This is a genomic window from Cloacibacillus sp. An23, assembly GCF_002159945.1.
Taxonomy (GTDB): Bacteria; Synergistota; Synergistia; order Synergistales; family Synergistaceae; genus Caccocola.
Window position 1 is genome coordinate 57672 of sequence record NZ_NFJQ01000003.1, and the last position, 115343, is coordinate 173014.

Sequence of the window (115343 nt, forward strand, 5' to 3'; positions counted from 1 at the left end):
CGGGAATAGGCGCTTTCGGCGCGCCGGCTACGATTATCGGCCTCGTTTTCTGCCTGATAGTCGGTTTCGCGTTCAAGAATAGAATGGCCTAGGAGGCGCATGAAAATGGAAAAAATAACTGTGGACGCGCGCGGCCTCTCCTGCCCGCAGCCCGTCATAGAGACCAAGAGGGTGCTCGACAAGCACAGCTCCGGCACGGTTGAGATACTCGTGGACACCGTGACCTCGCGCGAGAACGTCCTGCGCTACGTCACGAACGCCGGCTGGAAAGGCGGATGGCGCGAACAGGACGGCGGCTACGCCGTGACTGCGACGAAGTAACACCGCGCATTTTAATCTACAAAACGCCGGAAGTGCGCTAAATGCGCATCCGGCGTTTTTGTAAGAGTAAACCGTATGCTGACATACAAAATAGTGTCGTTGTATTTACGTATGATATGTTGAGATATGCACCCTGTTATGCCATAATGATTAAATGATTTTTAATGTAGCGGGGTTCTCTTCTATGATTTATAACTATAATAAACTATGGCAACTATTGATAAATAATGGAATGACGAAAACTCAAATGCGCCAGTCGGTAGGTATCAGCGCAAATCTACTTGCGAAGATGGGAAGAAATGAACCTGTTTCGCTGAATAGTTTGGCAAAGATATGTACCACGTTGAACTGTGGACTTAATGATATTATAGAAATTATTGAAGATAATCAGACCATAATTCCAGAAACCATACGGGATAGCGTATCAGATGCCACTGTAAGAAATTGGGAAAAACTTAAAACAACATTGATTGGGCGGCTGACCACACGTGCAAATAAAAGAAAATCGCAAAAACGTTTCATTCCATTAGAATATAACTGCAATAAGGACAATATCCCTTTTGTCCAAGGTATTTTGGAGTATATAGACGCTAATAACCTTGATATTATGTCATCCATGTATTCTTTAGGGATTAGCCTGTTAAATAACGCAAAGATTTATAATAAACAACATGTAAAAAGTACTTTAAAAGAATATGAATATGTTGATGTTGTGGATGAATTGACGAGACTTAAAATACCGGATGATGAATTCGATATTCTAGGATTGATTTATCAATCATATTTGCAAGAAGGCCAAAAAAATATTATCGGTTCATATTATACGCCACAAAGAATAACACACAATCTGACATCGAGATTTGATTTTTCTAATGGCGAGCTTTTTCTTGACCCATGTTGTGGGAGTGGAGCCTTTCTGTTAAGCGTTAAAGTGAAAAATCCTAACCAGATATATGGAATAGACAACGATAAGATAGCTGTCTTGATTTCTAAAATTAATATATTGTTGAAATATAAAGATATTGAATTTATCCCACATATTTACTGTCTTGATTTTTTAATGGGTAATTCGATCACTCAGCGGCATCCAGTATTTGAAAAGAGATTTGATTATATTGCTACAAATCCACCATGGGGCGCGATGCGCGATAACTACAAATATATAGAGACCATAACGTCCAAAGAAACATTTTCATACTTTTTTGTAAGAGCATATGCACAATTAAAGAAAGGGGGCATAATAAGGTTTCTTTTTCCGCAAGCAATTTTAAATGTAAAAATCCACAAGGATATAAGGAAGTTTATTCTTAATACAGCAAAACTCGCAAGCATAACGATATACGATGATATGTTTTCAAGTGTGACAACAAAGTATGTCGATATTGAGTGTGGTAGCAATGCTAATAATGAAATATTTTATATGTATACAAACACCGAGAAAAGAGCTATTGCAATTAAAACTGTTTATGAAACAGAGAATTTAATATTTAACCTTCTGTCTTACGAAGACATTTCTATTATTCAGTGTGTCAAAAATAAAGGCAAATTTTCTCTCACTAATAGTACTTGGGCATTAGGTATTGTTACAGGAGATAATAAGGGCAAGCTTTCCTCAAAATGTTTTTGTGGCATGGAGAAAATATACACTGGGAAAGAAATACAACCATATTTTTTAAGTCCAGCAAAAAACTATATTTTGTATGATAGAGCCAACTTACAACAAGTTGCTAAAGAAGAAATATATCGTGCGCCAGAAAAATTAGTATACAAGTTTATATCAAACAAGCTTGTTTTTGCGTATGATGATAGCGCAAGTCTTTTTTTGAACAGCGCTAACATCTTGATTCCTGCCATCCCTTCTATGGGCATAAAGACTGTAATGGCCTTTTTAAACTCGACATTATATCAATTTTTATATATTAAGCTTTTTGGTGAAGTAAAAATACTAAAAGGAAATTTAAATGAATTGCCATTTCCTGAGATAACCCAAGAGGAAAATGACAACTTAACATTATTGGTAGATGAAGTTTTAAGTGGTAATAGATTTAAACGAGAAGTTATTGATAATTATATTTTTTCAATATATGGTTTATCTGGCAAACAAATAACTTATATACGGAGTGTAATAAATGGAAAATTTAATTAAGGAATTAAGGACTCAAATTGCTGCAATGAACAAAACACATGTGGGCAAATATAACCTAAGCGATAGTGTGTTGGATAATTTATATTCTGTCTATCCTTTTAACAAATTTGAATACATCATAAGCCATTTGATTGGTACTGACACAATTTCACTTCAACAATACCTTAATCTCCGTAATGAATACTTAGAACGAAATAAGTACTTATATGTTTTTGAAATTACCGCACCGCGCACTTTTGGGGAGACATGGGCACAACGACACCTTAATGAAATTGTGCCCGAACTGCGACGCCCATCAACGTCTTATGACCCTAATTACTCAGGACAATATGATTTTTTGTATGATGGGATTAGAATTGAGGTAAAAGCATCAAGAGCCGTTCGGCGAAAGAGTGGGGATTCCTTAATAATTAAAGCGTTATCAAGTGATTCAAAATATGGTTTTGATATGAATTTCCAACAGATAAAACCATCTTGCTGTGATGTGTTTGTCTGGATAGCAGTATGGCGTGATGTAATACGTTATTGGGTACTTTCCAGTAATGAAGTTGCAACTAATAAATACTATTCAACCGGCCAACACAGAGGAAATCATGATGAAGGACAGCTGTGGTTGAAAGAAACGAATATTAATGATTTCAATACTTATGAAGTTGGCGTTCGTGATATCTTATCTAAGATTGTCGAGAAGGGCAGGCATAATTAGCATCTCTTTGTGCCACATATCACTGTATTAAGTCATACAAAACTCCCGAAGCACCACGTTCTCTGCGCTTCGGGAGTTTTGCCCCGGTATCTCGCGCGCGCTTAACGCGCCGCGGTTTCGCCCCGCAGCCTTTTTATGTCCGCGCCGTATTTTACGGCGATTATCTCGGACATTATGGAGACGGCTATTTCGTTGGGCGTTTCGGCTTTTATGGGGAGGCCGATCGGCTGGTAGATGCGGTCGAGGTGCGCGGCTGAGACGCCTTCCGCCAGCAGCTTGGCGCGCACGGCGGCTATTTTGCTGCGCGAGCCTATCATGCCGTAGTATGCGCCGGGCTTGCCCTCGGTGACGCGGACGGCTTCGGCGTCGAGCGCGTGTCCGCGCGTCATTATCACGACGTAGCTGCGGCTGTGGAGCGCGAGGCCGTTTCCAAAAATTTTGTCTATCGGGCAGACGATGTTCCGCGCCCACGGTATGCGTTCGTCGTTGGCAAATTCCGGGCGTTCGTCCCATACCGTGACGCGGAAGCCCGCGAAGGCCCCGAGCTCGGCGGTCGCGCGCCCGACGTGGCCCGCACCGAATATCACGAGCTCGTCGCCGAGGCCTATGACCTCGATGAACACGTCGGCCTCGCCGCCGCAGACCATGCCGTCCTTCGCGGTGAGGCTTTTGTGCCAGAGCGTGGATGTCTCGCCGCTTTTCATAAGCGCGAGCGCCTTCTGTATCGCCTCGTATTCGATGAGGCCGCCGCCTATCGTGCCCTCTATCGAGCCGTCGGGGCGCACCCACATCGACGCGCCGCGGCTGCGCGGCGTGGAGCCGGTTTCGCGCACGACGGTGCAGAGCGCGCCGACCGCGCCCTTTTGTATCTCTGCATTGATTTTGTTGAGAAATTCCGCGTCCATTTTACTCGCCTCCGTTTCCGTTTAACTTCCCGCCGCGAAGGAGCAGGCCGGATAGTGGCATACCTCGCAGTGCTCGCAGAGGCCGCCGACTCCCCAACGGCGCACAAGGTCGCCCGGCTCTATTCCGGCGAATATGAAGGGCAGCAGCTTGTCGAGCGCGGTGCGGTCGTCGAAGGCGACGCATGCCGGCGCGCCTATGACGGCTACGTCGCGGCCGTCTTTGGGCGACTTCGCCCAGCCGAGCATGAGCATCGCGCCGGGAAGCGCGGGCGTGCCCTGGAATGAGATTTTGCGGCACTGCGAGCGTATCGCGCCGGGGGTCTTGTCGTCGGCGTCCACGCTCATTCCGCCGGTGCAGATCACCGCGTCCGCGTCTTCTTCGAGGAAGGCCCCTATCGCCTCGCTTATCTGCTCGAGCGAGTCGGTGCAGAATCTCTGTCCCATGAGCGAGCCGCCGAGCCTTCCGAGCTTTTCGAGAAGCTTGGGGCGGAAAGCGTCTTCGACGCGCTTGTCCACGATTTCCTTGCCTGTCGTGACGAGGCCGACGCGGAGCGGGCGGAAGGGAAGTATTTTGAACGGCTGGCTGCCGCGCACCGCCGCGACGGCGCGCTCTACGCGGTAGTCCTCGAGCACGAGCGGGCGGATGCGGAAGCCCGCTACGACCTGCCCTTCGAGCACGGGGCGGTGCGGCGCGAGCGCGGAGAGCACCCAGTCCGGGTCCTGGTTGACGCGGTTGACCGTCTCGGCGAGATACCAGAGAAGCCCCGATTTTTCGGCGACGAGGTTGCATCTGCCTTCGGCGGGCGGCGTGACGCGGAGGTTCTCCCCGCAGAGCGCCTCGCCCAGCTGCATCGCCGCGTCGTCCTCGTGTACGTCGCCGGGCGACAGCTCCATAACGGAGAGGTTTTCGCGTCCCATGTCGCGCAGCGTCTCGAGGTCGGCCTCCGTTATGACCTGGCCTTTTTTGAAGCGCGCCGATTTTTTGTGATTTTTCGCGTCGATCTGCGTCAGGTCGTGCGCGAGCGGCAGCCCGACGGCCCGCTCGAGCGGAATCTGCGTTATCTTCATTCGTTGTTTTCCTCCTCCTTGACTCCGTTCTGCACGGCGCACTCCGCGCACCTGCCGTAGACTACGAACTGCTTGCCCTCGACCTCGACGCCGTCCGGCACGCCGACGCGCGGCATTCTCTGATCCGCGAGGCAGAACATCCTGCCGCATTCGAGGCAGAGGAAGTGCGGGTGGTCTCCCGGGCAGCCGTCCGATTCGTCGCCGTGCGCGCAGAAGCGCCACACGCCGTCGATGCCCTGCACCTGGTGGACGATGCCGGCCTTGCGCAGAGTTTCGAGCGTGCGGTATAGCGTCACGCGGTCAAGATGCTCTTCGATCTTCGAGAGGATTTCCGAGTGCGAAAGCGGCGAGCCGCAGGCGAGAAGGAGCTCCAGTATGATCCTTCTCTGGCGCGTCGTTCTGAGTCCGGCGTTTTTCAGCGTCTTTTCTATATTCAAGGCCTTTTCCTCCGATGTTGAAAATAAGCGAGCCTTCCTAATTATATATTTATAGGCGAGATAAACGCAATTACATTGCGCAAAATATATTCTTCGCGCGCCCGGGGCATTTTGTAAGATTTTAATGTAAACTACGCCGTTTTCGTTAAGCGCGGCGGCGCGCGGCCTTTCATAAATCGGGCGAACGCGACAAACGGCGCTTCTGCGCTAAGTAAAACCGCGGTGCCTTTGCACGGCGCTTGTTGACATTTGTAAAAACTGCTTTTATTATGTAGCTTGCTATGCCACGGGGATTCATGTTCCCGATTCCGGCACGAGGGGAAGGGCGCTGTGATGCGTGTAAATAACATATCCAACGTTATCAACGTAGTCGTCGTTATTATTAGCAGCGGGTCCCCCGAAGTGACCGGCGCTTAGCGGCTGTGTTAATTTCGGACCGGGACCCGCGAGGGGTTCCGGTCTTTTTTATTTTTGAAGTTTTGGAAGAAAGGGCGTTTTCAGAGTGAAGAGTACTTTCAGCATCATATCCGAAGATAATCCGGGTGTGCTTATGCGTATCGCGAACCTCATATGCAGGCGTGGCTACAACATAGAGAGCCTGAGCGTGGGACGCACGGACGTGCCGGGCCTCTCGCGCTTCACCGTCATCATCGAGGGCGAGGAGGGCGCTTACGAGCAGATACGCAAGCAGCTCATGAAGCTCATCGAGGTCGTCGAGGTGCGCAATCTCACAAAGGAAGGGCCCTTCGTCGAGCGCTGGCTTTCTCTGGTGAAGGTCATGGCCCCGGTGGACCGCAGGCCGCATATTTTGCAGACGGCGGAAATTTTCCGCTGCCGCGTCGTGGACCTCGGCTCCGACGCCATTACGCTCGAGGTGACTGGCGACCGCGGCAAGGTCGAGGCCTGCCTCGAGGCTCTCAAGCCCTACGGCATTCTCGAGACGGCGGGCTCCGGTCAGGTCGCGCTCTCGCGCACCGGCTTCGGCAATTAGGTTATCACGGGCTTTAACGGCTTAGCGATATAAATAAAAACATATTTTTAAGGAGTTGTTTCACAATGGCAAAGGTTTATTACGACCGCGACGCAGATCTCAGCTTCCTCAACGGCAAGACGATAGCCATCCTCGGCTACGGCAGCCAGGGGCACGCCCACGCGCAGAACCTCCGCGACAGCGGAGCCTCCGTCATCATCGGGCTGCACGAGGGCAGCAAGTCGAAGGCGAAGGCCGAGGCCGACGGATTTGAGGTCTACTCGGTGGAAGAGGCGTCAAAGAAGGCCGACTTCATCATGTTCCTGATCCCGGACCACCTCCAGGCCGAGACCTACAAGACGAAGGTCGCCCCCAACATGAAGCCCGACGCGAAGCTCCTCTTCGCCCACGGCTTCGCCATCCACTTCGGTCAGATAGTCCCGCCCGCGTCGCACGACGTCTTCATGGTCGCGCCGAAGGGCCCGGGCCACACAGTCCGCTCGATGTATAAAGAGGGCAAGGGCGTTCCCTGCCTCATCGCCATCCAGCAGGACGCCAGCGGCAAGGCGAAGGAATACGCCCTCGCCTACGCTTCCGCGATAGGCGGAGGCCGCGCGGGCATCATCGAGACCACCTTCCGCGAGGAGACCGAGACCGACCTCTTCGGCGAGCAGGCCGTCCTCTGCGGCGGACTCACCGAGCTCATGCAGCAGGGCTACAGGACGCTCGTCGAGGCCGGCTACCAGCCCGAGATGGCCTACTTCGAGTGCATCAACGAGATGAAGCTCATCGTAGACATGATCTTCGAGGGCGGCATAAGCTGGATGCGCTACTCCATCAGCGACACCGCGAAGTTCGGCGATATGACCGCCGGCCCGAAGGTCATCGGCGAAGAGTCGCGCAAGGCGATGAAGCAGATACTCAAGGACATACAGGACGGCACCTTCGCGCGCGAGTGGATACTCGAGAACCAGACCGGACGCCCGCGCATGAGGGTTTGGGCGAAAGCCGCGCAGGAAGCCCCGAACGAGGCCGTCGGCAAGGAGCTCCGCAAGATGATGCCGTGGATGGAGCAGAAGGAAATACCGAGATTCTAATATCATACACAGTCCGCGCGGGCGGTTCACGCCGCCCTGCGCGGCTTCGCGGCATATCCGCCGCGTAACGAAAAAACGGAACGACCAGCAAAAAGGAGCGCTCTCAATGGCGAAAATGAACGGGGCTCAGATGATGGTCAAGGCGCTCGAGGACGAGGGCGTGAGCACGCTCTTCGGCATCCCCGGCGGCACTGTCATCCATCTATACGACGCTCTTTACGATTCGAAATTAAACCACATACTGATGCGCCACGAGCAGGCGGCGGCGCACGCCGCGGACGGCTACGCGCGCGCGGGCGGGAAGCCGGGCGTCTGCATCGCGACGTCCGGCCCCGGCGCCACGAATCTTCTGACAGGAATAGCGACGGCGAACCTCGACTCGGTGCCGCTCGTCGCGATAACGGGCCAGGTCGCGCAGTCCGTCATAGGGACGGACGCCTTCCAGGAGGCCGACATGATAGGCGCGAGCCTGCCCTTCGTGAAGCACAGCTTCCAGATACACACGCCGGACACAATACAGTCCATCGTCCACAAGGCTTTCTACATCGCCTCGTCGGGGCGTCCCGGGCCGGTGCTCGTAGACTTTCCCGCCGACGTGCAGAAGGGCTTCGGAGACTACAAATATTCCACCCAGCTCGACTTTATGGGCTATCATCCGGAAAACGACTACAACATCGCGCGGCTCGACGAAGCCGTATCGCTGATAGAACACGCCGAGCGCCCAGTGATATTCGCGGGCGGCGGCGTCGTATGCTCCGGCGCCTCCGAGCTGCTTACGGAGTTCGCGCTTAAATACGAAATCCCCGTGACGACGACGCTTCTCGGCAAGGGCGCTTTCCCCGAGTCGCACCCGAGCGGCCTCTCGCTCGGAATGGCCGGCATGCACGGGCACCCGGTCGCGAACCGCGCGCTCATGGCGGCGGACGTCATAATCGCGATAGGCTCGCGCTTCAGCGACCGCACGACCGGAAACCGCCAGAGATTCGCCGCCGACGCGAAAATCATACACATAGACCTCGACCCCGCCGAGATAGACAAGACTGTTGAAAGCGACGTCTGGCTCATCGGCGACGCGGGGCGCGTGCTCGGCGAGCTTATGGGCGCGATGCGCAAAAAAATAGCCGACCACGGCGAATGGAACAAGACCCTCGCCGAAATACGGCGCAAAGAACCGATGCCGCACACGTCCATAGACGGAGGCATCGCCCCCTGGCAGGCGCTCGAGGCCCTATGCGAGATAACCGACCACAAAGCGATAATAACCACCGAAGTAGGGCAGAACCAGATGTGGGCGGCGCAGTTCTGCAAAGTCGAGGCTCCGCGCCGCTTCCTCAGCTCAGGCGGCCTCGGCACAATGGGCTTCGGCTTCCCGGCGGCGATAGGCGCGGCATACGCCTGCCCCGGGCAGACCGTCTGCTGCGTCGCGGGAGACGGCAGCCTCATGATGAACATACAGGAGCTGGACACCTGCGCGAGATACGACATCCCGGTAAAAATAGTTCTTCTGAACAACGCCTGCCTCGGAAACGTGCGCCAGTGGCAGTACCTCTTCTACAACTGCCGTTACTCCAACACGATATACAGCCGCAACCCGGACTTCGTCGCGCTCTCTGAGAGCATGGGCGTGCCGGCCTTCTCGGTCTCCTCGCCCGACGAGCTGCGCCCGTCGCTCGAAAAGCTCTTCTCCGAACCGGGGCCGGCGCTCCTCGACGTGAGGATACCGCAGGGAGCGATGGTTTTGCCGATGGTATATCCCGGCAATTCGATAGATAATATGGTTACAGATCTATAAATTTTTCAGAGAAGGTGTGGAAATGAACAGCGACAAAGCGAAAAAAGGCTATATGCGCAGCCCGCACCGCTCGCTACTCAAAGCGGCGGGCTACACCGACTGGGAGATAGAGCGCCCGTGGATAGGCATAGCGAACGCCTATAACGCGGTCATACCCGGCCACGTCCACCTGCGCAACATAACCGAAGCGGTCAAGGCCGGCATCTACGCCGCCGGCGGGCTCCCGATAGAGTTCCCCGTCATCGGCGTATGCGACGGCATAGCGATGAACCACGAAGGGATGAAATTCTCGCTCCCGAGCCGCGAGCTCATCATGGACTCCGTCGAAGTAATGGCGCGCGCGCACGCCTTCGACGGCCTCGTCCTCGTGCCCAACTGCGACAAAATAGTCCCCGGCATGGCGATGGCGGCTGCGGAGCTGAACCTGCCCGCGGTCGTCGTATCCGGCGGCCCGATGATGGCGGGACAGAACAAAGGCAAAGTCCTCGACCTCAACAGCGTCTTTGAAGGCGTCGGAATGCGCGCCGCGAACAAGATAGACGACGCGGGCCTCCAGGAAATCGAAGACAACGCCTGCCCGGGCTGCGGCTCCTGCTCCGGCATGTTCACCGCCAACACGATGAACTGCATGATGGAAGTCCTCGGCCTCGCCCTTCCCGGCAACGGCACCATACCGGCCGTGCACGCGGGACGCATCCGCCTTGCTAAAGACGCGGGCCGCGCCGTCATGGACATGGTGGAAAAGAACATCCGTCCGCGCGACATACTCACGATGGACGCCTTCCGCAACGCCGTGGCCGTAGACCTCGCGCTCGGCGGCTCCACCAACACCTCGCTCCACCTGCCCGCGATAGCGTGGGCCGCGGGGCTCGAGCTGCCGCTCGACCTCTTCAACGAAATCGGCGCGAAGGTGCCGCACCTCTGCTCCATGAGCCCGGGCGGCGCCCACCACATCGAAGACCTCTGGCGCGCCGGCGGCGTGCAGGCCCTGATGAAAGAGCTGCTCGACGCGGGCCTCATCCACGGCGAAACGATAACGGTAACGGGACACACCACAGCCGAAAACGTCGCGAACGCGAAAGTCTCCGACGCTGAAGTCATCCGCCCGATAGACAAGCCGCACCACAAAGAAGGCGGCCTCGCCTTCATCAAAGGCACGCTCGCCCCGCTCGGCGCGATAGTCAAACAGGCTGCCGTAGCGCCAGAGATGCTCGTCCACCAGGGTCCCGCGCGCGTATTCGACTGCGAAGAGGACGCGAGCGCCGCGATAATGAACAACGAGATTAAAGACGGCGACGTCGTCGTCATCCGCTACGAAGGACCGAAAGGCGGCCCCGGAATGCGCGAAATGCTCGGCCCCACCTCCGCGATAATGGGACAGGGCAAGGGCGGCACCGTCGCGCTCATCACCGACGGACGCTTCTCCGGAGCGACGCGCGGAGCTTCTATAGGCCACGTATCGCCAGAAGCCGCGATAGGCGGCCCGATAGGCCTCGTCGAAGAGGGCGACATCATCTCCATCAACATACCGGAGAAACGGCTCGACCTCCTCGTTTCCGAAGAAGTCCTCGAGGAACGCCGCAAGAAATTCCAGCCGCACGTCCAGCCGACCGACAGCCCGTTCCTCAACCGCTACCGCGCCTTCGCCACCTCCGGCGTAGAGGGCGGCGTACTGAAAAAGCAGTAAGGCCGGCAACCCGTTTAATAAAACAAAAGAAGCAAGAAAGCCGCGGCCCGATACACAGCCGCGGCTTTTTCTTATCCTCGCTCTGCGAAAGCAAAGCCGCGCGTTTTCTTTCGCGCGCCGCGCACCGTACATCTCAAGCGCCTAGAAGCCTGCGCTGTTTTTATATAAGTTTATAAAAATATCATGATGAAATTTAAGATTATTGTGCTATCATTTACACATCGCGGAAACAGGAACGGAAGTTTCCGCGATATATATTTCCGCGGAGCGGAAGAGGAGGTTTGTTGATGACGGGAAACGAGATATTCTGGCATTCAGGGACATGGGGACTGTTTGCCGGACAAATTTTCGTGCTGCTGCTTATCTTTTTCCTGTATTTTTATATGGGAAAGAAAGAGAAGGAAGCCCGGCGCGGCAAGTAGCGGCGTCACGGCGTGCGTTTTTTACGAATTATTCGGACGAAGGTGAGTTTGCTGTGAATTTGGTGTTTGTTTCATTTTTTCTGTATCTTGCTGTGATTTTCGCCATAGGCGTGGTCACGATGCGTATGGGGCGGACTTATGAAGATTTCCTCATCGGAGGGCGCAGGATAGGCCCGTGGGTATCCTCATTCGCGCTTATCACGTCGTACATGAGCGGCTACACTTATACCGCGGCGCCGGGGCTGGGGTACACCGGCGGTTATTCCGTGCTGTGGTGGGCGACCGGAGACGCTCCCGGCAACGCGCTGAGCTTCGGAATCCTGGGCCGCCGCATCAGAAAGTACTCGGAACTTCTCGGCGCGATCACGCTGCCGGAGTATTACGAGAAGCGCTTTAACTCGCCCGCGCTCCGCGTTATCTCCGCCGCCATCATACTGCTTACGGTGAGCATGCATCTGGTGGCGCAGTGGACGGCCTCCGGGAAGCTTTTGAGCGTGGTCTTCGGTACGGAATATTTTACCGGTATGGTGATAGGCTGCGCCGTCGTGCTGATTTACACGATAATGGGCGGCTATCTCGCCGTCGTATATACGGACTTTGTGCAGGGGCTGCTGATGTTTTTCGGGACGCAGATGCTTTTCTGGGTCGCGCTCGGCAGGATAGGCGGCTTCGCGGCTCTGAACGACAAGCTCGGAGCCATCAACCCGGCGCTCGTTACGCCCTGGGGGCCGGACATGGCGTATTACGGGCTGCTCGCCGCGGCGACGCCGGTCATACTGATCGTAATGGGAAGCTTCGGTATGCCGCATATCACGATCAAACATTTTTCAATGAAAAATCCGGACACGGCGCGTCAGGCGATGCTGATAACTGGCGTGTTCGTCGTTCTCTTCAGCTTCGTCTATTATATGACCGGCGGCCTCGCGCGCGTCATCCTCGGAGAGAACCTGGCCGACGTCGAGCAGGCCGGAGTCATGCTGTGGTTCAAAGTCCTGCCTCCCTTCTGGGCCGGTTTCCTCAGTTCCGCCGCGGTAGCCTCTCTGATGTCTACGGCGGATTCCTTCCTGCTTCTGCTCGTTTCGACGATAGCGCACGATTTGCTCAACAGATTCTCAAAGAATGAGATTCCGGAGAAGAAGCGCATCGCGATCGCCCGCGCGCTCGTCCTGATCGTCGCCTGCGTATCGTTCGCCGTCGCGATGAATCCTCCGGCGCTCGTCTTCACGATAGTCATATTCGTTTTCGGCGGCATGGCGCTCGCCTTCGGCGTGCCGAACCTCTTTTCGATATTCTGGAAACGGACGACCGCGGCAGGGGTCGGCGCCTGCATGATTTCGTCGCTCGTCGTCTATACCGGCGCCACCGCGGCTAAATTTTCGCCGTGGGGCCTGCATCCTTTCATCAGCGGACTGATAGTCGCAGTGGCTGTGCTTGTGCTCGTCTCTCTCGCTACAGAGCCGCCTAAGGGGCGCGCGCTCGAAATGTTCGATTATGCGGCGGCTTATGGAGACGTGCCGCGTTCGGTGGCGGCCGGCGCTTCCGCAAGCGTGCGCGCCGAGGCCAGCCTGGCCGAGGCCGAGCTCGGGAACGGCGTTGATCATAAAGTGCTGGCCGGATCAGGCGCCGCGGCTGCCTGCTAGCGTCGCGGCGGAGGCCGAAAGCGTCAAGCCGGGCGGACGGTACTTCGTCCCGTTCTGGCTCGTCGCATTCGACGTATCCGTGAAATTTCCGCTGGCGAAACGACGGGAAACCTCCGCTTGGCTCGCCGTCAACGCGCTGAGCGGAGACATCGTATATCCCCCCGCCGTGAAGCCCGTCGAGACGGAGGCTTCGGGAAAAGAAGCGCCCAAGCCGCGCCTGTCGTGGCGCGACATGGATGAAAGCCGCTGCGCCCAGGCCATAAACGGCGGGATAAGGGGCCGCGCGCGCGCATGGGCCGACGTAAGCTACACGGCGCGCTCGGCCGAAGTCGTGTATAAAAAAATTCTGGTGTGGCGCGTAAAATTTAAAAACGGGCAGAACCGCCGCATAGCCCTGGATACTCTGAGCGGCGAATACGGCATATTGGACGACGGACAATAATTATAGAAAGGCGGCACTATGACGATGGATAAACTAAAACGTTGGACGGACATGACGTGGATCGACATAAACGAAACGCGCGGGGAAATGATAGCGCTGATACCGTGCGGGTCGGTGGAGCAGCACGGGCCGCATCTCCCGACCGGCACGGACCTCTACATCGCGCAGGGAATAGCGGACAAACTCGCCGGGGCGGGGCTCCCTTGTCCCGCGGAAAGGCTGGTCATGACGCCGCCGTTCTTCCACACCTACGCCAAGGAAAGCGACGCGTGGCCCGGCACGCTCAACTTAGACGGCGCGACGCTCGCTCTGGCCGTGCGCGACGTGGCCGAGGGCCTCTTCCGCCAGGGGATAAAGAACATCGTACTGCTCAACGGGCACATGGAAAGCTACGCCTTCATAATGGAAGGGCTTCAGCTGGCGACCGGCGACAAAAGCGGAGTGAAAGCGATCTCCGTCAACTGGTGGGATTTCATAAGCGACGGGCTGATCGACAAGCTGTTCGGAGACAAATGGCCCGGCTGGGTCGCGGAGCACGCCGCGCTTACCGAGACGTCGATAATGCTTTACCTTCGTCCGGAACTCGTCAGAATGGAGCTGTCGGAGGCGGGCGTCATCCCGGCTCCGCTCCCGTACAAAATATTCCCGCAGAAGAAAGAAACTCTGCCTCCGTCCGGCATGTTCGCGAGAGCGGATGGAGCGAGCGCCGATATAGGAAAAATCCTCGTCGATGAAGTCGTAAACAAGCTCGCTCCCATAATCGAGGAAAACTTCCGAAATTAAGCGCCGCCGGCTTCTGCGGCTGAAACAAAACGCAGCCGCCCGCAGGTCCGGAACAAAGTCCTGGCGGGCGGCCTGCGCTTTATTAGGCCTCGCGCGACCCGGCTTCCCGTGCCGGCCGGCGCGCCGCTATTTAATTGCCGCCGTTCCTTATCTTCTGCGAAATATACACGCCCCCCAATATCAGCGCGCCGCCGGCGACCGCGAACGGCGTGATGCGCTCGCCGAGCACGAGCGCGGAAAAAAGCATCGTCAGAGGCGGCGTCACGTAGATAAGGTTGTTAGCCTTCACCGCGCCGAGATTCCAAATAACGATGTTCCAGCCCCACGTGCAGAAAGCCGAGGCGAAAAGCGCGAGGAAAAGGATATTCGCGGCGACCGCCGGGCGCGCGAGCATCGCCGGGTGCAGGTCTATGACAGGCGTCGCGGCGAGAACGAGCAGCGAAAGCAGAGTGTAAAAAAGCATCTTGCGCGCCGTCTGCACCGGAGTGTACGACGTTCCCGCGCCCTTCACGACGATGCTGTAAGCCGCGAAGGCGCAGGCCGCGCAGAGCGCGAGAAAATCCCCAAGCGGATTCAGCTTAAGCACGAAATGCCCGTTGAAAATAATGAGAAAGATGCCCGCGATGCAGAGCACGCTGCCCGCCGCGAAAGCGCGCGAAAGTTTCTCGTTCTTCGTAAAAAAGTGCGCGGCAATGCCGGTCAGCAGCGGAGAAATCCCGCATAGCAGAACGACGTTTGAAGCCGTACTGTACGAAAGCGCCGTGTTCTCGCACAGAAAATAGAGCGTCACGCCGAGCAGCCCCGCCGAGGCGAGCCGCAGCTCGTCGCGCAGATCGGCCGGCTTCATAAAGCGCGGGCTCGCCGCGACGAAAACGGCGTAGGCGAGCGCGACGCGGTAAAGCAGTATCTCCCCCGGCTCGAGATACGTCAGCAGATACTTCGTCGATACGAAAGTGACGCTCCAAATAAAAGTAACCGCCGCCGCCAGCCCGTAACTGAACAGCCGCCCGCATCTCCGAAACTCCATACCGCCGCCACCTCCGTGAAGATTCAAAACGTCGCCATAAATTATACAGCGCGCCGCGCGGCGGCGTATTGGAGGAAATTGTTTCGACAAAGCCACCTGCCTTTATCTGAGCTTAACAATTTCTTACGATAACTTTTTCTTGCAGGCCTATTTCCTCATATCCATAAATATCTTTGATACTTGAGTAAAGAATTTAAAATGTTAATGAAAAAAATAAATGGATCATATTATTTTTATTTATTTGATTAATACAACAATACTTTTTTATAATATAACAAAGCTACAAAAAATATAAATAATTATTAAATCAATAGGGAGGAATTACCATGTAAGGTAACGCCGTATGTGTATTATTGTCGTTTTGGGATGATTTCTTTAAAGCCTGTTGGCTGGAATCTAAAATCATCGTTTTTTCATTGTGACGTACATTTCTAATTGACAAGGAGGGAATAGTTATGACATTTTGGAATGTCGTAATGGACTTTGGCATCATGAGCGGATTAATTTTGCTGAGCCAATTCTTAAGAGCAAGGCTGACGTTCATGCAGTCATGGTTTATTCCTGCATCTCTGCTTGCCGGGTTGATTGGGCTGCTTTTGGGGCCGAACGGTTTAGGAATCATCCCGTTTTCATCTGCGTTCGGCCAATACTCCGGCGTACTGATAGCTCTGGTGTTTGCCGCCTTGCCGCTTTCTCAGGAGAAAAGCTCTGCTGCCAATGAAAATGTCGGCAAGCCGGTAAGAGAGATGTGGAGTTTTCAGTTGATCGTATTTCTCGGCCAGCATTCGATGGCTATGATATTAGGTGTACTTCTCTTTGTTCCTATTTTCGCTACGCCGGACGGCTTTGGTTTCATGCTTCCTGTCGGTTTTGTCGGAGGACACGGAACAGCCGCCGCAGTAGGAGATTCCTTCGCAAAGCTTGGATGGGACGAAGCTATGGCGCTCGGCATGACTTCCGCGACGGTCGGAATATTGACAGGACTGTTCATAGGCATAGCCCTGATTAAATATGGCACAATCAAAGGATACGCAAGTTATATCTCAAATTTCGTTGACTTGCCCAAGAGTTTCCGTACAGGGCTGATTCCAAGCGGCGAGCGTGAGGAAATGGGAAAGGAAACATTTTCCAGTATTTCCGTTGACCCGCTAGCAATGCACGCGGCGTTGCTGTTCTTTATAGTCTTTTGTGCCAAGTCGATTGCCGATGGAGTACTGCTGATTAATAAAAACTTTAGTTTGCCGATATTCTCTCTATCCGTCTTAGTAGGTTTTCTGCTTATGAAAATATTGAGAATGGGCGGCGGAGAGAAATATATCGATAAAAAGGTCATTACCAGGTTGGGGTCTACGTTTACAGACTACCTTGTCGGCTTCGGCGTAGCATCCATAACACCAAGCGTAGTCGTAAGCTATGCTCTCCCTTTGACGATACTTTTTGCTTTTGGCGTCCTTTATAACTTCTGGCTGGCGCTGTGGTTTGCGCCAAGAGTTTTCACAAAGGATTGGTTTGAAAAAGGGATTTTCACATATGGTTGGGCATCCGGCGTCGCCGCGATAGGTATTACTCTTTTAAGAGTCTGTGATCCTAATTTCAAAAGCACGACGCTTGACGACTATTCAATATCATATCTGTTCAGCAATATGTGGGGTGAATTGATTATCATCACATTCGCTCCGATCATGATCGCCAACGGCCTGGTGCTGCCATACACAGGCGCCTTAGTCACGGCGCTGATTATAGTGGTATTGGTATCCTGGAAAGTGCTGAAAGTATTCCACGCACCTATCCATAAGAGTACTAATTAATAAACGAAGCACTTTAATTTCACTGTATGCCTTGGACACGGTCATCGCCGTCCACAGGCCGTCAGCGATAATAAATAATTATGTAAAGGGGATATGTCTTATGAGCGGCAAGGTTGATTTTCTGTATCTTTCAGAGCCTGATATGATAAAGGCAGGAGTTTTGGATTCAAAGAAATGTGTGGACACGGTGGAAGAAGTTTTCCGCTTACTGTCCAGGGGAGATTACCTGATGGGCGGACCAAAGGAAAACAGCCACGGCGTGATGCTGTGGTTCCCGGAACAGCCGCGCTTTAATATGCCCGTAGCAGGCCCGGACAGACGCTTTATGGCGATGATCGCATATCTGGGCGGAAGGTTTAACGTATGCGGAGAAAAGTGGTACGGCTCGAATGTCGAGAATCCTGCGGCACGGCACTTGCCTCGTTCGATTCTTATGATCGTTCTTAACGACCCGGTATCCTCGGCGCCGCTTGCATTCATGTCGGGAAATCTTGTAAGCGCTATGCGGACCGGCGCTGTGCCAGGCGTTGCAGCCCGCCACCTTGCCAAACAGGACGCGGAGACGGCCGGTATCTTCGGAGCGGGCGTCATCAGCAGGGCGTCTCTTTTAGCGATCAACGCCGGACGCCCGTCTATCAAAACTGCCTGGGTTTATGACATAATAAAGGAGAAAAGCGAAGCGTTTGCCGAAGAGATGAAGGCCAATGGCATACAGGTGCATGTTGCGGAGTCGCCTGAAGAATGCGTCAGAAATTCCGATGTCATTGCGGTTGCGACATCCGGCAAAAACGCGGTGCATATTGAAGAATCTTGGATGAAGGACGGTGCTTTGCTTGCGACCAGCGGAGTCGTGGATGTTTCCGACGAGTTCTGTCTGAATCACAAGATTGTTGTCGATAACTGGAAAATGCACCAGGAATGGCGCGAAGACGGGCTCAATAGCAAGGAAGGGTTAAAATCTTTGTCTACTTGGGCTCCGACGCATCAGGTCATCAGGCTGCAGGTCGAAGGAAAACTTGACGAAGATAAAGATATCATTAATCTTGGAGATGTTGTTGAGAAAAAGGTTCCAGGGCGCACCGATGAAAAAGAAAAAATATTCTTCGTCGCCGGAGGCATGCCTGTTAATGATGTAGCGTGGAGCTACGATGTGTATAAGAATGCTATCGCCAATAACATCGGTATTAAACTCAATCTTTGGGAGGAGCCGCACTGGTTCTAATTTTCTGACTGGTTTCTCTATGTGATTTTACAAGAGTAATTAGCTTAAGAAACAGTTCAAGTGACATTAGATAAGTAATGACCTCCCGGAGCTTATATTTTGCTTCGCATAAGCTTCGGGAAGTCAATTATGAATGGTATTTATTAAATAAACGGAGGAATGTTCGTGAGAATATGGAATTAAAAAATATATATACTTTTCTTCGAGTTGCTGAGCTCGGCAGCTTTACGAAAGCAGCAAATGAGTTGGGCTATTCGCAGTCGACGATAACGGTACAGATAAAACAACTGGAAAATGAATTAGGGTTCTTATTGTTTGACAGGATTGGTAAAAGCGTTTCTATTACATCTAAAGGAGAAGAATTTATAATATACGCAAATAGATTTGCACGTCTGGAAATGGAAGCGCTTAACTTAGGCAACGCCGACAGCTCTGTCGGCGGCGCTTTGCGTGTCGGTGTGCCGGAATCGCTTTTGATTTGGGATTTGCCGCGTCTTATCACCGAATATCATGAACTGTATCCTAAAGTAAATCTTGAAGTTACTGTCGCGAACGGATCTAATCTATACAAATTCCTTCGGGAAAATATGTTGGATGTTATTTATCTGATAGATAATATATCATATAGAAAAGACTATATAAAAGAAGCTATCTCTCCAGTCAATCTCAGTTTTGTTACACACCCGAATAATTTGCTATGCCGCCGTCAGCAACTACATTTATCAGAGATAGCAAAAGAGCCCTTGATTCTAACAGAGCGAAACGCCATTTATAGAAAATGTCTGGATATAGAAGCGGCGCGAAACGATATCGAGCTTGTTCCTATCCTTGAAATAGAGAGCCTTGAACTTATCTTGCGTTTAGTAAAAATGGGGATGGGGATATCTTTTATGCCCAATTTTACGGTACAGGAAAGTCTAGAAAACAAAGAACTTGCTCTCCTTGATGTATGCTGTAGTTCGTTTCACTTATGGAGTCAAGTTGTATACCACAAGAATAAATTTATATCACCACAGATAGAGGCGTTCATACAACTTATAAAAAAACGACAATTGTAGTGCTGTTTTTATTTTTAGAAATGTGTTAGTAGGTATTTATGAATCTATAGTATGTTATTGACCACGGCTCACAAATAAATCGTCTTTGCGCAGTGTAGAATCAATGAATGATTACATTGTGTCAATATTGTTCTGTTATCGTAAGATACGTTGTGCGTGACAATTCGCCCCGTCCTGTGCGTTTTCTCCCTCTCTCCGTCCAATATCTATCATTATGTCCCGCGCCTTGCGTATTACTTCGGCGGCTTTTTTGATGTTCGCGCTCTGCTCTTCCACTGGCACGTCTACGAAGGCGTCGAAGGGGTTGTGCAGCTGCGCGCAGCCGACGTACATGGATTCTCCCGCGAATGCCATGTATGTCGCGCCGGGGAAAAGTCCGGCGAATTCGGTTATGTCTTCTAGCACTTGGGGCGTGAGTATGTAGAAGGCTGTGTGTCCGTCTTCCGCGAAGACGGAAAATTTTCGGTTGAAGGCGGCGTTTTCTGTTTCGATTTTGTGCGGGAGAGTGCGGCCCTTCATTTTGCCGCTTTCTTTGCTTGAGAATATCTGCACGGGCGTTTCGCTGATTTTAAATTCGTGGAAGGCGGAGAATATTATGACCTGCCCTTCGAAGAGCGTCGCGGCTGAGGCCGTGTCGAAGGTCTCGACGCTGCCGGAGCAGAAGCGTATCCGGTCGTAAACTCCTTCGAAGTAGTCTTTCGACTTGAAATATGTCTCAGAGCTTACTGGAAGGAGCTTCGCCTTCGCGATGCCGCCGAATGGGAGGCCGCGCCCCGCCGTGTATTTCAGCTCTGAGAAGCCCGGCGTCTCTCTCATTTTCGTCAGCACGTACTTGTTTTTATAGTTCTGGTTGAATAGGTTGTACGAGCGCGACCAGAAGAGCATAGAGCAGACGGCGTAAAAAGCCGCCGCGACGCAGAATGAGAGCATGAGGCCGCCCGCGGCCATCGCGCCCGCGCCTATCGCCGCCTGCCAGTGTCCTTCCGCTATGTACCGAATGAAATGCCTTTGGCGGAACAACGTGACAACGACGCCCATGGCGAAAACGGCCTTCGCGCCTTTGATCGCGAGGAAGGTCAGGCGGCACACCCTTTTGCGCATTTTTTCCAGCTTTACGCCGCTTATGTTCTGTTCGACTACGGCCATCGTCCGGCTCCGTCCTTTACTGCTGCGCGTTTTTCGCGGCGTAATATTCACTGTATTCGGGCATGAAGCCGAATCTGTCGGTTATCACTTCTTTTGAGAGCGGCGTGTCGAACGCGACCGCCGCGTACGGGATTTTTTTGTAGGGCTTGTCTCCGTTCAGGAGCGCCTCGTATATTTTCCAGCGTTTCGCGGTCGAGGAGTCCGGGTCTCCGGCGTTTTCCCTCAGCCAGTACTGCCCGCCGAGCAGGTAGCTTTCCATCATTTCTTCCCAGCAGGTGAAGGCGGCCTGCGCCAGCTTCCCCGCGTCCACGCCGATGTCGAGGACTTCCTCCATCGAGACGTACCCGGCGTAGTAGCAGTTCTGCACGATGTAGGCGGCGCGGCCGGCGTCCCAGCCGAGCAGCGCGTTTTCGCCGTACCGGCGGTAGGCCATGAGCATTTTGGGAAGGAAACTGTCCTCGTCGGCTTTCTGGTCCGTCTTCTGCGCCGCGGCGATGAGCTCTTCTTCGGAACAACCGGAGTAGAGGGATTCGAGCCGGCGCATTTCCTCGCCGTACCACGCCCTCATGCCGCCTTTGACGAGTTTCCTCATCTCTCTTACCGCGCCCTCGTGCCCCTGTATGCCCCAGTATTCCAGGAGCATTTTCCTAATCGAGGCGAGCAGCTTTTCGTCGTGTTCCCAGCGCGGGTTGAAGATTCCGCCCATCAGGCGGAAGTCGCCGCCGTTCAGCGCGAGCAGGATGGAGCCCGCCGTGTTCATCCATTGCAGCGTAGGGGAGAGCGGGCTGAACATGCGCCGCTTCTCGGCTTTTTTCTTCTGCAGGCGCAGGACGAGGGCCCGCATTGCGAAGACAAAGGCGAGGGCCCCGCCTATCCAGCATGCTAATGCTGCGAACGGCTCTAACGCTGGGTGCATTTTTCACCGTTTCCTTTCTTTCGTAAATTTCAAGACAAGAGCAGGGCGTTTGAAAATTTTTATTTTCCTCTCCGCGCGCCCGTACGAGAATAACTGCCGCGGCGCTTCGGCGTTCGCCTTTCACGCTTGATACGCGCGCGGCCTAGTCCGTGATTATCTCGCGGAAGCGCCTGTGCTGCCAGAGCCACTGGCCGGGGTTGGCGCGGATCATTTTCTCGTAGACCTTGTTCATTTCGACGGTCTGATATTTGATGGCGTCGTCGCGGCTGAGCTCCTTCGGCGCGGGCGGGAGCGGCGGCCCCATCTTTACCGCGAATTTAAAGGGTTCGAGGCGGCGCAGCGCGAAAGGCATCAGCGGCGCGCCCGTGAGGACGGAGAAGGCCGCGGGGCCTGTCGCCGTGCCGGTCTCGTGTCCAAACAGCGGCGCTTTGAAGCCGTCGTCGCCGTGCTGGTCGGCGAGCGCGCCGAAGCAGCCGTTTTTCTTTATCAGCGATATGACGCGGATCATCGGCGCGTGCTTGTCTATCGTCTGAAGGCCCGACGCAGCGCGCAGCGTCGCTATGAGTTTGCGCTGGAACGGGCTGTCCGACTGGCGCACGACGCCGCAGAAGGGCCAGCGGCGCGAGTACCACGCGGGCGACAGCTCCCAGTTGCCTAGGTGCGCGGAGAATATTACGAGCCCTTTGCCCGCGGCGTACGCCTTTTCGATATGTTCCGCGCCCTCCACGCTGACGACCATGCGGTCGATGAGCGTCGGGTCGTGCTGCCACGCGAGCAGCTCGACGCCCGTCCATATCATGCTCTCGTAGGACTCAGCGAGAATCTTCTCGCGCTCGGCTTTGCTTTTTTCCGGGAAGCAGAGCATGATGTTGCGGCGCGCCACGTCCTTGCGTATGCCGAGGAATTTTATCAGAGCGATAAGCGGCAGCGCCAGCGCCTTCGCGCGCCAGCCGGGGCGTATACTCCGCGCGAACGCCATAAAGGCGCGCACCTGCATGTCGGTTATTTTGTTTCTTGTTTCTTCGTTCAAAAACGTCAATCCTTTTTATACACTACAAAATCAAACGCAACGTAATGTGTCACATAACGTTATATATTATATCAAGATATGTATAGGAAAAGGGAAGCTGCAAAATTACCAAATAGCGGGACAAGAAGAACACGTGTCTTAATAAAGGCACGTGTTCTTCTACTTTACTATAACTTTAAGTTAAGTAGTATTAGAAATGCTTAAGCGGCAGACGTTTCTTTCTTCAATGATTTCCACAGCGTCGATATGATGATAGCAAATGCAAGAATTATTATAACCAATGCTATCGGGCGCTCAAAAAATATTGATATACTTCCCCCGCCCAACTTCAAGGCCCTTCTGAATTCACCTTCAAACATGCTGCCTAACACTAGTCCAAGCACAATAGGCGCCGATGGGAATTTTGCCTTTGTAAGGATGTAGCCGACCACGCCGAAAAACAACGTCAGGATGACGTCAAAGAAATTCTGCCTGATTGCGTATGACCCGACCAGAGATAACACGACGAGAATGGCGTTAAGATAGTTGACCGGGACGTTTAGTGTTTTCACGAAAATCTTTATCCCGAATATCTGTAGCAGCACCATGTACATCGTTGCGATGAATACGGCGGTGAAGATGCCTCCGATAAACGCGGGAGAATCACTGAAAAGCATCGGCCCAGGCTGTATGCCGTGTATCATCAGGCCTCCGAGCAATACTGCAGTTACGCTGTCGCCGGGAATCCCAAGCGTAAGCATCGGAATCAAAGCTCCGCCGCATACTCCGTTGTTGGAAGCTTCGGAAGCTATAATCCCGTCTACGTTTCCTTTGCCGAACGTCTCTGGCTCCTTTGAAAAACGTTTTGCTTGGTCGTATGCCAGGAACGCCGCGATATTGCCGCCGGTTGCCGGTATGATTCCTATCAGTGTCCCGATTAGGCTTGATCGTATGATATTGACTTTGTGCGCGAATTGTTCTTTAAAGGGGGGGACGATATTTTTAATCGTGAGATCCTTGGCGCTTAATTTCTCGTTATCTTTATCCAGGCAGCTGTTTAGAATTTGCGGAATGGAATACAATCCTATAAGTGCGGAGACGACGCTGATTCCCCCCATAAGGTTGATACTGCCGAAAGTGAACCGCAAATCTCCCCAGATTGGGTCTACGCCGACGAAAGACAACGAAACGCCTATGAAACCTGCGATTATGCCTTTCATTATCGAATCGCCCGATACTGCCGCGATGATGGATAATCCAAAGAACGCCAGCGCCGCATATTCGGGAGCACCAAAGCCTGTGCATATTTTTGCGAGCATGGGGGCGATAGTGACCAATAGCATCCAGCTTATTATGCTTCCCCAGCCGGATGAAAAAGCCGCCCAGCCAAGCGCTCTCGCAGCCTTACCCTGTACTGCCATCGGATGCCCGTCGATAGTCGTGACGACGGAAGACGGCGTCCCCGGTATATTGATAAGAATCGCAGAAACAGCCCCTCCGGCAATGCCGCCTATATATGCGCCTATAAGCATACTGATTGCGACGACGGGTTCAAGATAAAACGTGAGTGGAATCAGCAATGCGACCGCCATAGTGGCGCTGAGCCCCGGCAATGCCCCAAAGACAAGTCCGAGAAACGTCCCTAAGAGTATCCACAATAACGCTTTGATATTTATAAGTATATCAAGCGCGCCGCCGAGTAGTGTCAGTAAATCCATTGTCATGCCTCCAAACTTATAAGACCGCTGAATTTAGTAAAGGAAATACTCAAGCAGAGGTTCCGGGAAATCGACTTTGAAAAACATACCAAATACTATGTTCATGAATACGGCGACGCCGAGCGCCGTAATAAATGTTTTGGGCATGGAACATGACGGACGAAGCATCTGGGAGACAAAAGCTACAAAAACCACGGTGCTGATGCTGAATCCGGCCAAGTTCCAGCAGAAGGCATAGATTATGATAGATAGGAGGGTTATGTATACTTTTATGTGTGTCTTACCGGCTTCGGTGCCGCCGGTACTTTTCTTGCCTGCTATATAATTTATAAACAGCTTTAGGGCGCAGAGCAGCATCGTTATGATGAATATCCAGCTCGGAAACGTCATCGATGCCGTGTCGCCGCCGCTGGAATAGGATGGACTTGTCTTCGCTATGTATAATAAGTAAGCGAATACGGCAAACAACATACTCAATACGACATTTTCAAAGAAGAATGCACTTTTTCTTGCGTTCATTACGAATCCTCCAAGTTACTAGCCGTAGCAATAAGTTGTGTACTACGGCTAGTATTTGTAAAAATTGACTTATTTTGTAAATATGTCTTTGCTCGCTTTTTCCAGGCCTTCGCTGACTTCTTTAAAGTATTCCACGAATTCTTCTCCGGAAATCGGATTTATGACTATTCCAACGGAGTCTGCAAATTTCTTATAATCGTCAGACTTTATTACTCCTGTAAACATTTCTACGATTTTAGCCTGAATTGCCGGATCGATCTTCTTCGGGCCCATCAGGTAGGCCATCTGCTGGATATTTCCAAGCCTAAATACGTCATATCCTAGGGACTCAAACGTCGGAACTTCCGGCAAAAGAGGAATGCCGTTTTTGTTGAAGACACCGACGATCTTGAGCTCTCCGGCTTTGATCTGGTTCATTACTTCGCTGGGCTTTAGGATTCCGCAGTCGACGTGTCCTCCGATAAGCTCGGCAACGACGCGTGACCCACCGTCGAAAGCTATAAAGTTGAATTGGGCTCCTATCTTTTCCTGCAGCAGAGTAGCGTATGCCTGGTTTACGTTATTGGAACCGGGGATGCCGACCGAGATTTGCCCCGACGCTGCTTTTGCCGCGTTGATAACGTCCTGTGCAGAAGCGTACTTTCCGTTGTTTTTGATGACCATGCACACGGGTTCTTCTGCGATCCCCATCATGTTTGCGGCGGAATCAAGCGGAGCCGCGACTCTTCCCTGAGCGACGAGCGCGATGTATGAACTGGTCGCTATGCCGAGCGTATATCCGTCAGGGCGTGCGTTCTGAGCCTCTAATATGCCGACCGCGGAGCCGCCGCCGGGGACGTTTTTGACTACGATATCCACATCGTACATTTTTTTGAAGACAGGCTGCATAGCGCGGGCCATTAAGTCGTTTGTCCCGCCGGGGTTCCAAGGCACCACGATAGTAATTTCTTTTTTCGGATAGTCCGAAACGGCGTCAGCATAAGCTTTTGCAATGCCGTTGGAGGAGATCATGAGCAACGCAAGCGCCAAGATTCCAAGTAACTTTTTCATAACATAACACCTCTCTGTTTTAATCTGTATTTTTCTCTACAGTTTTCTTAATGTTGTTGATGTGGACGTACATTGCAGCTTCCGCCGCCTTTACGTCTCTATCGACCAACGCCGCGATAATGTTCCCCATTTCAGACATAGTCCCGCGCTTTCTTTCGTTATGTCCCATCATGTTGGCGACTTGTATACGCCTTATGATGGGTGAATAAGAATGAATTATCTGTGGGACCATCTCGTTGCCGCACGCGTTGTAAATAGCGTTGTGCATTCTGTCGTCAAGGTCATAAATCGCGTTTACCGTCTCCGGTGAATCGTCGTCAAGTTTTTTCCATAACCGTTGATAATCCTCCATTAATTTTGCTGAGATTGATGGATCTATGTTTTCTACAGCTAATCTCACCGCATACGTTTCCAACAGGAGCCTGATGTCGCAGACGTCTTTGCCTTGTTTCACGGAGAGCTCGCATACGATAGTCCCGTATTGCGGGCGGCTTATCAAAAGCCCCTCCTGCGCAAGCCGGGTGATTCCCTTGCGTGTAGAGTCTCTGCTGACGCCGTACCGCTCCGCGATCTTAGCTTCTGATAACTTTTCCCCAGGTTTATAATATAGATTTACGATGTCCTCTTTCAAACGTTCATAGATAAAGTCCGACCGAGTCTTGCTTGTGATTTGTTCAGCGTTGTTCATTCTCATCTCCCCAATTCTTCAGCAATTTGTAACAAGCGGTTGTATTTTACGTTTCGCTCCGCTCTAACCGGAGAGCCGAGCTTAATTTGACGCGCGTTGACCGCAACTGCCAAGTCTGCAATAAAATCGTCCGTCGTCTCTCCTGAGCGCAGGGAGACTATCACGTCCATATCGTGTTTCTGGGCGAACTCGGCTGCAGTGATGGCTTCTGAAACGCTGCCGATTTGGTTGATTTTCAGCAACAGACCGTTCGCAACAGTGTGATATTCACGCAGCCTTGCAATGTTGGACGCGAATAAATCGTCTCCGACATTTTGGACGCCAGGCAGCCTGCTCCGCAGGGCGGCGAACCCGTCGATGTCGTCTTCGTGGAAGGCGTCTTCTATGTATGTCAGCGGATATTTCTTACAAAGATCTGCGTAGTAATCAGTAAGCTCGTCTCTGCCGAATACTTTATTAAACCGGTATGTCTGCGTCGCCTTATCGTATGATTCCGATGCGGCGACATCAAGTCCTAATGTAACTTTCCCTTCATAGCCGCATTCCCTGACGCTTTGAAGCATCCATTTGAATGCCTCCTCGGTAGACTTTAGCGGCGCGGCCAGAGCTCCGCCGTCTTCCGGTATCACACCGTATTGTTCCGTCAATTTTTTCTGTAAGTGAGCCCTAAGAGTAACTAACGCTTCTAATTCTTCGTCGAAAGAATCAAAATTTGAAAAAACGTACAGGTAATCTTCAAATTCCAGAGCGTGTGCGGAGACGGAAAACGCACCTCCAGCAATCACGGTAGCGATTATGTCTGGTATTTTATATGAGTCTTGGCGGTATAGGCTTTTATACAACGGAATGTGTTTAGACATCGCCGATGCTTTTGCGACTGCGACTGACGAAGCTAAAATAGCGTTTGCCCCCAGCCCGGATTTGTCCGCAGTCCCGTCTAATTTGATCATTAGCTGGTCTAAAGACGCTGGATCTGCCAGCTGTTTACCTGCAAGTATGGCGTTTATATCGTTGGATACATGCCCCGCCGCTATGCGCGTACCTTTTCCGTTGTAGCGCCTGCCTCCGTCGTACAGCGCCTTAGCTTCGTAGGAGCCCTGAGACGTCCCGCACGGTACAGATGCGGTTGCCATATAACCTTTGGTTGTTTGGATATTTGCTTCGACTGTAGGCATACCTTTAGCATTTAATATTTCCCGGCCTTCAATTTTCTTGATTGTATCGCCGTCGTGGCATGAAGATGGTTTTCCTATTACCACTACGCGCAGATTCATGACGTTAGTTCCTGTGTTCCCTGTGTAGATGGCGTCATTAAGCTTTGAGAGCGCGGCACTTGTCCCATGTTTTGAAAATATTTCGCTGAAAGAGATGCTGCTTTTCGCCATTTCTTCTTTTGTGTATCCGTCGACGATCCCGCCGGCTATATCCGTCGGGCCGTCTGTGCCGTCCGTATCTATGCTTATAAACGCGACGTCCTCTTCGCTTCTGAGTTTGTTTACAAATCCGAATACACATTCTTGGTTTGGACCGCCGCTCTCCGGCTTGCCGACTATGGTAATCGTCGTCTCCCCGCCGCTGATCAGTGCGCATGGCGCAGGGATAGGGTTATTTGAAGAAATGACTTCGTTTGTGATCCCGGCCAAAACCATTCCAACGTCTTTGGCTTCGCCGTCGATGCATGAGGACAGTATCAACGGGGTATAGCCGAGCTCTTTTGCTTTTTGAGCCGCTGCGGCACATGCCACGCGCTGATTTCCCACGCTGAACAGAGCTTGTTTCATGCCGTCCAATGTTTTTAAAGTTTCTTTTTCAGGATGTTCGACTCCGTCCTGTAGCCGTTCTCTGACTGAGGCGGGAACTTTATCCCATAGATCGTGGTTGTTCAAGACGGTGATTGCATCCTGGAATGTGGAAGGATCGGGCAGACAAAGGTCAGGCCACGGCATTCCCGGCGTGTTCGTATCAAGTGTAAATGTGATCACAAAGGCCGGCTGCCCGTATTGGACGACACGGCCGCCTTTCAGATTGCAGAGATGTTTGCGCACGGCGTTCATTTGGCGTATATCCGCGCCGCACCGTAGCAAGAGACGATTCGTCTCGCACATTTCGTCTATGGTTATATTTCCGGCAGGTATGTTGACCAACGCGGACGCTCCGCCCGTCACAGCTGCGAAGATAATATCGTTGGAGCCGGCTTTTTCGAGAATTTCCTTAATACGAAGTGCTCCTGTCACACTGCGTTGATCAGGGAACGGATGGCTTGATTCGAACACTTCAATGTGCGGGAGGGTGCGTTTTTCTCCTTCCTTTACAACAAGAAACCCCTCGGTTATGTGGTCTCCAAGTATATCGTCTATAGCCTGAGCGATCGGATATGAACCCTTTCCGACTCCGACGACATATATATGATCTACATTATCAAGGTCAAAAGATAGTGTGCCGACCGTCAGATTATTGCCTCTCAGGTTTATATATTTTTTCGTCGATTCGTAAGGAATTACGCTTTTGATCCCGGCTTCGGCGATTTGAAGCGCGTGCTTCCGCTGCAAGACGCTGCCGTGTGATGTTAATATGTCGCTGTTGTCGTAAATAGTATCCTGTCTCATGCTTAATCACCTGTCGTCCATGAACTTATGAGATTTCTGCCTTCATCGAACTGCCAATAGTATCCTTCGCCTAGCTGCGCCAAATTAGGATTATTCTGCGCTTCTAGGAGAAGAGCCTCTGATATTTCGAGAGCGTCTAAGGAAAGGGTGTTTTTGATATGCACAATGCGCACATTGTCGTAATCCACATTGGGAGCCGTTTTGATTCCGCTTCTTAATGCGTCATAATCGTCATCCATAATCAAAGGTATCTTCCCGCCGATTACGGTACGTGCGGTCAATAAATTGGGATATGTCTTCTGCATGCTCATTTTGTCAAAGGCCCTTCGTGTGGAGATGTCGGCAAGCCCGAAACCTGAGGCGTTGCCGTCGGATTCTTCGGTTAAATCCAATACTACTAAGCGCTTGGTGATAGGATGGGCGACCATGTGTTCCGACGTAAATCGCTGTATGATGTTACAGTCCATACCCGTTCCCGTTATATTTTTCCCGAATTCGTCTATGACCAACATGTCTATATTACTGAAAGGAATCTTTGGTAGCATGCTTTTAGCTTTTTCCAATAAATCCGGCTCTTTGCGCATAATCTCATCTTTTGAAACCGCCCTTATATAACATGTCTCGTCATATGCGTTTTCCATCAGAGCTAAAGAAAAAAGAAGATTTGATTTTTCTATAAAAACACGCCCGATTTTTTCAAGATTTTTGCCCATGTTTTCCATGCCTTGTACATGGCAGAAATCCGCCCCGTGCTGTTTCCCGAGGCCGATGACGCACATCTTCAGCATCCCGCTCTCGTATTTTCCGCGGAAACTGCAGTGCGGTTTTATCCTTGCAATTGTTACCGTATAGTCTGCGGCGCATGCATTTTTGTCCATGTTGACCGGTATGCCGTCGGGCGTGTGCCCGATGATCTCCGTAGCCATATCAGACCGTATTTCGGCGCCTACGCTTGACTCTGTAATGCCGAGATGTTCCAGTATCTTCGTCTGATTTATTGCAACAGCGCCACCATGGCTTCCCATCGCTGGGACGATATAGACATCGGCGCCGTGTCCCCGTAAAACTTCCACGACAGTCTTTACGATCATAGCGATGTGGCGTATCCCGCGGCTTCCTACAGCGATGGCTACGGTGCTGCCTCTCACGGCATCTATCCCTGGAAAAGATGTGATTTCTTTGACGACACTTGTGCGAATATCATCTATCTTGTCGTCTGCAAACTTCTGGCTGAACTTATACATTTTGGGGAAGATTACTGGCTTTAAAATCTCGTCATAGACGGCGCTCATATACATCACCCTTTCATGAATGCTAATACTCTAGCATGTCAGTAAAAAATATTCAACAGTCATATAAAATTTATGTTGCATTCTGGAATATATACTTTGCGAAGTTTTTACGTTAATGAGAATAAAAGAAACGCTTGGCTGCTGGTTAAGCTTAACGAAACCAAGCGTTTTCTTTGAAAAATATTATAGAAGCGGGTTATTTGAATTTGATGAGACGGAAATCTTTCTTGCCTACGTTGAGCTGGACGTAGCGGCCGGCCAGGAGGTCGGCTTCGGTGAGGCGTTTGTCCGCGCCGGCGATTTTTTCGCCGTTGAGGTATGCTCCGCCCTCTTTGATTTTTTTCTTCGCGTTGCCCTTTGAGTCGCAGGCTCCGCAGAGGACGAGCAGATCGGTGACGCCGTCGGTCTCGGCGAGGTCGGCTTCGGCGCAGGGGATTTCCGCGGAGAGCGTGTCGAGGACTTCCTGCGAAGCGTCTTTGATGCTCGATTCGCCGAAGAGCACGGCGCTCGCGTCGCGCACGCGCGCGGCGGCTTCTTCGCCGTGGACGCGGCAGGTCATTTCCCACGCAAGCTCTTTCTGCGCTTTGCGCAGGTGCGGCGCTTTCGCGTGCTCTTCGAGCAACGCGGCTATTTCGCCGAGTTCGCGGAATGTGAAGAGTTTGAAGAGTTTTTCAAGGTCTTTGTCGTCCACGTTGATCCAGAACTGGTAGAACTTGTAGACGCTGGTGCGCTCGGGCGAGAGGTAGACGGCGCCGCTTTCGGATTTTCCGAATTTCTGTCCCTGCGCGTTGAGCAGCAGCGGGAAGGTGATGCCGTAGCACTGCCCGCCGGATTTTTTGCGCGTTAGGTCCATGCCGGCGATGATGTTGACTTGCTGGTCGTTGCCGCCCATCTGGAGCGTGCAGCCGTATTCATTGTAGAGGTGGTTGAAGTCGAAGGCCTGGAGCAGTATGTAGGAGAGCTCGGTGTAGGTTATCGACTTGTCGGGGTCGAGGACGCGGCTGCGCACGTATTCGCGGTTGACGAGGAAGCTGACGGTGAAGTATTTTCCCGTGTCGCGCAGGAATTCTATATAGTTTTCTTTTTTGAGCCAGTCGTTGTTGTTGACGAGCAGCGCGCTGTTTTCGCCGCTGTCGAAGTTGAGGAAGTGGCGGAGCTGGTTCGCTATGCAGGATACGTTGTGGAGTATCTGCTCTTCGGAGAGCAGGTTGCGTTCGGCGCTTTTGCCCGACGGGTCGCCGATGCGTCCCGTGCCGCCGCCCGCTATCGCTATCGGGCGGTGTCCGAGGCGCTGGAGCCACGCGAGACCCATGATGGCGACGAGGTTGCCGACGTGGAGGCTGTCGGCGGACGGGTCGAAGCCTATGTAGCCCGTCACCATGTTGTTTTTGAAGTGCTCTTCAAGCTCCTCGTTGTGGCTCGTCCACTCGACGAAGCCGCGATCCCTCAAAACCTGCAGCGCGTTTGTGTGCATCGGTTAAAAAAACCTCCTGAGTTTATTTTTCATGATTATACCAGTTGATGCGCCCGGAGAGCGGCTTTTCCCAGACTATCATGACGCGCCCCAGCCTCTGGAGCACGCCGCCGAAGGAGTCCGCTATCTCCTGGTCGAATGGGCTTATGGATATTTCCGGCTGAAGCGGCTCCGGGTCGCTCTGGGTTCCGCCCCACGGATATCCGCCGCCGTAGTCTTCCGTGCCGCCGTAGAAGTCTTCGTCCTCTTCTTCTTCGAGGAATGTGCTCATCCTCGTCATTTCGGAGAGGGCTTTGCCTATCCTCGGGAGGTCGGCGAGCATCCAGCCGACGGCTTTTTCGTCTTTTGAGAGGAACTGAGAGAGCGTTTCGCCCGAGGCGAGCGACTGCGGCGAGGCGAGGCCGAGCACGGCGGTGCCGCCTCGCCCCGCGCCTATGACGGAGAAGGGCACGCTGGCCGCGCCGCCGAAGTCGAAGCCCGCGACGGGCTCAGGTTCCGCTCCGAGGAAGAGGTTGTCCCAGAAGGCGGAGACGAGCGCCCGCATCAGCTCAGGTCTGCCGGAAAATTCCGCGAGGAAACCGGGCAGCGAGAACCAGAGTATTTTGTTCTGCCCGCCGAGTGAGATTACCGTGCGCCCCGCGAGTATCTCGCGTATCTGCGCGTCGGCGAGGCCGAGGCTTTCGGCGAATATGCCGGCGCGCGAGAGCGGAAACGGCCATTCGGACGGTGAGCCTTTGAGCGCAGGGAGGTTGACGCCCGCCGAGAGCAGAAGGGGCTGCGGCAGCACGCAGCCGGAGACGTCCCAGCTCTTTGCCTCGAGCGAGGCGGTCATGTATGCCCGCGCCGCGGCTCCGAGGTTCACGAAGGCCCAGCGCGCCTCGCCGGGCTGCCCTTCGCTCTGAGGGCCGCGCCAAGCGGCCTCGAGCGTCAGCGCGAAGTTCTCCTTGGCTCGTTTCGTCAGTTCGCCGCCGTCGGATATTTCGATGTGCGCGGGCCACTGCGGTTCCTGCGTCCATTTTTTGTCCTTCAGGCCGCCGCCGTTTTCGAGCGAGGTCATTTTGTGCAGCGTTCGCTGGTCGGCCGCGATCAGCGTGTGAGTCCCCATGACCGTGTAGTAGAAGGGCTCTGATAGGCTCTCAGAGCGCACGGCGAACACGCCGCCGCGCCCTTCGGCGCTCTCGGTCCCGAAGGCGGCGTCGAGCGGCGCGGGGAGCGCGCCCTTTTGCAGAAGCTTCGTCTCTTCGGCGGTGAAGCGCGCCGCGCAGCAGACTGAGGCCGCGCCGTCCGCGCCGCGCTCGAGCAGCACTGCGGCGTCTTCGGCCATAGCGGCGGCGGCGAGTACCGCGCCGCTCGGCGTGTCGCTCTTAAGGTGCGCGTATATGCCGTCGGTCAGCAGCGACGAAAGCACTTTAGGATAGTTGCGTCCCTTTGTTTCAAGCAGAATGTACGGAGCAGTTTCGTCCGGCTCGGGTATGTAGGCCAGAGGCCCAGAGCCGGCGCGCGCCTGCCAAAGATATACGAACGCGGCGGCGGCGATAACTACGGCGGCCGCCGCCGCTGCCGCAGCGTATTTCAATTTCGCTCCCATCGAGAGATCCTTCCTTTTGCCCCGCGCGGCACAGTCTTAGCCCTTGCCTTCGCGCGCGCTTCCGGCGCCGAGCGCGGCGGCGGTCTCGAGCAGCGTGCGCGCGGATATGAGCAGCGGCATTATATTGCGGTACTGCTCGTCGTTGTTTATCAGCTTTTCGCGCATTTCGTCGGTGCGTTCCGATATCATGTTCAGCACGCTCTCGACGTCTTTCGTGTCGAAGTCTATCCTGTCGAGGATACGCTTCGATATGACCGGCATCTCGGCCCTCTCCGGGGCCGGCGCGAGGAGGTCTATCTCGTCGCCTATCGCCGGGATGCGCGTCGCGTAGCCGGCGTCCTTGAGGCCGAGCGCCAGCGACTCCGCCGACTTCGGCTCGCCGTGTACGATTATGAAGCGCGCCTTCTTCGGGAAGTGCGAGGCCCAGCTCAGAAGGTCGCCGCGGTCCGCGTGCGCTGAGAAGCCGTTGAGCGTATGGAACTTCGCTTTCACGGATATTTCCTCGCCCGCTATGCGCACCTTCTTCGCTCCGTCTACGAGGCGGCGGCCCAGCGTGCCGTAGGCCTGGTAGCCTACGAAGAATACGTGCGTGTCTTTTTTATAAAGGCTGTGCTTGAGGTGGTGCATTATGCGCCCGCCGGAACACATCCCGCTGCCTGCGAGGACTATGCCCTCGTCCATCGCGTTTATCGCGCGCGACTCTTCGGCGGTTCGCACGAAGCTGAAGCCGCGCGGCTCGAACGGGTCTTCGCCGTTCATCAGCATCTCTTTGAGATCGCGCGAGAGCAGCGCCGCGTGGGCCGAGTATATCTCCGTAGTCTTGACGCCCATCGGCGAATCGAGGTAGATGTTCGCCATTTTGAGGTCCGGCAGCTTCTTCTGGAGCAGCTTGAATTCGTACAGCATCCTCTGCGCGCGGTCGACTACGAATGTCGGCACGAGCACCTTTCCGCCGGAGCGGACGGCGGCCTCCATCGCGTCCTGGAACTCGGCGCGCGTGTCCGCGAGCGACTTGTGCAGACGGTCGCCGTAAGTCGATTCAATAAGTACGAAGTCCGCCTCTTCCACCACCGCGGGCGGCTTTTCTATAACGCCGTCGAGCGGCCCGAGGTCGCCGGAGAAGACGACTTTCACAGGTTTTTCGTCCTTTTCGGAGATCCACGCCTCTATTATCGCGCTGCCGAGTATGTGCCCTGCGTCGCGGAAGCGGACCTTCAGCCCCGGCATGATCTCGAAGACCTCGTCGTACGGGACGTAGCTGCGCAGCGCGAGCGCGTCCTCGACGTCGTTGTCTCCGTAAAGCGGCTTGACCGCGGGCAGCCCCTTGCGCGCGTTCTTGCGCGTGCGCCATTCCGCGTCTTCCTTCATTATCTTCGCTGAATCGCGGAGCAGGATCTCTATCAGCTCCGAGGTCGCGTGCGTGCAGTATATCTTTCCTTTGAAGCCTTGCCTGACGAGCAGCGGCAGCCGGCCGCTGTGGTCTATGTGCGCGTGGGTGAGCAGCACCGCGTCTATGCCGGCCGGGTCGTAGGGGAAGTTCTCGCCCTCATGGCGCTCCTCGTCCTCGCCCTGGTGCGTGCCGCAATCGACGAGCACCCTGTACCCCGCCGTCTCTATCATGTAGTTCGAACCGGTAACTTCTCCAGCCGCTCCAAATATTCTAAGCTTCATGACGAACCGCCCTAAGGCCCCCACCTTTCGCGTGAAGATTATAACAGCGCTTTGATATTATTCTACCCTCTGCGCGGGCACTTCACAACGTATGACGGTGCCTATTCCGGCCTTCGATTTTATTTCTATCGTGCCGCCGGCGAGGCGCATGCGCTCGCTCATGTTCGAAAGCCCGCGGTGCCCGCGCACGCGCAGCTCCTTGAAGTCGCCGGGCATGTCGAAGCCGCCGCCGTTGTCCCTGACCGTCATCGCCACCTTGTCAGCCTCGCGCGACAGCGAGACGTTCACGACGCTTGCGCCGCCGTGGTGTACGGAGTTGTTGATCGCCTCCTGCGCGACGCGGTAAAAAGCGAGGCAGAGCTGCGGCTGCACGTCCTCCTCTTCGTCCCACTCCCCGGATATGTCGAGCTCTATGTCCACGCCGAGCTGCGCCGACATCCTGTTGCAGAGCTCCGTCAGCGAGTGGCGCAGGCCGAGGTCGAGCCACGGCGGCGTCAGGTCGTTGCAGAGCTCGCGCAGCTCTTTCACCCCTATCATAGCTACGCGCTCCGCCCCAGAGAGGCTCGCGACGGCGGACGGGTTGTCCTGAAGGTCCGTCTTGAGCAGCCGCAGCCGCTGGACGAGCGCGGTCGCGTCCTGGAGCGGGCCGTCGTGTATCTCGCGGGATATGAGCTCGCGCTCGTCTTCCTGTATCTTTACGATGTCGGTGACGTAGTCCCGCTGGAGCTTTTCCTTTTCTATGGCGGACTGGGCGAGAAGCGCGAAGGTCGAGCGGAGCTGGCGAAGCTCGGGCACCGCGCCCGGAGCGTCCGGGGCCGGCATGTCCCGCCCGAAGGAGAGCGACAGTATCTCGCGGTCGAGTTTCCGCAGCGGCACTATGACCTTGTCGTAGAGCAGGTATATCGCCAGCAGCGTAAAAGCGGCGAGCGAGGCCATGACGAAAGGCCACAGCGACACGAGCAGAACCATCGTGCCGAATAGCATCTCCCACGACACCGCGCCTATGACGTATATGTTTTCGTCTGGTATGTCGTAGCGCACGCCCGTGTAGTACGAGCCGATCTTGTCGTGTATCTTGACCGGGACGCGCGAGTTGAAAGAGCCTTTCCACTTGTGGAGGAACGCGACCTCGCCGGGCGATTCGTAGACGACCGCGCCGTTCGTATGGAAGACGGCGAAAAGCCCCGGGATGTCCATCGCGCCGAGCAGCGCTTGTATCGTCTCGGTGTCGCCTTCGACGACGCCTTTGCCGCCCGCGCGTATGTTCCATTTCTTGGAGTCGAGGCGCGCGGCCACGCTGTCTACGAGGTTCTCGACGTAATTGCCGGCGACCGCGCGCATCGTGCTTTCAAACTGGTTGTAGACGACCCACGCGAGTATCAGCGCGAGAAACGCCGGAATGAAGATGGCGATGATGAGCTGATAGAGCAGGCCGCGCTTTTTCTTCACGTCAGTCGATCAGTTCCTCTATCGTGACGATGCCGTATTTTATCGCGAGCAGCATCGCCTCGGTCTTGTTCTTCGCGCCCAGCTTGTCGTATATCGAGGCGAGATGCGTCTGCACAGTGCGCTCGCTGATGAAGAGCTTCGCCGCGATCTCCTTGCCCGAGAGGCCGCGCGCCGCGAGCAGAAGCACCTCGCGTTCGCGCACTGAAACAGGCTCCGGCACGAAATTGTCGCCGCCCTCGACGGCGCTCGCCACCTCGCTGTCGAGGTAGAAGCCGCCGCGCGCCGCGATGCGTATCGCCTTCGAGAGAGTGTCCATCGTCGCCGTCTTCAGCAGATAGCCGCGCGCCCCCGCGCGGAGCGCCGCAAGGACGTACTGGTTCGCGTCGTAGGAGGTGAGCATCAGCGCCGCCGTCGGAATATCCGCGTCGCGCGCCATCCGCGCTATCGTAATGCCGTCCAGCCCGGGCATACGTATATCCAGCAGAGCGACCTGCGGGCGCAGGGCCTTGATCCCCGCCCACGTCGATTCTCCGTCCGCGTACTCGCCGACGACCTCGAAGTCCGGCTCCTTGGAAAGGTAGCCCTTCATCCCCTCTCTGGTGAGAGGATGGTCGTCCGCCAAAATTATTGTTATCGACATGGTTCTTTAACTCCCCTCCGAGCCGCGGGACGGAGCTCCGCGCGGCCCTATGAAATCGAAAAAATATCGCGCGGCAGCGTCGCGGGGTCCACCCATACGCTCTCCACGCCGGACTCCGCCATTATCGCGCGCGCCAGCTCGTCCGGGTACGGGTAAAGATAGAAGACTTTCTCGCAGCCGGCGTTGATGATGGCCTTCGTGCAGTAGACGCACGGCTCGTGCGTGCAGTAGAGCCACGAGCCCGCCGTCGCCGTGCCCGCCGAGGCCGCCTGCGCTATCGCGTTTATCTCCGCGTGCGAGCCGCGGCAGATTTCGTGCCGCTCGCCCGACGCTATGCCGAGCTGCTCGCGAAGGCAGCCCGCCGTCTCGCAGTGGCTCACGCCGCGCGGCGCGCCGTTGTATCCGGTGCTCAATATCTGCCTGTCGCGCACCAGCACCGCGCCGACCTTGCGCCGCAGGCATGTGCTGCGGCTCGCGGCCACCTGAGCCATGAGAAGGAAATAAATATCCCAGTCCGGTCTTCCATTCATCCCAGAACGCCTCCGCCGGTATTCGGGAAACGCGGACATTCGCGCCGCGCCCCTCCCGTCTTTGTATTATATATAATCTTATAGTGAAATGTCGTAAAATGCCGCCGGTAATTGAAGGAAAATTTTACGCGCGCGGACGGCGGAAGAGCGCGGTCGTTGCGTGCTCGAGCGCGCGCCGTGCAAGTTTGCTGGACATTGCGGAAGCGACGGCGCGCGGCGCGGCGTGAGGAACATTACGGAAGAGCGGGAACGCGGCGTATAGCGGCTTGAATTTCGCAAAGTATCGGAAATTGACGTCGCTGGATTCCGCGTCAAGCGCGGAATGACGGCGAACCCCACTGTATCTCTTTGTTGATTGAGCAACCATAAGCTTGTTCGGCATTGCGTGCGCGGGAGGAATCGCGTAAACGCAGCCGGCTCCGCGAGCGCGTGTGCGCAGCGCGGAGTCTTGATGTTTCGGCGAAGGTTTCGGGATAATTGCGAACGGAGCGGCGGCGTTCCGTCTTATCTGCCCGCCGACGCGGTTTTGACCATTCTCATGACGAGCTCGCGCAGCTCCGCCGCGTCGTGGCGTCCGGCGCGAGCGCAGGCTTTCGCGTCTTCGCCGCAGAGGAGGCAGCGGCGCGGCGGCAGCCCCATGCCGAGGCGCGAGAGCTGGCCCTGCGCCGTCAGCACGTCGATGTCGAGAATCCTCCCGGCATCCATGCAGTTCTCGGCTTCTACCGCCGCGCGCTTTAGCGCCCGCGCGTCGAATTTTCTGCCGTCGAAGGCCCCCTGCCAGCATAGCCCAGCTCCGTTGTCGAGATAATGCTCTTCGAAGGGGGCGGCGCAGAGGTGCGCTAGCAGGAAGCGTCGGCACTCCTTTATCACCGTCACGTCGCCGGGGATTCTTTTCGGAAAGCCGGGGACGTTGAGCCCTATCTGGCAGACGAAGGCTTTTTCGCGCGCCGCGAGCATTTGCCGCTGGCACGCGGCGCGTTCGTCGCGTCCGGCGAGCACTTCTTCGAGCGGGGTCATTTCCGCGTCTCCCGCAGCTTCGCGGCGGCCTCGCGTCCGCGCGGGCTTTTCAGGTAGTCGAGCGTGACTTGCGGCAGCAGGGTTTCGAGGCCGTCCGCGCCTTCGGCTATCATCGCGCGCACGCGCGAGGCGGAGACTGGCGCGCCGCCGCTCTCTTTGCGCGTTATCTCCGCGACTTCGCAGCCGTATTCGGGCAGCACTTTTTTCAGCGTTTCGTTATAGACCGCCGTGACGGGGCAGAGAGGCTCGGTGCCGACGAAGCGGCGTCCGACGCCGAGCGCGGGGACGAAGAGCCGCCCGAAGAGCCGCGCGTCTAGCTCCGCCTGTTCGGCGGCGACTGGGAGTTCGCCGCGGTCTTTCAGGAAGTATGTCGGGAAGGTGGCTTTCGAGACGGCGTAGCTGCCGCTCGCGAGGACGCGGACGTTCGGCAGGTGGGCCGTCCCCGCGCGCACGAGCGCGAGCCTGTCGGCGAACGGGAAGGCCGAGGCGTCCTCTTCGACCACTATGACGTAAAAGACGGGCGCGGCCTTCGCTCCTTGTTCTATCAGAAACTGATGGCCCAGCGTGAATGGGTTGCAGTTCATCACGGCGGCCGCCGAGCGCGGGCCGTTCTTCGCGCGTTCGGCCTCAAGCGAGGCGCGGAATTCGTTTACGCCCGGCGCGCCGCACTCCATGAGCACGGAGCGTTTCGACGCGGCGAGCTCGCGGAAGCCGAGCGAAGCAAATTTCGGCGCGGACTCGGGCTTCGTGTAGACGAAGAATTTATAGCGCCCGTCCGCGCGCGCGGCGCTCATCAGCGCCGAGATGACCTGCCCCGAAAGGCCGGCCTCGCGCCACTCCGGGTCCGCGGCTACCATTTTTATGACGTTTCCCTCAAGGCTCGCCGTCGCGATTATATTTTCGTCGCTGTCCTCGGCGAAGGCCGTGTAGTCGGGCGCGCCCTCGAAGACCAGCCCGGCTTCGCCGAGCAGGCGTTCGGCGGCGCGGCGCTCGAAGCGGTCCGGGTGTCTCGTAACGCGGCATGATACGCCGTACAAGGCCGTCACTCCTTCGAGAGCTTTCTCTTGACGATCTCCCCTATTGGAGAGCGCGGCAGCTTCGAGATGAATTCCACGATGCGCGGGACCTTGTAGTAGGAGAGCTTTTTCTTGCAGTAGTCTATGAGCTCCTTCGACGAGACTTTTTCGCCGTTACGAAGGACTACGAACGCCTTGACTATCTCGCCGCTCGTCGAGCGCGGCACGCCTATGACGGCGGCCTCCTTCACCGCGTGGTGCTCTTCGAGAGCGCGCTCGACCTCGCGCGAGTAGACCTTGAAGCCTCCGACGAAGATGACCTCCGAGGTGCGTCCTACTATGTAGAGGTAGCCGTCCTCGTCGAAGCGGCCTATGTCGCCGGTGCGGAACCATCCGCCGCAGAAGCGCCCCTCGGTCAGCTCCGGGCTTCGGTAATAGCCGCGCGCGACGCTCGCGCCGCGTATCCAGAGCTGGCCCTCGCGCCCCGGCGGCAGAGCCTCGCCCGCGTCTCCGCGTATCTCCGCCTCGACGCAGGAAACTATCGTGCCGACGCTGTCCGGCTTCGATTTGTCGAGCCCCGGCGTCAGGGCGACTACGGACGACGCCTCCGTCAGCCCGTAGCCCTGTATGACGTGCGTCTGGAGCGCCTCTTCTGCGCGGCGGCGCAGGCTGCAAGGCAGCTTGTCCGCGCCGGAGAGGACGCATTTTATCTTGGACGGTGCGGCGGCCCCGCGCAGGACGGCGGAAACCATCATCGCTATCATCGTCGGCACGGCCATCACTATCGTGACCTCCGCCCTGCGTATCGCGTCCATCGAAGTCTCGACCGGCATGAACGACGGGAGTATCACCTGGCGCGCCGCCTTGACCAGCGGCAGCAGGGCGCCGCAGACGAAGCCGAAGGCGTTCGAATTCGGCAGCGCGTTCAGTATCACGTCGTCCTCGTCGAGCATGTCTATGTGGCTCACGCAGCTCTCTATGCAGGCGAGAAGGTTGGCGTGCGTCAGAGGCACGGCGTTCGGCTCGCCCGTTATGCCGGAGGTGTAGAAGATGACCGCGGTCTCAGGGTCCTCCTCGTCGCAGGGGCGGCCCGGTATGTTGTCCTCGAGCGAGTCGAGGCTTATCGCAGAGCAGGGGATGCCCTCCTCGGATATCAGCGGCACCAGCTCGTCGCAGCCGCGCGACGTGAGCACGGCGAACACGTCCGCGTGGCGGAGCTGCCGTATCAGCGGCACGTAGCCGGAGCGTGGGTCGATAAGCACGACCGCGCCGCCCAGCCGCCACACCGCGACGGCGGTGGCGAGCAGTATCGGGCTGTTCGGCGTCAGCAGCGCGAGGCGCTGGCCGCGCTTGAAGTTGCTCGTCCGCAGCCTGTCCTCGCATTCCTCGACCAGCTCGAGGAACGCGCCGCGCGACCACCAGGTCTTCTGCCACCAGATGAACGGCTCCGCCGGCAGACGGTCCAGGTTGTCCTTTATTATCGTTTCAAGCCTGCATGAAGACAAAATCTATCACTCCGCAAGAGAAAAAATCTAATTTCCCGAAAGCGTGAGCGCCATATAGGCCTCCCACGCGGCGGAAAAGGGAAGCATGCTTTCGGGAACGTCGTAGCGCGGGTGGTGGAGCGGATATTCCAGTCCCGTGCCGAGAAGCATGAAGACCGACGGGACGGCGTGCGTGAAGAACGAGAAATCCTCGCCCGAAAGCAGCGGGCGCTCCAGCATGTTGATGCCGTCCTCCCCGAAAAAAGGAACCCCGATACGAAGGATCTCTTCCAGCATATCGAGGTTGTTTTCAATCTGCGCGTAATTGCGCGTATATTCAACGGAAGCGAGCCCGCGCAGCGCCTTCGCTATCGCCGGCGCGACGGTCTCTATGCGGCTCTGCACGAAGTCGCGCGTCTTGGGGTTGAAGGCGCGCAGCGTCCCCCAGAGGTTCGCCTGCTCGGGGATGACGTTGTACGCCGTGCCCGACTCGACCTGTCCGAACGACACGACGACCGCCTCGCGCGGATCCACCTCGCGCGAAAGCATAGCCTGTATCGTTATTATGATGTTCGCCGCTATCGTTACGGGGTCCACCGTCATGTGCGGCTCGGCGGCGTGTCCCGCCGTACCCCTCACGTCTATATGTATCCTGTCGGAGAGCGCCGTCATGACGCCCTTCTTTGTATAAAGCTCGCTGTACGGCAGCTCCGGCGTCCACGCCACGGCTGCGCACCGGCCTATCTCGAACCTCTCGACGAAATGATTCTCTGTCAGCGTCTTCGCGCCGCTGCGTCCCTCGCCGGCGGGCTGGAACAGAAATACGACGCGCTGCGGCATCTCTTCCCTGTGCTCCGCGAGTATCGCCGCCGCGCCGAGCAGCGCCGCCATCTCCGCGTCGTGGCCGCAGGCGTGCATCACGCCGGGCATACAGGACGAGAAGGGGAGGCCGGTCTGTTCCTCAGCCGCCACGGCGTCCATAGTCGCGCGCAGCATCAGAGCCGGGCCCGGGATGTCTCCGCCGAGCACGCCTATCACGGAAGTCGGCATGGCGTAGCCGGTGATTACCTCCATGCCTGGGATGGACTTCAGGACGCCCGCTATTTTCGAAGCCGTGATGTTCTCTTCCATGGCAAGCTCGGGGAACTGGTGGAAGTCTCTCCGCCAGTCCTGCATATCGCCGTAAATACGTTCAGCCCCTTCGAGAAGCGCCGCTCCCAGCGCCGAAAGCTCCATCTGCTCCTTCATGCACGCCCTTCCTTCCGTAAAACGAAGACTCTGACCCAATTTTTTGATAGTTTATCACAAAACGCGCCCGATGAAAAATCCGTGGCGCCGCGCGCGCCGCATCTGACGCGCCGCGCCTGGAAATAGTACAATACTCGCGTCGGGAGGCGATTCTCATGACGGAGCCGCAGAAGGGCGCCGGAGCGATTTTCTTGTCGTATATATGGTGGGGCTCGATGCCTCTCTACTGGAAGCTGCTCGACAATGTTCCGTCCGGCGAGATACTCGGGCACCGCGTCGTCTGGTCGGCGGCCTTCATGCTCGCGGTGCTCACGGCGGCGCGCAAATGGCGCGCGCTCGCGTCGTTTGTCCGCTCCGAGCCGCGCGAAACGCTCTGGCTCGCGGGCGGCGGCTTCCTCATCACCTTCAACTGGTGGCTCTATATATGGGCCGTCAACTCCGGGCGCGTCCTCGACACGAGCCTCGGCTACTACATGAACCCGCTGCTCTCGATACTCTTCGGACGGCTCTTCTTCGGCGAACGGATGCGCGGCGCGCAGAAGGCCGCGCTCGCTCTCGCGGCCGCGGGTGTGGCGGTGCAGGTCGCGGCCATGCGCGCGCTGCCCGCCGTCTCCGTGGGCCTCGGCCTCTCCTTCGCGCTCTACGGCGCGCTCAAGAAAAAAATCCCCGTCGATCCTGCGCTCTCGCTCTCAGTCGAGACGTTCGCCGTCGCGCCCGCGGCGCTCGCGTGGCTCTTGTGGCTCGAACGCGCGGGGGCGGCGGCCTATCCGTACGGCCTCGCGGCGGACCTCCTGCTGGCCGGAGCCGGCGTTATGACGTCCGCCCCGCTGATGCTCTTCGCCTACGGAGCGCGCCGCGTCAGCCTGACGACCGTCGGCTTCATACAGTATCTCTCGCCGACCATGACCTTCCTGCTCGGCACGTTCGTCTACCGCGAGCCCATGAGCGCGTACAGGCTCGCCGCCTTCGCGCTGATATGGTGCGCGATAGCGCTCTACACGGCGGACGCGGCGCTTCGTATGCACAGGGAAAAGGGCGGCGGCTCGGATTGTAACAGAGACGTTACGTTCAGGCGCACAAATCTTTACAAAAAATAATTGACAGTTCGCGCATTGCAATATATCATATCTGCCGAAAAATGTTTCGGACGGAAGAAGGGTGACGAAAATGCTGCACAAACAAATCACGTTGAAAGCTAAGGCCGCTATCTGCGCGGCGCTCACCCTGCCTCGACCGTCTACCTTCTAAATCTTTTCCTTAGGACGCGCAGGCGTCCCCTTTTCAAATACGCTTATCGTTACAGAATATCTCCTCTCTCTCCGCGCTGAGCGGAGAGAGGAGGTACGCTCTTCGCGGCGCGGACGCAGAGAGACCGCCGCCGCATGTCTTGGATTTAGAAGGGAACATGCTGAAATGAAAAATTTTGCCGAAGAAATTAAATGCGCGGGAAATCTTCTCGAAGGAAAGACGATAGGAATAGCGGGCTTCGGACACCTCGGCTCGTCGATAGCGGGCGCTCTGCTCGCGAACGGCTTTCCCAAGGAGCGGCTGCTCGTGTCGTGCGGCGGAAGCGCCGCGACGCTGGAGCGCGCCGCGCGCATGGGCCTCGCCGGGTCTATGACCGACACGCTCACGCTCGCCGCGCGCGCGGACTTCATGCTGCTCGCCGCACGCCCTCAGGACCTCGGCTCGTTCGCGGGGCTTCGCCTCAAGGACGGCGCCTTCGTCATGTCCTTCATGGCCGGCATCGCTCTTGAGACGCTTCATAAAATCTTCGACGCCGACCTGTGCCGCGTCATGTGCAGCGGCCCGGAGACGATAACCGACGGCATGGGCGTCGCCGTCACCTTCCCCTCAGAGGCGCGCCCCCACGCCGTTCTGCGCGCCGCCGGCCTCGAAGTCTTCGACCTCTCCTGCGAGCTGGAGCTCGACGCCTTCACCGTCGCGATATGCCTGCCCCCCATATTCCTCAACGTCGAGTTCGGCGCGGAGGAAAAGCGCGCGGCGCTCGCCGCGATGGGACGGCGTTATCCCGTCTGCGGGACTCTGCTCCCCTGGATAGAGCGCGTAGTCTCGGCGCACGCGGGCGAGAAGCGCGAAAGCTCGCTCGAAAACGTATCGACGAAGGGCGGCGTCACCGAAGCCATGACGACCGCGCTGCGCGGGGGCGCGCCCCTCTCCGGCGCGATAGCGGCGGGAATGACGCGATGCGCGGAAATCAGCGCGGAGCTGGCCAAACGCTTCGCCGCAAACGCGGCGTAGGGACGCGAGCGGCAATTCATAGAATGGACAAAAATTATGGACGCGGAGAAAAAATATCCCACATGGCTTGAAGGCCATATAAAAGACTGGGCAGAGAAACGGCTCACGACGATGACGCTCTGCTCGCAAAGCGGCGGGGAGCTGCTCGAAGTGTGGTACTACGGCGGGCTGATGCGCGTCGAAGGCGAAGCGCAGCCGTTTATAGCGGACACGGAAGAGGCCCCCGGCATGGTGTTCGCTAGGGACGCGCAAAGCGGCGAGGAATTTTTAATCTTCGACGGCGCGAAGCACGGCTACGACGCGATGTTCTGCGACGAGTACGACGCGGAGGCGCTCGCCTCGCGCAGGCTCAAAAGATACGGCATACCGCCGTCGAAGCTGATTTTAGAGCTAGGCTACAACATCGACTACGATGACGAAAAAGAGACCTTCGGCATAGACGGGGAAGGAAACGTCGAACTCATAGACGGGCGCGCCGTGCCGTGGGAGGACGTTAAGCGCAACGGCTTCGACTACATCGCGCTCTCGTTTATAGATAAAGAGTGGAAACAGCGGCAGTTTTTAGACGCGGAGCTTGCGTAAGGCTCCGCGCTTTATTTTCCAAACCCCGCGCGCGACAGCTTCACGGCGGCGGAGGCCGCGACGGCGGCCTTCACTACGTCGCCGCCCGCGGTGCTGAGAAAGCCTATCGAAAGGACTCTGAAGAAGGTCGCGCCGCCCTGCTCTATCCAGAAATTCAAAATCACGTAAAGATAGGCGACGCCGACGGCGTAGGTCGCTGCGACGCCGAGCAGCGCCGCGGCAAAATAGCGCGCCCAGCCCGGCTCCCCGCAACGCGCGCGCATACGCTCCGCGAGAGCGCCGCATATCCACGCGCAGCAGACGAAGCCCGGAATATACCCGAACGACGGCATGAATATGGCCGCCGGCCCCGCCGCCGATGTGAAAACGGGAATGCCGGCGAGCCCCATCAGCATATAAAGAAGCTGCGAGGCCGCGCCCTTGCGCGCGCCGAGCGCGAAACCGGCGAGCATACAGACGAGCGTCTGCAGCGTGAACGGCACAAAAGGCACGGGAATCATTATCCTCGCGCCCACGGCGGACAACACCGCAAATAATGAAATTTCGGCCATAGCTCTTATCTTCATGGCGCGAATGATAATCCAAAAGCGCAGCGTAGTCAACCTATAGAGCATCATCTGTTGACATTGCGCCGCGCAGGGGGCCGGCAAGGCCTATATATAAGGAAGTAAAAATTTTGTAAAAGTTTTCGCGCTCCCGCGCCGCGCCGCCGTTCCCGTTTCGAAGCGCGGAATCCGCCGTGTCAGCGAGGCCCTCCGCCTTCGCTTTCTTTTACCGGCGTTTCGCAGAACCCGCGCCGTGCGTATATGACGCGCGCTATCGTAACGGTCTTGCGTTCCTCGTCTACGCTGTAAAAAATGAGATGATTTTTCACAAGGCGCTTCCTGTATTCGCGCTTCAGCGGGCGTATAGGGACATAAGCGGGATCCGCGTAGGGGAAGGCCGCGATTTCCTCCGCCGCGCCCACCAGCGCCGCGGCGAGTCGTTCAGCGGCGGCGGGCGCTTTGAGCTCCGCGCTTATGTAGCGCGCCGTCTCCGCCATGTCGCGCAGCGCGGACGGCAGATACTCGAGCCTATACAAGCTCTCCCGCTCCGGCGGCCTCTCTAACGGCTTTCAGAACGTCTTTTGACGAATAGCGCTTGTCCGAAGCTTCCGCCTCGCGCTCGGCCTCAAGCAGCTTGAAGTATATCTCGCTCTCGAGCCGGAGATTCTCGTAGGCCTCCATGCTGAGCACGACCATGTCGCCGTAGCCGTTCTTCGTCAGGAACACCGGCTTTCCGGTCTCATGCACGGTCTTTGAGATGTCGGCGAAATTGTTGCGAAGGTCCGAAACGGGACGTATCATGTTCATGCGCTCACCTCCGCTTCAATTTTAGCATAATTGTGCTAAATTGCGTCGCGCGCCGCCTTACTCGCCCTGCGCAAAAAGCCCGCGCCTCAGGCACGGGCTTCGAATGTTCGTGACGGGCGTTTGAGGGGCGCGCCCTCAGTCCGCGTTACTGCGGATCTTTTATGACGAGCGGCATTATCTTGCGCGCGGGCGTGCCGACGTAGGTGCCCTCCATCTGGATGTCCTTCAGCACCGCGCTGCCCATTCCTACGAGCACGTCGCAGTGTATCTTCGTGTATGGCTTTACCTTCGCGCCCATGCCTATGAAGACGTCGTCGCCTATATCGACGTTGTTGCCTATCGTCGCGCGCGGCGCGAGGTGGCAGAAGCTCCCGACGCTCGTGTCGTGGCCGATGTAGGTCGCGGAGTTCACTATAGTGTGCTTGCCTATGCAGGCGTCCGACTCGAGTATGCAGCCGGCGAAGACGATAGTCCCCTCGCCGAGCCTCACCGAACTGTGGACGATTCCCATCGGGTGGACGAAGACGGGCCAGCAGACGTTCTTGAAGCGCGCCGCCATCCTGCGGCGGACTTCGTTCGAGCCTATCGCTATGACCGCCATCGTCTCCGGCGTGTCGGGCATCTCCGATACCGGGCCGAGAATCGGGATGCACCACAGCGACTTGCCCCAGAGTTCCGAATTGTCGTCATAAATGCCGGCGCATCCGAAGCCGCACGCCTCGAGCGTGGAGAGGACGACCTTCGCGTGGTCTCCGGCTCCTATGAGAAAAACTTTGTCCTTTTTCTCCATCGTTACCACCCTTCCGTTTTGCATATTAAGATGACATATTTATTGTAACGCAAATTTTGCCAAAGTGCGCGTAAACGGGCAAAAACCGCTTATATCATGGTATAATCAGCTATTATGCCGGACTTGCGATTCCACTATTATCGCTTTCGTCCTTTCGGAGGGGTTGCATTGCGCAGACTTATCGTCAAACTTATCCTGCGGCTTTTCTTCCGCGTGGAGGTCAAAGGGTGGGAGAACTGGAAAAAAGCCGGGGAAGGCGTCCTCATCGCCCCGAACTACGTTTCGTTCATAGACCCGCTGATCCTCGCCGCCTTCCTGCCCGAAAAGGTCCCCTTCGCGATAGAGCGCAGGCTGACGAAAAAACGCTTCGTGCGCTTCTTCCTCCCGATAGCCGACACTCATATACTCGACGCCGACGCGCCGCTCACTCTTAAATATTTCCTTAATCTGCTGAAAAACGGCGGAAGATGTGTAATATTCCCCGAGCTCCAGCCGACGACGATAGGCAACCCGATGAAAGTCTCGGCCGGCGTCGCGCAGATAGCCGACCACACTCACGCGAAGATACTGCCGATACATATCAAAGGCACGGAGAACACGCCTTTCTCGCGCATACAGCACAGGCGCGGCCTGCGCTTCTTCTCCAAGGTGACGATAACGGTGTTCCCCGTCAAGAAGCTCGAAGTCCCCGACAATCTCACGGGCTCGAAACGCACGGCCGCGGCTGGGCGCGCGCTCGAGCGCATAATGGACGAGGCCTCTCTCTACGCGCGCAGGCGCGAAAAGCCCTTCTGGGACATCCTGCTCGACGCGCGAAAAGAGTTCGGCGGAAACACGCGCATATTCAGCGACCACGGCGCGAAGCCCGTCACATACAACGGCTTCATCACGCGCGTGCTTCTCATCGAGGAGGCGCTGCGCGCGCAGAACCTCGCGGGGAAGAACATCGGCGTCCTGCTTCCGACCTCGCTCGGCGGCGTCATAGCCATGTACGCGCTGCAAAAGATGGACAAGATACCCGCGATGCTCAACTTCTCGCTCGGGCCGCGCGCTCTCGTCACGAGCTGCCGCACAGCCTGCATCGAGACCGTCGTCTCGTCGCGCAAATTTATAGAGCTCGGCAAGCTTGAGGCGCTCTCTAACGCCATCGAGGAAGCCGGCATCCGCATCTTCTGGCTCGAGGACGTAGCCCCGCTCATCACGACCGGCAAAAAATTATCCGCGGCGCTGCGCACGCACTTCGTGCGCTCCAACCCGGCGGACCCGAAGGCCGTAGAGAAGCCCGCGATAATAATCTTCACCTCGGGCTCCGAGGGAACTCCGAAAGGCGTCGTCCTGAGCTACAAGAACCTCAACACGAATCACGCGCAGATGTACACGCGCGTGGACTTCTACCGCTCCGACCGCGTGCTCAACGCCATGCCAATATTCCACTCCTTCGGCCTCTGCGGCGTATTCATGCCTGTGTCGCTCGGCTTCTTCGTATATCTTTATCCCTCGCCGCTGCATTATAAGACGATAGCGAATATATGCTACGACGAGCGCATAACGATACTTTTCGCGACGGACACCTTCCTCGCCGGCTACGCTAAGGCAGCCTCCGACAACTACGACTTCGCTACGATGCGCCTGCTCGTGCAGGGCGGCGAAAAGCTAAAGCCCTCGACGCAGCAGACGTGGTTCGAGCGCTTCAACGTCCGCATCACGGAGGGCTACGGCGTCACCGAAGCCTCGCCGGTCGTATCTAACAACTACTACGCCCACCACAAGAGCGGCACCGTCGGCCCCTTCGTCGAAGGGCTGGAACACCGCCTCGAGCCGGTGGACGGAGTGCCGGAAGGCGGGCGGCTCTGGCTCAAGGGCGACAACATCATGCTCGGCTACCTGCGCGCGACGAACCCCGGCGTGCTCGAGCCGCTCAAGGACGGCTGGTACGACACGGGCGACATAGTCAAGGTCGATGACGAGGGCTATGTCACGATACTCGGGCGCGCCAAACGCTTTGCGAAGATCGGCGGCGAGATGATATCGCTCGCGGCGGTCGAGGAAGCTATGTACGAGATATGGCCAGACGGGCAGCACGCCGTCACGATGCTTCACGGCGCGAACCGCGAGACCCTGACCGCCGTCACGACGCGCCGCGACATAAAGCGCGACGACCTGCGCCAGAAACTCTCGGCGATAGGCATGGCGGAGATAGCGATACCGAAGAAGATAATATACATGGACGAGATACCGCTGCTCGGCAACGGAAAAACGAGCTACGTCGAGCTTGACGAGATGCTGAAGAACATGAACGGCGACGACTGACACAGTCGCCGGCAAATGCGGAAAATCCATGAAGCGGCGCGGGATTGCGCTTTTCCCGCGCCGCTTCCTTTTTGCGCATCCGGCGCTTCGGCACAGCCTTTACATAAATTTAACATGAAATCCCCATAATTTTGTGTTAAAAAATTATGCGGGGCTTCGCCCGATGGATTTTGAAAAAATCTAAGCGCGAGCTCTTGACATACAGTCGGGTATGTATATATAATCGCTTTCAGCAAAATCGCCAGGATATATAAGGGAGGGAATCTGAAAAATGCGTAGAACGAAGGAAGAGGCGATGCGCACGAGGGCGAGCATTATGGAATCTGCGCTCGAAATCTTCGGCGAAAAAAATTTCGCGAACGCCTCCGTTTCGGAGATAACGGCCAGGATAGGACTTTCAAAGGGGGCCTTTTACTGGCATTTTAAGAACAAGCAGGACATCCTTATCAAGATAATCGAAGAGTGCTGCGGCGAGAGCCCGGACAAGACCATCAGCCTCTACGAGACGGAGATCGGGGCGCTCGACCCGATGCGCGAGTATTTCAAAAACGCGATGACGCGCCTGCGCAGCGAGGAGCACTGGAAAAAAATCCACAAGCTCATGATACGCCGCTACGAATGGCCCGAGGATATACGGGAGCGCGTAGATCAGATAATGCACGAGTCCACGCTGCGCGACGTGAAGATGATAGCGTCGTACATCGAGGCGAGGCAGAAGGATGGGAAGATACGCAAGTCGGTCTCAGCCGAAAAGACGGCGCTGCTGCTGACGAGCATCTTCCACGGGATAGGGATACTCCAGCTCTCTGGGGCTCTGCCCGAGGATTTCCCTGGGTGCCTCGACATACTTTTCGACGCTCTCGGAAAAGAGCTCGCGCCGGAAGCCGGCGAATAAAGACGTCAATCCCTGCCGTGAATGGGAGAAAAGATATATAAAAAACGAGAAAGAGTAGGTGGCACTGAAAAATGCAGGGAAATGGAGAACACAAGAACGTGGAGATCAATGGCAAGACGAAGTCGGGCCTCGTGAAAATCGTCGCCGCGGTCGTCGTAATCGCCGCGGTCTTCTTCGGCTATAAGGCGTGGAAGGACGGCTCGTCCGCTCCCGTCCAGCAGGCGGCCTCCGAGCCCGTCGTCGTCGTGAAGCAGGTGGAGAAGTTCGACGCTTCGTCCGTGCCCTCCGAGTACGTCGGGCGCGTGGAGTCGATACAGTCCGTCTCCGTCAAGCCGCAGATCTCCGGCGAGATAGCGAAAGTCTGCTTCAAGGAAGGCTCGATAGTCAAGGCGGGAGAGCTTCTGTTCCAGATAGACCCGAAGCAGTATGAAGCGACGGTCCAGCTCCGCAAGGCCGAGCTGCAGCAGGCGGAGGCCAACTTCGTAACGGCAGAGAAATACTACAACCGCGTAATGGCGGCGAGCGAACAGGCCGTCTCCGCGACCGACAGGGATACGGCGGAGGGCAACCTGCTCCAGACCAAAGCCGCCGTCGCGCAGGCCAAGGCCAACCTCAGGCTCGCGCAGATAGACCTCAACTACTGCCGCATCACGTCGCCGATAACTGGCAAGATAGGCAAGGCGCTCTACACGAAGGGCAACTACGTCACGCCGTCGGTAACGGAGCTCGCCTCGATAGTGCAGATGGACCCCATCCGCGTCTCCTACCCGCTGCCCGACAGGGACTACCTCGACCAGCTCGAGCTGTTCAAGAGCGACGGTTCCGTCTACAACACGAAGCTCACGCTCAGCAACGGCACGGAGTACAACCTCCCCGGTAAGCGCGACTTTGAGGACAACAGGATAGACCAGACGACGGGAACGATAATGATGCGCCTGCGCTTTGAGAACAAGGCCGGCGAGCTCATCCCGGGCGAAATGGTCCGCGTCTTCACAAAACCGGCCAAGAGCCGCATAGTCAACGCCGTTCCGCAGACAGCAGTCATGGCCGACGAAAAGGGCGACTACGCATACGTCGTCAACGCAGACAACACAGTGCGTCAGGCGCGCATAACGCTCGGACGCGAGTTCGGACAGCTGCGCGAGGTCGTGAGCGGCCTTGAGGCCGGAGAGAACGTCGTAGTCGCCGGACTCCAGCGTCTCTCCCCGGGCGCTAAGGTGAGGATAGACACAGGCGCGGCGCAGGCCGAAAGCGGCGAGGCCGCGCAGCAGGGCGGAGAGGCCGCGAAAGAGGGAAACTAGAAAATGTTCTCTAAATTTTTCATAGATCGTCCGCGATTCGCGATGGTCGTCTGCCTCGTCATCGCTATCGCGGGTATCATATCTATCTTCTCGCTGCCGGTCGAGCAGTACCCTGAGGTCGCGCCGCCGCAGATACGCGTCAATACGACCTACCGCGGAGCCGACGCGCAGACGATAGCGAACACGCTCGCCGCGCCGCTCGAAGAGAACGTCAACGGCGTCGAGGACATGATCTATATGGACTCGACTTCGAGCAACAACGGCGACTATACGCTCTACGTAACGTTCGCGACCGGAACCGACCCTGACATGGCGCTCGTCCGCGTCCAGAACCGTATAACGCAGGTACAGCCTCAGCTGCCGTCAGAAGTCGTCGACGAAGGCATCACGGTCGAGACATCGTTCTCCGACACGCTGGGATTCCTCGCTCTGACATCGCCGAACGGCACATACGGCGAGCTTGAGCTTATGAACTACGCCTACGCGAACATCCGCCCGAGACTTCAGCGAGTCTCCGGCATGGGAGACGTACAGGTCTACGGAGCGAAGTACAGCATCCGCGTCTGGCTCGACCCTGTGCGCATCACCTCGCTCGGCCTTTCTATAGAGGACGTCGCGGCGGCGATCGAGAGCCAGAACCGTCAGGCCTCGATAGGAACGATAGGCGGACGCCCGGGCAGCGACATCAACAGCCCGCTCGTCTACACCCTTCAGGCGAAGGGACGCCTTACCGAAGTCAGCGAATTTGAAAACATCGTCGTAACGACGACCGCCGACGGCGCGATAGTGCATCTGCGCGACGTTTCGCGTATAGAGCTCGGCGCCGAATCCTACAACTTCAACGGAGAGCTGGACAACAAGCCCTCCGCGATGATAGCCATGTCGCAGACGTCGGGCTCCAACGCGCTCAACGTCATGGCGGGCGTGCGCGACGTCATCAGCCAGATTGAGACGCAGCTCCCCGACGACATGAAGATCAACGTGCAGTATGACTCGACGGAATACGTCCGCGAGACTATTAAAGAAATCATCACCACGCTCTTTATGACCCTCGCGCTCGTCATCTTCGTCTGCTACCTCTTCCTTCAGGAGTGGCGCACGACGCTCGTCCCGACGGTCGCGATACCGGTATCGCTGCTCGGAACTTTCGCGGCGCTGCTCGCGGTAGGTTACACCATCAACATCCTCTCGCTCTTCGGACTCGTCCTCGTTATAGGAACGGTCGTCGACGACGCCATCGTCGTCGTCGAACGAGTGCAGTTCATAATGGAACGAGACAAGTGCGACTCTAAGACCGCTACGATACAGGCCATGAAGGACGTTACAGGGCCTATGATGGCGACGACGCTCGTCTTCCTCGCCATATTCGTCCCCGTCGCTTTCATGACCGGAATCACAGGACAGATTTACAAGCAGTTCGCGGTCACGATTGGATTCGCGGTCTGCTTCTCGCTCGTTGTCGCCCTTACGATGTCGCCCGCGATGTGCGCGCACATGCTGCGCGAGATGGAGCCGGTGCAGCGCGGCCCGCTGAAGTGGTTCAACAACGCGCTCGCGAGCTCGACGCGCGGCTACGTCAACGGAGCCGTCGTCATAGCGCGCCACAAGATCATGCCGCTGCTGCTCTTCGCGGTCGTCGCCTTTGGCTGCTGGACGGTTCTGAAGCTCTCGCCGACGGCCTTCATCCCCGATGAAGACCAGGGCGTCGTCTTCGCGAGCGTGCAGCTTCCGGAAGGAGCCTCGAGACCGAGAACGGAAGCCATCGTCAAACCGTTGATTGACGACATACTCGCCATTCCTGGCGTAGACAGCGCGCTTGCCATTTACGGACACAACATCCTCGGCGGCTCCGGCGAAAACGTTTCGTCGGTAATCGTGCCGCTCGACCCGTGGGGCACCCGTAAGACGCCGGAGAAGTCGCTCTCATCGATAGTAGCGCAGGTCAACAAAGCCGCGTCGAAATATCCGGGAGCGCAGATCAACGTCGTTACGCCGCCCGCCATTCAGGGACTCGGTATGGCCTCCGGTATCGACATGAGGCTCGAATCGACGATAGAGAACGACCCGGTGCGCCTCGCCGAGGTCATGGGCGTGATGCTGCGCGAGCTGAACCAGGCTCCCGAAGTCAACTACGCCTTCTGCGACTACACGGCCGACACGCCGCACCTTTTCGTAGATCTCGACCGCCAGAAGGCCGAGCTGCTTAAAGTTCCCGTCAGCACGGTATTCTCGACGCTGCAGACCTACTTCGGCTCGTACTACGTCAACGACATCAACATCGGCACGCAGGTCAACCGCGTCATGCTCCAGTCCGAATGGAACTACAGAAACAGCATCGACCGCATAGGCGAGATATTCGTCCGCAGCACGACCGGCGAACAGGTCCCGATCCAGAGCGTCGCGACCGTGAGAAAGACGCTCGCGCCGCGCTCCATCGACCGCTACAACCTCTACCCGACCGCGGCCATCACGATAGTCATGAATCAGGGCTACTCGACCGGACAGGGCATCGCGCGCGTCCACGAGATAGGTCAGCGCGTACTGCCGGAAGGCTACACCTACGAATGGTCGGGAATGACCTACCAGGAAGAGCACTCGCAGGGCGGCATCGTGATGGTTCTCTGCATAGCCGTCGTATTCGCCTTCCTCTTCCTCGTCGCGCAGTATGAAAGCTGGTCCACGCCGGTCTCCGTCATACTCTCGCTGCCTACGGCAATGCTCGGAGCCCTCGTCGGCTTCCGCATCATGGGCATACCGCTCTCCGTCTACGGACAGCTCGGCATACTCCTGCTCGTCGGACTTGCCTCGAAGAACGCGATACTCATCGTCGAATTCGCGAAGGAACAGCGCGAGCAGCACGGGCTGCCTCTGATACAGGCTGCGGCCCTGGCGGCGAGCGAACGTTTCCGCGCCGTCCTTATGACGGCCTTCACCTGCGTCCTCGGCGCGGCCCCGATGCTCGTAGCCTCGGGAGCGGGCGCGGCGAGCCGCAAGGCCGTCGGTTCGACGCTGTTCTTCGGAATGATGGCGGCCACCTGCATCGGTATATTCCTCATACCGGGGCTCTGGGTCCTCTTCCAGGGACTGCGTGAAACGGTCAAGGCACGTCTGGGCAAAAACAAGAACGCCGAAGCACAGGCGAATTAACAGGAGGCGCGCGATAATGAAAAAACTTACGATATGCACTATATCCGCGCTCGCGATAATGGCGGCGGCTTCCGCCGCCTTCGCGGCGGAGGCTAAGACCGAGCCGACGTCGCAGGACATACAGATAAAGAACGGCGAATGGACGGAGCTCGCGCAGGTCTATCCCGTCGCCTATGTCTCGGGGGACCTCTCCGAAGAGCTCACGCCAGAAAAGCTCGCGAGCTGGTGGGACGTTTTCGGCGACCCGACGATGACCGAGCTCATCATGCGCTCGCTCGAGAAGAACCGCGACCTCGCCAGCGCGCGCGCCAGCGTCCGTGAAGCGAGATACCAGCTCGGCATCAGCGAAGCCAACCTCCTTCCGTGGCTTGACGCCAACGGCTCGTGGAACAACGCCCGCACGCCCGTCGAAGTCGGCGGCACAGGCAGCGCCCAGCAGTACGTCAGCCTCGGCCTCGACGCGACGTGGGAGATAGACATCTTCGGCGGACAGCGCGCCTCGGTGCGCGCGCAGAGGGCCACGCTCCAGGCGCAGTACGCGATGCTCTACTCGACGTGGAGCTCGCTCGCCGCGGAAGTCGCGATGGACTACATCTCGCTGCGCACGCTCCAGGAGCAGCTCGACATAGCGAACTACAACGTCGGCCTGCAGGAAGAGACGGTCGCGATACAGCAGTCGCGCGTGGACGCCGGGCTCGCCGACGAACTGACGCTGAAGCAGGCGCAGTACACGCTGGAACAGACCCGCGCGACGATACCGACGATAATAGCCTCGATAGAGCAGACGAAGAACGCGCTCGCGATACTGATAGGCGAGATACCCGGCACGCTCGAGGAAGAGCTCATGGAGCACAAGCCCGTGCCGCGCATAGAGTCCACGGCGCTTATCGGCATACCGGCGAACGCGATACGCCAGCGCCCCGACATCAGACAGGCGGAGCGCGAGCTCGTCGCGCAGATAGCGCGCAAGAAAGCCGCGCGCGCCGACCTCTGGCCCAAGTTCTACCTCACGGGCGCGATAGGCACGCAGGCGCACGAAGGCTCGCTCTTCAACGGCCCAGGCAAGATGTACAGCTTCCTTCCGCAGATAAGCTGGCCCATCTTCCACGCCGGCGCGATAACGAAGAACATCAAAGTCCAGGGCGCGCGCGCCGAGCAGCTCCTGGCGGCCTATGAACAGACCGTCCTCAACGCGGTCGGCGAAGTGCGCGACGCGCTCTCCGACAACGTACAGGAATACGCGCGCAACGCCTCGCTCAAGAGCGGCGTAGACGCGGCGCAGGCCGCGCTCGACCTCGCGAACGAGAGATACGCCCAGGGGCTCGTAGACTTCACGAACGTAATCAACGCGCAGAGCGCGCTCGCCTCGCTCTCCGAGCAGTACGTAGTGAGCGGCGGGCAGATCTCTACCAACGCCGTAAAGCTCTTCAAAGCCCTCGGCGGCGGCTGGCAGCCCCTCGACGAAGCCGAACGCGCGATAGCCGAAGCCGCGGCGAAGAAAAAATAACTTCGCGCGCGGAACAGGCGAAAACCCATAACGAACGGAAACGGAGCCCCTCGCGGGCTCCGTTTCTTGCGTATATAGCTGATTAACTATAGCCGCCGCCCGGCTTATAGTTCTTTAACTTTTATAAAAAAATATATACCGCCCCGCAACGTCCCTGTGCCCGATGAAGCGGGGCAGGCTCTGCTGGGGCCTCCGTCCCGTACCCAGCAGCAGCTTGCGTTGTTATGTCGCGTTGTTTAGCCTCAGTGTTTAGGACGGAGGTTCCGCGCAGAAGAGTCGCGGAACGGCGTCGTTTTTATGTAAAAGTTAAAGCACTATAAAACCGAAGCAGCGCGGCCCTGCGCCTGCCGCTGAGCCCGGCGGCTTTTAATGCCCATGCACCGCGGTATTTGGAGACGCCGGATGCTGCGGCATGACGAACGCCGGATTTTCGCAATAAAGTCAACCGGCTGTATCCGGCGCGCTTCGCCCCCTCTTTCACGCTTTCCGCCATTCTTTGTGCAAACGCAAGAAAATTTTCACATCTTACGAAAAATAGGCGAATTTGCTGAGACTGTCGCTATTTGCCTCGGTATAATCTCCTGGTAAGCGCCAAAATATAAAGCGAAGGAGACATTTTTTTATGTCGTTTGAAATCATCGATTCGATACTGACTATCAAGCTGGACGACATCGCGACGATGACGCTCGCCTCGATATTGCTGCTGATAGGCATAGCCGTGCGCAAGCGGGTGGGCTTCCTTACGAAGTTCTGCATTCCGGCCCCGGTCGTCGGAGGCTTCCTCTTCGTCCTGCTCAACCTCTGCTTTACGCTCTCCGGGACGGTCGCCTTCAAGTTCGATTCTTCCCTGCAGAACGTCTTTATGCTCGCTTTCTTTACGACGGTCGGCCTCGGTGCGTCGCTCAAGGTTCTCGTGACGGGCGGCAAGCTGTTTATAATCTACTGGCTCGTCAACGTCGCCATTACCGTCATGCAGACCCTGCTCGGCGTCGGCGTCGGGCACATGGTCGGCCTTGACACCGCCTACGGCGTCATCTCCGGCCCGATAGCGCTCGTCGGCGGCCACGGCGGCGCTACGGCGTACGGCATTACGCTCGAGGGGATGGGCTATCCCGGCGCGCAGCTCGTCGGCCTCACCTCCGCGACCTTCGGCCTCGTCGTGGCGAGCCTCGTCGGCGGCCCGCTCGGACGCCGCCTCGTCGAAAAGTACCGCCTTACGCCGTGCGAAGACGACAAGGACTATTCCGTGGACGTTAGCGACTACGAGGAAAAGGCTGTCGAGCTTAACTACGGCAACGTCATGAAGAACCTCACGGCGGTCTTCGTCAGCATGGCGCTCGGCTCGATGCTCGTCACGTGGATAGGCGGCGTCATCGGCATGAGCATCCCGACCTACGTCGGCTCGATGTTCTTCGCGGTGCTCGTCCGCAACATCAACGAGAAGTTCAGGCTCTACCAGTTCAGCCTCAGCTTCAACGACGGCTTCGGAGACATCGCGCTCGGCCTGTATCTCAGCATGGCGCTTATGTCGATGAACCTGCTCGACCTCGCGGGGCTCGCCCTGCCGCTGCTCGTCGTGCTCTGCACGCAGTGCGTCGTCCTCATCGCGCTGACTTACTTCGTCATCTTCCGCATCCTCGGCAAGAACTACGACGCGGCCGTCATGTGCTCCGGCCTCATCGGCCACGACATAGGCTCGACGCCGACGGCGGTCGCGAACATGACGACGATACAGGCGCGCTACGGCGAGTCGCGCAAGGCTATGATAATCGTCCCGATTATCGGCGCGTTCCTCATCGACGTATTCTATCAGCCGTTCGTCGTCTGGTTTATCAACGCCTACGTCCCGGTGCTCAAGTAAAAGCGGGGACGGCGCGCGGATTTTATATCTATTTTACGGCGATTTGATACAATCTAGTCAGTTACGGCGTCACGGGACGTGGACGCGCCGCCCCCCGTCCCTTTTTCAAAATCCGCGGCGGCGCGCATAAAATATATCTAGGAGGAACATGAAGCAATGACCAAACTTGTTGAGTGCATTCCGAATTTCAGCTGCAGCAAGGAAAAGGACGAGGCCGCCTACAACGCGCTCGTCGAAGTCGCGAAAAGCGTGCCCGGCTGCACCCTGTTCGACGCGCAGACCGACGGCAACCACAACCGCTGCGTATTCACGCTCATAGGCTCGCCCGAAGCGATTGAAGAAGTCGCCTTCCGGCTCACGAAGAAGGCCGCCGAGGTCATAGACATGACGAAGCACCACGGCGAGCACTCGCGCATGGGGGCGACCGACGTCATCCCGTTCGTCCCGACCGTCAACATGACCGTCGAGGAATGCGTCGAGATGTCCAAACGCCTCGGCAAGCGCATCTGGGAAGAGCTCAAGATTCCCAGCTTCCTCTATGAAGACTCCGCCACGTCGCCCGACCGCGTGAACCTCGCCAACGTCCGCAAGGGACAGTTCGAGGGAATGCCCGAGAAGCTGCTCCAGCCCGAGTGGGCGCCCGACTTCGGCGAGCGCAAAATCCACCCGACCGCCGGCATCACCGCGATTGGCGCGAGAATGCCGCTCGTCGCCTTCAACATCAACCTCGCAACCTCCGACGTGAACATCGCGAAGAAGATAGCGAAGGTCATCCGCGGCTCCTCCGGCGGCTTCAAGTGCTGCAAGGCGATGGGCTTCATGCTTGAAGACCGCGGCATCGCGCAGGTCTCCATGAACATGGTCAACTACGAGGTGACCCCGCTCACCGTCGTCTACGAGATGGTAGACAGCCTCGCGAAACGCTACGGCACCTACATCGTCGGCAGCGAGCTCGTCGGCCTCACGCCTGCGAAAGCTCTGCTCGACTGCGCCGAGTACTACCTCAAGCTTGAAAACTTCGACTGCCGCAACCAGGTGATGGAATACCACATCATCGACATGGAAGAGGGAGAATAGGCCATGAAGCTCGCAGAGATGCAGGTCGCCGAGTTCGTGAACGTGATGGCCTCCGACGCTCCCGCCCCGGGCGGCGGCTCGGCGGCGGCTCTCGAGGGCGCGCTCGGAGCGGCTCTCACCGCGATGGTCTGCGCGCTCACCGTCGGCAAGAAAAAGTACGCCGACGTGCAGGAGCTAGCCGTCGAATCGCAGAAAAAGGCAGACGGCCTCAAGGCGCGCTTCGTAGACGTGATCGACCGCGACACCGAGGCTTTCAACGCCGTCAGCGCCGTCTTCGCCATGCCGAAGGACACGGACGAACAGAAGGCCGCGCGCAAAGCCGCGATGCAGGAAGCCCTCAAGGGCTGCACCAAGACTCCGTTCGAAATGATGCAGCTCTCCTGCGAGGCGCTCGAGCTCACACGCTCGCTCGTAGGCCGCCTCAACGCGAGCGCCGCGAGCGACCTCGGCTGCGCCGCGCTCAGCCTCAAGGCCGCCGTGCAGGGCGCGTGGCTCAACGTGCTCATCAACATCTCCGGCATCAACGACGAAGCCTTCGTCTCAGAATACCGCAGCGGCGGACAGGCGCTCCTCGACAAAGCCCTTCCGCTCGCCGACGAAATCTACGCCGAGATACTGAAGGCGATGTAAACGGCCCGAAATGGCCGGCGCGGCGCAAACGCGCGCCGCGGACGAAAAACGGAACGGACAGGGCCTCTCGCGGGGCCCTGTTTATATTATGCGCGCACACGGCGCTAACGCACGCCGCTTAAAAAAGTCCGCCGAGCCGATTCCACGCAGCCCGCGCTGTATAATCTGACAAACTGCGAAACGGAGCGTGAGCCATGAACGCAGAGTACGAGATCATAAGCCTGAGCGCCCGCCAGGAGCTCATCCCCGAGGCCGCCGTATGGTTCGCCTCGAAATGGGGCATAGCGGCCGAAGAATACGAGGAAAGCATGAGACAGGCCGCTGCGGACGAAAGCGCCGCCGTCCCGAACTGGTACGTCGTGACGGACGAATGCGGCGCGGTGATAGCGGGCGCTGGCGTCATAGAAAACGACTTCCACGACAGGACCGACCTAACGCCGAACCTCTGCGCGCTCTTCGTCGAGGAGCCGCACCGCCGCCGGGGAATCGCGCCCCGCCTGCTCGGCGCAGCGCTGGCCGCCGCGCGCGCTGCCGGAATCAAAAAGCTGTACCTCGTCACGGAACACGAAAACCTCTACGAGCGTTACGGCTGGCGGCACATCGCGTACGCGGCCGGCGGCGACGGCGCAAAGATGCGCGTCTACGAGTCGCCGGAGGCATAGCATAAAGACCGCGCGAAGCGCGGCCTTTATGCAGGATAGCCTTAGATTCCCAGAAATTCGCGGACGTTGCCGCCGAAGAGCTTTTCTTTGTCCGCCTCGGTGAGCTTCGTCCGCGCGGCGAGCTTTTCGTAGCGCGGCAGGCCGAGGATGGGCCAGTCTGAGCCGAAGAATATTTTGCCGCCGGCGCCCTGCGCGAATATCGCGTCCATTATCTCCGGGCCGTAGAGCCAGGGCCACGCCGCCGTGTCGTAGCGCGCGTTTTGGAGCAGCAGCTTCATCTCGGGCATCGCCTCGAAGGCCCAGAGGCCGCCTCCGAAGTGTGCGAAGACGACCTTCGTCATCGGGAATTTGCGGCAGAAGTCCGCCGCTTCGCGCGCGCCGTAGGAGCCTTTGCCGGCGTACTGGTGCCCCGCCTGCTCCGCCGTGTGGAAGAGCATGAACCTGCCGCGCTCCTCGCAGAGCGCGCATAGCGTGCGCAGCCGCACCGTGTCCGAGAGAGCGAACGACTGCCCGTCGGGGAACAGCTCGCCTATGCCGAAAGCTCCGGCGTCGAGCGCGCGCTCCGCCTCCTCCGCGGCTCCCGGGCGCGTCGGCGAGACGACGGCGAGCGGCAGTATGCGCCCGGGGAAGCGGCGCGCGGCGTCAAGCACGTAGTCGTTCATCTCTCGGCACAGCCCCTGGTCGCGGAAGGCGAATGTCGTTACGAGCGAGCTTTCTATCCCGGCCTCGTCCATCGCGGCGACCAGCTGTTCCGCCGTGCCCCATTTCTGCACCTTCGACGACGACAGCAGCGCGAACCACGGCTCGCGCGCGGCTATCGCGTCCCGTTCTTTTTCCAAAAATTCAGGATACACATGTGCATGTGAATCTATAATTTTCACTATTCCCATCCCCTTAGAGGTATACTGCACCACAAAATAAATCATTCGCGCTGAGCAGTCAAGACGCGGGCGCACAAAAAACGCGGACGCCGCGTCTGTTTTCGCGGCGTCCGCCTGTTTTTATGAAAATCCCGTCCGGCGCGGCTGAGAAGACCGGGCCGAGCCGGGCTTTCGCGCGCCTCCCCTACGGTTTTCGATGGCGCGGGCGCGGTTATTTTGCGAAGCTTTTTACTATTCCGGCAAGAATGCGGGCTATCTTCTCCATCGACTGCACGGGGACGTATTCGTAGCGTCCGTGGAAGTTGTGCCCGCCGGTGCAGATGTTCGGGCACGGGATGCCGCCGTCGAACGAGAGTATCGTGCCGTCAGTGCCGCCGCGCATCGGCGTGTAGAACGGCTCGACGCCCTCGGCCTTCATCGCCTCCGCAATCGCCTCGACTATCTCGAAGCGCGGCTTTATCGCCTCGCCGATGTTCCTGTACGTATCCTCGATCTCGACGGTCACGTTCCCTTCTCCGTATGCCTTGTTAAGAAATTCAGCAATATCGCGCAGCCTTTGCTTCTTGGCCTCGAGCTTCTCAGCGTCATGGTCGCGCAGGAGAAGGCGAATCGCAGTGAGCTCCACCTCGCCGCGCAGCTCGAGCACATGATAGTAGCCCTCATAGCCCTCGGTGTGCTCCGGCGTCTCCGCCGGCGGCAGCATGTTGATGAACTCGCCGGCGATGAGGATGGCATTCTTCATCTGGTTCTTCGCGAGGCCGGGGTGGATGTTGAGGCCGCGCACCGTAACGAGCGCCGAAGCTGCGTTGAATGTCTCGTAGGTTATCTCGCCGAGCGGACCGCCGTCGAGCGTGTATGCGAAATCGGGGCTGAACAGCGATTTGTCGAGAGTCTTCGCTCCGAGGCAGCCTATCTCCTCGTCGGTCGGGAAGAAAAATTCTATGTCGCCGTGCTTCTCGTCCGGGTTGTCGCGGAAATACTTCGCCATCGTCATAATCTCGGCAATCCCGGCCTTGTCGTCCGCGCCGAGCAGCGTCGTCCCGTCCGTCACGACGAGGTCCCAGCCCGCGTAATTCCTCATGTGCGGGAAATTCTCGGGGCTCAGCACGATTCCGAGCTCCTCGTTCAGCGTCACGTCCCCGCCGTCGTAATTTTCGACTATGCGCGGCTTAACGTCCTTACCGGGCAAGTCCGGCGAAGTGTCGAGATGCGCGCAGAATCCTATCGACGGAGCGCCGGCGCAGTTGCCGGGAATCTTACCGTAAACGCACCCCGCCTCCGAAACCGCTACGCGCCCGGCTCCGAGTTCGCGCAGCTCGTCCGCAAGCAGCGCGGCGAGGTCTTTCTGCTTTTCGGTGCTTGGAACGACTGGCTGGTTGTAGGCCGACTCCGTGTCTATCTTTACGTATTTAAGAAATCTCTCAAGAACTTCGCTCATTCGTCATATTCTCCTTTACTCTACGCCTTCTTGCCGCCGTAGACCTCGGAAAGAGGCACTGCGCCGCCGCCCTTCGTCACAGCCGAGACGATGAAAATCACGGCGAAAGAGAGCGGCACTGTAATTATCGCGCTCTTGATGCCGAAGGGCGAGCGCAGGACTATCTCCCATATTATAGTTCCGACTCCGCCCGCAAGTATCCCGCAGACGCCGCCGGCCTTCGTCACGTTCTTCGCGAAAAGCGCGCACACGAGCGCCGGAGTTACGGAAGCGCCGTACATTGAATATGCGTACATCTGCACGGATAGAATGTCGGGGAAGAAGCGCCCCATGACGTATGCGAGCACAGATATCGCGACCGCCGAGACGCGCAGCGTCATGAGCTTCTCGCGGTCGGTCGCGTCACGGTGCAGGAAACGGTGCCAGATGTCGTAGGTGACGTTCGACGCTATCGTCAGCACGTAAGAGTCGCCGGTCGTGATGATGAAGGACATACAGGCCGCCATCAGTATCCCGCCGAAGAGCGGCGGCAGGAAGTTGATTGCGAGCTGGAAGATGACCGTGTCAGGCCTGTCTATATTTGGAAGCAGATAGATGCCGGTCGTAGTCAGAGTGATGATGAGCGCGCAGACGACTATCTCGGATATTACGAGCCCCATCCCCGACTGCTTCGCCGTCTTCACGTCCTTCGCCGCGCCCATGCGCTGGATCATATTCTGGTCGCCGAGAACGAGGAAGAATATCGGGAAGATATATCCGAGCGCCTGCACGATGTTTAGGTTTCCGATGAAAGTGTCGCGTCCCGGCGGAAGATTCGCGAAAACGCCGAAGAATCCGCCCTCGACCTGCCCGGACAGAATCGGTATCGCGACGAGGAAGCCGCCGACGAACAGAAACGCGCCTATTGCGTCAGTGTAGGCGACGCTGACCATCCCTCCCGTCACAGCGAGCACCAGCATTATCAGCGCGGAGGCGACGACGGCTGTGTTGAGGTCGATACCTGTAGTCAGGTTGATAAGGCTGCCCGCCGCCGTGAACTGCGACGAAAGGATGCCGACGTATCCTAAGACTATGCAGACAGTGGCGATGACGCGCGCGGCCGTGCCGTAGCGTATCTCAAAAAGCTCGGGAATCGTGTAGGTCGTAGCCTCGCGCACGCGGCCCGACACCAGATAGAGCAGCAGCATGCCTATCGGCGCGCCCATGAAAATGAGAACGCCGAAGAGCGGCCCGTTCTGCCATATAAGGTTCGCCGAGCCGGTGATGCCGCCCGCGCCGCACCAAGTCGCCAAAAGCGTGCCGATGAGGACGATGGTCGGAAGGCTGCGGTTCGCTACGGCGAAGTCGTCTGAGTTCTTGACCTTCTTCTTCGTCAGGTAGAGGCCGACGCACAGGACGATTGCCAGATACAGGACGACGCAAGTGATGATAAGAGGGCTAGCGTGCATGAAAACAGCTCCTTAGAAAATGAATATAGAATTACTTCCGTCTGCGCCGCATCATGTGCGGCATGCCGTGCACCACGCGAAAATGGAACAAAATACATTTTCGCAGCCTTTTATTCAGGATAGGCCAGATATTATCATCTATTTCATCTTTGTCAACGACGCGGCGTATAATCATTGATAACAGTCCGCCGCGCGGCGCGCGTTCCATAAAAAAGGAGGGAAAGGCGTGGTAGTAGTCCGTTACGTAAAAGTCAAAAGCCTGCTCTCTCCGACCAAGCTGGGCGCGGACTTTGTGATAAATCCCTACGCCGGCTGCCCGCACGGCTGCGTCTACTGCTACGCCTCGTGCATGGGCGCGGCGGCGAAGCGCGGCGAGCCGTGGGGCTCGTACCTCGACGTGAAAATTCCGTCCCTCCCGTTCGACTTGGCGAAGCTCTACCGGCGCAGCGTCCTCTTCTCATCGCTGACTGACGCCTACAACCCTTACGAGGAGCGCGCCCGCGTGACGCGCGGCCTGTTGCGCGCCCTCGTCCCGGCGCGTCCGGACATTGTGATAATCACGAAATCCGCGCTCGCCGCGCGCGACGCGGACATCTTCAAAGAATTTCCGCACGTAAAGGTGATTTTCTCATTCAGCTCGCTCGACGACAATTTCCGCCGCAGAGCCGAGCCGCACGCCGCAAGCCCCGCGAAAAAGCTCGCCGCGATGGAATCGCTGAAAAACGCCGGCGTCGAGACGGGCGTCATGGCGGCGCCAATTTTTCCCGGAATCACGGACTGCGCGGAAATCATAAGGGTCTGCGCGCCGCTAGTCTCGTCTATGACATTCGACACGCTGAACCTGCGCGCGGGAAACCGCGCCAAAATCCTCGCCTTCGTCAGAAATCTGCGCCCGGACCTCGAGCCGCTCTACCGCAGGATATACGAAGAAGGCGACCGCTCATACTGGCGCGCCCTGCGCGCGCGCATAGAAGAGGATTGCCGCATCCGCGGCGTAAGGCGCGACGTTTTCTTCTAAAGGCGAGATTTTTTCACTCTCTCGTAAGTTGCCGTCACAAATTATTGTATTAAAAATCCTGTCTTTCACATACTTGCAAAATTTATCGAGATGTTTATAATACGCCCATAGCGTATATCATATATGATATACGCTATATAATAAGCAAAAAACAGACGGAACTATGAGGTCAAGAAGGGGATATCATGAGCTGTACTCTTTTTAAAAACGCGAACTTGATTGACGGCAACGGCGGAGAGCCGATGGAGAACATGTCGCTACTGGTCGAGGACGGCAAAATCGCAGAGATATCGAAAAAAATCGGCGCGCCCGTATCGTCCGAGGTGATCGACTGCCGCGGAAACACGATTATGCCGGGGCTGATAGACGCCCACATGCACCTCGGGCTGGTTGAGATCGAAGTGGCGAACCTTGCGCGCAGAAACGCTCCCGGGCTTATGGCGGCGAAGATGTTCAAGAACCTGCGCGAAGCGCTCGACCAGGGATACACCAGCGCGCGCGACACCGGCGGAGCGGACGCCGGCTTCCGCGACGCGGTCGAGCTCGGCTACGCGGCCGGGCCGCGGCTCAAGATATGCGGCTCCGTCATCGCGCAGACGGGCGGGCACGGCGACGACAGGATATATTCCGAGACGCGCCCGTATTCGGAGCCGTATCTCGGCTTTCGCGCCACCATCGCCGACGGCGTGCCAGAGGTGCTGAAGGCCTGCCGCGAAAATATACGCCGCGGCGCGGACTTTATAAAAGTCATGTGCGGCGGCGGCTGCGCGAGCCCGAGCCACGGCCCCGAGACGTCGCAGTACACGCTTGACGAGCTCAAAGCCGCGGTGGACGTCGCGGAGTCGATAGGCAGCTACGTCGCGTCGCACAGCTATTCTAACCGAAGCATAAGGCTCAGCGCCGAAGCCGGCATACGCACGATAGAGCACGCGAACCTCATGACGAAGGAGACGGCGGAGCTCGTGGCTAAGAGCGGCGCGTACATCGTGCCGACTCAGATAACCTACGAGATAGTCATAGAGAAGAGCCGCGAGCTGATATCGAAATTCATCTACGACAAATTCGTCTCCGTCTGCGAACGCGGCTACGAGGCCATACGCAACGCCATAGCCGCGGGCGTCCCGGTCGGCGGCGGAACGGACCTCACGGGGACGAACACGATGTACGCCTCAGGCGCGATAGCCTATCAGGCCAAAGCTCAGGGCGCTATGGGCGCTATAGTCTCGTTCACCAAGACCAACGCTGAGATACTGAAAATCGGAGACGTTACTGGGACTCTGGAAGAGGGGAAGCTTGCGGACGTCCTGGTCGTCAAAGGGGATCCTCTTAAAAATATCGGGCTTTTCAAAAATTACCGCGAAAATCTGCTCGTGATAATGCAGGGAGGGAGGTTCCACAAGAACATATTGTCTTAGTTCCGGCGCTTTTTTCACTTTTGGACTCTAACGTTTCAATCGGAGGTATGAAAATGGGGAAATCTCTTATATCGTCTGAGAAGATCAACAAGGGGCTCCGCGTCCCTCACGTATGGACGATCATACTGTTCTGCCTCGTCCTCGGCGGCATTATGACCTACCTCGTCCCGGCGGGCGTCTATGAGCGCGTGACTGTGGACGGACGCCAGCTCATCGACCCCGATTCGTTTCACTACGTCGCGCAGACTCCGGTCGCGCCGTTCGACTGGTTCGTGTCGATAATCGACGGGCTCACGGGGTCTATGGCTATCATGTCCATGATATGGTTCACCATAGCATCGACAGACGTCTATACCGAGAGCGGCACTCTGCATAAGATGGTCGGATGGATAATGAAGGTCTGCCGCGGCAACTATCTTCTCATCATGGGCGCGCTCATGGCGTTTTTCGCGGTGCGCGGCGCGATGGGCGCTTTCGAGCTCCACATTCCGTTCGTGCCCATCACGATAGCTCTCGCGCTAGCCTGCGGCTGTGACGTTATGACAGGGCTCGCCATCGCGATGGTGCCGACCTTCGTCGCCTTCGCCTACGGGCCGATAAACGTATATACCGTCGCCGTCGCGCAGGGCATCGCCGGCGTGCCGGTGTATTCGGCCATGGGCTTCCGCGTCGCGGTGTGGCTCGTGCTGATGGCGGCCACCTTCTGGTATGTCCTGCGCTACGCGTCGCGCGTCCGCAAGGACCACTCCATCAGCCCGACCGGATTTGAAAATCCATCTGCCGCCAAGATCGACATAGAGGCGATCCAGCAGGAAAAGATGACGGGACGCCAGAGGCTGCTGACCGTCATGCTGATAGCTACGATCGGGCTACAGATGGCGGGGCCGATGCTCTGGGGCTGGGGCTTCGCGCAGATAGGCGCGCTGTGGCTCATCTCCGGCATAGCGGCCGGGCTCGTCGCAGGCTTCACCAACGAGAGGATATGCGAGATCATGGGCAACTCCTGCGCCGGGATATTCAGCGGCGTCATCTGCATAGGGCTCGCGAGGTCCGTCTCCGTCGTCCTGACGAACGGCAACATCCTCGATACGATAGTCTACGGCCTTTCGATACCGCTCCAGCAGATACCGGCGGCGGTCTCCGCGGTCGGAATGCTGTTCATACAGGCGCTGCTGAACTTCTTCATCCCGTCGGGCTCGGGGCAGGCGACTGTGGCCATGCCTATAATGGCCCCGCTCGCGGACGTCGTCGGCCTCACGCGTCAGACGGCGGTCATGGCCTTCCAGCTCGGCGACGGCCTCACGAATATGATAATGCCGACGACGGGGGCGCTCTTCGTCTACATCGGAGTCGCGAAGATAAGCTATTCCACATACTTCAAGTGGATACTGCCGCTCTTCCTGACGCTGGTCTGCATAGCCGTAGTATCGCTGCTGATAGCTACGTCCATACACCTCGGGCCGTTCTAAGCCGTGGCGGCCCGTGGAGTGCCTGACCCAACAGGCGGAGACGGGGGCGCGTTCGCGCGCCCTTGTCTTTGTTTTCCCTCGTCCTTATAATTTCAGACAGATTGCAATCGGCGACGATGGGGGATTAGACGCATGCGTCCTTTGATAAAAGTACCTACGCTGAGCGAACTCGCGTATCAGAGCATAAAAGAGCAGATCCTGGCCTGCCGCATAAGGCCGGGCGAGAAGATAAACATAGACCAGTACTCAGCGAGCCTCGGCGTAAGCGCCACGCCCGTCCGCGAAGCGCTGTCGAAGCTCCAGCAGGAGGGGCTCGTCCAGTACGTGCCGAGGACGGGCTGGAAGATAGCCCGTATATCCAAAAACGAATTCCACAAGCTGCAGGAGATAAAGGCGCTGCTCGAGGTGACGCTCGCGGACAGGGCCCTGCCGTTTATAAAGGACGAGGACATACCGCAGATGGAGGCCCTCAACGACAGAATGAAGGACCTCTTCGCGAGCGAGAGCGGCGCGAAGCCGGACCTCGAGAAGCTGCTCGAGGCCAACGACCGCTTCCACATGTATATATTCAAATTCTACTACAACGACCTGATGATAGAGCTGCTCCAACAGACGTGGAACACGCTTCGCTACGCCAGGCTGCTGTGGATATCGTCGGAAGAGTTCTTCACGAAATTCTACGAGGAACACAACGCCATAATAGACGCCATCAGACAAAGAGACCGCGAAGCGCTCCGCCGCGCGGTCGAGACGCATCTGCAGTGCGGCCTCGAAGACATGGAGGCCTGCCTCGAAGACAAATAATCTGCCGTCCGCGCGCTACTTGCGCGAAAAGCCGCGCGACGGCGCCGCAGTGCAGGCTATCGCTATAAGTATCAGCGCGCAGCCTATCACCTCATGCACAGACGGAATCTGATGCACGAACACGGCTGTCAGCACGACGGCGACGACTATCTCCATCGTACAGAGCAGGCTCGCCATCGCCGCCGGGATGCACTTGAGCGCGGCGAAGAAAACTCCGTAAGCTATGAAGCTTCCCGTGAAGGCCTGCACGTTCATCAGAGCGAAGCGCGCGGCGTCGAAATTCGCAAGGTCGCCCCAGCCGTACCATTTCGTCTTGAAAACGAAAAGAATGAACAGCCCGACGGCGTTTGAGAAAAACAGCAGCTTAAACTCGTCCACCTTATGCTCGAGCGAGAAGCGGCGCGTGACGAGCGCCTGCCCGGACATGCCGACGACGGCGAGCAGCCCCCAGAAGAGGCCGGGAAGCGATATGTTCATAAGCGCGTGAACGCTGCCGCCCATCCCGATGAACACGCCGAGGACTATCAGCACGCCGGCTGCGCACTGCAGCGCGGTGGGCCTCTCGTGCGTTATGTAGAGCGAGCCGGCGAGCGCGCCGAGCGGGAACGTGTAATGCACGACGAGCGCCTCTGCGACGGACAGATATTCGAGCGAAGTCAGGAAGCCGCCGCCCGCGAAAGCGACGGAGAGCGTGCCGGAAATTATATAAAACCGGAGATAGCCTCGTTCGACGCGGAAATCCCCGGCGCCGTGCGTGAGGAAGAGAAACAGCCCGGAGGCCGCGAACGTGAAGAGCGACCGGTAAACCATGACGGACATCAGATCTATGCCCGCCGCGCCGAGAACCTTCGCAATCGGGCTGATAATCCCCCAGCATACCGCCGCCGTCAGCGCGAGAGCCGCGCCGCGCCAGTAATTATTGAGCTTCATTCTCCCATCCTTCCGCCGCGCGCCACTGCGCACGCAAGCAGACTATAGCATATTTTTGCGATTGGGCAATAAGCGCCCGCGCGGATGCGCAAATTCAACCTTGACATAGAGCGCGCTCAAGAGGCTAAAGTAACGGCGCCGGCCTGAAACGGCGGGGCTATCCCCGCGAAAATGCGCGCGTGCCACGCGAAAGGAAGGTGAAAGCCGGGAAATAAAGCCGTAACGAATGTCGGACTATGACGCACAAAATTCTCCCTAAAAAACCGCCCGCCGCGCCCACGCGCAAAGCGCGCGCCAAAGCCGGCCGGCGCGCGGCGCACAGAGCGGGCGGTTGTTTTTACTTATAAAAAATTCTGCTTTCGACGGCTTAAGCATATTTTCGTCCGCCTGACGGACGAAGGATAAATATTCCGCTGCGTACGTCCCGTGCGCGGAGTTCGCTGGATTTGCCCGGCCTCAGAGCGAGGGTGAAGCGCCTGCTGCTTGAGGGCGGGACGCAGCGAGAGACGCAGCGTTTTGCGCCGGACGCAGAAACGCAGAAACGCGGCGCAGATTCCGCCGCGCCGCGCGCATTTGTAACGATTTAGTAAAAGGCTAGAACGACACCTTGCTTTTCGCCGCGCTGTCGTTGAGTATGCGGTCGTCTATCATTCCTTCGCCGCGTCCTATGCAGAGCGCCGTCACGACGTCGCCGGTGCAGTTGAACGTCGTCGTGCCCATGTCGATTATGCGGTAGATGCCAGCTATCATGCCGACTATCTCAAGCGGCAGGCCCATCGTGGTCAGCAGCATCGTGGACATGATTATCGCGCCGCCGGGCACGCCGGGGCAGCCGACCGACACGATGACGGTCAGCAGGATTATGAACATCTGCTGCGTTATCGTGAGCGGCACGCCGTAGAGGTGCGAGACGAAGATGACCGCCGCCGAGTAGAAGCAGGCTCCGCCGTTCATGTTCATCGTCGCGCCGAGCGGCAGGACGAAGCTCGCGAGGCTCTCGGATACGCCGAGCTTGTCGCGCGAGACGCTTATCGTGACGGGAAGGCTGCCGGAGCTGCTGGTCGTACTGGCCGTGACCGCCCAGAGCTCGATGATCTTCGAGTAGAACTGCTTGAGCGGGACTTTCGCTATGACTACGAGCATGACGGCGTACATGACGCAGACTGCGAAGAGCGCGAGGTAGATCGTGCCGATGAAGGCGGCGAGCGGGCCGAATATCTCAAGCCCGTAGGCCCCGACCGCGCAGGCCATGAGGGCCGCGACGCCGTAGGGCGAGAAGGCCATGACTATCGCGGTTATCTTGTACATCATTTCCGCGCCGTCCTCGAAGATCCGGCGCAGGCGGCCGCCCTTGTCTCCGAGGAGGATTATCGCGACGCCCATGAATATCGAGAAGGCGATTATCTGCACGAGCGTGCCGTTGGCCAGCGCGCTGAATATGTTGTTCGGGAACATCTGGACGATGGTGTCCGTGAGCGACGGCACGGCCTGCGCCTCGTAGACCCTGCCGCCCGTAACTATCATGTCGAGGCGGAAGCTGCGGCCGGGCTGCACGGCGTTCGCTATCATCATCGACATTCCGGCCGCGGCGGCTGTCGTGCCTATGAAGTAGAGGAAAGTCTTGAGGCCTATTCTTTTGAGTTTGCTCATGTCGCCGATGCTGCACACGCCCGCCGTTATCGAGCAGAGTATGAGCGGCGCGACGAGCATCTGGATGAGGCGGAGGAAAAGGTCGCCGACGGGCTTGAGCACCATCGCGCGCTCCCCGAAGATGAATCCGAGCGCTATGCCGAGGCCGAAGCCGATGAATATTTTTACGCTTAGGCTGAGTTTTTTCATAATCTTTCACCCTTTCTTCGTTCCGTGGAAATTTCGAGCAAAGAACATCCTGCGCCGCGGCGCGCGCGAGCGACGCGGCCGTGCCGGCGAAGAGGTTCGCTGAGCAGGTTTGCGGTTTTTTATTGAATTGCGTGGTTTACGTGGATAAAGCTGGAAAATCGGGGCAAGGGGCGGCGGCTGAGCGCCGCCCCGGATTTTGCGTTATTTTGCGCGTTTTACGTTTTTTATATCGCCTTCACCATGCCGCCGTCTACGAGTATCGTCTGGCCCGTGATGAAGGTGTTCGACGGGGCGCAGAGGAAGGCGGCGAGCTTGCCGTATTCGTCGGGCCGTCCGTAGCGTCCGAGCGGGATGCCGGCGAAGGCTTTCTTCTGGAGTTCTTCGACGGAGATGCCGGCCTTCTCGGCGCGTATCTTGTCGAGCTGGTCTATGCGCGCCGTGCCGATGCGTCCCGGCGCTATTACGTTGACGAGGATGTTGTCCCTGCCGAGCTCCTGCGAGAGAGTCTTGGCGAGGCCGACGACGCCCATGCGGAAGGTGTTCGAGAGGATGAGGTTGTCGAGCACGGCCTTGACCGAGGACGAGGTGGAGCAGAGTATGCGTCCGCCGCCCTGCTCGCGCATGTAGGGAAGGACCTCGCGTATCGTGCGGATGTAAGAGAGCAGGCAGAGCTCATAGGCGTCCTGCCAGTCCTTGTCGCTGAAGGCGTCGAAGGGGCCGGGCTTCGGGCCGCCGGTGTTGTTGACGAGCGCGTAGATCGGGCCGCATTTATCGGCGGCCGTCTTGACGAGGTTCTTTATGTCGTCTGGGTTCGTGATGCTGCCGACGAAAAATTCCGGGCGGTTTCCGGTCTCCTTGAAGATGTCTTCCTGCGCCTCTTTGAGCTGGTCTTCAAACGGCGAGAAGATCATGACCTTCGCGCCTTCGCGCGCGAGTTCGCAGGCTATCGCCTTTCCGAGCCCGCTGCTCGAGGCCATTACGAGCGCGCTTTTGTCTTTGAGTCCGAGTTCCATTGTTTTATTCCTCCTGTCTGGGTTTCCGTTATTTTCTGAGCTTGAGGTCTATTACCGGATTGACGAGCGGCTCGAAGGAGAAGCCGTCCGGCCCCGTGATGCGGCACTCCGCGACGTCGCCGTCCTGGATATGCACCGCGCGCGGCGTTCCGGTGGAGAGTATGTCGCCGGGCAGCCAGCCCTGCATGTGCGAGACGAGCGCGACGAGGCGCGCCGGGCTGAAGGTCATGTTCGAAACGGTGTTTTTCGCGTGGACTTCGCCGTTGTGGACGGTGGAGACTTCGAGCGCCGAAACGTCGGGAATTTCGTCAGGCGTCACGAACTGAGGCCCGAAGGTGAAGAATGTGTCGAAGCCCTTGACGATGGTCAGGTAGCGCGGATTGAGGCGCAGTATCGACTCTTCGGTCATGTCGAGTATCGTAGTGTAGCCCGCGACGTATTCGAGCCAGTCTTTTTCTTCGATGAACTTGCATTTTTTGCCGATGATGACGCCGAGCTCGGCTTCCGCCGTCGTCTTCTGCGCTTCGGGAAGCGCGGGTATCTTTATCTCGTCGCCGGGGCCGGCTATGCACGAGGCGGGCTTGTAGAAGCTTCCGGGGAAGACCTGCGGCGTCTTCTCGCCGAGGTCGCCGGCGTGGTCCTTGTAGTTGAGGCCGATGCCGAATATCCTCTGCGGATTTCTGTAAAGCGGGCCGTAGACGACCTCGCCGTAGGGGATGGCCTCTTTTTCCGCGAGCTTCTCGGCTTCGGCCGCGCCGCCCGCGTTGTACCACTCGGTCAGCGGCTTTATCTGCTCTTTCTCAATCATCGGGAGCAACTCGGCCTCAGGCTCGAAGCCCGCGCGCAGTCCGAGCGCCGTCACCGGCAGGACGCCGCTCTTCGTCACGAGCCCCGCGCGCTCTACGTTCCATTTGCGGAATGTCGCTAATCTCATTTAATAAGACCTCCAGTCCTTCTATTTCTCGGAGAGCTTTTCAAAAGCCTTGTTCATTCTCTCACAGCCTTCTGCGATGTTGTCAAGGCTGTTGGCGAAGCTCATGCGCAGGTAGCCCTCGCCGTTCGCGCCGAATACGCTTCCGGGGACGAGCGCTATCTTCGCCTCGTCGAGCAGGTATTCCGCGACTTCGCCGCACGGACGGCCCAGCCCCTTCACGTTGATGAAGATGTAGAAGGCTCCCTTCGGCGAGAGGCAGCGCGCGCCGGGCATCTTGTTTATCGCCTCGACCGCGTAGTCGCGGCGGCGCTGGAATTCGCGCACCATCAGCTCGACCTCGTCCTTCTCGCCGCGCAGCGCCGTTATCGCGGCGCGCTGGACGAACGACGCGGCGCAGGTCGTGTTGTGCTGGTGTATCTTGTTCATCGCGACGATGAGATCCTTCGGCGCGGCGGCGTAGCCTATGCGCCATCCGGTCATCGAGTAGGCCTTCGAGAAACCGTTGAAGGTCACGGTGCGCTCCGCCATTCCGGGCAGGGAGGCGATGCTCGTCTGCTTCTCACCGTCGTAGACGAGGCGCTCGTAGATTTCGTCGGAGATCACGAGAAGGTCGTGCTTCACCGCGAGCTCGGCTATCTCTTCAAGCTTCGCGCGCGAGAGCACGCCGCCCGTCGGGTTGCAGGGCGTGAGCAGGACGATGGCCTTCGTGCGGGCCGTTATCTTGCTCTCTATCTCGCCGACGCTCGGCTCGAAGCCGTTTTCTTCGGTGAGCGAATACGAGACGGGCTTCGCCTTGAAGAGCGCCGGGACGTTGAGATAATTTATCCATACCGGGTCGGGGATGAGCAGTTCGTCGCCCTCGTCGAGCACCGTGCAGAGAAGGTCGAAGACCGCCTCCGACAGCCCCGCCGTGACGAGCACGTTCTCCGCCGCGCAGGGGATGCCGTTCGCGGTGCGCAGCCTTTCGGCTATCGCCTCGCGCAGCTCCATCATCCCGAAGTTCGAGGTGTAGAATACCTCGCCGTCGCGCAGGCTCTTTATCGCCGCTTCCTTTATGTAGGCCGGAGTGTCGAAGTCCGGGCGGCCTATCTCGAAGTGTATCACCCGCTCTCCCGCGCGTTCCATCGCGAGCGCCTTCTCGTTCACCTTGCGTATGCCGGACGGCGCGAGCGCGCCGATCCTTTCGGCAGTGAAATCCCTCATTGCCATTCCCCTTTCCGGTCGCGTTATTCAAATTTGGTTTTTTAAGGCCCCGTTGTTTCTTTTTTGCTGAGCTTATATTAGTAAATTGGGAGTTTGCTGTAAAATACTTATTACAATATAATCTTATATGGTTGTTTCTATGGGCCCCGTAAGGGAGAAACGCTATGCTGAAAGACATCGAATACATATACGCCGTATATCTGGAGCGAAGCTTCTCGAAGGCCGCGAAGCGGCTGTTCATCTCGCAGCCGTCGCTCTCCGCCGCCGTCAAGCGCATAGAGAACGAGCTGGGCGTCCCGCTCTTCAACCGCGGCACGAACCCTGTCAGCCTCACAGAGGGCGGGGAATACTATATAAAATTCGCGGAAAAGATAATGGAGACGGAGCGCGAGATGCGCGAGCATTTCGCGGCGCTCGCCGCGGGCGGCTCGTCGCGCCTCAACGTAGGCAGCTCGATGTTCTTCTGCACCTATGTGCTGCCGGACATCGTCGAGGCTTTCCGCGAGAAGCGCGGAGGCGCCTCGGTGACGCTCTCCGAGGGCAGCAGCGTCGCGCTCTCCGAGCGGCTCAAGGACGGCAGCCTCGATTTTCTGCTCGAAGCCGAGCAGCCTGACAAAAACGCCTTCGAGTCGGCGGTATGGACGACGGAGCACATAATCCTCGCCGTGCCGTCGTCGTTCGCGATAAACGAGGAACTCGCCGCCTACCGCTATTCGTTCGAAGAACTCGCGTCGGAGCGCGGAAACGCGCCGGCCAAGCCGCCCGTGCCGCCCGAGCGCTTCGCGGGCGAGAATTTCCTCATTCTCAAAAAATGGAACGACCTGCACCGCCGCGCCATGGCGATATGCCGCCGCGCCGGATTCACGCCGAAGGTCTCGATGTATCTCGAACAGATGATGACCGCCTACTCGCTCGTATGCGAGGGGCGCGGCATAGCCTTCGTGCGCGACACGCTGCTCGAATGCCTTCCGCCGACGGACAGGGCCGTCTTCTACCGCATAGACAGCCCGGAGTCGAAGCGCGATATTTATCTCTCCTATAAAAAATCCGGGACTCTCACGCAGATACAGCGCGAGTTCATAGAATTCATGAAGACCGCGAAGCTGCCGCGGCGCGGAGGAAAAAGCGGCGAATGAACGGACGCCGCCGAAACGCCCCGCGCGGCTGCGGTCCGCAGCGCGGTTCCATGTTTTTGCCTGACGGATATAAAAAACCGCCGCCGTCCCGCGTGAGCCGTGGACGGCGGCGGTTCCGTATCTTTTTAAGACGCGCGGAAGCCGCGCCTTATCGCCTCGAGGCGCTCCGGCTCGTACACCGACCTTATTATCATTTCGCATATCACGCGCGCGCCGGTCTTTATCACCTTTTCTATCCTTTCGCCCTTCATACATGCGGCGAATTCGCGCGTGTGCGCGGGGATGTCCCCGTCGCAGACGGATAGCGTCGGGTGGAAGGCCGCGCAGCGGAAGCTGACGTTGCCGATGTCCGACGAGCCTGCTCGCTCTATGTCGTCCTCCGTCACCGGCAGGCCGAGCGATTCGTATATCTCGCCGAGCAGCGCCGTGCCCGCGGGGTTCGGCTTCATGCTGTCGAAGGGCGGCGCGAACTCGTCTATCTCGACCTCCGTCTGAGTTGCGAGCGCCGCGCCGCGCGCGCAGTCGTGCAGCTTCGGCAGTATCTCCGCGAGGTAGCGCGAGTCGGGGCTGCGGAAGAGATATTCCGCCGATGCGAATTCCGGCACTATGTTCGAAGCCTCGCCGCCGCGCGTGATTATCCCGTGGATGCGCGTCGACGGGCGGACGTGCTGGCGCATCATGTCGAGCGCGTGCGCCATCAGCGTCACGCCGTTGAGCGCGTTGCGTCCCTCCCACGGGCACGACGAGGCGTGCGCCGGCGCGCCGCGGAAGTTGTAGCGGAAGGCCGAGAGCGCGAGGAACTTCGACTCTATTTTATTTTTCGAGTCCATGTGTATCATTATGACGAAGTCGTACTTGTCGAATACGCCGGCCTTCGCCATGTCGATTTTCCTGCCGTTCAGCTCCTCGTCGGGCGTGCCTATTATATCCACGTTCGCCGCGAGGCCGCTTCCGTGCAGCGCGAGCGCGGCGAGCAGGCTGAGGCTTCCGCTCGCGCAGTGTCCGCAGGCGTGCCCAATCTCGGGCAGAGCGTCGTATTCGGCGAGTATCCCGATGTTTATCCCCGACTCGGGCGCTTCGCAGACGCGCGCGCGGAAGGCGTGCGGCACGCCGCAGAATCCGCGTTCGGCCGCCGCGCCGTGCGCCTCCAGCAGCGCGCAGAATCTCTCGCAGGCCTCGCGCTCCTCGCCCGAAATTTCGGGATTTTCCGCGAGCCAGCGGTTCAGCGCCGCCGCCTCGGGCGCAAGCTCCTCTATGCGCGCGCGCGCGGCGTCAAGGGCTGCGCGCTCGCTTTCGTTCCGTATCTCCACCGCGCCGCTCCTAGAAGCGCAGCGAGAGACAGGAGAGGCCGCCGTCGAGCTTGCGGTACTCGGAAGTGTCGGTCAGTATCACCTCGTAGCCGGCCTCGCGCACGAGGCGCTCCACCGTCGGGTAGCCCGTTGGCACGATAACCTTGCCGTTGACCCAGATGCAGTTCGCGGCGTAGCTCTCTTCCTCGGGAATCACGATTTTGTTGAATTTCGCAAAGTCCGGCTTGTCCACGAACTCGCCCGAGACGAGCATGTTGTTGTTCTCGATGTAGTTGACGCCCGTCTTGAGGTGCAGCACGTGCTCGAGCGGCACCTCGGAGCCGGAGAGGCCGCGGCGCTCGAGTATCTCTATGAACTGGCGGATGCCCTCTTCGTTCGTCCTGGCGGAGCGCCCGACGTAGAAGTGGTCGCCGACCATCATCACGTCGCCGCCCTCGAGCGTGCCGGGGGCCTTGATGAACTCTATCATGTCGTCGGGGAAGAACTTCTTTATCGTCGGCAGCATCTCCATCGCCTCGCCGTTGCGGCTCGCCGCGCCGGGGTTCGTGATTATCGCGCATTTGCGCGTAATCACAGCCGCGTCCTCGACGAAGCACGAGTCCGGGTACGCTTCGAGCGGCTCCAGCTCCGTCACGGCGACGCCGCATTTTTTGAGCGCCTCTATATACGAGGCGTGCTGCTCGAGCGCGAGGCCGTAGTCGGGCTTTCCGAGCTGCGGGTTGGACGTTATGCCGTCGATGAGGCTTTTCGCCGGTTTTCTCACTATTACGTTCTTAAACATATTTTTATGTCCTCCTGTAGAGTTTATCTAAACGACTTCGCTGTTATACGCGCGCGCCGCGCCTTAGAACGGGCCGTAATCTATCGCGACCGCCAGAGCTATGAAGGCCGCCTGCATTACGAGCATGATGCCGAAGAGCGGCACGAAGAACCTGTACCACTTGCCGATGGGCACATGCGCTATCGCCGCCATGACCATTATGCCGCCGACGGGCCAGAAGAGGTTGGAGTATCCGTCGCCGAACTGGTAGGCGAGTATCGCTATCTGCCTGTTGAGGCCGACGAGGTCCGCGAGCGGTATCATTATCGGCATGACCGCCGTCGCCTGTCCGCTGCCCGATGGGATGAAGAGGTTCATGATGTTCTGGAATACGAGCATGCCCTCCGCGGCGAGCCACTTAGGCATGTGCTGCAGCGGCTGGTACATGCCGTAGATTATCGTGTCGAGGATGTTGCCCTCGGTCAGCACGACCATGATGGCGCGCGAAAAGCCGACGATGAGCGCGCCTATCATAATGTCGCGGCAGGTGAAGATGAGGTTCTCCGTTATCTCGTCTGGCGGCATCTTCCAGAAAATGGAGATAAGCACGCCGGAGCAGAGGAATATCGCCGACATCTCGTCGAGATACCAGCCGAGCTTGAGCGTAGAGAAGACGATGAATATTATCGTCGCGAAGAGCCAGAATATCGTGAACTGACGCTTCGGCGTGAACTCGTACTTCTCAAGCGAGCTCCTGTCTATCTCGAGCAGCCCCATGTCCTCGCCGTAGACGAGGCTCTCCTCGGGGTGCTCCTTCACGCGCTTCGCATAGCGCAGCGTCCACCAAATCCCGACGCCGACGAAGGCCGCGAATACGGCGGCGCGGAACAGCAGGCCGGAGAATATCGGCAGCTCGGCTATCGCCTGCGCTATGCCTATCGTGAACGGGTTCGTCGTCGCGGAGGCGAAGCCAATGCCGACCGCCATGCCAGTCATGGCGAGGCCGACCATCGCGTCGTAGCCCATCGCTATCGCTATGCCGACGAAGATAGGTATCAGCCCGTAGACCGTGTCCCACTCGCCGTAGGTCGAGCCGGCGAGCGCGAAAATCAGCATGAAGATGACTATCACCATCGTCTCCCGCCCGCGCAGCCGCTTCAGCATGACGTTTATCGCGGCGTGCAGCGAGCCGGTCTTCGTCACGGAGTAGACGCAGAAGTAGGCGAAGAAGATAAGGAAGATGATGCTGCCCGAATCGACGAAGCCCCTCTGTATGCAGAGGAACATTTTGAAAAGGCCGACCGGCGTCTTTTCGTCCGCGATGTGGAACGACGAGGCGTCCACGACGGTCACGCCGGTCTCCGGGTTCTGTATCCTTTCGAAATTGCCGCCGGGGATCACCCACGTCATGACCGTCATTATCACGATGATGCCGAACAGAGTCACGATGGCGTTCGGTATCTTCAGCTTCTTAAAATCGATCAACTGCCTCACTCCTCATATTTTTGAAACACACGCAAACAAAAAGTTCAAAAATATATTTGCGTTCACAAATCTTATTTACTATATAATATCGTCCAGGTATTGAACATAACCATTGTACGCCTGCGCGCGCATTTTTTAGTGATATGTCCGGCGAAAAGCGCTGTTTTCGTGGTTTTGTCATAAAACGCCGGTTTTTATATGAAAAGGGAGTGTTTCTGTGTGAAAAAGGAAGCGTCCGCTGAGATAGACGAAATAGGCTGGAAGATACTCGAAGAGCTCCAGAGTAACGCGCGGATACCGTTCCGCCAGCTCGCGGAGAAGGTGAACCTATCTCCGACGGCGACCATCGAGAGGGTGAAGCGCATGGAAGAGGAGGGGATCATAACGGGCTACCGCGCCGAGGTGGACCCGAAGAAACTCGGCTACTTCTTCTCCGCCGTCCTCGCGCTTCAGGCGAAGTACGACAATCCCGACCCCGTCATAGACGAGGTGATAAAGGAGATACCCGAGATAGTGTCGAGCTGGTCGGTGACGGGGACGAACGATTTCCTGCTCGAGGTGAACGTCCCGTCGCTGAAGTTCCTTCATGAGCTTCTCGTCAAACTGTCGAAGCACGGCAAGATAACGACGAGCATCGTCCTGCCGGACTCGTCGCGCAACAGGCGCGTCAAAGCGCCGCGCGAGTCCCTCGGGGACTGACGGCGGCTACATCGTCAGAAGAAAATTGACGGCGAATACGACGGCGCAGCAGAGCACCGCGACCTGAAAGAGACTGCCGCCGAACCACGCGAGCGCGACGCCCGCGGCGAGCGCCGCGAGCCCCGCTGCCTGACTGCCGGTGGACTCCATGATGGCGGGGAAGGTCATCACGGCGAGCGTGACGTAGGGCACGTAGTACAGGAACGCGCGCACGCGCCTGTTCTTTATCTCGCCGCGTATGACGGTGAGCGGCAGCACGCGGATGAGATAGGTCACCGCCGCCATGACGAAGAGGTAGATATATACTTCCTTATTCACCGGCTTCGCCCTCCTTCGGCGGGAAGAGGAAGGCCGCCGCGCCCGCTATCGCGATAGTGAGGATGATGGTCCTCGTGCCGCTCGATATGCCCAGCGGATTGAAGCGCGAGAAGGCGAAGCTAGCCGCCATCGAGACCGCTATCAGCAGCGCGATCGTCCTGTCGCCGCGCGCGGGCGGCACTATGACGGCGATGAACATGCCGAATATCCCCGCCGAGAGCGCGTCCACGACGTTTCCGGGCAGCACGTTGCCCGCGACGACGCCGAGCAGAGTGCCGACCGACCAGCCGGGCACCGCGCAGGCCGCCATGCCGTAGCTGTAATATGGATTGACAGGCGAAGGCTTAGTGACTGAAAGGCCGAAAATCTCGTCGGTAAGGTAGGCCGCCACAGCGAGGCGGTGGCGCAGCGGCGTGCCCGGCGCGAGCTTCTGGCTCATCGCACAGGACATCAGCATATAGCGCGCGTTCGCGACGAAGATCATCAGCGCGACGGCGGCGTATGAGGCGCACGAGGAAATCATCATGTAGCCGGCGAACTGCCCCGTAGACGAAGCCTGAGTCAGAGAGCTGACGAAGGCCTGAAACGGCGTCAGCCCCGCGTTCTTCGCCGCGATGCCGAGCGTGAACGAAACGGCGAAATATCCGAGCATTATTGGCACGGCGTCGCGAACGCCGCGCGCGAACACCTCCGCGTCGCTTCTTCTCATACGATGGCGCGCCTCCCGTCCCCGCCTTGCGGGGGAATTTCTCGTGAATATCTTATCATACGGCGGCCCGCAGCGCGCGGCGGAAACCGGAAACCAAACGCCGAACGGCGCGCGGCGGCATAAACGCCGGCCGACGGACGGCCGCGCCGGCTGAGTCGGGATACGCAAGGGCGGCGTTTTTACATACGCGCCGCGCTTGGACATGCGGCGCGAGCGGCGATATACTTATCGTAACGTGTGGAAAACGGAGGGAAAATTATGACAATAAACGAACTTATGGAAGAAGCCCGGAAAATTCTCGACGGGCCGGTGAACTTCGTAGCCGCGGAGGACGCGCTGCGCCCGGACATAGCAGGCATGAGGATATTCGAAGAACCGCTGTTCGGCGTCGCTTCGGCGGACGACCCTCTATTTGAAGAGCTGCGCCGCCCCGAGGTGATCCACCCCGGCGTTATGACGCCGCGCGACTGGGTCCCGGATGCGAAAAGCGTGATATCCTTCTTCCTGCCATTTACAGAGCGTGTCGTAACGTCGAACGCGGCCGGCGCGGGGCCGTCGGACGAATGGCTCCACGGACGCATCGAAGGGCAGATGGCAGTGAGCGCGCTCGGCGAACGGCTCAAAAAGTTTCTCGAGGAGTCCGGCTTCGCCGCCGCTTTCCCGACGACCGACCCGCGCTTCAAAATGCTCGAGCCCTACGCCTCGAACTGGTCCGAGCGCCACGTGGCCTACGTCTGCGGCCTCGGCACATTCGGCCTCTCGAAAGGGCTCATCACCGAGCGCGGCATGGCGGGGCGCTTCGGCAGCGTCGTAACGAACGCCGGGCTGACGCCGACGCCGAGAAAATACTCCGGGCCGTTCGACTACTGCACGCAGTGCGGGGCATGCCAGTTCCGCTGCCCGGCGAAAGCGATAGACAAATCGCGCGGCCCGGCGCTCGCTAAGGATCAGAAACTCTGCGACGCCTACGTGACCTCGACGAGACGCGCGCCTCACGGCCCGCACGAGAGGGTGCGCTTCGGCTGCGGCAAATGCCAGATACAGGTCCCATGCTCGCGCCGCATACCGAACGCTGCGAAAAAGTAAAAAAATAGTAACGGGCGGCCCGAAAGGCCGCCTTTATATTTGACAAATCGCGGAAAAGCTATACAATGAATTCGTATGGATTAGTTAATCCATAAAATTTAGAAAAAAGGAGGCGGTTGGATGAGCAATAAATTGGTCTACATAGCCGGGGTACCTTACTGGATGACTCCCGAAGGCGGATTCGTCGCCGTGGAGCTCAAGGACGGACTCCCCGTCGAGCACGTAGTCGTGAAGCAGAAGTAGCGGCAGGCTCGCGGACAAGATTCACCGGCGCCGCACGGCGCGAAAAACAAAGCACAGGTTCAGGGTTTACGAAGGGCAAAACCGCTGAACCGTGCCGGGTGAAAATCCCGAAAATCCCACGATTCGTTAAAAAATCTGAAATCAGAGCCGTAAGGACGTACAAAGGCGCGCCGCCACGCGCTTGACTACTGTTTCCACTGATTGCGTCTTTCCTTTGCGTCATATTCGCCCGGTTCTCACGCCGCGGCGTTCCCTAAGTGATTGCCCGCGCTGTGCGGAGCTGCCGCATACCGCCATCTGGGGCCGAGGCCGCGTGCTTCGTCATTCCCATGTATGCGAGCCGGCCCGGCAAAAGCGGAGCGCGCCGAAGTTTTACAAAATCTTTATGCTTACTTTGCGGCGCATAGTTGACAATTCCCGCGCCTGTCATTACAATGTCCCCATATTTGAAGAAGGAGGAGCAATCATGAAGCTGAGCGCCATATATTTTGCAAACAACATGATGATGTGCATGTGCTCTGAAGGCTCCTCTTGTGATTTACCGGGCGCCTAGAGCGCCGCGCGCGAGAAATCATAAGACCGGGCCTTTTCAAGGCTCGGTTTTTTTATGCACTGAAATCCTTAAGATAAAAGGACGGGTTTTATATGATCGAGATTCAGGGATTGGGGAAATATTACGGCGACCACAAGGTCCTCTCCGATATTTCCCTTTCGGTCGGAAAGGGCGACGTTTTCGGAATCGTCGGCCATTCCGGCGCGGGGAAGTCGACGCTGCTACGCTGTCTCAACGGCCTCGAAGGTTATTCCGAAGGCAGCGTCCGAGTGAAAGGGCAGGAGGTCAAGGAGCTCGACGACGCGGGGCTGAAGCGGCTGCGCCGCGACATGGGGATGATTTTCCAGAATTTCAACCTCATGAACAGGAAGAACGTCTTCGAGAACATCATGTTCCCGCTGAAGGTCTGGGGCACGCCGAAGGCCGAGGCCGAGGCGCGCGTGGACGAGCTGCTGGAGCTCGTCGGCCTCTCGGCGAAGCGCAACGAGAAGGTGCGCAACCTAAGCGGCGGGCAGAAGCAGCGCGTCGGCATAGCGCGCGCGCTGGCGCTGAACCCCGAGATACTGCTCTGCGACGAGGCGACTTCCGCGCTCGACCCGAAGACGACCATCTCCATCCTCGAGCTGCTGATGGACATCAACAGGAAGCTGAACGTTACGATAATCGCCGTCACGCATCAGATGGAGGTCGTCAAGATGATCTGCAACAAGGTCATCATCCTCGACGGCGGCCGCGTCGTTGACTCAGGCGACACCGACAAGCTGTTCCTCGCGCCGGGGCCGGAGCTGCGCAAGCTGATAACCGACGACTACGCCGTCATCCCGCAGGGCACGAACATCCGCCTGATGTTCCCGCGCGAGATAGCGAACGAGGGCATCGTCGCGAAGATGGCGCGCGAGCTCGACATAGATTTCTCGATAGTCGGCGGGCGCATAGAGAAGTACCGCGACACGGTTATGGGATTCCTCATCGTCCACGTCGGAGACGAGGACGTGCCGCGCATAGAAAAATGGCTGAAGGAAAACAAGATGTTCTGGGAGGTAATGGACGATGGCCGCTGAGCTTCTACGGGCCCTTTGGGAAACGCTTTATATGGTAATCGTGTCTACTGTGCTGTCGGGCATATTCGGCTCGGGCGTCGCGATACTGATGATAATGACCGGGCCTTCCGGCCTGCGCCCGAACGCGCCGCTATACCGCGTGCTCGACGTAGTCGTCAACCTTCTGCGCTCCTTCCCGTTCATCATACTGCTTATCGCGATAATCCCGCTGACGCGCATCATCGTCGGCACGTCGATAGGCAGCACCGCTTCTATAGTGCCGCTCACCATTGCCGCGACGCCATTCGTCGCGCGCCTCATGGAGGGAAGCCTGCTTGAAGTAGACCGCGGCGTAGTCGAGGCGGCGAAGTCCTTCGGCGCGTCCACGTGGCAGATAATCTGGGGCGTGATGATAAAGGAAGCCATGCCCTCGATAGTCCTCAACTGGGCCGTCGTCGCGATAAACCTGCTCGGATACTCCGCGATGGCCGGCGTCGTCGGCGGCGGCGGCCTCGGCGACCTTGCGATAAAATACGGCTACAACCGCTTCCAGACGGACGTGATGATATACTCCGTCGCGATACTGATAGTGGTCGTCCAGGTCATCCAGTGCGTGGGCAACTACGTCTACGAGAAGATAAGATAAAAACATGCGTTCAGCCCGCCGCGCGGCGGGTAAAAATAAATAAAAAAGGAGAAGAACGAAAATGAAGAGATTTTTTGCGGCATTACTGGCGGCGGCCCTTCTGATACCCGCGGCGGCCTTCGCGGCGGACGAGAAGGAAATCAGCGTGGGCGTGACGCCCTTCCCGCACAAGGACATCATGGAGGCGGCGCGCACGAACCTTGAAAAAGAGGGCTACAAGCTCAAGATAGTCGAGTTCACCGACTACGTGACGCCGAACACCGCGCTCGCGGAAGGCGCGATAGACGCGAACTTCTTCCAGCACGTGCCATATTTTGAGAACGCGAACAAAGAGCGCGGACTCAAATGCGTCTGGGTCGCCAAGATCCACATCGAGCCGATGGGCCTCTACTCCGCGAAGGTGAAGAGCGTCGACGAAATCAAAGACGGCGCGCAGATAGCGATACCGAACGACGCGACGAACTGCGCCCGCGCGCTCCGCGTCCTTGAAAAGGCCGGGCTCATCAAGGTAAAGGAAGGCGAGCTCATCACAGCGAAAGACATCACCGACAATCCGAAGAAGCTCAAGATAAGCGAGATAGACGCCGCGCAGCTCCCGCGCACGCTGCAGGACGTGACCGCGGCCGTCATCAACACGAACTTCGCGGGCGAAGCGGGCCTCAACCCCGCGAAAGACGCGCTGGTCATCGAAGACAAGGATTCGCCCTACGCGAACATCCTCGTAGTCCGCGAAGCAGACAAGGACAGCGACAAGACCAAGGCCCTCGTGAAAGCCGTCCAGTCGCCAGAGGTGAAGAAATTCATCGAGACCGAGCTAGTCCCGAAGGGCATAGTCCCAGCGTTCTAAACGAAACGCGAATACGAAAGCTAAGAAAAGCGCCCCGGCATGGGGCGCTTTTTCATTTCTTGCCGAAGCTGAGCAATTTCGCGAGCTCTTCTTCCACGTATTCGGACACGAGCCGCACCATAGCGTCGCCGCCGTCGTCAGGAAAACTTTCAAAAGCGTCGTAATAGCGCCGCCTGTCCGCGAATTTCACGTTTACCGGCGGATAGCCGCTCTGCATTAGAGACAGGTTAAGAACGAGCCGGCCGGTGCGCCCGTTGCCGTCGATGAACGGATGGATGTTCTCGAATCTCAGATGAAAAAGCGCGGCCCGTTCTATCGGGTGGAGCCTGCTCTCCCGTTCATCGGCGACGAGCCGTTCCATCAGCTCGGGAACCGTCACGGGCTCCGGCGGCGTGTTCGCCGCGCCGAGGATGCGCACCGGGATACGGCGGTAGCGCCCGCGCTCCTCCGGCCTGTCCATAAGCACGAGAGAGTGTATCTCCCTTATGACGCGCTCGGAAATGTGCGCGCCCTCCTGAACCAGCGACAGCACGTAAGAAAACGCTTCCTTGTGGCCGACCGCTTCGAGATGGTCCTTCAGCGGCTTTTTGTCTATCGTCAGCCCTTCGAGCACGAGCGCGGTTTCGCGCAGAGTCAGCGTGTTGCCCTCTATCGCGTTTGAGTCGTAGGTGTATTCGACGGCGAACTCGTCGCGCATGCGCCGCAGCTCGGCCTCGCTGAAAGGACGCCGTTCGTCGAGCTCCGCCTTCATCGCGTCTATGCGCGTAAAAATTCCGCGGTATCGTTCCGATACCTTGAAACGCCGCGCGCTGCGCCCGTCCGGCGGCTTCGGTGTCTCGTCGGGAATGCGGTACGCTCGCCCATGCTTGACGGCGCCGTCTACTTTTCCGAGACTGCACAAAAGCCGCACGCGTCTCTCCGAGAGTCCCCAACGCTTCGCCGCTTCCTTGACTGAAATGTATTCCATAAAAACGCCCCGCTTTCGTGACGCCGTTTTATAGGAATGATAGTAGCAGAAAATTTGTTTTTATGGGCAATATCATTCCGATAATTCAAGCGCCGCAGCCCGGCTTTTACAGCGTCACGAGCGCAGAGCCGAGCACGGCGAGGAATATACCTGCCCACTGGTGCGCGGTCGGCTTCTCCTTGTAGATGAACATCGCGGCTATCGTCGCGGCTATCGGGTTCGACGCGCCGATAGTCGTCGCGACCGCGGGCTGGACGTAGGCGAGCGCGCTCGAGAAGAAATACGCGCCGAAGCCGAGCGAGCAGAAGCCCGCGGCGAAGGCGAAAAGGCTCTCGCGCGTCAGGAAGATCCGCCACGCGCCGCGCGAGGCGAGCTCCTTCTCAAAAAACCAGAGGAAAAGCGAAATCGTGAAAAACGTCATGCCGCGCCCGAAAGTCACGAAAAGAGGCGAAATGCCGCGCGCGATAAGCGCCTTGTTGAAAAGCAGACCCGCGGCCCAGAAACACGACGCGGCGGCCGCGTAGCCGACGCCAGAAAGCTTGAAAGGGGCGGCGTTTCCTCCCTCCCTGCGGCATAGCAGAGCCGTACCGGCGAAAGCAGTCAGAGTCCCCGCCGCCGTCGCGCCCGTGAAAGGCGAGCCGAACACGAAATGCGAGGCTATCGAGACGATGACGGGATACGAGCTCGCTATCGCGGCCCCGCGCGCGACGCCGAGCCGCTGCACCGCGAAGAGGAGAAAAACGTCGCCTATCACGTTGTTGCAGAGCACCATCAGAATAAAGACGAGAGCGTCCGACGCGGTGATCGCAGCCGGGCCGCCGTGGAACGCGAAGAAAAGCACTGAGCCGCAGGCGAGGCCGCCGGCCGCGCGCAGGAACGAGACCTCGAACGCGCCGAGCCTGCGTATGCCGCGCATCATCACCGACGTGCTCCCCCAGCAGAGGCACGTAAGCACGCTCATAAAAATACCGAACAGCATCGCCAATCACCGTCCGCCGCGCAGATTTGGAAACGCGCCAAAAGGCGGACGCCATATTATATAATAACAGAACGGCGTGCGTACCGCACCGCCGCGCAAAAACGGAGGAAGCTCCGTCCTCCAGGGGAGATGATATGAGAATGAAGAAACTTACCGCGGCTGCGGCCTTACTGACAGCGTTCGCGGCGCTCGCGCTTTCGCCGGCCTGCGCTCCTGCCGTTGAATTCAGCGCGGAATTCAGGGAAAAGCTCGGCGACGAAGTGCGCGAAGGCAAAATATACGTGACGGACGACCGCTCTCGCTACGAGGTCGAGGGCGCGGAGACGATAGAAATAACGCGCGCCGACAAAAAAGTCATGTGGGTGATATTCCCGAAGCGCAGGATATACGTCGAAGAAGAATTCTGGGGCTATCCGATAGGCTCGTCGCTCGAGAACTCCGACCAAAGAAGGGACGGAGGCAACCTCTCGCGCGAGGACCTGGGATACGAGACCATCGACACATTCCGCCTGAAAAAATACCTCGTCACAGTCAAGTACAACGGCGGCGAGACCGAGGACAAATATTACGAATGGTACCGCAGCGACTTCCCTATCCCGGTAAAGACCGAGTCGCTCAACGGCTACATGTCATACGAATACCGCCGCATAAAATTCACGACGCTGGACCCGCACCTATTCGATCCGCCGAGCCGCTATAAAAAAGTGACCGCGGAAGAGCTGATAAAGCTCGAGGAAAAGTGGGCGAAGGAAGAGGCGAAGCGGAAAAAGAAGTAACCGAAAGCCGATCGAAGCGAACGACAGCCGTCCACCGCAGCTGCGTGACGGCTGTCGTTTTATCGCCCGGCCGCAGCAAGACTGGAAAAGTCCGCCGTCCCGCAGAAAACGCGCCTGGGCGCGCCGCGGCCGGCCTTTTGCTTCCGTCGTTTGGTTAGAAAAGATAAAAAGGGCGCCCGCCCGGCTCCCGACGCCTTGCGCGGCCGGTGTAAAGCCGCGCGCGGGACAAAATTGAAAGCCGTGTCCATTGCGAGCGCGGAGTGACGGGTTTTTGTTAAGGATTACGAAAATACGCTTTCCGCCGGCAAGTTGCTGCTGCGGCTTCCGTACCGCGCGGCCAACGGCGGCCTCCGGCGTTTATTCCGCTCGGACCGGTTCTCCCGCGCAGAGCCGTCTCAGCAGTTCGTGGCGCAGGCTTCTGTCGCTGACGGTGAGTTCTTCCGCTTTCGCGGCCTCCATCGCGGCCAGGATTATGCAGGCTCCGCCGAGGATTATTCCCGCGCGCTTCGGCGAAAGGCCGGGGATCGCGCGGCGCTCTTCTTCGGTGCATTTCGCGTAGAGCGCTATCTGGCGCATGACTTCCTGCTTCGCGAGCGTGCTTCCGTGTATTTTCGAGCGGTCGTATTCCGTCATTCCGGCGGCGACCGCGGCCATCGCGGCGACGTTGCCGCCCGCGCCTATGAGGCGGCCTTCCTCGCGCCCGACTCCGGCTTCGGTGAATTTTTTGACGAGGGAGGTTATGACGTAGCAGACTGTCTGCGGGTTGGCGGGGGATTTCGGGAAATATTCGTCGGTGAGCGTGACGGCCCCCGCATCTACGCTGACCGCGCCGAGCCTCGCGCCGTCGCGCAGGAATACGAATTCCGTGCTGCCGCCGCCTGTGTCGAAGGTCGTGACGTATCCCTGCGACGCGCCCGCTATGCTGCCGACGGCGGCCTGGCTCGAAAGTTCCGCCTCTTCTTCGCCGGGCAGCACGGCGACGTCGAGGCCGCAGAGCTCTTTCACGCGCGAGGCGAACGCGGCGGCGTTGCTCGCCTTCCGCATCGCCATAGTGCCGGCGCACAAAATCCCGTCCGCCCCTTCGGCGCGCGCGAAATCCGCGAATTTCGCGACGGCCTGCGCGGTGCGTTCCATCGCCGCATCCGAGAGCGCGCCGCCGTCCTTCATCCCTTCGCCGAGCTTCGTAATGACGTTCACGTCGCAGAGCATTTTCGCCCCGCCGTCCGGCGCTGGTTCGCCCAGCGCGAGTTTGACGGAATTCGTCCCTATGTCTATGACGGCCTTTTTCATTTTTTCCCCACCTCTTCGCCGCTATTATAGCAAACGGCGGCGCGGGCGCGTCCGGCGCGCAAAAAAGGAGACGGCGCGGGGCCGTCTCCTTTGCCGCTTGCAGCGCGCTGTCCGTTGAGGTTAAGCGGCGGCAGGGGTGACCTTGTTCTTTTTGCCGAGTTTTACTATGAGCACCCAGAAGATGATGACGCCGGCCGCGCCTATCGTCGTTATTACCGGGTTGGGGTGGAGCCCCATGCAGCCGAATAATACGAACACGGCGCGTTCCCACGGCTTGAGCAGGCGGTTCAGATAGCCCTCCATCGCGAAGCCGAAGCCGAAGCAGGCCGCTATGCAGGCCACTATTCCAAAGATGTTGCCTACGAGGTCGCTTTGTAGCAGGATGCCGGGGTCGTAGCAGAAGGCGAAGGGCGTGACGAAGGCGAGGAATCCGAGGCGGCAGGCGGTGAAGCCGGTCTTGTTCGGGTTCGAGCCCGCTATCGAGGCCGCGGCGTAGGCCGCGAGCGCGACGGGCGGCGTTATGTTCGAGATTATCGCGTAGTAGAAGACGAAGAGGTGCGCCGCGAGCGGCTCGAAGCCGAGGCGCGTAAGCACCGGGACGCCGAGCGCGGAGGCGAGGATATACGCCCCGGTCGTCGGGAGGCCCATTCCAAGTATGAGCGAGACGATCATGACGAGCGCGAGCGCGAGGAGCGGGATGCCGTGCGTGAGCGCGAGCACCATGCCGACGAGCTTGACGCCGACGCCGGTCAGAGAGACGGAGGCCAGCACTATGCCCGCCGTCGCGCAGGCGACGCAGACGAGCGTGATGCTCTTGACGCCGGTGTAGATGGAGTCGATTATTTCTTTCGGCCCCATGCGGTTCTCGGGCTGAGGCAGAGAGACGGCCCACGCGAGGAACGCGCCTATCGCGGCGGCGCGCATCGGCGTCATGCCCATAAAGAGCAGCGAGATGAGGCCGACGAGCGGGATGAAGAGGTATGCCTTTTTAATGACGATGCGCTTGTCTGGAAGGTCTTCCTTCGCTATGCCCTTGAGCCCTTCCTTCATCGCCTCGAGGCGGATCATGAAGAATACGGCGGCGTAATAGAGAAGCGCCGGGACGAGCGCCGCTATGATTATATCGGTGTAGGGCAGCCCGAGGAACGACGCCATGAGGAACGCGCCGGCTCCCATGACCGGCGGCATTATCTGCCCGCCCGAGCTGGCCACCGCTTCGACGGCGCCCGCGAAATACGGCGCGTAGCCTATCTTCTTCATAAGAGGAATGGTGAACGTCCCCGTCCCGTAGACGTTGGCGACCGCGGAGCCGGAGATCGAGCCGAAAAGGCAGGAGCTCATGACCGCGATGTTCGCGGGGCCGCCCGGAGCCGTCCCGGTGAAGGCCTGCGCCACGTCCATGAAGAACGGGCCGGTGCCGCATTTTTCAAGGAATCCGCCGAATATCAGGAACGCTGCGACAAGCGTCGCGGAGACGCCGAGCGGCATCGAGAATATTCCTTCGTCGGTGAGGTATATCTGCTCCACGACCTCGTGCATCGAGAAAGACAGCCCGCGCAGGCCGCCGGGCAGCATCTGCCCGACGTACATATATGCGGCGAAGAGGAAGGCGATGAGAGTCAGCGGGATGCCGACGACGCGGCGCGTGCCTTCGAGCAGAAGGACGAAGAGCAGGATGCCGCATATGAACTGCGCCTGCGTTACCGGGTCGACCTGCACGACGCGCAGCACTATGTCGTCATAGTTGAGCACGACGTAGAGCGAGGGGATAGCCGAAAGCGCGCCGAGTATCCAGTCGTATATAGGCACGCGGTCCTTGGGCGCGCCCTTATACATCGGGAACAGGAAAAACGCCGTGGGCAGGACGAGCCCGAGGTGGATGTTCTTCTGGAGATATGATTCGTAGGCTCCGAATATCGACGTATAAAGATGGAAGAGCCCGATTATAACAAAATAGACGTAAATAAATTTATAGCTTAATCCGCTCAATTTTCGCATTTGTTACACCACTCCTGGTATCTGGGGTGCGACGGTTCAAAGCCGTCGTTGTGCGCAGGGGATTTCAGACGTGCCGGTGCTTTGAATGAAAGAGGCGGAGGAAAGCTCCTCCGCCCCGGTGCAGAAGCTGCGTTATTTCGATTGAGCCCGAAGCTCTTCCCAGAACTTCTTCGCGCCGGCCTGCGTCGGCACGCCTTCGGGGACGGCTATCTCCGGCGTCAGCTCGTTGAGGTCGACGACGGCCTTGGCGAGGCTTTCCTTGTGCTCCCACATCGACTTGCAGAGCTCGTAGGCCAGCGTGTCGGGGATGTCGTCGCGTACGACTATGCAGGTGTAGTCTCCGACCGTCTTCACCGGCTCGGTGACGCTCTTGTAGATGCCGGGCTCTACCGTGAAGGTGACGGTGCCGTAGGCCGCCGCGAGAGCGTCGAGCGCCGGCTGGTCGACTTCGAGGATAACGATGTCGGTGTTGCTCTCGATGTTCATGACGATGGAGGCTATCTTGCCGACGGAGAAGGCGAAGAGGTCGAGGTGTCCGTCAGCCATGAGGTCGGCTCCGCCCTCGTAGGAGGCGAACTCGATGGAGCTGCCCATAGCCTTCACGTCGTCGTAGGTGAGGCCGTAGCCCTTCGATAGAAGCGCCTTGAAGACGAACTCGGAGCCTGTGCCTGGCTTCAGCGTTGCCATTCTGACGGGGACCTTCTTCTCGAAGATGTCGCCTACGGTCTTGATGCCGTTCTTTTCGGCGAAGTTTTTATTCATGACGAAATAGGTGTACTGAGTGTAAAGGTTGGCGAGAATAGTCGCGTTCTTCGTCGCGCGCCCCTCGAAGTCCTGCTCGCCCTTGACCGCGGCTCCGAGTATCGAGGTGTTGGAGAATCCGAAATCTCCGCGCCCGCGGTCGCAGTTGATGATGTTCGATACGCCGCCGCCCGAGCTGCTCGTGACGGGGATAGTGTTCTTCGACCACATGTCCGCGAGGGTGCTGCCGAGCGCGAACCAGCTTCCGCCGGGAGGTCCTGCCGAGAACTTGAGCTGGCTCGGCCAGCCTTCCTTAGAGGCAGGCTCCGCGAACGCCGCGGCGGATGAAAAGACCAACAGGGAAACCAATAATGCTAACGACATGAATCTTCTCACAATTATCACCATACCTTCCAATATATTGACCTTTAGGTCATTTTGTAATTTGTAGTACCCCTGCATGAAAAAGTGTAGCATATATCTTTAATTATGTAAATAATTGCTGAAAATCACAAACTTAATGAGATGAATTGAGATTTTATTTAATTTATTTAAGAATAAATATTTAACATCGTATTTTTTGCGTTAAATCTATAGGTACTTTTACTTATTGCTTTAGTATGATAAGCAGGCGCTTACGTTAGTGTAATTTTTAACAAATATTTTGCTTGAAAATTTATGTCATGCGCATAAAATTAAAAAAATATATTGCTAAGCGGTTATATATCAGATTTAACGTACTTGTTATGAGAATTTTCGTGTAAAGCCTCGACGGGCGTTCGTCCGCAAGGCCGGACGCGCCGTCCGTTTGTCATTAGTTTACTTTAAATTTTAGTACAGTCGTTGTTTTGGCTTTAGTATGTCTAAGGCGTGAGACTGAGAAATTTTTTATCTTTATACTATTTTCTTTGAAGTAGAAAAACTTTAATATATAAAGACAGCCCGGCGCGGCCACTCTCGGCGGACGCAGAACGGGCCGTTCTTAAGGCCCGCGGCGGGCTGATGTTATAATAATCCGGTAAACGAACGCAACGGGGAGCGCGGCGCAAAATGCGGCAGGAAATTCGCGATTTTATAGAGATAACCAACGCTTATGAAAATAATCTGAAAAACGTATCGGTGAAGATACCGAAGAAGGCCGTCACGGTGTTTACGGGAGTCTCTGGCTCCGGCAAGTCGTCGCTCTGCCTCGACACGATAGCGGCGGAGTCGCGGCGCGAGCTTAACGAAACTTTTCCGAGCTTCGTGCAGCATTATCTGCCGAAGTACGGGCGGCCCGAGGTGGAGCGCATGGCGAACCTTCCCGTCACGATAGTGATAGATCAGAAAAAGCCCGCCGCGAACACGCGCTCGACCGTCGGCACCTACACCGACGTATATTCGATACTGCGTCTGCTCTTCTCGCGCGTCGGGCGGCCGTTCATAGGTTACTCGGACGCATTCTCATTCAACCATCCCGCGGGGAAATGCCCGCGATGCGACGGCCTCGGCGAAGTGACTGAGCTCGACATACACAAGCTCGTGGACTTCGACAAGAGCCTCAACGACGAGGACGCGATACATTTCCCGACCTTCGGACGCGGCCTCTGGCGCTGGAAGCGCTACGCATACAGCGGACTTTTCGACCTCGACAAAAAAATACGCGACTACAGCCCTGAGGAGCTCGAGCTCTTTCTCCACTCGCCGCAGATAAGGCTCAAGAACCCGCCGTCGAACTGGCCGAAGAGCGCGAAGTTCGAGGGCATTTTCCCGCGCATGTACCGCAGCATCATAAACACGAAAGAGGGCAAACGTTTCCAGCACATCCTCGACAATATGGTGACGACATTCACCTGTCCCGCGTGCGGCGGCTCTCGCGTCAACGATAAGGTGCGGAGCTGTCTGATAAACGGGAAGAACATCGCGGACGTCACGGCGATGTCCATACCCGAGGCGCTCGACTTCGTAAATTCGATAACGGACCCGATGGCGGCGGACATCAAGCGCGAGCTCGGGCGGCGGCTCGGCGCTCTGATTCAGATAGGGCTAGGCTATCTTTCGCTCGCGCGCGGCACGGGCACGCTCTCTGGCGGCGAGGCGCAGCGCATCAAGATAGCGAAGTACATCAACTCGGCGCTGACCGACATGGCCTACGTCCTCGACGAGCCGAGCGTCGGGCTGCACGCGAAGGACATCGGCCTGCTCACGAAATCCCTGCGCGCGCTGCGCGACCACGGCAACACGGTGCTCATCGTCGAGCACCACCGCGAGGTGATAAAGCTCGCGGACCATGTTGTGGATATGGGGCCGGGCGCGGGAAGCGCTGGCGGCGAGATAGTCTTCGAGGGAAGCTACGAAGAGCTGCTGCGCTCCGGCACACTGACGGGACGGATGCTCCAGGCGAAAAGTCCCTTCAAAGAGAAACTGCGCGAGCCGAAGGGCTGGTTCCGCGTCGGGCCGACGAGCCTGCACAACTTAAAGAACGTCTCCGTCGAGCTGCCGCTCGGAGTGCTCACGGTTATCGCCGGCGTCGCGGGCTCGGGCAAGAGCTCGCTCATGGAATCCTTCCAGAATCAGATAAAAGAAGAAGTCATATTCATCGGACAGAAAAACATAGGCATCAACCTTCGCTCGACGCCGGCGACATACCTCGGCATAGCCGACGAGATTCGCGCGATATTCGCCGCGGAGAACAAAGTTTCGGCGGCGTGGTTCAGCTTCAACTCGAAAGGGGCATGCCCGGCCTGCGGAGGCTCGGGCGTGATAGTCTCGGGCATGGCCTTCATGGACTCGATAGAGACCGTCTGCGACCTCTGCGGCGGCAAACGCTACTCGAAAGAGGCGCTCGCCTACACATACAAGGGAAAGAACATCGCCGAGGTGATGGACATGACGGTTGACGAGGCTGCGGAATTTTTCGCGGGCCGTCCGCTCTGCGAGAAGCTCACGTCGCTGCGCCGCACCGGGCTCGGCTATCTGCATCTGAACCAGTCGATGACGACGCTCTCGGGAGGCGAGCTCCAGCGCGTCAAGCTCGCCTCGCACCTCGGCCTGCGCGGCTCTATATTCATTCTGGACGAGCCGACCGACGGACTGCATCTCGACGACATACGCACGCTGATGAAGCTCTTCAACGAAATGACCGACGCGGGCAACACTATGTTCCTCGTCGAGCACAGCGTAGACGTGATGAAAGAGGCCGACTATATCGTAGAGCTCGGCCCGGGCGGCGGAAATTCCGGCGGCGAGGTGATTTTCGCGGGCGCGCCGCGCGATATGCTCTCCTGCGAAAAGTCCGTGACGCGCCCTTACGTCGCGGAAAGCCTGCCGGAAACGGAGGCGCGCGCATGATCATCAAGATCACAGACGATCTTCCGAAGAGCGACGAATTCACCTTCACGGCGATAGATTTCGAGCGCGCGAACAACTGCCAGAGCTCCGTATGCCAGATAGGGCTCTGCGTGGTGGAGCGCGGGAAGATAGTGAAGAGCCGCGAGTACCTCGTGAAGCCGCCGAAGCGCATCTGCTTCTTCCAGAGGAAGCCCGTCGAGATACACGGCATAACCTACGAGGATGTGGCCGACGCGCCGTCCTTCGCCGAGGTGTGGCGCGAGATATTCCCGGACGTCGAGGGCCGTCCGCTCGCGGCGCACAGCTTCCGCGACGACGCGAAGACACTCGAAGCCGCGCTGCGCTCGTCGCGGCTCAAATACGACTACAAGGCCGCGGGCTACATCTGCACGCTCGAGCTAGCGCTGCGTGCGGGCATCCACGGCGAGAACAACAAGTACAGCCTCGAGTCGCTCTGCGAGCGCTACGGACTGCCGCTGCGCGCGCATCACGCGGGCTCCGACGCCGAGGGCTGCGCGCGGCTCGCTCTCAAGATAGCTGGCGAGCTGGGAATAGATTCTTTCAGAAAGCTCGCTGAGCTCTCGCAGCCGCCGGAAGTTCCCGAGCCGGAGCTGCCGGAGCTGCTTTCGTGCGAAGACCTCGAGGAAATAGAAAAATATGTCAGCCGTCTGAAAAGCAAGAAGAACGTGCGCCTCGCCGACTGCCCGAAGGCGCGGGATCTCGGCCTCGCGAAGCGCGTGCTGCACCGCGACCCGGACGCGCGGCTCGACAGGGAGACCGCGATGAGCGCGAACGCGCTCAACAACTGGCTGATGCGCGCGGAAACGGAGAATCCGCTCCCGCGCCGCCGTTCGAGAAGAGGGGGCAGACGGCGCTCGAAGCGTCCGGCCGCCGCGCCGCGGCCGCAGGCTTGACGCAAAAGCGCGCTCAGTCCCGCGCCGTATCCGCCGCGCCCGCGATTTTCCGCTCGGCGGGCAGTATCTTCGAGTAATATTCGTTTATCTTATAGTCGAGCCGTTTCAGGCATTCGTCTATCTTCTCCGCGCGGCGCGTCATCTGCGCCCGCTGTTCCGTGAGCAGGTCGAGGCGCGCCTGCGCGGTCTCGTCGCCCCGGCGGCAGAGTGACGCGTACTCCGTGAGCGCCTCGATGGGAAGCCCGGCGCCCCTCATACATTTCACGAACTCTATCCAGCCGCACTCTTTTTCGCCGTAGTCGCGGATTCCGCCCGCGCTGCGCGGCACCGGCGGCAGCAGGCCTATCCTTTCGTAATAGCGCAGAGTGTCGGCGGTCATGCCGTATTTGGCGGAAACTTCCGCAATAGTCATAATCGTTCACCTCTTCGGCACATCGTAGCATTTCGAGCCGGCTCTATGTCAAAGGCGGCGTATGCGAAAAAGCCCGCGCGTCCGTTCCCGGTGCATGAGAACGGGCGGCGGGCGGTAAAAGGCGCGCCTGATCCTACGCGTCGCCGCGCGCGCGCTCGGAGAATATCGAAAGTACCACGGCGCCGGCGATGACCGCGCAGCCTGCGAGCTCGTGGAGCGGCGGGACTTCGCCGATGATGAGCGGCGTCAGAGCCGCGGCGAAGACTGTCTCCATCGTGCATATCATGCTCGCGAGCGGCGCGGAGATGTAGCGCAGCGCAGAGAACAGCAGGCCGTAGCCTGCGAGCGCCGCGAACACCGCGGGGTACTGCATATAGAGGAAAATGCGCGGCGTCATGTTCGAGAGGTCCGGCCAGCCTTCCGTGAAGGTGCGTATGGCTGCGAGCATGACCGCGCCTATGAGGTGCGAATAGAAAAGCTGCTTCAGCGGGTCGGCCTTCGCCGAAATTTTGCGCGAGAGCAGTGCGTTGCCGGAAAGCCCCGCGACGGAGAGCATCGACCACGCGACGCCCGCGAGCGATATGGAGCGCAGACCGACGCCGCCGGCGGCGAAGCCGATATAAAGCCCCGCGAGTACGACGAAGCCGGAAAGCACCTGCAGCGCGGAAGGGCGCTCGCCGTTTATCAGAGCGCTGCCCGCCATCGTTACAATCGGGAAGGTGTAGTTGAGCATCAGTACCTGCGGCACGGAGAGATAGACGCATGACATCATATAGCCCGTGGCGTTGAAGAGCACAGTGAAGACGCCGAGCGCCGCGTACTGCGCGAGCTCCGCGCGCCCGCAGCGGAAGAAGGCCGCGCCGCGCCGCGCGAGCATGAAGGCCCCGACGGCGGCCGCGGCGAAGAGCCCGCGGTAGCAGACGACCGTGAGCTGGCTCACGCCGCCCGCCGCTATGAGCTTGGCGAAGGAGCCCGTTCCGCCCCACGCGAAGGCGGTGCCGAGCGCCATCAGCACTCCGCGCGCGCGTCCGCCGTCCATCGGCTATCTGCTCTTTCCCGTCATAATGAAGCGCGCGAACCCCTCGAAGCTGTAATCCTGGTCGCGCGACATATCTGGCTGCTGTTTGCGGTAGAAGCAGACGGGAATCTCGCGCTTCGCCACGCAGGCCGCCACGCACGGCGTGCAGCCTCTGCCGTGGTTCGCCGGATTGTTCGGACAGGCGAAGTCCACGCATGTGCAGAACGGCGCACTCGACGTTTTTTTGTTATCTCCGCAGATTTCCGACATCGTCGTCACCCCTCACGTTTATCTTACGCGGGGCTATTCTCTCAAAATTTCCGTTTTTATAGAATATCGGATAGAATCTTTTTACGGAGCGCGCGCCTACGTTTGTAAAGAAGAAACGCGCCTTCGATTACGCCGTGAAGGAGGCGCGCTTACGTTGAGTATGAAAAAAGAGGAGCTCGACGCTACCGACTGGAAAATCCTCGCGCTGCTGCAAAGCGACGCGCGGGCGACGTACAAGGAGCTCGGCGGCGCCGTCGGGCTGACGCGCCCCGCCGCGCGCGAGCGGGTGCTGCGCATGGAGGAATCCGGCGTGATAGCGGGCTACCGCGCCGCGCTCGACGCCGAGGCCGTCGGGCGCGCGCTGCACGTGATGGTGAGCTTCAAGTTCGACCCCGACGCGAAATATAAGAAGAAGCCGAACGACGTGCTCGTGCCGCTGCTCGAAAATTCGCGCGAGGTCATGCGCTTCTGGGAGATATACGGCGAGCTGGACTTTCTCATCGAGGCGGCCTTCCGCTCGAAAGAGGAAATGCGCGCCTTCCTCGAAAAGCTGCGCGAATACGGCTTCGTGCGCTCGCATCTGATAGCCGCCGTCGAAGAGCCCGGCCTGCGCCCGCTCGAAAGCGAAGACTAGCGGGCGTGGGAAAAAGCCCGCGGATTCGCGCTAACGCAAGAAACGCCCCAATCCCGCCCCGTTCCCCCGCGTCTGTTCGCAAATCCGCCCATTGGCGAGCAGGCCGCCGCGTCACGCGAGTATGCGGCATGTGCGCTCACCCGCCTTATTCATCGCGTTATGCGCCGCAGCCCTAGATTGTTTAATGCCGCGCGCAGCCGCTATCTTATGAAATTCGTTAAGACCGGCTCTTCCTGCTCCGGAAGCTTCACTCCGTGCTCGAGTCCGGCCTTTATGCACTTCAGGAAAAAGGCCATGTTGCGCCCGAGCGTGCGCAGCGTCCAGAGCCCTTCCGCGTCCTGCATCAGCTCTTCGCCGTCGTGTCCGAAGGCGACGTTCCAGTAGCGCGAGGAGACGACGGGCATCTCGCATATCGTGAAGACCCTGTTGAGCTGGTCGAATGCCGAGGTCGTCCCCGCGCGGCGCGCGACGGCGACTCCCGCGGCGGGCTTTAGGCGGAACGTCGCGCCGCCTCGCCCGACGAAGTCCGAGTAGAATACGCGGTGCATGAACGAGGTGATGTGTCCCGTGTCGTTCGCGAAGTGCACCGAGGTGCCGAATATGAAGCCGTCGGCCGACGACGCCAGCTCGGCGAATTCGTTGACGCGCCCGTCGTTCAGCACGCACCTGCCGAGCTTCGCGCATCCGTGGCAGCCTATGCAGCCCGATATGGGCTTCGCGCCGGGCCAGAAAATCTCGTTCTCCACGCCCTCTTTGGTCAGAGTGTCCGCGACGACTTCGAGCGCCGCGCGCGTCGTCCCGTTCTGATGCGGGCTGCCGTTTACCAGAAGTACCTTCATCTGTCTCATCCTCCGTAAGTCTCTTATTTTTTGCCGCGCGCCCCGTTATTTTTTCAGTCCGTCGAGCCACGCCGCTATTTCGCCCTCCGACGCCCCGCCGCGATAAATACGATTCCTTTTTTCATTTCCGTTTTTCTCCTTTCGCCGGGCAAAGCTCCAACAGCGGGGAAGCCGCCGCGCTCTTCCGCCCGGAATCATCGACTGTGATTTTTTTATAAATTTATGCTAATTCTTAGAGCGTCCTCGAAGGCAAGCCCTCTATCGCGATATTACGCCGATCTTAGCCCGGCGCAGCAGCGGCAGAGTTATCACCGCCGCGAGGCCGCCGCAGGGGCGGTTCTCGAGCGTCAGAGCGCCGTTGTTGAGCAGCACCATGTTGCGTGCTATCGTGAGGCCGAGGCCCGTGCCGCCCGAGCCGCGGTTGCGCGAGCGTTCGAGGCGGTAATAGGGTTCGAAGACCTTTTCGAGCAGCTCTTCGGGGATGCCGGGGCCGTCGTCCTCGACGCGGATGACGGCGTGTCCGCCGGTTTTCGCGACGGAGACCGACGCTCCGCCCGCGTATTTCAGCGCGTTGCCGGCTAGGTTCTCGACCGCGCGGCGCAGGCATGTCGGGCGCGCCGCGACGAGCAGAGGCTCGTCCCATTCAGGCGTCGGGACGAGCGTCACTGCGCGGCCGCCGGCCGCCATGTCGTCGGCTATGCTCTCGACGAAGGCCGCGGCGTCCATAGGCACGGCCTTCTCCGAGGTGCGCAGGCTGCGCGCTAGCTCAAGCCCCTGCTCTGTTATCGAGCGTATTTCTTCTATGTTCGCGGCGAACTTCTCGCGCAGCTCCGGCGGCTCTATGCTGTCGAGACGGAGCTGCACGCGCGCGAGCGGCGTGCGCAGGTCGTGGCCCATCGCTTCGAGCATGTTGTTGCGCTCTGCGAGGTTCTGCTGTATGCGCGCGAGCATCTTGTTGAAGGAGCGCGCCACCTCGCGCACCTCGTAGTTGCCGCGCTCTTCGAGCGGCTTCGCGGTCTCCGGGCTGCCGCCGAAGCGCTCCACGTCGTCGCCGAGCTTTTTAAGCGGAAGCATCGCGCGCACGATGAGCAGCATTATCACGACTGAGCATATCACCGATTCGAGCATTATGAACATCCTCTGCCGCCATATCAGCCGCCTGTCGGTAACGGAGAGCGGCTGCGCCAGCTCAAGCCACGAGCCGTCCTCCGACTGCACGAGCATCTGGAGCATCGGGAAGACGTAGCCCGCGTAGCGTTCGGACGACGCCTCGGGCGAGCCTTCGCCGAGCACGCGCGCGCGTATGTCGCGCGGCGGAAGCCCAGCCTCCGCGAGTATCCCGGAGACGGCCTCGCGCGCGAGCACCGGCTTGTAGTAATCGGTCTGCGTCTCCCATTCAGGCGCAGCGTCCGCGGCGCGGAAGCGGAAGGGCTTCTTCAGCGGCGCGCGCGAGCGTTCGAGCGAAGCGAGGTATTCCGCGCGTTCGCCGGGCGTCATATAGGCGAGCGCCTGGCAGACGGAGGCGAGGTAGTCGTGCCCGACCGCTAGGAACTCTCCCGCGTAAGATTTCTGTATCGAATATACCGCGTAGTAGTTCACGCACTGGAGCGCCGCGACGCTGAGTACCGCTATCATGACGAGCTGCCCGCAGAGCGAGTCGAGACGCAGAAATTTCAAGAAGGCTTTCATCGCGCCCTCCTCCTTTTATTTTATGATGCGCCGCAGCGCCCACCAGAGCCCGCCGAAAATTACGGGGAACAGCGAGATTACTATCCCGAGCGGTATCAGGCCGCCTATGGCGGCCCAGGGCGTGCGGATGAACGAGCCGCCGATGACGTAGGCCGCCGCGGCGAGCGCGCAGTATGCCGCGAAGGCGAACAGCGGGACGAGCCCGCCGTCGATGCGGCATAGAAACCAAAGCAGCGCTCCGGCGGCCGGCACGGAAACGAGCGGGTATTCGGCGGCGGCGTAAAAAACGAAAAGCCCCGCGAGCACGAGCGGCTCCATGCGGATTATCTCTCCGTCACTCCGCCGCCGCTTCGCGCCGCACCGGCGAGGCGAGCATGTAGCCGTCGCCGCGCATCGTGCGTATCAGAGACGGGTTCGGCCCCTTGTCGCGCAGCTTCGCGCGGAGGCGGCTCACCTGCGCGTCGATGCTCCTGTCGTAGATGTTCAGGCTGCGTTCCGCGAGGTAGTCCATGATCATCTCGCGCGTCACGACCTGCTGCGGGTGCTTCAGCAGCAGCATCAGCAGGCGGAACTCCGCCGCCGAGAGCGGCACCGCGACGCCGTTTTCGTCTATCAGACAGCGCGCCATCGCGTTCAGCTTCCAGCTTCCGAAGCAGAGGAGGCCGCCGCCCTCGCCGCCGTGTTCCGCGGGCTGACCGCCGCCGGACATCGAGGCGCGGCGCAGCAGCGCGCGCACGCGCGCTATCAGCTCGCGCGCGTGGAACGGCTTGCAGAGGTAGTCGTCGCCGCCTATCTCGAGGCCGACGACCTTGTCCGTCGTGTCCTGCAGGGCCGTAAGGAAAATCACGGGCAGCGAGGCCCAGCGCGTCCCCGGCGCGCGCAGCCTGCGGCAGAGCGAAAGCCCGTCCTCGCCGGGCATCATTATGTCGAGCAGCACGAGGCAGAACGAGCCGCGCCCGAGCGCCGCGAACATCTCTTCGCCGTTCTTCGCGCTCTCCGAGGCGTAGCCGTAGCCCGCCAGCGTCTCGGCTATCAGCTCGCGCAGCTCCTTGTCGTCGTCCACTATCAGTATTTTCTGCCGTTCAGATGACATTTCCGCGCGCCTCCTTTCTTTTTCCCAATTTTAATATAGCGGCGCGCCTTTCTCCAGCGACGTAATCTTACAAAACCGCAAGGCGTGGCAAGAAAATAAAATCTTTCGCACGGCGCGCGTCATAACGGCGCAAGGCGCGCGCGGTAGATTATAAAGCGCCGGGGGAGGAAGCCCTCGGCGGAAAAAATACGAAAGACGCGGAGGGATATAAATGTACACGATAAAACAGGTCTCGGAGCTAACGGGGATTTCCGGCTATACGCTCAGGTACTACGACAAGGAGGGGCTCTTCCCAGACCTCGGACGCGACGACGGCAACAGGCGCGTATTCTCCGACGAGGACCTGAAAAGCGTCAGGACGATACAGACCCTCCGCGAGATGGGGCTGCCCATAGCGCGGATACGCGCCTTCGTCGAGGCGGGGCGCGGCGGGCGCGCGCTCGAGCGCCGCGGCGCGATAATAGCGGAGCAGATGGAACGCGCGAAATCCGAGCTCGAAGATATGAAAAAGAAAATAACGATGCTCTCGCGCGCGGCGGCCTACTATAAGGAAGAGCTCTCCAAAAGCGGCGCGCGCGGAGCGTCCACGATGGCGGCGTGACGCGCGGCGGACGGGCGGCAGAATCGGAAATTTCCGCGCGCGCGGCAAATGCGCGAAACGCGGACGGAACGGAAAAAACAGACGGAGGCAACGTCAACATGAACAGAACGGTGAGAATAGCCGCGGCGCTCGCGCTCGCGGCGGCGGCTGGGATATTCCTGTGGAACACGATGTGCGCGGGCGCGGCGCAGAACGTGCGGATAATAAAACACGACGAGCAGAAGGCCGCGCCGGTGTCGCCCGACAACTTCACGGGCGCGGCTGCGTCGAGAGGCTTCTTCCCGGCGAAGGAGATAGGCGTCTCGACCGGCGAGGTCACGTTCCCCGCCGGAGCGCGCACGGCGTGGCACACGCACCCGCGCGGACAGATGCTCATAATCACCTCGGGGCGCGGCCTCGTGCGCCAGTGGGGCGAGGCTCCGGTAGAGATGAACGAGGGCGACGCCGTGTGGATCCCCGCGAACGTCAAGCACTGGCACGGCGCGGCACCCGATTCCTCGATGAGCCACATAGCGATGGCCCCGCTCGACGAGGAAGGCCGCAGCAGCACGTGGATGGAAAAGACGAGCGGCGCGGACTATCCCGGCAAATAACGGACGCGGAGCGCGCCGTTCGGATATAGACTGAAAGACAAAAAATTCACGGAGGTAACTGATATGACAAGAATTTGCGCCCTTTTGGCGTTCGCCCTGATATTCGCCTGCGCTTCGGCGTCCTTCGCCGCTGACGATAAAAAGCTCTCGCCGAAGCAGCGCGCCATCGTGCCGATAGCGGCCTTCACAGCGAAGGGCGACATGCCGAAGCTGCACGCCGCGCTCGAAAAAGGCCTCGAAGCGGGCCTCACCGTCAACGAGATAAACGAAGTGCTGATACAGCTCTACGCCTACTGCGGCTTCCCGCGCAGCCTCAACGCGATAAACAACTTCATGGCGCTCGTAGACGAGCGCGCCGAGGCGGGGATAAACGACCCGCGCGGCGAAGAGCCGAAGACGCTTCCGCGAGACGCCGACCGCGACAAGATAGGCGGCGAGAACCGCAACAAGCTCGTGGGCCGCGTCTACAAGGCCGCGAACGCGGACTTCGCCCCCGGCATAGACGCCTTCCTCAAACAGCACCTCTTCGCCGACATCTTCGAGCGCGGCGTGCTGACGTGGCAGGAGCGCGAGCTCGCGACGATCTCCGCGCTCTCGACGATCGACGGGGCCGAGGCGCAGCTCCGCTCGCACACCGGCAACACCATGAACACCGGCGTGACGCCCGAACAGCTCGCCGGCTTCGTTGAAACCGTGAAGGCCGAGGTCGGAGACAAAGAGGGCGCGAACGCTCAGACGGCGCTCGAAGCCGCGCTTGAAGCGAGAAAATAGAGAAATTTTCCGAACGTCGGGAACGAACGCACAGAATCGGGCGCGAAGCCGAAAGGCCCAGCGCCCGATTCGCGTTTTTGCGCCGTGGTCTCCTGCGCTCGTCAGCCCGATTGATTCGGCAAAAGCTGCGCAGCTCCACAGCGTTCCGCGCCTGCGGCGCGAAGCGTGCCATACAGCGTTTTCGCCCGCATAGTGGGCCGGCTGCTGAATTATAGTGCTTTAACTTCTACATAAAAACACCGTCGTTCCGCGAATCTTCTGTACCCGATAAAGCGGGGCAGGCTCCGCGGAACCTCCATCCCAAACACAGAGGCCGAATGAAGCGCTATAGCTATAATAAACGGCTACAGGGTATGGGACGGAGGCTCCGCATAGCATGCCCCGCTTTACCGGGCAGAGCCTGCCCCACTTCATTGGGCACCGGGGATTTGTGGGGCGACATAATGTTTGATATAAAGTTAAATTAGTATAAATAAGTATAAATGGATAAACGGATTCAAACGCCCGTAAAAGAGCGCGGCCCAGAAGGGCCGCGCTCTCTGTGAATCTCTTTTCTCTTTTCGATTTTTTGATTTCCGCCGTTATTTCTTCTTCGTGCGAAGAACGAGCGGAATCAGAGCCAGCAGCGCGAGAGCGCCGAAGCCCGCGTTGCATCCGCTTCCGCCTCCGCCGCCGGACGTACCGGGCGTCGGCGGGGTTTCGGGAGTTTCCGTGGTTTCAGGCGTTTCGGGAGTTTCCGTGGTTTCAGGCGTTTCGGGGGTTTCAGGCGTTTCGGGAGTTACCGGAGCGGTCTCGCTCACCGTCACGTTGAAGGTGAACGTTTGTTTGCGGCTGTCGCCGTATTCGCCTGTGGACATGACCGTCGTGTATAAATACGCCGTGACAGTTATCTTCGCCGTTCCGGCGGCGACGCCCGTCACCGTTATGACTTTTCCGCCGGTATAGGAGACTGACGCCGTATCCATTTGGTCGCTTACGGCTTCGACTTTGCGCACCGCGCCGCTGTCGTCGAACGTGTCGTCGTTCGGGGAGGTGGAGAGCGTTATCGCCGCCGTTCCGCCCGGCGCTATTATCGCGTTGTCTATCGACGCGGAGAGCGTCGAGACGATTTTATCTGCGGCATCCTCCGTCGTTATCGGGGTTATGCCTTTACTGCCTCCGGTGCCGTTGCCCCCTCCGCTCAGATTGCTGTTTATGATGTCGGTCTTGAGGAATCCGCAGTTTTTCATAGTAATTTTGTTTTTGCCGTCTCCTACGACGCCGCCAACATAGCCGTTTCCGTTTACATCCCCAAGGTTCATGCAGTCATCCATCCATAACGTGTCATTACATACCCCCAGGATTCCGCCGGTAGAGTTGCGGCCGGATACTTCCGCTGTATTCGTGCAGTTCGTTACATAACCCCAGTTGCTAAAACCGACTATACCGCCTGTGTTATTGCCTCCGGTTACTTTACCGTTGTTCGTGCAGTTGATGGCGCGGCCTCCTCCGCTGTCGTTGCGCCCGAGTATTCCGCCAACGCAGTCGCCGCTGCCAGACACTTCCGCGTTATTCGTGCAGCCCGTTACGGGACTAACGCCAAAACTAATACCGACTATACCGCCTACCCGCCCTGTTCCGGTCACCTTGCCGTTGTTCGTGCAGTTGGAGACGGTACCGCCGCCGCCGATGTACCCGGTTATACCGCCGGTGCGTTCGCCAGAGCCGTGTACTACGGCGTAGTTTACGCATCCGCTTATTGAATTGGCTGCGCCGGTATCGTCGCTGCGCCCGACGATGCCGCCGACGCGGCAACTGCTGGTGTTGGTCGCGCTGACGCTTCCGTAGGCCGCGCAGTTTTCCACCCTCGCGCCGTCGTTTATGTTACCGGCTATTATGCCGACCATCTGATTGCCGGTCATGGCGTATTCTCCGCCGTCATCACTGTAAGTTTCGGCGGTTCTGACGGTCAGGTTTTTTACAGTGCCGCCTTTGACATTTCCGAAGAATCCGATGTAACTACTGCTCGGACTGTGTATCGACAGGCTGCTGACCGTATAGCCGTCGCCGTCGAAGGTTCCTGCGTAGGGCACGCTTTCAGTGCCTATCGGCGTCCAGTTCTGCTGTTCTTCGGGAAGCTGAGAGAGGTCTATATTCGCCGCGAGTCTCGCGTACGCGGCCGCGTTTGTATTGTTGTTTACAATGTCGCGGAATCCGGCGAGATCCGCCGCGGTCGATATTACGTAGGGGTTTTCCGCCGTGCCTTCGCCGCTCAGCGCGAGCGCGGGAACGGACGAGAGAGTAAGTGTGAGAAAAGAGAATAGTGCGAGTAGAAGCGATAAAAATGACCTTAAGTTTACTTCTAAGGGGGGGCTGTCGGTTGTTTCATTTTGTCAAAGGTGAACTCTGTTTTCATTGTGGAACTCCTCCTTAAAAAATTATTTCAATATGTTCATTCTATCACAATTCCGGCGTTTCGTTCATGTTTTCTGCATTTTTCCCGCGGCGGCGCGTCCGGCATATGAAAACAACGCGGATATTCTTGAAAGCCCGCAGACAGAACCGCGCCTGCTTTACAGGAAAACGCATTCTGCACATGGAAGCGGCATGGATTTTTTGAACGCCCGCCGGCGTTTTCGCGCATTCTTGCAAAAGTTACAAAACCGCAACGCGCCGCAACAAAGCGCCGCCGAAACGCAAGATTACGCGGAGCGCGCGTCATACTGCCGCAAGCATCGCGCCGTACAATGACGCCGTGACAGAGAGAGGGACGCGGAACGCGGGAAACGGCGCGCAAAGCGAAAACCTTTCACGGCGCGGCACGGAAATAATAAAACGCCCGGAGCGCCGCGGCTCCGGCGAAAAAAAATACAAAGGAGAGCGAAAGCAATGAACACGATCGGAACGACTGTAATGACGCTCGCCGCCGCTGCGGCGGTAACGGCCTCGGCCTTCGCGGTTCCCGCGCAGGCGGCGGAGAAGGCGAAGAACCCCTTCGGCCTCGTCTACGCCGGAGCGATAACGAAGAACGAGCCCGGCAAGGTCAACATCCACCCCGTAAGCTACGACCTCAACGGCATCAAGATAGCCGCCAACGTCTACACGCCAGCCGGTTACAGCGAGTCGAAGAAATATCCCGCGGTCGTCGTCGCCCATCCCAACGGCGGCGTCAAAGAGCAGGTCGCGGGCCTCTTCGCGCAGCGCCTCGCCGAGCTCGGATACGTCACGATAACGGCCGACGCGGCCTTCCAGGGCGCGAGCGGCGGCGAACCGCGCAGCAAGGACGTGCCCTTCTACCGCACCGAGGACATCCACGGCATGGCGGACTACATCTCGACCTATCCCGGAGTCGATGCGAACCGCATCGGCGCGCTCGGCATCTGCGGAGGCGGCGGCTACACGCTGAACGCCGCGAAGTCCGACAAGCGCTTCAAGGCCGTCGCGACGCTGAGCATGTTCAACAGCGGGCAGGTACGCCGCAACGGCTATATGAACTCGCAGATGGATTCGATAAACGAGCGCATGAAGGCGGCCTCCGACGCGCGCGCGATGGAAAAGGCCGGTAAGATAACCTACGCCGGCGAGGTAGACTTCGACGCGCTCACCGACGAGGCGATAAGCAAGATCCCGACCGACCTCTACCGCGAAGGGATGCTCTACTACGGCAGGACGCACCGCCACCCGAACTCGACCTTCCGTTACGCTGCGGGCAGCCTTATGGAGCTTATGAGCTGGGACGCGGTTGACGGCATCGATCTCATCGACATGCCGCTGCTCATGATGGCGGGTTCTCAGGCCGACTCGCTCTACATGACGCTCGAAGCCTTCGGCAAAGCGACGGGCACAAACGACAAAGAGCTCTACCTCGTCCCCGGCGCGACGCACATCAAAACCTACTACGTCCCCGAGTACGTCAATCTCGAAGTCGCGAAGCTCAAGGACTTCTTCGGCAAGAGACTGTAACGCGGCGAAATCAGTAAAAGCATAAAAAATCCGAAACGGCGGGCCTTCCGGCGAAACGCGGGCGGCCCGCTAGCTCTTGCTGTATAGCGGATTAACCCAGGGCGAAAGAAATTTATGTTAACTCGGCAATCTTATAACCGAAATCGCAAGAGTAAATACAATAAGCTGAAACCGTGGCGCATGTTCTAAATATAGCAATCTAATGTTCCGGCATATGGGGGGGAGGCGCACGATTTATTAATTCCAAAAGAATTACTGTGGGACAGTGTTTTTGTTATTAAATCAATTCACTGTATCAACTCATAGCTAATGTTCAGCGTCTTGTTTGGCTTGAAAAGCTAAGTACTGTGACAAAACCGCAATGAATGCGGCCTGTTTATTGACTTTTATGGTCCGACATCTTATGATACAAAATAAGGATGTTTTAGGATGTTGAGGTGCTTGTGATGAGATTTATCGGAAGCAAAGCAAAATTGCTGAAAAACATTGATATGGTTATATCTGAGAATACAGAGGGGAACGAGAAGACCTTCTGTGATATTTTTGCCGGCACTGGCTCTGTCGCCAGGTATTTCAAGCCGCGTTATGAAATCATCTCAAATGACACGCTGTATTTTTCCTACGTGATACAGAAAGCTACCATAGAGAACAACTCTACACCTGAGTTCTCAAAGCTTAAGAGTATCGGCATCCTCGACCCATTTCGTTTTTTAGAAGAAACACAGATACAAATATTGGATTACAATGATAGCCATTATTTTATAACGAAAAATTATACGCCGCATGGAGGCTGCGAAAGGATGTATCTTTCAAATAAAAACGCGGCGAGAATTGATTTTGTCCGCAACACAATTGAGGCGTGGAAGCGGGAAGGCCTGCTATATGATCTAGAATACTATTATCTGCTAGCCGGGCTTATCGAGGGCGTGCCGTCTGTATCCAACATCACAGGTACTTACGGCGCATATCTGAAATACTGGGACAAAAGGTCATTCAAGGATTTGGAGCTCGCGCGGCTAGATGTTATCAATAATCATAGGCGCAATACAAGCTATAATAGAGACGCAAATGAGTTGATCGGCGAACTGAGCGGCGATATTTTGTATCTTGATCCGCCATATAATTCTAGGCAGTATGCACAGAACTATCATCTGCTTGAAACAATATCAAAATATGATTACCCGGAAATACACGGCATAACGGGGATGCGTCCATGTAATAGCGTAAAATCGTCTTTTTGCATAAAAGGCGAGGTTGTGGAGGCATTTGAGGACTTAATAAACAAGGCTGATTTCAATAATATCGTAATGAGCTATAGCACGGACGGACTTATGGCTGCCAACGATATTGAAAAAATTTTGAAAAGGCACGGAATTGCAGAGAGCTATAAAATGTATTCCGTCCCCTATCGGCAGTATATGAGCAAAAAGACTATGCAGAAGGAATATTTATACGAATATATTTTTTACATAAGAAAGTGTATCTCAAGGAAATCATATTTTGATTTTTGCAAAACGCCCTATATTGGTAGCGAAGTCATCGCCGACACCAAAAAATATATCAAAAGCCCTGTGAATTATATTGGCGGGAAATATAAACTACTTCCGCAAATTTTGCCGAATTTTCCTAACTATATAGGTACTTTTGTAGATTTATTTGCAGGAGGATGTAACGTCACAATCAATGTGAATGCCAATAAAATTATCTGCAATGACATAAATATAAAAATAATCGAAATGTTTCAGGCATTCAGAAACACCGGTCTTTCGGAAATATTGAGTCAAATAAAGGCGCGCATAGTTGAATATGGCCTGTCAAAAGAAAATGAAGATGGTTTTAAACGGTTCAGGGACTTTTACAACGCCACACGAAGCCCCATAGATTTATATACTCTTACTTGTTATTCATTCAATTACCAATTCCGCTTTAACAATAATCTTGAGTACAACAACCCCTTCGGGAGAAACAGAAGCCGTTTCTCCGACAACATGGAACACAACTTGATAGCTTTTGTTTCAAAACTTCAAAGATTAAATATCGAATTTTCGAGTAGGGACTTCGTGCAGATACCGCTTGAATCATTAGCATCTGACGATTTGATTTACTGCGACCCTCCTTACCTCATAACGACAGGAACGTATAACGACGGCAACAGAGGATTCAAAGACTGGAAGCTGGAACAGGAGTCAACTTTGTATGATTATTTGGATGCGGCAAACGCGCGTGGCATAAAGTTTGCCCTGTCGAACGTCATTGAGCACAAGGGAAAAGTAAATGAACTCCTCTCTGCGTGGGCTAGTAAATATAAGGTTATCGATCTGTCTATGAATTACTCAAATTCAAGCTATAACACAAAGAGAGGAGAGAGCCGGGAAGTCTTGATAATAAACTACTAACCCGGAAAACCATGATTTCTATAATCCCTACATATAATAGACGATTCCGCGCTTTTGGTTGGGTGCAAGACCCGAGTAATCTGCGAAGCCTTTGCGATGTTGTTGCCGTGTTTGACCCTTGCTCTGCAAAACATGGTGAGATGATAGACAAAGTTATCCCGAGACTAGTCGCGGAGCAAGATGGGCGTGATGTATTCATCGAGGCACTGCGGCACAAGCCATTGAAACTAAAATATGCGCACCTTGTCGGCACATCATTTACCCCAAGAAGTGCGTCAAGGTGCAATGGTATTATACAGGCGGCAGTTAAGGGGCAAGGGCGGGATTTTATCGGGGACTGGCCCGCCGATAATTTTGTGCGCTGGGCACATTGCTTTGGCTTCATCAAATACGACTACGCAGACGATAGCCTTGAAATAACTGACAGTGGGCTGGAACTTGTGCAGGCCCGTTGCGAGGGAGAAGCGTTATCCGGTAAAGAAAAAGATTTGCTCATAAACGCTGCTTTGGCATATCCTCCAGCAGTAAGGGTATTAAGCTTGTTATCAGAAACGGAAGATACGCACCTCACGAAATTTGAAATAGGACGTCAGTTAGGCTTTATCGGTGAGGACGGCTTTACCAGTATGCCTCAGAAAGTATTTGTACGTTCGTTGGCAAACGCAGAAGCAACAGAGCGTCGCACCATGAAAGCAAACTGGGAAGGTTCATCGGATAAATATGCAAGGATGATTGCGAAGTGGCTTGAAAACCTTGGACTTGTCACACGCGTCCCGAAAGAAATCACGGTTTGGTCAGGCGAAAAGAGCTACACCGATACGATAGCACATTCGTATACTATCACGGCTGCTGGAATTACAGCATTACGAAGGTCCATAGGGAAAAGCAGACATAAACGGATTGTGAAAAACGTATGCTGGGAGATGTTAGCCACCAAAGGCTCAGATAGGGAATACTTACGTACGCGCCGAGCTCTCATTTTAAAATGTTTGTCCGAGCACAAGCGAGGGGCTTCAGTCAGTGATGTTATAAATTTTCTTGCATCAAATGGTTTTGAAGAAAACGACAATACTGTTGCCGACGATATTAGAGGATTACAGAATATTGGCATTGCAATATTAATAAAAGGCGGCGAATATTTATTTGACGATGTAATCAACGATTTTAGCATTCCTATGTCGCAGTCATTTACAAAATCTGATTTTGAAGAAACGAAAGAGCAAATCAGGGGAAAATTATTGCATCTACCGCATGAGTATCTATCGCTTATTGACCTTGCATACGATAGCAAACAGAATCGCCTGTTTGAGATGAAAACGTTAGGCTTGCTGACAGAAGAGTGCGGTTATCAAGGCTTGCATTTAGGAGGAAGCCGTAAGCCTGACGGAATAATCTACACCAGCTCAGAGAAATACAATTATGGTGTAATCATAGATACAAAAGCATATTCCAGAGGTTATAATCTACCCATTTCACAGGCAGACGAAATGGAACGTTATATTGGCGAAAATCAAACGCGGGATGCAAAAATAAACCCAAATAAATGGTGGAAGCATTTTCCTGAAGAGGTAAATGAGTTCTATTTTATGTTCGTTTCAGGACATTTTATCGGTAATTTTAAGGCACAAATTATGCGGATAAGTAGGAACAAAGCGATTAACGGGACTGCCATAGCTGTAGCAAATCTTCTGCTGTGCGTTGAGGCTTATAAGGCGGGGCAACTTACTCACGAGGTAATTAAAACAAAAGTGTTTAATAACGGAGAATTTGAACTATTATAAGACGAAAAATAAAATAAGAAATAACAATATGGGAAAGAGAAACCCCACGTTAGTTTATGGCCTCAACTGTAATGTTATTCATCATATCGTTACTGCCGAGAAGAGCGAAGAGCTTCACGTATTCGCGCTGCTGTAGGCCGCTTATCGCATGTCTGCCGTCGTCAAACGTGCCTGTGTATTGGTTGTTGTTATTCCTTATTGGAGTCCAATTTTAGTCATTAGTGATGCTTATGTCCGTAAGTAATACAGACTCACTCATGGAGTTTGCGTCTGTCCTTCTGTGCCTATGACCACGTCGTGGGAAAATACGAGATGCCCCGTCATGGAAATTTGACACAAGTTGTTCTCGTATGGCGGATGGCGCAAAAAACGCCGCGGCGGGGCGGATTTCCCGTCCCGCGCCGCGGCGATGTCGTTCTGTGCTGTTTCGCGCTTTTTCCGCTACGGCTTCACGACGGCCTTGAGTATCGGGCCGGCGGGGTCGGACAGGCGCTCGAAGGTGTGCTGAAGTTCGTCGAGCGAAATTATGTCCGTCACGTATATTTCGGGGTCGATGACTTTGTTCGCGATGAGCGCTATCGTGCCCTCGAACTCTTCGCGCGTGCAAGAGACGCTGCCGATGAGCTTTATCTCCTGAAGCACGGCGCGGTTGATGTTGACCGGTATCGTCTCCGTTATGCTGTTGCCTATCATGACGACCGTTCCGCCGGGCTTCGAGGCGTCGATGCAGAGGCCGAGCGTGTTCTCCGAGCCGACGACTTCGAAGGATACGTCGAAGCCGCCGCGCGTCGCCTCGCGCATCTTTTCCGCCGCGCTGGGGTCGCCGCCGTCGAAGAAATCGTCAACGAAGCCCGCGCGCTTCGCGCGTTCGATTTTGCGGTCGTCGAGCTTCGACATCGCGACGTATGAAGCGCCGGATTTTTTCGCGAGCTCTGCTATCATGTGGCCGATTATGCCGGTTCCGACGACGAGCACCTTGTCGCCTAGCTTCACGCCGGATTTGCGCACGGCGTGATAGGCTACCATTAGCGGGTCGATGAGTCCCGCCGCGACGTCGGATACCGAGTCGGGCAGGAGATAGGCGTTTTTCGCCGGCCCCGCGAATTTTTCGGCATAGGCGCCGTTGCAGACGAAGCCGATGTAGTTCGTGCCGTTCACGGAGCGGCAGAGATGCTCGAGCCCCGCGCGGCACATGTCGCACTCGCCGCAGTAGAGGTTTGCCCAGAAGACGACGCGGTCGCCTTTCTTGAAGCCGCTCTCGCCGGGCTCGGTCACGACGCCGCAGAACTCGTGCCCCATCATGAAGTCGGGCATCTCGCCTTTGCCCCAGCCCTTTCCGGCCTTCCACATGTGTACGTCGCTGCCGCAGACGCCGCAGGCCGAGACGTCTATGCCTATCTGCCCCGGCTTGACTTCCGGCGCTGGCACTTCCTTCACAACTATGTCGCGCGGCCCCGCGAGCACGGCGGCCTTCATCGTCTTTTTCTCCATTTCGCGCACCTTCCCGTGTTTTTCAGGATTTTTTCATTTTCGTGCTGCGGCGGGCCTTCGCCCTTGACCGCCTGTAATGTGTATCGTATCATTAAAGTTGACTTGAAAGTCAATGTTTGTTTTCGGCTTCGGAGGTTTTGCCATGACGTACACGATTCATCAGGTAGAGAAGATGACTGGGATCCCGGCGACTACCCTGCGCTATTACGACAAGGAGGGGCTGCTGCCGTTCCTCGGGCGGCGCGGCTCGGGCTACAGGGAGTTTTCCGAACTCGACCTCGCGTCGCTGCAGATCATCCAGTGCCTGAAGACGACGGGAATGTCCGTCGGAGAGATGCGGCTCTTCTCGCAGTGGGTGAGCGAGGGTGATTCGACGCTCGGAAAGCGCTACGAGCTTTTCGCCCGCAGGCGCGAGGCCGTCGAACGCCAGATAGCGGAGCTGCAAAAGGCGCTCGAGATAATCGAACACAAGTGCGACTACTACAGGCGCGCCGTCGAGGTCGGGACGGAGAAGCACATGCTCGGCAAGGACAAGCTGCCTTACGCCGAGGAATTTCTGAAATCGCCGGATACGGCGGATGATTCGGTGAAGCCGTCGTAAATCCCGGCGCGCGGCGTATTTTGTC

At 57.6% G+C, this 115343-nt stretch carries 105 protein-coding genes (1 of these 105 only partly in view); 51 read left to right on the plus strand and 54 right to left on the minus strand.

Annotated elements, in window-relative coordinates:
• The 4 genes from yedE to B5F39_RS13995 form a co-directional block, all read left to right on the plus strand.
• Positions 1-92, plus strand: the 3' end of a protein-coding gene (yedE, locus tag B5F39_RS03515; protein WP_087363973.1) for a YedE family putative selenium transporter. It extends 991 nt beyond the left edge of the window; 92 of the gene's 1083 nt are visible here — the last part of the coding sequence; the start codon falls outside the window, past its left edge; its stop codon occupies positions 90-92.
• 13 nt (positions 93-105) lie between these two features.
• Positions 106-321, plus strand: a complete 216-nt coding sequence (locus tag B5F39_RS03520) for a sulfurtransferase TusA family protein (protein WP_087363976.1) — start codon at positions 106-108, stop codon at positions 319-321.
• Between the two features lie 184 nt (positions 322-505).
• A complete protein-coding gene (locus B5F39_RS03525) occupies positions 506-2467 on the plus strand; it encodes a TaqI-like C-terminal specificity domain-containing protein (RefSeq protein ID WP_087363979.1) in 1962 nt (653 codons plus the stop codon).
• Entirely contained in the window at positions 2451-3173 is a 723-nt protein-coding gene (locus tag B5F39_RS13995) for a hypothetical protein (RefSeq protein WP_143330647.1), read from the plus strand. The genes B5F39_RS03525 and B5F39_RS13995 overlap by 17 nt, the downstream gene beginning before the upstream one ends.
• A 101-nt stretch (positions 3174-3274) precedes the next feature.
• On the opposite strand, the gene B5F39_RS03530 is transcribed toward B5F39_RS13995, so the two are convergent.
• From B5F39_RS03530 to B5F39_RS03540, 3 genes are read right to left on the minus strand one after another with little or no spacing between them, the layout of a single operon-like run.
• Entirely contained in the window at positions 3275-4078 is an 804-nt protein-coding gene (locus B5F39_RS03530; protein ID WP_087363982.1) for an XdhC/CoxI family protein, read from the minus strand.
• A 21-nt stretch (positions 4079-4099) separates the two neighbouring features.
• Entirely contained in the window at positions 4100-5146 is a 1047-nt protein-coding gene (locus B5F39_RS03535; protein WP_087363985.1) for a molybdopterin-binding protein, read from the minus strand.
• A complete protein-coding gene (locus B5F39_RS03540) occupies positions 5143-5583 on the minus strand; it encodes a Fur family transcriptional regulator (RefSeq protein ID WP_087363988.1) in 441 nt (146 codons plus the stop codon). Before B5F39_RS03540 ends, B5F39_RS03535 begins: the two co-directional genes overlap by 4 nt.
• A gap of 502 nt (positions 5584-6085) precedes the next feature.
• Between B5F39_RS03540 and ilvN the strand changes: the two genes are divergently transcribed.
• The 8 genes from ilvN (at position 6086) to B5F39_RS03575 (ending at position 14416) form a co-directional block, all read left to right on the plus strand.
• On the plus strand, positions 6086-6574 hold the full coding sequence (gene ilvN, locus B5F39_RS03545; RefSeq protein WP_087363991.1) for an acetolactate synthase small subunit: 489 nt from the start codon (positions 6086-6088) through the stop codon (positions 6572-6574).
• A gap of 65 nt (positions 6575-6639) precedes the next feature.
• On the plus strand, positions 6640-7650 hold the full coding sequence (gene ilvC, locus B5F39_RS03550; RefSeq protein ID WP_087363994.1) for a ketol-acid reductoisomerase: 1011 nt from the start codon (positions 6640-6642) through the stop codon (positions 7648-7650).
• A 106-nt stretch (positions 7651-7756) separates the two neighbouring features.
• Positions 7757-9442 carry a biosynthetic-type acetolactate synthase large subunit gene (gene ilvB / locus B5F39_RS03555; RefSeq protein ID WP_087363997.1) on the plus strand — a complete coding sequence of 562 codons (1686 nt, stop codon included), beginning with the start codon at positions 7757-7759 and terminating at the stop codon, positions 9440-9442.
• A 22-nt stretch (positions 9443-9464) separates the two neighbouring features.
• Positions 9465-11129 carry a dihydroxy-acid dehydratase gene (ilvD, locus tag B5F39_RS03560; protein ID WP_087364000.1) on the plus strand — a complete coding sequence of 555 codons (1665 nt, stop codon included), beginning with the start codon at positions 9465-9467 and terminating at the stop codon, positions 11127-11129.
• 287 nt (positions 11130-11416) lie between these two features.
• On the plus strand, positions 11417-11551 hold the full coding sequence (locus B5F39_RS14635; RefSeq protein WP_255376006.1) for a hypothetical protein: 135 nt from the start codon (positions 11417-11419) through the stop codon (positions 11549-11551).
• A gap of 62 nt (positions 11552-11613) precedes the next feature.
• Positions 11614-13191, plus strand: coding sequence for a sodium/proline symporter (locus tag B5F39_RS03565; protein WP_158095918.1), 1578 nt, complete (start codon positions 11614-11616; stop codon positions 13189-13191).
• Entirely contained in the window at positions 13145-13633 is a 489-nt protein-coding gene (locus B5F39_RS03570) for a hypothetical protein (protein WP_087364006.1), read from the plus strand. The genes B5F39_RS03565 and B5F39_RS03570 overlap by 47 nt, the downstream gene beginning before the upstream one ends.
• Before the next feature lie 24 nt (positions 13634-13657).
• Positions 13658-14416 carry a creatininase family protein gene (locus B5F39_RS03575; RefSeq protein ID WP_158095919.1) on the plus strand — a complete coding sequence of 253 codons (759 nt, stop codon included), beginning with the start codon at positions 13658-13660 and terminating at the stop codon, positions 14414-14416.
• Between the two features lie 130 nt (positions 14417-14546).
• Here the strand turns inward: B5F39_RS03575 and B5F39_RS03580 are convergent, their stop codons facing one another.
• A complete protein-coding gene (locus B5F39_RS03580; protein WP_087364012.1) occupies positions 14547-15443 on the minus strand; it encodes a DMT family transporter in 897 nt (298 codons plus the stop codon).
• Positions 15444-15898: 455 nt separating this feature from the next.
• Between B5F39_RS03580 and B5F39_RS03585 the strand changes: the two genes are divergently transcribed.
• The 3 genes from B5F39_RS03585 to B5F39_RS03595 all read left to right on the plus strand — a co-directional run bounded on the left by B5F39_RS03585 (position 15899) and on the right by B5F39_RS03595 (position 19531).
• On the plus strand, positions 15899-17251 hold the full coding sequence (locus tag B5F39_RS03585; protein WP_087364015.1) for a sodium/glutamate symporter: 1353 nt from the start codon (positions 15899-15901) through the stop codon (positions 17249-17251).
• Positions 17252-17351: 100 nt separating this feature from the next.
• Positions 17352-18473: a tyramine oxidase subunit B gene (locus B5F39_RS03590; RefSeq protein ID WP_087364019.1), complete on the plus strand. Its 1122-nt coding sequence runs from the start codon at positions 17352-17354 to the stop codon at positions 18471-18473.
• A 173-nt stretch (positions 18474-18646) separates the two neighbouring features.
• Entirely contained in the window at positions 18647-19531 is an 885-nt protein-coding gene (locus B5F39_RS03595; protein WP_158095920.1) for a LysR family transcriptional regulator, read from the plus strand.
• A 135-nt stretch (positions 19532-19666) separates the two neighbouring features.
• Here B5F39_RS03595 and B5F39_RS03600 read toward each other — a convergent pair whose 3' ends face one another.
• The 19 genes from B5F39_RS03600 to B5F39_RS03690 all read right to left on the minus strand — a co-directional run bounded on the left by B5F39_RS03600 (position 19667) and on the right by B5F39_RS03690 (position 42592).
• Positions 19667-20677 (minus strand): DUF3137 domain-containing protein, encoded by a 1011-nt coding sequence (locus B5F39_RS03600; protein ID WP_087364025.1) that lies wholly within the window; start codon positions 20675-20677, stop codon positions 19667-19669.
• Positions 20678-20693: 16 nt separating this feature from the next.
• Positions 20694-21593, minus strand: coding sequence for a DUF1266 domain-containing protein (locus tag B5F39_RS03605; protein ID WP_087364028.1), 900 nt, complete (start codon positions 21591-21593; stop codon positions 20694-20696).
• 142 nt (positions 21594-21735) lie between these two features.
• Positions 21736-22623 carry a hypothetical protein gene (locus B5F39_RS03610; protein WP_087364031.1) on the minus strand — a complete coding sequence of 296 codons (888 nt, stop codon included), beginning with the start codon at positions 22621-22623 and terminating at the stop codon, positions 21736-21738.
• 200 nt (positions 22624-22823) lie between these two features.
• A complete protein-coding gene (locus B5F39_RS03615) occupies positions 22824-24320 on the minus strand; it encodes a tripartite tricarboxylate transporter permease (RefSeq protein WP_158095921.1) in 1497 nt (498 codons plus the stop codon).
• 33 nt (positions 24321-24353) lie between these two features.
• Positions 24354-24839, minus strand: a complete 486-nt coding sequence (locus B5F39_RS03620; protein WP_087364037.1) for a tripartite tricarboxylate transporter TctB family protein — start codon at positions 24837-24839, stop codon at positions 24354-24356.
• A 69-nt stretch (positions 24840-24908) separates the two neighbouring features.
• A complete protein-coding gene (locus B5F39_RS03625) occupies positions 24909-25889 on the minus strand; it encodes a tripartite tricarboxylate transporter substrate binding protein (protein ID WP_087364040.1) in 981 nt (326 codons plus the stop codon).
• 19 nt (positions 25890-25908) lie between these two features.
• The gene (locus B5F39_RS03630; RefSeq protein ID WP_158095922.1) at positions 25909-26577 is read right to left on the minus strand and encodes a GntR family transcriptional regulator; all 669 of its coding nucleotides are present in this window, start codon (positions 26575-26577) and stop codon (positions 25909-25911) included.
• A gap of 2 nt (positions 26578-26579) precedes the next feature.
• Positions 26580-29183, minus strand: a complete 2604-nt coding sequence (locus B5F39_RS03635) for a DUF4147 domain-containing protein (protein WP_087364046.1) — start codon at positions 29181-29183, stop codon at positions 26580-26582.
• A 2-nt stretch (positions 29184-29185) separates the two neighbouring features.
• Positions 29186-30475 carry a lactate racemase domain-containing protein gene (locus B5F39_RS03640; RefSeq protein ID WP_087364052.1) on the minus strand — a complete coding sequence of 430 codons (1290 nt, stop codon included), beginning with the start codon at positions 30473-30475 and terminating at the stop codon, positions 29186-29188.
• 196 nt (positions 30476-30671) lie between these two features.
• The gene (tyrS, locus tag B5F39_RS03645) at positions 30672-31949 is read right to left on the minus strand and encodes a tyrosine--tRNA ligase (RefSeq protein WP_087364055.1); all 1278 of its coding nucleotides are present in this window, start codon (positions 31947-31949) and stop codon (positions 30672-30674) included.
• 22 nt (positions 31950-31971) lie between these two features.
• Positions 31972-33537, minus strand: coding sequence for a hypothetical protein (locus B5F39_RS03650; RefSeq protein ID WP_087364058.1), 1566 nt, complete (start codon positions 33535-33537; stop codon positions 31972-31974).
• Positions 33538-33573: 36 nt separating this feature from the next.
• Positions 33574-35208, minus strand: a complete 1635-nt coding sequence (locus tag B5F39_RS03655) for an MBL fold metallo-hydrolase (RefSeq protein WP_087364061.1) — start codon at positions 35206-35208, stop codon at positions 33574-33576.
• A gap of 57 nt (positions 35209-35265) precedes the next feature.
• Complete coding sequence (locus B5F39_RS03660; protein ID WP_087364064.1) at positions 35266-36657, minus strand: sensor histidine kinase; 1392 nt, start codon at positions 36655-36657, stop codon at positions 35266-35268.
• A 1-nt stretch (position 36658) separates the two neighbouring features.
• Positions 36659-37297: a response regulator transcription factor gene (locus B5F39_RS03665; RefSeq protein WP_087364067.1), complete on the minus strand. Its 639-nt coding sequence runs from the start codon at positions 37295-37297 to the stop codon at positions 36659-36661.
• Between the two features lie 47 nt (positions 37298-37344).
• Positions 37345-37827, minus strand: a complete 483-nt coding sequence (locus tag B5F39_RS03670) for a cytidine/deoxycytidylate deaminase family protein (protein ID WP_087364070.1) — start codon at positions 37825-37827, stop codon at positions 37345-37347.
• Between the two features lie 504 nt (positions 37828-38331).
• On the minus strand, positions 38332-38844 hold the full coding sequence (locus B5F39_RS03675) for a citrate lyase holo-[acyl-carrier protein] synthase (protein ID WP_087364073.1): 513 nt from the start codon (positions 38842-38844) through the stop codon (positions 38332-38334).
• Positions 38841-39881 carry a [citrate (pro-3S)-lyase] ligase gene (citC, locus tag B5F39_RS03680; RefSeq protein ID WP_087364076.1) on the minus strand — a complete coding sequence of 347 codons (1041 nt, stop codon included), beginning with the start codon at positions 39879-39881 and terminating at the stop codon, positions 38841-38843. The genes B5F39_RS03675 and citC overlap by 4 nt, the downstream gene beginning before the upstream one ends.
• Before the next feature lie 5 nt (positions 39882-39886).
• Positions 39887-41365, minus strand: a complete 1479-nt coding sequence (locus B5F39_RS03685) for an AMP-binding protein (RefSeq protein WP_239391077.1) — start codon at positions 41363-41365, stop codon at positions 39887-39889.
• 27 nt (positions 41366-41392) lie between these two features.
• Entirely contained in the window at positions 41393-42592 is a 1200-nt protein-coding gene (locus tag B5F39_RS03690; RefSeq protein WP_087364082.1) for a M20 family metallopeptidase, read from the minus strand.
• A 155-nt stretch (positions 42593-42747) separates the two neighbouring features.
• Between B5F39_RS03690 and rarD the strand changes: the two genes are divergently transcribed.
• The 3 genes from rarD (at position 42748) to B5F39_RS03705 (ending at position 45436) form a co-directional block, all read left to right on the plus strand.
• On the plus strand, positions 42748-43689 hold the full coding sequence (gene rarD, locus B5F39_RS03695) for an EamA family transporter RarD (RefSeq protein WP_087364085.1): 942 nt from the start codon (positions 42748-42750) through the stop codon (positions 43687-43689).
• Between the two features lie 316 nt (positions 43690-44005).
• Entirely contained in the window at positions 44006-44854 is an 849-nt protein-coding gene (locus tag B5F39_RS03700; protein ID WP_087364088.1) for an NAD(P)-binding domain-containing protein, read from the plus strand.
• A gap of 36 nt (positions 44855-44890) precedes the next feature.
• Positions 44891-45436: a hypothetical protein gene (locus B5F39_RS03705; protein WP_087364091.1), complete on the plus strand. Its 546-nt coding sequence runs from the start codon at positions 44891-44893 to the stop codon at positions 45434-45436.
• An 11-nt stretch (positions 45437-45447) separates the two neighbouring features.
• On the opposite strand, the gene B5F39_RS03710 is transcribed toward B5F39_RS03705, so the two are convergent.
• Entirely contained in the window at positions 45448-45936 is a 489-nt protein-coding gene (locus B5F39_RS03710) for a biotin transporter BioY (protein ID WP_343217572.1), read from the minus strand.
• Between B5F39_RS03710 and B5F39_RS14210 the strand changes: the two genes are divergently transcribed.
• Positions 45908-46045, plus strand: coding sequence for a hypothetical protein (locus B5F39_RS14210; RefSeq protein ID WP_158095924.1), 138 nt, complete (start codon positions 45908-45910; stop codon positions 46043-46045). The genes B5F39_RS03710 and B5F39_RS14210 overlap by 29 nt on opposite strands.
• A gap of 133 nt (positions 46046-46178) precedes the next feature.
• On the opposite strand, the gene B5F39_RS03715 is transcribed toward B5F39_RS14210, so the two are convergent.
• From B5F39_RS03715 to B5F39_RS03725, 3 genes are all read right to left on the minus strand, one after another.
• Positions 46179-46517 carry a type II toxin-antitoxin system RelE/ParE family toxin gene (locus tag B5F39_RS03715; protein WP_087364096.1) on the minus strand — a complete coding sequence of 113 codons (339 nt, stop codon included), beginning with the start codon at positions 46515-46517 and terminating at the stop codon, positions 46179-46181.
• The gene (locus B5F39_RS03720; RefSeq protein WP_087364099.1) at positions 46510-46788 is read right to left on the minus strand and encodes a type II toxin-antitoxin system Phd/YefM family antitoxin; all 279 of its coding nucleotides are present in this window, start codon (positions 46786-46788) and stop codon (positions 46510-46512) included. Before B5F39_RS03720 ends, B5F39_RS03715 begins: the two co-directional genes overlap by 8 nt.
• Before the next feature lie 145 nt (positions 46789-46933).
• Positions 46934-47578 (minus strand): acetyltransferase, encoded by a 645-nt coding sequence (locus B5F39_RS03725; protein ID WP_087364101.1) that lies wholly within the window; start codon positions 47576-47578, stop codon positions 46934-46936.
• A gap of 168 nt (positions 47579-47746) precedes the next feature.
• Between B5F39_RS03725 and B5F39_RS03730 the strand changes: the two genes are divergently transcribed.
• From B5F39_RS03730 to B5F39_RS03770, 9 genes are all read left to right on the plus strand, one after another.
• Complete coding sequence (locus B5F39_RS03730; protein WP_158095925.1) at positions 47747-49888, plus strand: AMP-binding protein; 2142 nt, start codon at positions 47747-47749, stop codon at positions 49886-49888.
• Positions 49889-50159: 271 nt separating this feature from the next.
• Positions 50160-50783, plus strand: coding sequence for a TetR/AcrR family transcriptional regulator (locus tag B5F39_RS03735; protein WP_087364107.1), 624 nt, complete (start codon positions 50160-50162; stop codon positions 50781-50783).
• Between the two features lie 71 nt (positions 50784-50854).
• Positions 50855-52084, plus strand: a complete 1230-nt coding sequence (locus tag B5F39_RS03740; protein WP_087364109.1) for an efflux RND transporter periplasmic adaptor subunit — start codon at positions 50855-50857, stop codon at positions 52082-52084.
• A gap of 3 nt (positions 52085-52087) precedes the next feature.
• Positions 52088-55231 carry an efflux RND transporter permease subunit gene (locus B5F39_RS03745; RefSeq protein WP_087364111.1) on the plus strand — a complete coding sequence of 1048 codons (3144 nt, stop codon included), beginning with the start codon at positions 52088-52090 and terminating at the stop codon, positions 55229-55231.
• 16 nt (positions 55232-55247) lie between these two features.
• Positions 55248-56738 (plus strand): TolC family protein, encoded by a 1491-nt coding sequence (locus tag B5F39_RS03750; protein ID WP_239391079.1) that lies wholly within the window; start codon positions 55248-55250, stop codon positions 56736-56738.
• A gap of 622 nt (positions 56739-57360) precedes the next feature.
• A complete protein-coding gene (gene gltS, locus B5F39_RS03755; protein WP_087364113.1) occupies positions 57361-58599 on the plus strand; it encodes a sodium/glutamate symporter in 1239 nt (412 codons plus the stop codon).
• Between the two features lie 156 nt (positions 58600-58755).
• Positions 58756-59676 carry a glutamate formimidoyltransferase gene (gene ftcD / locus B5F39_RS03760; RefSeq protein WP_087364115.1) on the plus strand — a complete coding sequence of 307 codons (921 nt, stop codon included), beginning with the start codon at positions 58756-58758 and terminating at the stop codon, positions 59674-59676.
• A 3-nt stretch (positions 59677-59679) separates the two neighbouring features.
• Positions 59680-60306, plus strand: coding sequence for a cyclodeaminase/cyclohydrolase family protein (locus B5F39_RS03765; protein ID WP_087364117.1), 627 nt, complete (start codon positions 59680-59682; stop codon positions 60304-60306).
• A gap of 194 nt (positions 60307-60500) precedes the next feature.
• Positions 60501-60968: a GNAT family N-acetyltransferase gene (locus tag B5F39_RS03770; RefSeq protein ID WP_087364119.1), complete on the plus strand. Its 468-nt coding sequence runs from the start codon at positions 60501-60503 to the stop codon at positions 60966-60968.
• A gap of 41 nt (positions 60969-61009) precedes the next feature.
• Here the strand turns inward: B5F39_RS03770 and B5F39_RS03775 are convergent, their stop codons facing one another.
• The 3 genes from B5F39_RS03775 to B5F39_RS03785 form a co-directional block, all read right to left on the minus strand.
• On the minus strand, positions 61010-61894 hold the full coding sequence (locus tag B5F39_RS03775; protein WP_343217569.1) for an amidohydrolase family protein: 885 nt from the start codon (positions 61892-61894) through the stop codon (positions 61010-61012).
• A gap of 166 nt (positions 61895-62060) precedes the next feature.
• Positions 62061-63287, minus strand: a complete 1227-nt coding sequence (gene pepT / locus B5F39_RS03780; RefSeq protein ID WP_087364123.1) for a peptidase T — start codon at positions 63285-63287, stop codon at positions 62061-62063.
• A 20-nt stretch (positions 63288-63307) separates the two neighbouring features.
• Positions 63308-64735 (minus strand): sodium:solute symporter family protein, encoded by a 1428-nt coding sequence (locus tag B5F39_RS03785; protein WP_087364125.1) that lies wholly within the window; start codon positions 64733-64735, stop codon positions 63308-63310.
• A gap of 226 nt (positions 64736-64961) precedes the next feature.
• Between B5F39_RS03785 and B5F39_RS03790 the strand changes: the two genes are divergently transcribed.
• The 4 genes from B5F39_RS03790 (at position 64962) to B5F39_RS03805 (ending at position 69441) form a co-directional block, all read left to right on the plus strand.
• Positions 64962-65753 (plus strand): radical SAM protein, encoded by a 792-nt coding sequence (locus tag B5F39_RS03790; RefSeq protein WP_087364127.1) that lies wholly within the window; start codon positions 64962-64964, stop codon positions 65751-65753.
• Positions 65754-65938: 185 nt separating this feature from the next.
• Complete coding sequence (locus tag B5F39_RS03795; protein WP_087364129.1) at positions 65939-67168, plus strand: amidohydrolase family protein; 1230 nt, start codon at positions 65939-65941, stop codon at positions 67166-67168.
• Positions 67169-67221: 53 nt separating this feature from the next.
• Positions 67222-68637 carry a TIGR00366 family protein gene (locus B5F39_RS03800; RefSeq protein WP_158095926.1) on the plus strand — a complete coding sequence of 472 codons (1416 nt, stop codon included), beginning with the start codon at positions 67222-67224 and terminating at the stop codon, positions 68635-68637.
• A gap of 141 nt (positions 68638-68778) precedes the next feature.
• The gene (locus B5F39_RS03805) at positions 68779-69441 is read left to right on the plus strand and encodes a GntR family transcriptional regulator (RefSeq protein WP_158095927.1); all 663 of its coding nucleotides are present in this window, start codon (positions 68779-68781) and stop codon (positions 69439-69441) included.
• A gap of 15 nt (positions 69442-69456) precedes the next feature.
• Here the strand turns inward: B5F39_RS03805 and B5F39_RS03810 are convergent, their stop codons facing one another.
• The 5 genes from B5F39_RS03810 to B5F39_RS03830 all read right to left on the minus strand — a co-directional run bounded on the left by B5F39_RS03810 (position 69457) and on the right by B5F39_RS03830 (position 75360).
• Positions 69457-70371: a DMT family transporter gene (locus B5F39_RS03810; RefSeq protein WP_087364135.1), complete on the minus strand. Its 915-nt coding sequence runs from the start codon at positions 70369-70371 to the stop codon at positions 69457-69459.
• A gap of 594 nt (positions 70372-70965) precedes the next feature.
• Positions 70966-72210 (minus strand): dicarboxylate/amino acid:cation symporter, encoded by a 1245-nt coding sequence (locus B5F39_RS03815; protein ID WP_087364137.1) that lies wholly within the window; start codon positions 72208-72210, stop codon positions 70966-70968.
• Between the two features lie 224 nt (positions 72211-72434).
• Positions 72435-73223 (minus strand): SDR family oxidoreductase, encoded by a 789-nt coding sequence (locus B5F39_RS03820; protein ID WP_087364139.1) that lies wholly within the window; start codon positions 73221-73223, stop codon positions 72435-72437.
• A 28-nt stretch (positions 73224-73251) separates the two neighbouring features.
• A complete protein-coding gene (locus B5F39_RS03825) occupies positions 73252-74157 on the minus strand; it encodes a fumarylacetoacetate hydrolase family protein (protein WP_087364141.1) in 906 nt (301 codons plus the stop codon).
• A 21-nt stretch (positions 74158-74178) separates the two neighbouring features.
• The gene (locus B5F39_RS03830; protein ID WP_204245025.1) at positions 74179-75360 is read right to left on the minus strand and encodes a pyridoxal phosphate-dependent aminotransferase; all 1182 of its coding nucleotides are present in this window, start codon (positions 75358-75360) and stop codon (positions 74179-74181) included.
• Between the two features lie 164 nt (positions 75361-75524).
• On the opposite strand from B5F39_RS03830, the gene B5F39_RS03835 reads away from it, so the two are divergent.
• Positions 75525-76496, plus strand: a complete 972-nt coding sequence (locus tag B5F39_RS03835; RefSeq protein ID WP_087364145.1) for a LysR family transcriptional regulator — start codon at positions 75525-75527, stop codon at positions 76494-76496.
• Positions 76497-76621: 125 nt separating this feature from the next.
• Here the strand turns inward: B5F39_RS03835 and B5F39_RS03840 are convergent, their stop codons facing one another.
• From B5F39_RS03840 to B5F39_RS03850, 3 genes are all read right to left on the minus strand, one after another.
• Positions 76622-77806 carry a M20/M25/M40 family metallo-hydrolase gene (locus tag B5F39_RS03840; RefSeq protein WP_087364147.1) on the minus strand — a complete coding sequence of 395 codons (1185 nt, stop codon included), beginning with the start codon at positions 77804-77806 and terminating at the stop codon, positions 76622-76624.
• A gap of 10 nt (positions 77807-77816) precedes the next feature.
• The gene (locus tag B5F39_RS03845) at positions 77817-78587 is read right to left on the minus strand and encodes an arginine deiminase family protein (protein WP_087364149.1); all 771 of its coding nucleotides are present in this window, start codon (positions 78585-78587) and stop codon (positions 77817-77819) included.
• A gap of 63 nt (positions 78588-78650) precedes the next feature.
• Entirely contained in the window at positions 78651-80051 is a 1401-nt protein-coding gene (locus B5F39_RS03850; protein ID WP_087364151.1) for an AbgT family transporter, read from the minus strand.
• Positions 80052-80270: 219 nt separating this feature from the next.
• Here B5F39_RS03850 and B5F39_RS03855 point away from each other — a divergent pair, with 219 nt between their 5' ends.
• Positions 80271-80750 (plus strand): Lrp/AsnC family transcriptional regulator, encoded by a 480-nt coding sequence (locus B5F39_RS03855; RefSeq protein WP_239391083.1) that lies wholly within the window; start codon positions 80271-80273, stop codon positions 80748-80750.
• Positions 80751-80756: 6 nt separating this feature from the next.
• On the opposite strand, the gene B5F39_RS03860 is transcribed toward B5F39_RS03855, so the two are convergent.
• Positions 80757-81068: an AzlD domain-containing protein gene (locus B5F39_RS03860; protein WP_087364155.1), complete on the minus strand. Its 312-nt coding sequence runs from the start codon at positions 81066-81068 to the stop codon at positions 80757-80759.
• A complete protein-coding gene (locus B5F39_RS03865; protein ID WP_087364157.1) occupies positions 81061-81777 on the minus strand; it encodes an AzlC family ABC transporter permease in 717 nt (238 codons plus the stop codon). The genes B5F39_RS03860 and B5F39_RS03865 overlap by 8 nt, the downstream gene beginning before the upstream one ends.
• A gap of 258 nt (positions 81778-82035) precedes the next feature.
• Here B5F39_RS03865 and B5F39_RS03870 point away from each other — a divergent pair, with 258 nt between their 5' ends.
• The 5 genes from B5F39_RS03870 (at position 82036) to B5F39_RS03885 (ending at position 86192) form a co-directional block, all read left to right on the plus strand.
• Positions 82036-82863 (plus strand): epoxyqueuosine reductase, encoded by an 828-nt coding sequence (locus tag B5F39_RS03870; protein ID WP_087364159.1) that lies wholly within the window; start codon positions 82036-82038, stop codon positions 82861-82863.
• A 120-nt stretch (positions 82864-82983) separates the two neighbouring features.
• Positions 82984-83106: a hypothetical protein gene (locus B5F39_RS14640; protein WP_255376007.1), complete on the plus strand. Its 123-nt coding sequence runs from the start codon at positions 82984-82986 to the stop codon at positions 83104-83106.
• 645 nt (positions 83107-83751) lie between these two features.
• Positions 83752-84720 carry a methionine ABC transporter ATP-binding protein gene (locus B5F39_RS03875; protein WP_087364161.1) on the plus strand — a complete coding sequence of 323 codons (969 nt, stop codon included), beginning with the start codon at positions 83752-83754 and terminating at the stop codon, positions 84718-84720.
• Positions 84710-85345, plus strand: a complete 636-nt coding sequence (locus B5F39_RS03880) for a methionine ABC transporter permease (RefSeq protein ID WP_087364163.1) — start codon at positions 84710-84712, stop codon at positions 85343-85345. Before B5F39_RS03875 ends, B5F39_RS03880 begins: the two co-directional genes overlap by 11 nt.
• Positions 85346-85406: 61 nt before the next feature.
• Positions 85407-86192: a MetQ/NlpA family ABC transporter substrate-binding protein gene (locus tag B5F39_RS03885; protein ID WP_087364165.1), complete on the plus strand. Its 786-nt coding sequence runs from the start codon at positions 85407-85409 to the stop codon at positions 86190-86192.
• Between the two features lie 52 nt (positions 86193-86244).
• On the opposite strand, the gene B5F39_RS03890 is transcribed toward B5F39_RS03885, so the two are convergent.
• The gene (locus B5F39_RS03890; RefSeq protein ID WP_087364167.1) at positions 86245-87159 is read right to left on the minus strand and encodes a DNA-binding protein; all 915 of its coding nucleotides are present in this window, start codon (positions 87157-87159) and stop codon (positions 86245-86247) included.
• A 106-nt stretch (positions 87160-87265) separates the two neighbouring features.
• Positions 87266-88120, minus strand: a complete 855-nt coding sequence (locus tag B5F39_RS03895; protein WP_158095928.1) for a DMT family transporter — start codon at positions 88118-88120, stop codon at positions 87266-87268.
• Positions 88121-88278: 158 nt separating this feature from the next.
• On the opposite strand from B5F39_RS03895, the gene B5F39_RS03900 reads away from it, so the two are divergent.
• Positions 88279-88914: a hypothetical protein gene (locus B5F39_RS03900; RefSeq protein ID WP_087364171.1), complete on the plus strand. Its 636-nt coding sequence runs from the start codon at positions 88279-88281 to the stop codon at positions 88912-88914.
• Between the two features lie 357 nt (positions 88915-89271).
• Here the strand turns inward: B5F39_RS03900 and B5F39_RS03905 are convergent, their stop codons facing one another.
• The 3 genes from B5F39_RS03905 to B5F39_RS03915 all read right to left on the minus strand — a co-directional run bounded on the left by B5F39_RS03905 (position 89272) and on the right by B5F39_RS03915 (position 93351).
• On the minus strand, positions 89272-90204 hold the full coding sequence (locus tag B5F39_RS03905; protein ID WP_087364173.1) for a hypothetical protein: 933 nt from the start codon (positions 90202-90204) through the stop codon (positions 89272-89274).
• Positions 90205-90324: 120 nt separating this feature from the next.
• Entirely contained in the window at positions 90325-92202 is a 1878-nt protein-coding gene (locus tag B5F39_RS03910; RefSeq protein WP_087364175.1) for a TRAP transporter permease, read from the minus strand.
• 132 nt (positions 92203-92334) lie between these two features.
• Positions 92335-93351 carry a TAXI family TRAP transporter solute-binding subunit gene (locus B5F39_RS03915; RefSeq protein ID WP_087364177.1) on the minus strand — a complete coding sequence of 339 codons (1017 nt, stop codon included), beginning with the start codon at positions 93349-93351 and terminating at the stop codon, positions 92335-92337.
• A 642-nt stretch (positions 93352-93993) separates the two neighbouring features.
• On the opposite strand from B5F39_RS03915, the gene B5F39_RS03920 reads away from it, so the two are divergent.
• Both B5F39_RS03920 and B5F39_RS03925 read left to right on the plus strand, forming a co-directional pair.
• A complete protein-coding gene (locus B5F39_RS03920; RefSeq protein WP_087364179.1) occupies positions 93994-96273 on the plus strand; it encodes an excinuclease ABC subunit UvrA in 2280 nt (759 codons plus the stop codon).
• Positions 96270-97187: an exonuclease domain-containing protein gene (locus B5F39_RS03925; protein WP_087364180.1), complete on the plus strand. Its 918-nt coding sequence runs from the start codon at positions 96270-96272 to the stop codon at positions 97185-97187. The genes B5F39_RS03920 and B5F39_RS03925 overlap by 4 nt, the downstream gene beginning before the upstream one ends.
• A 13-nt stretch (positions 97188-97200) precedes the next feature.
• Here B5F39_RS03925 and B5F39_RS03930 read toward each other — a convergent pair whose 3' ends face one another.
• The 3 genes from B5F39_RS03930 to B5F39_RS03940 all read right to left on the minus strand — a co-directional run bounded on the left by B5F39_RS03930 (position 97201) and on the right by B5F39_RS03940 (position 98887).
• The gene (locus B5F39_RS03930; RefSeq protein ID WP_087364182.1) at positions 97201-97599 is read right to left on the minus strand and encodes a MerR family transcriptional regulator; all 399 of its coding nucleotides are present in this window, start codon (positions 97597-97599) and stop codon (positions 97201-97203) included.
• Between the two features lie 133 nt (positions 97600-97732).
• Complete coding sequence (locus B5F39_RS03935; protein ID WP_087364184.1) at positions 97733-98638, minus strand: DMT family transporter; 906 nt, start codon at positions 98636-98638, stop codon at positions 97733-97735.
• A gap of 3 nt (positions 98639-98641) precedes the next feature.
• The gene (locus B5F39_RS03940) at positions 98642-98887 is read right to left on the minus strand and encodes a DUF6485 family protein (RefSeq protein ID WP_087364186.1); all 246 of its coding nucleotides are present in this window, start codon (positions 98885-98887) and stop codon (positions 98642-98644) included.
• Positions 98888-99047: 160 nt separating this feature from the next.
• Here B5F39_RS03940 and B5F39_RS03945 point away from each other — a divergent pair, with 160 nt between their 5' ends.
• Positions 99048-99521, plus strand: coding sequence for an Lrp/AsnC family transcriptional regulator (locus tag B5F39_RS03945; RefSeq protein ID WP_087364188.1), 474 nt, complete (start codon positions 99048-99050; stop codon positions 99519-99521).
• Positions 99522-99721: 200 nt separating this feature from the next.
• Here the strand turns inward: B5F39_RS03945 and B5F39_RS03950 are convergent, their stop codons facing one another.
• The 4 genes from B5F39_RS03950 to B5F39_RS03965 all read right to left on the minus strand — a co-directional run bounded on the left by B5F39_RS03950 (position 99722) and on the right by B5F39_RS03965 (position 103142).
• Positions 99722-100360 (minus strand): flavodoxin family protein, encoded by a 639-nt coding sequence (locus B5F39_RS03950; RefSeq protein ID WP_087364190.1) that lies wholly within the window; start codon positions 100358-100360, stop codon positions 99722-99724.
• Positions 100361-100618: 258 nt separating this feature from the next.
• Positions 100619-102049 carry a HAMP domain-containing sensor histidine kinase gene (locus tag B5F39_RS03955; RefSeq protein WP_087364192.1) on the minus strand — a complete coding sequence of 477 codons (1431 nt, stop codon included), beginning with the start codon at positions 102047-102049 and terminating at the stop codon, positions 100619-100621.
• A 15-nt stretch (positions 102050-102064) separates the two neighbouring features.
• A complete protein-coding gene (locus B5F39_RS03960; RefSeq protein WP_087364194.1) occupies positions 102065-102367 on the minus strand; it encodes a hypothetical protein in 303 nt (100 codons plus the stop codon).
• A 16-nt stretch (positions 102368-102383) separates the two neighbouring features.
• Positions 102384-103142, minus strand: a complete 759-nt coding sequence (locus B5F39_RS03965; RefSeq protein WP_087364196.1) for a response regulator transcription factor — start codon at positions 103140-103142, stop codon at positions 102384-102386.
• Positions 103143-103353: 211 nt separating this feature from the next.
• Between B5F39_RS03965 and B5F39_RS03970 the strand changes: the two genes are divergently transcribed.
• From B5F39_RS03970 to B5F39_RS03980, 3 genes are all read left to right on the plus strand, one after another.
• Entirely contained in the window at positions 103354-103743 is a 390-nt protein-coding gene (locus B5F39_RS03970; protein WP_087364198.1) for a MerR family transcriptional regulator, read from the plus strand.
• 98 nt (positions 103744-103841) lie between these two features.
• Positions 103842-104336, plus strand: a complete 495-nt coding sequence (locus B5F39_RS03975; RefSeq protein ID WP_204245026.1) for a cupin domain-containing protein — start codon at positions 103842-103844, stop codon at positions 104334-104336.
• A gap of 63 nt (positions 104337-104399) precedes the next feature.
• Positions 104400-105107 carry a carboxymuconolactone decarboxylase family protein gene (locus B5F39_RS03980; protein WP_087364200.1) on the plus strand — a complete coding sequence of 236 codons (708 nt, stop codon included), beginning with the start codon at positions 104400-104402 and terminating at the stop codon, positions 105105-105107.
• 581 nt (positions 105108-105688) lie between these two features.
• Here B5F39_RS03980 and B5F39_RS03985 read toward each other — a convergent pair.
• Positions 105689-107179, minus strand: a complete 1491-nt coding sequence (locus B5F39_RS03985) for a Synerg-CTERM sorting domain-containing protein (RefSeq protein ID WP_087364202.1) — start codon at positions 107177-107179, stop codon at positions 105689-105691.
• Positions 107180-107501: 322 nt separating this feature from the next.
• Here B5F39_RS03985 and B5F39_RS14000 point away from each other — a divergent pair, with 322 nt between their 5' ends.
• The 4 genes from B5F39_RS14000 to B5F39_RS04000 all read left to right on the plus strand — a co-directional run bounded on the left by B5F39_RS14000 (position 107502) and on the right by B5F39_RS04000 (position 113226).
• The gene (locus tag B5F39_RS14000; protein ID WP_143330649.1) at positions 107502-107837 is read left to right on the plus strand and encodes a hypothetical protein; all 336 of its coding nucleotides are present in this window, start codon (positions 107502-107504) and stop codon (positions 107835-107837) included.
• 138 nt (positions 107838-107975) lie between these two features.
• The gene (locus tag B5F39_RS03990; RefSeq protein WP_204245027.1) at positions 107976-109049 is read left to right on the plus strand and encodes an alpha/beta hydrolase; all 1074 of its coding nucleotides are present in this window, start codon (positions 107976-107978) and stop codon (positions 109047-109049) included.
• Positions 109050-109495: 446 nt separating this feature from the next.
• Positions 109496-111445 carry a Dam family site-specific DNA-(adenine-N6)-methyltransferase gene (locus tag B5F39_RS03995; protein WP_087364204.1) on the plus strand — a complete coding sequence of 650 codons (1950 nt, stop codon included), beginning with the start codon at positions 109496-109498 and terminating at the stop codon, positions 111443-111445.
• Positions 111446-111456: 11 nt separating this feature from the next.
• Positions 111457-113226 carry a restriction endonuclease FokI C-terminal domain-containing protein gene (locus tag B5F39_RS04000; protein ID WP_087364206.1) on the plus strand — a complete coding sequence of 590 codons (1770 nt, stop codon included), beginning with the start codon at positions 111457-111459 and terminating at the stop codon, positions 113224-113226.
• Between the two features lie 441 nt (positions 113227-113667).
• Here the strand turns inward: B5F39_RS04000 and B5F39_RS04005 are convergent, their stop codons facing one another.
• On the minus strand, positions 113668-114717 hold the full coding sequence (locus tag B5F39_RS04005) for an alcohol dehydrogenase catalytic domain-containing protein (protein WP_204245029.1): 1050 nt from the start codon (positions 114715-114717) through the stop codon (positions 113668-113670).
• Between the two features lie 142 nt (positions 114718-114859).
• Here B5F39_RS04005 and B5F39_RS04010 point away from each other — a divergent pair, with 142 nt between their 5' ends.
• On the plus strand, positions 114860-115318 hold the full coding sequence (locus B5F39_RS04010) for a MerR family transcriptional regulator (RefSeq protein ID WP_087364208.1): 459 nt from the start codon (positions 114860-114862) through the stop codon (positions 115316-115318).
• Positions 115319-115343 lie beyond the last annotated feature (25 nt).

Coding starts and splice junctions, on each gene's coding strand:
- B5F39_RS03520 (WP_087363976.1), top strand. CDS start 106: ATGGAAAAAATAACTGTGGACGCGCGCGGCCTCTCCTGCCCGCAGCCC.
- B5F39_RS03525 (WP_087363979.1), top strand. CDS start 506: ATGATTTATAACTATAATAAACTATGGCAACTATTGATAAATAATGGA.
- B5F39_RS13995 (WP_143330647.1), top strand. CDS start 2,451: ATGGAAAATTTAATTAAGGAATTAAGGACTCAAATTGCTGCAATGAAC.
- B5F39_RS03530 (WP_087363982.1), bottom strand. CDS start 4,078: ATGGACGCGGAATTTCTCAACAAAATCAATGCAGAGATACAAAAGGGC.
- B5F39_RS03535 (WP_087363985.1), bottom strand. CDS start 5,146: ATGAAGATAACGCAGATTCCGCTCGAGCGGGCCGTCGGGCTGCCGCTC.
- ilvC (WP_087363994.1), top strand. CDS start 6,640: ATGGCAAAGGTTTATTACGACCGCGACGCAGATCTCAGCTTCCTCAAC.
- ilvB (WP_087363997.1), top strand. CDS start 7,757: ATGGCGAAAATGAACGGGGCTCAGATGATGGTCAAGGCGCTCGAGGAC.
- ilvD (WP_087364000.1), top strand. CDS start 9,465: ATGAACAGCGACAAAGCGAAAAAAGGCTATATGCGCAGCCCGCACCGC.
- B5F39_RS14635 (WP_255376006.1), top strand. CDS start 11,417: ATGACGGGAAACGAGATATTCTGGCATTCAGGGACATGGGGACTGTTT.
- B5F39_RS03575 (WP_158095919.1), top strand. CDS start 13,658: ATGGATAAACTAAAACGTTGGACGGACATGACGTGGATCGACATAAAC.
- B5F39_RS03580 (WP_087364012.1), bottom strand. CDS start 15,443: ATGGAGTTTCGGAGATGCGGGCGGCTGTTCAGTTACGGGCTGGCGGCG.
- B5F39_RS03585 (WP_087364015.1), top strand. CDS start 15,899: ATGACATTTTGGAATGTCGTAATGGACTTTGGCATCATGAGCGGATTA.
- B5F39_RS03590 (WP_087364019.1), top strand. CDS start 17,352: ATGAGCGGCAAGGTTGATTTTCTGTATCTTTCAGAGCCTGATATGATA.
- B5F39_RS03595 (WP_158095920.1), top strand. CDS start 18,647: ATGGAATTAAAAAATATATATACTTTTCTTCGAGTTGCTGAGCTCGGC.
- B5F39_RS03600 (WP_087364025.1), bottom strand. CDS start 20,677: ATGGCCGTAGTCGAACAGAACATAAGCGGCGTAAAGCTGGAAAAAATG.
- B5F39_RS03605 (WP_087364028.1), bottom strand. CDS start 21,593: ATGCACCCAGCGTTAGAGCCGTTCGCAGCATTAGCATGCTGGATAGGC.
- B5F39_RS03615 (WP_158095921.1), bottom strand. CDS start 24,320: ATGGATTTACTGACACTACTCGGCGGCGCGCTTGATATACTTATAAAT.
- B5F39_RS03620 (WP_087364037.1), bottom strand. CDS start 24,839: ATGAACGCAAGAAAAAGTGCATTCTTCTTTGAAAATGTCGTATTGAGT.
- B5F39_RS03625 (WP_087364040.1), bottom strand. CDS start 25,889: ATGAAAAAGTTACTTGGAATCTTGGCGCTTGCGTTGCTCATGATCTCC.
- B5F39_RS03630 (WP_158095922.1), bottom strand. CDS start 26,577: ATGAACAACGCTGAACAAATCACAAGCAAGACTCGGTCGGACTTTATC.
- B5F39_RS03635 (WP_087364046.1), bottom strand. CDS start 29,183: ATGAGACAGGATACTATTTACGACAACAGCGACATATTAACATCACAC.
- B5F39_RS03640 (WP_087364052.1), bottom strand. CDS start 30,475: ATGAGCGCCGTCTATGACGAGATTTTAAAGCCAGTAATCTTCCCCAAA.
- tyrS (WP_087364055.1), bottom strand. CDS start 31,949: ATGCACACAAACGCGCTGCAGGTTTTGAGGGATCGCGGCTTCGTCGAG.
- B5F39_RS03650 (WP_087364058.1), bottom strand. CDS start 33,537: ATGGGAGCGAAATTGAAATACGCTGCGGCAGCGGCGGCGGCCGCCGTA.
- B5F39_RS03655 (WP_087364061.1), bottom strand. CDS start 35,208: ATGAAGCTTAGAATATTTGGAGCGGCTGGAGAAGTTACCGGTTCGAAC.
- B5F39_RS03665 (WP_087364067.1), bottom strand. CDS start 37,297: ATGTCGATAACAATAATTTTGGCGGACGACCATCCTCTCACCAGAGAG.
- B5F39_RS03670 (WP_087364070.1), bottom strand. CDS start 37,827: ATGAATGGAAGACCGGACTGGGATATTTATTTCCTTCTCATGGCTCAG.
- B5F39_RS03675 (WP_087364073.1), bottom strand. CDS start 38,844: ATGACCCCGCTCGAAGAAGTGCTCGCCGGACGCGACGAACGCGCCGCG.
- B5F39_RS03690 (WP_087364082.1), bottom strand. CDS start 42,592: ATGAAGGAGCAGATGGAGCTTTCGGCGCTGGGAGCGGCGCTTCTCGAA.
- rarD (WP_087364085.1), top strand. CDS start 42,748: ATGACGGAGCCGCAGAAGGGCGCCGGAGCGATTTTCTTGTCGTATATA.
- B5F39_RS03700 (WP_087364088.1), top strand. CDS start 44,006: ATGAAAAATTTTGCCGAAGAAATTAAATGCGCGGGAAATCTTCTCGAA.
- B5F39_RS03705 (WP_087364091.1), top strand. CDS start 44,891: ATGGACGCGGAGAAAAAATATCCCACATGGCTTGAAGGCCATATAAAA.
- B5F39_RS03710 (WP_343217572.1), bottom strand. CDS start 45,936: ATGATTCCCGTGCCTTTTGTGCCGTTCACGCTGCAGACGCTCGTCTGT.
- B5F39_RS03720 (WP_087364099.1), bottom strand. CDS start 46,788: ATGAACATGATACGTCCCGTTTCGGACCTTCGCAACAATTTCGCCGAC.
- B5F39_RS03725 (WP_087364101.1), bottom strand. CDS start 47,578: ATGGAGAAAAAGGACAAAGTTTTTCTCATAGGAGCCGGAGACCACGCG.
- B5F39_RS03735 (WP_087364107.1), top strand. CDS start 50,160: ATGCGTAGAACGAAGGAAGAGGCGATGCGCACGAGGGCGAGCATTATG.
- B5F39_RS03740 (WP_087364109.1), top strand. CDS start 50,855: ATGCAGGGAAATGGAGAACACAAGAACGTGGAGATCAATGGCAAGACG.
- B5F39_RS03745 (WP_087364111.1), top strand. CDS start 52,088: ATGTTCTCTAAATTTTTCATAGATCGTCCGCGATTCGCGATGGTCGTC.
- B5F39_RS03750 (WP_239391079.1), top strand. CDS start 55,248: ATGAAAAAACTTACGATATGCACTATATCCGCGCTCGCGATAATGGCG.
- gltS (WP_087364113.1), top strand. CDS start 57,361: ATGTCGTTTGAAATCATCGATTCGATACTGACTATCAAGCTGGACGAC.
- ftcD (WP_087364115.1), top strand. CDS start 58,756: ATGACCAAACTTGTTGAGTGCATTCCGAATTTCAGCTGCAGCAAGGAA.
- B5F39_RS03765 (WP_087364117.1), top strand. CDS start 59,680: ATGAAGCTCGCAGAGATGCAGGTCGCCGAGTTCGTGAACGTGATGGCC.
- B5F39_RS03770 (WP_087364119.1), top strand. CDS start 60,501: ATGAACGCAGAGTACGAGATCATAAGCCTGAGCGCCCGCCAGGAGCTC.
- B5F39_RS03775 (WP_343217569.1), bottom strand. CDS start 61,894: ATGATTTATTTTGTGGTGCAGTATACCTCTAAGGGGATGGGAATAGTG.
- pepT (WP_087364123.1), bottom strand. CDS start 63,287: ATGAGCGAAGTTCTTGAGAGATTTCTTAAATACGTAAAGATAGACACG.
- B5F39_RS03785 (WP_087364125.1), bottom strand. CDS start 64,735: ATGCACGCTAGCCCTCTTATCATCACTTGCGTCGTCCTGTATCTGGCA.
- B5F39_RS03795 (WP_087364129.1), top strand. CDS start 65,939: ATGAGCTGTACTCTTTTTAAAAACGCGAACTTGATTGACGGCAACGGC.
- B5F39_RS03800 (WP_158095926.1), top strand. CDS start 67,222: ATGGGGAAATCTCTTATATCGTCTGAGAAGATCAACAAGGGGCTCCGC.
- B5F39_RS03810 (WP_087364135.1), bottom strand. CDS start 70,371: ATGAAGCTCAATAATTACTGGCGCGGCGCGGCTCTCGCGCTGACGGCG.
- B5F39_RS03815 (WP_087364137.1), bottom strand. CDS start 72,210: ATGAAAAAACTCAGCCTAAGCGTAAAAATATTCATCGGCTTCGGCCTC.
- B5F39_RS03820 (WP_087364139.1), bottom strand. CDS start 73,223: ATGGAACTCGGACTCAAAGACAAAAGCGCGCTCGTAATGGCCTCGAGC.
- B5F39_RS03825 (WP_087364141.1), bottom strand. CDS start 74,157: ATGAGATTAGCGACATTCCGCAAATGGAACGTAGAGCGCGCGGGGCTC.
- B5F39_RS03830 (WP_204245025.1), bottom strand. CDS start 75,360: ATGAGGGATTTCACTGCCGAAAGGATCGGCGCGCTCGCGCCGTCCGGC.
- B5F39_RS03835 (WP_087364145.1), top strand. CDS start 75,525: ATGCTGAAAGACATCGAATACATATACGCCGTATATCTGGAGCGAAGC.
- B5F39_RS03845 (WP_087364149.1), bottom strand. CDS start 78,587: ATGTTTAAGAACGTAATAGTGAGAAAACCGGCGAAAAGCCTCATCGAC.
- B5F39_RS03865 (WP_087364157.1), bottom strand. CDS start 81,777: ATGAGAAGAAGCGACGCGGAGGTGTTCGCGCGCGGCGTTCGCGACGCC.
- B5F39_RS03870 (WP_087364159.1), top strand. CDS start 82,036: ATGACAATAAACGAACTTATGGAAGAAGCCCGGAAAATTCTCGACGGG.
- B5F39_RS14640 (WP_255376007.1), top strand. CDS start 82,984: ATGAGCAATAAATTGGTCTACATAGCCGGGGTACCTTACTGGATGACT.
- B5F39_RS03875 (WP_087364161.1), top strand. CDS start 83,752: ATGATCGAGATTCAGGGATTGGGGAAATATTACGGCGACCACAAGGTC.
- B5F39_RS03880 (WP_087364163.1), top strand. CDS start 84,710: ATGGCCGCTGAGCTTCTACGGGCCCTTTGGGAAACGCTTTATATGGTA.
- B5F39_RS03885 (WP_087364165.1), top strand. CDS start 85,407: ATGAAGAGATTTTTTGCGGCATTACTGGCGGCGGCCCTTCTGATACCC.
- B5F39_RS03890 (WP_087364167.1), bottom strand. CDS start 87,159: ATGGAATACATTTCAGTCAAGGAAGCGGCGAAGCGTTGGGGACTCTCG.
- B5F39_RS03895 (WP_158095928.1), bottom strand. CDS start 88,120: ATGAGCGTGCTTACGTGCCTCTGCTGGGGGAGCACGTCGGTGATGATG.
- B5F39_RS03900 (WP_087364171.1), top strand. CDS start 88,279: ATGAAGAAACTTACCGCGGCTGCGGCCTTACTGACAGCGTTCGCGGCG.
- B5F39_RS03905 (WP_087364173.1), bottom strand. CDS start 90,204: ATGAAAAAGGCCGTCATAGACATAGGGACGAATTCCGTCAAACTCGCG.
- B5F39_RS03910 (WP_087364175.1), bottom strand. CDS start 92,202: ATGCGAAAATTGAGCGGATTAAGCTATAAATTTATTTACGTCTATTTT.
- B5F39_RS03915 (WP_087364177.1), bottom strand. CDS start 93,351: ATGGTGATAATTGTGAGAAGATTCATGTCGTTAGCATTATTGGTTTCC.
- B5F39_RS03920 (WP_087364179.1), top strand. CDS start 93,994: ATGCGGCAGGAAATTCGCGATTTTATAGAGATAACCAACGCTTATGAA.
- B5F39_RS03925 (WP_087364180.1), top strand. CDS start 96,270: ATGATCATCAAGATCACAGACGATCTTCCGAAGAGCGACGAATTCACC.
- B5F39_RS03930 (WP_087364182.1), bottom strand. CDS start 97,599: ATGACTATTGCGGAAGTTTCCGCCAAATACGGCATGACCGCCGACACT.
- B5F39_RS03935 (WP_087364184.1), bottom strand. CDS start 98,638: ATGGACGGCGGACGCGCGCGCGGAGTGCTGATGGCGCTCGGCACCGCC.
- B5F39_RS03940 (WP_087364186.1), bottom strand. CDS start 98,887: ATGTCGGAAATCTGCGGAGATAACAAAAAAACGTCGAGTGCGCCGTTC.
- B5F39_RS03945 (WP_087364188.1), top strand. CDS start 99,048: ATGAAAAAAGAGGAGCTCGACGCTACCGACTGGAAAATCCTCGCGCTG.
- B5F39_RS03950 (WP_087364190.1), bottom strand. CDS start 100,360: ATGAAGGTACTTCTGGTAAACGGCAGCCCGCATCAGAACGGGACGACG.
- B5F39_RS03955 (WP_087364192.1), bottom strand. CDS start 102,049: ATGAAAGCCTTCTTGAAATTTCTGCGTCTCGACTCGCTCTGCGGGCAG.
- B5F39_RS03960 (WP_087364194.1), bottom strand. CDS start 102,367: ATGGAGCCGCTCGTGCTCGCGGGGCTTTTCGTTTTTTACGCCGCCGCC.
- B5F39_RS03965 (WP_087364196.1), bottom strand. CDS start 103,142: ATGTCATCTGAACGGCAGAAAATACTGATAGTGGACGACGACAAGGAG.
- B5F39_RS03970 (WP_087364198.1), top strand. CDS start 103,354: ATGTACACGATAAAACAGGTCTCGGAGCTAACGGGGATTTCCGGCTAT.
- B5F39_RS03975 (WP_204245026.1), top strand. CDS start 103,842: ATGAACAGAACGGTGAGAATAGCCGCGGCGCTCGCGCTCGCGGCGGCG.
- B5F39_RS03980 (WP_087364200.1), top strand. CDS start 104,400: ATGACAAGAATTTGCGCCCTTTTGGCGTTCGCCCTGATATTCGCCTGC.
- B5F39_RS03990 (WP_204245027.1), top strand. CDS start 107,976: ATGAACACGATCGGAACGACTGTAATGACGCTCGCCGCCGCTGCGGCG.
- B5F39_RS03995 (WP_087364204.1), top strand. CDS start 109,496: ATGAGATTTATCGGAAGCAAAGCAAAATTGCTGAAAAACATTGATATG.
- B5F39_RS04000 (WP_087364206.1), top strand. CDS start 111,457: ATGATTTCTATAATCCCTACATATAATAGACGATTCCGCGCTTTTGGT.
- B5F39_RS04005 (WP_204245029.1), bottom strand. CDS start 114,717: ATGGAGAAAAAGACGATGAAGGCCGCCGTGCTCGCGGGGCCGCGCGAC.
- B5F39_RS04010 (WP_087364208.1), top strand. CDS start 114,860: ATGACGTACACGATTCATCAGGTAGAGAAGATGACTGGGATCCCGGCG.